Raw genomic sequence first — 112,545 nt, 5'->3', positions numbered from 1 at the left:
GGCCCACGATATTTTGATGAGCGTCCCTTGCCCGGTGCTGGCGGTGAAAGCCGAATAAGCCCGCCCGCAGCAAGCACCCATGGGAGGCCAGGCCTCCCATTTTTTATAGCTTGTTCCGCTTAAGCAGCAACAAATTTAGCGTTAAACATACGAAAAAACAGCTTACTACCTGCGCAACAAGCTGCGTATTTTGACACCTGTTACTACCAAACAGCCAAAATACACCACCGCACTGGCCAGCAAGCACCCCGCCATAATGCCGGCCCGCTGCCACTGCCCCAGGGCCAACCAATCCCAGCGCTGGGCCAGCCCCAACAGCAAAGCCGCCAACAAGCTGCACGCCAGCAGCACCTGGGCAAAATACTTGCCCCAGCCGCTGCTGGGCTGGTAAGCCCCCCGGCGCAGCAGCCCCAGCAACAGCCACAGCGCATTGACCAACGCGGCCAAACCAATCGACCAGGCCAGGCCGGCATGCTGCAAATACGGCACCAACACGACATTAAGCCCCTGCGTGAGCACCAGCACCACCACGGCAATCTTCACCGGCGTGCGCATGTCTTGGCTGGCAAAGTAACCCGGTGCCAACACCTTGATCGCCACCAGCCCCAACAGCCCCACCCCGTAGCCCACCAGGGCCAGGGCAATTTGCTGCACATCACTGCCGTGCAAAGCCCCCCGGTGAAACAAGGTGGCCACCAACGGCTGGGCAAAAGCCAACAGCCCCACCGCACATGGCAAGGCCAGCAGCAGCACCAGGCGCAGCCCCCAATCGAGCATGTGCGAATAGCGCTGCCCATCCTCGGCCGCCTTGGCCGCCGCCAATTGCGGGGTCAGCACCACCCCCAGGGCCACCCCCAGCAAGGCGGTGGGAAACTCCATCAACCGATCGGCATAAAACAACCACGTCACGCTGCCCGGGGCCAGGTAAGAGGCAATTTGCGTGTTGATCATCAAACTCAGCTGCGCCACCCCCACCCCCAGCAAGGCCGGCGCCATCAGTTGCAGAATGCGCCGCACCCCGCCATCGGCCCAGGCCGCGCGAATGGCCGACCAGCGCCAGCCCACCCGTGGCAGCAAGTGCAGGCGCCGCAGCACCGGAATTTGCACCGCCAGCTGCAGCACGCCACCGGCCACCACCCCGGCGCACATGGCATAAATTGGCTCTATGCCCTGGCGCTCAAACCACGGTGCCAGCAACCAGGCCGCGCCAATCATGCACAGATTGAGCAGCACCGGCGTAGCGGCCGGCACGGCAAAGTGCTTGTAGGTATTGAGCACGCCCGACGACAGCGCCACCAAGGACATAAAACCGATGTAGGGGAACATCCAGCGCGTCATCAGCACTGCGGCCTGGGCTTCACCCTGGTTTTGAAAACCACTGGCCAGCAACCACACCAGCACCGGTGCCCCGACCACGCCCAGGGCGCACACCACCAACAGCACCCACACCAGCACCGTGGCCACATTAGAGATCAGCTGGTGGGTGCGCTCTGGCCCCTCTTTGGCGTGGCTGGCGGCCAGCACGGGCACAAACGCTTGGCTAAACGCCCCTTCGGCAAACAAACGCCGAAATAAATTCGGAATACGAAACGCGACGTTGAACGCATCGGTGAGCGCATTGGCCCCAAACATGGAGGCCATGAATAAATCGCGCACCAAACCCGTGACACGCGAGGCCAGGGTCATGAGCGAGACGGTAGAGGCAGATTTAAAAAGCGACACGCCGCGCAGTGTAGCCACTGCACCCAGCACTTGGCCTCAATTGCTGGCGCGGTTGCGCAAAAAAACCGCCGCGCTGGTTATAATGCCCGGCTTTGCTGGCAACATCCACAAACCAATCAAAGGATAAATACCATGGCAACTAAAGCCAAAAAGAACCCCCGCCTGGCCTCGGGCCGTAAACGCGCCCGCCAAAACGTTAAATTGAACGCTGCGAACACCTCGCTGCGCTCCAAATACCGCACCGCTGTGAAAAAAGTGGAAAAAGCAGTGTTGGCTGGCGACAAAGCCCTGGCCACCACCTTGTTCCAACAAGCCCAGTCGGTGCTGGACACGATTGCCGACAAGGGCATCTTCCACAAAAACAAGGCCGCTCGCGACAAGAGCCGCCTGTCTGCCAAGGTCAAAGCCCTGGCATTGGCCGCTTAAGCCATTCTTTAAGCACCGCACGGGTGCTGGCCTTGCCGCCAGTACCTGCCGTTTGCAAAACGGGTGCGCTGCCAGCAAAAAAACAAAACAACCGCCACCAGGCGGTTTTTTTGTGTCTCCAACAAAGATCCAGCAGATTCAAAAGAACCGCCTGGCGGCGGTATCGAACAGGTCTAAGCCCAGGCCCATACACAGGATTGGCGCTGGGGCTTACTTTTGCTCGTCTGGCAGCAAACAGGCCTCGACCACTTGCAAATGGTTGTCGCGGGCGAAGTTCAACACAAAATCCCACGCCATAGGCTCATGCTCGCGCAGTGCCGCGCGCAGCACCACGCATTTGATGCCGCTCATGGTGGTGGGAATGCACCAGGGGGAATAGCCCAGATGGCACCCCGGCTGGGCCCCCCCCGGGCGAAAGCGGCTCATCACCCCGGCCAGGCGCTCGGCCCAATCACTGGGACGAAAGGTCTTGCCATCGAGTGTCACGCCCTGGATAAATAATTCTTTAGAGTTCTCAAAGTCCATCGACATGCTTAAAAAAAATAGCACGTCTCAAACCAGACGTGCAAAGGTTGAATTCACTAAAAACGTACTCTTGCGGTTAGCGTTCTATTTTAACTCTTATACAAGAGTTACCCCCATTCACCCCCAAATAGGCTATGGACTCATCCTTCAATTGCCCCGCTGGCAGCACCGGCAATGGCCGTCAGAGGGCCTAGAATCATGGCCTTTTGCGCGCGCGTGAAAATGTCCCCATCCCCACGCGCCCTGTGCACCTTCCTGCTGGAGATTTTCCCATGACCGTTGCGGCCACTTCCCCCCACGTTATGCCCACCTATGGCCGTATCCCCATCGCGCTGGAGCGCGGCCAGGGCTGCCGCGTGTGGGATACCGATGGCAAAGAATATCTGGACGCACTGGCCGGCATTGCCGTCAATACCCTGGGACACAACCACCCCAAGCTGGTGCCTGCGCTGCAAGAGCAGCTCACCAAGCTGATCCACACCTCCAACTACTACCACGTTCCTTTGCAAGAGCAACTGGCCGCCTTGCTGACCGAACGCGCAGGCATGACCAATGTGTTTTTCTGCAGTACCGGGCTGGAGGCCAATGAGGGGGCCATCAAAATTGCCCGCAAATACGGCATCGACAAAGGCATTGCCCAGCCGCAGATTGTGGTGTACGACCACGCCTTCCATGGCCGCTCGTTTGCCACCATGAGTGCCACCGCCAACCCCAAGGTGCGCAATGGTTTTGGTGCTTTGCTTGACGGCTTCATCCGCGTCAGCCCCAACGACTACACCGCCTTAGAGGAAGCCACCGAGGGCAACCCCAACATCGTCGCCGTCATGATGGAGCCCATCCAGGGCGAAGGCGGTCTGCACCCCATGCGCAAGGAATACCTGCAGCAAGTGCGTGCCCTGTGCGATGCCAAGGGCTGGCTGCTGATCTTGGATGAAGTGCAAGCGGGCATGGGCCGCACCGGCAAATGGTTTGCCCACCAGTGGGCCGGCATCACCCCCGATGTGATGACGCTGGCCAAGGGCCTGGGCTCGGGCGTGCCCATTGGGGCCATCGTGGCGCACCACGCCGCGGCCACCGTGCTGCAAGCGGGCAACCACGGCTCCACCTTTGGCGGCAACCCCCTGGCCATGCGGGCGGGGGTGGAAACCATCCGCATCATGGAAGAAGACGGCCTGATAGCCCATGCCACCGAAGTGGGCCAGTACCTGAAAAGCCAGCTCCAGACCCACCTGGGCAGCCTGCCCGGCGTGCTGGAAGTGCGCGGCCAGGGCCTGCTCATTGGTGTAGAGCTGAACCAACCCTGCGGCGCCCTGATTGGCCTGGCCGCCGAGGCCGGGCTGCTGCTAAGCGTCACCTCGGACACCGTGATCCGCCTGGCCCCGCCGCTGATTCTCACCACCGCCGAGGCCGATGAAATCGTCGCCCGCCTGCGGCCCCTGGTCGAGACCTTCCTGGCCGCTTAATCAAGGATTTGTATGCCTGCCCTGAAACACTACCTGCAGTTTTCCGACTTCACCGCCGCCGAGTACGACTACCTGCTCGCCCGCGCCGCGCTGATTAAAAAGAAATTCAAAACCTACGAAAAACACCACACCCTGGTGGATCGCACCTTGGCCATGATTTTTGAAAAGGCCAGCACGCGCACCCGTGTCAGCTTTGAAGCGGGCATGTACCAGCTGGGCGGCAGCGTCGTCCACCTGACGACCAATGACAGCCAGCTGGGCCGCGCCGAGCCCATCGAGGACAGCGCCCGCGTCATCAGCCGCATGACCGATTTGGTCATGATCCGCACCTTTGGCCAGGACAAGATCGAGCGCTTTGCCCAGTATTCGCGCGTGCCTGTGATCAACGGCCTGACCAACGAATTTCACCCCTGCCAAATCTTGGCCGACATCTTCACCTTCATCGAGCACCGCGGCAGCATCGCCGGCAAGGTCGTCGCCTGGGTGGGCGATGGCAACAACATGGCCAACACCTGGCTGCAAGCGGCCGATCTGCTGGGCTTTACCGTGCATGTGAGCACCCCCAACGGCTACGAAGTGGATGAAAAACTGGCCTTTGGCGGCCGCACAGCGCGCGCAGGCTGCTACAAAATTTTTAGCAACCCGAAAGAAGCCTGCCAAGGTGCCCACCTGGTCACCACCGATGTCTGGACCAGCATGGGCTACGAGGCCGAAAACGAAGAGCGCCGCAAAGCCTTTGCCAACTGGTGCGTCGATGCCGACATGATGGCCGCCGCCCAGCCCGATGCCCTGTTCATGCACTGCCTGCCCGCGCACCGGGGCGAAGAAGTCACCGCCGAAGTCATCGACGGCGCGCAATCGGTGGTCTGGGACGAGGCCGAAAACCGCATGCACGTGCAAAAGGCCCTCATGGAATACCTGCTGCTGGGGCAGCTGGCCGATTAAGCCTGCCCCCCACACTGCTATTTTAAAAAGAGCTTCTCCCGCTGATTTAACCTGGTTTTAAACGATAAACATCATGCAAAACCATTATCTATCAGCGCAAGAAGCTCTTTTTTTCGCAACCTCTCCCGGCGCAGCCCATGCCATTGCCTGCAGCCATCTCTTAAAAGCCCCACGCTACCTGCTGGGCCACACCTAGTTTCCCTCCTCTGGATGCCGCAGCCCTGCGCTGCCGGCCGCGCTGTGCCTGGCTGTCACCCTGTGACGCTGGCAGGCGCAAGCGGCCCTGAAAGTTTTTCGCCTATCGAACCCTGAACCCTTGCCTCCTCCTAGTGCCTGCCATGTCCTCCACCGACATCCACCCCTGCCTGACCTGCGGTGTCTGCTGCCAAAACTACCGCGTCGAATTTTCTGTGTACGAACTGCGCTCCATGGGCGGCACCGTCCCGGACGAACTGGCCCACGAAGCGGGCAGCAACCGCGCCCGCATGAACGGCACCCAATACCGCCCCGTGCGCTGCACCGCCCTGGGGCCACTGCCCGACGTGGGGCCCGACTGCGTCGGCTGCACCATCTACGACAGCCGCCCCCGCCCCTGCCGCGACTTTCCCTTTGCCAGCTACGGCTGCCACGACACCCGCGCCCAATTCGGCCTGCCGCCGCTGGAAGAGGCTGAGGTGCAGCACTGGCAAGAGGCGGCCTGATGGCGGGCACACACCCCTGCCTGAGCTGCGGTGCCTGCTGCGCGGCTTTTCGCGTGGATTTTTCGGTGTACGAATCGCAGGAACACGGCGGGCGCGTCCCCCTGGGCCTGATCGAACCGGTGACCGAATTCACCTGCCGCCTGCGCGGCACCGACTACGCCCGCCCGCGCTGCGCAGCCCTGACCGGCACGGTGGGCCAGCAGGTCGCCTGCGGCATCTACGAATGGCGGCCCTCGCCCTGCCGGGAGTTTGCCGCGGGCTCGGATGCCTGCAACCGCGTGCGCCGCCAACATGGCCTGGCGCTGCTTGCGTAAACACCCTGGATGCACAGTTTTTCTGCCCAGATACAACCCAAGGCGCAATCAGCAAGCGATACTTGCCAATTTTTCGGTTCTTTATGGCAAGTTTTAACGATATTCAGCAGCGCGAGCGCGGCTTGCAACAGCATTTGACCAGCGCCCAGATGGTGATGATCGCCATCGGCGGCGCGGTGGGCACGGGCCTGTTCATGGGCAGCGCCTTTGCCATCGGCTTTGCCGGGCCGGCGGTGCTGGTGAGCTACGCCATCGGGGCCTTTATTGCCCTGCTCTTGATCGGCTGCCTGGGCGAGATGACGGTGGCCCACCCCACCTCAGGCTCGTTTGGCGCGTATGCCGAGTACTACCTGGGCCCTATGGTCGGCTTTGTGCTGCGCTACGCCTATTGGGCGGCGCTGGTGCTGGCCGTGGGCATGGAGGTGACGGCCGTGGGCATCTATATGGCCTATTGGTTTCCCGCTGTGCCGCAGTGGATTTGGGTGGGCGTGTTCTCGGCCGTGCTGGTGGGGGTGAACCTGCGCAGCGTGAAGGTGTATGGCGCGGTGGAATATGCGTTTTCTGCCATCAAGGTGGCGGCCATCATCGCCTTCATCCTGATCGGCAGCTATGTGGTGTTTGGCGCCCCGGCCCCCGGCATGGGGTTGGCCAATTACCAGGTGGGCGGCGGTTTCTGGGCCAAGGGCATCAGCGGCATGTGGCTGGGCGTGATCGTGGCCATGTTCAGCTACCTGGGCGTGGAGGCCATTGCCGTGGCCGCCGGCGAAGCCCAGCACCCCGAACGCGCCGTGCAAAAGGCGATGAAAACCACGGTGCTGCGCCTGGTGCTGTTTTACCTGCTGACCCTGGCGCTGATGCTGGCCATCGTGCCCTGGACCGAGGCGGCCACGCAAACCAGCCCCTTTGTGCGCGTGATGGAGCTAACGCACATCCCCTACGCCGCCGGGGTGCTTAATTTTGTCGTGCTGGTGGCGGCGCTGTCGGCCATGAACAGCCAGCTCTACACCACCTCGCGCATGATGTTCAGCCTGGCACGGGCCGGGCAAGCCCCCACGCACTTTGGCCGCACCAATGCCAGCGGGGTGCCGGTGGCGGCGATTTTGATCTCCAGCCTGGGCGTGGCCGTGGCCATGTTTGTCAATGCCTTCTGGCCGGAGCAATCCTTTGTCTGGATGATGTCGATTGCCATGTTCGGCGCCATGCTGGCGTGGTTTATGGTCTTTGTCACCCACCTGGCCTTTCGCCGCCGCCGCAACCAAGAGGGGCAAGCGCCGCTGACGTTTCGCATGTGGGGCTTTCCGTGGCTGACGCTGCTGGGCGCGGTGCTGATGGGGGCGGTGCTGGTGACCACGGCATTTACCCCGCAATTTCGCCTGACGCTGGCTTTTGGCCTGCCCTGGGTGCTGCTGCTGGCAATCATCTACATGGTGCGGCATAAAAAATAGCTGTTTGCGCTTTTGTAGCCACGCCCCCACCCGCACGCGCTGAACAACGCCGAGGCCCCCCCGGCTCAGACACGTTGGCTACCGCACTGCGGCGCTGGTTAGGCTTGGGCGCTGTGACCATGTCGATACCGCCTTCCTCCTCCCCGCCCCCCCAACGCCACCACCCGCTGTGGCTAATGCTGCTGGCGCTGCTGACCGGCTTTGCCCTGAGCCAGGCTTTTCGCACCGTCACCAGCACGCTGGCACACGGGCTACAAACAGAATTTGGCCTGAGCAATGCCGGCCTGGGGGCGTTTGCCGGGCTGTTTGGCCTGTCCTTTGGCATTGCCCAGCTGCTGATGGGCATTGCGCTGGACAAATTCGGCCTGCGCCGCACCATCGTCTGCGCCCTGCCGCTGGCGGTGGCGGGGGCTTTGCTATCGGCCCTGGCCCCCAGCTACCCGGTGCTGATGCTGGGGCAGTTGCTGATTGGCGTGGGCTGCTCGCCGGCGTTTTTGGTCTGCACCCTGTTCGTGGCCCGGCACTTTCCGCCCGAGCGCTTCGCCTTTTTCTCCGGCCTGTGCCTGGGGGGCGGCGGGCTGGGCCTGCTGTTTACCGGCACGCCCCTGGCCTGGGTGGTGCAGACTTGGAACTGGCGCGTGGGCTTTGCCGTGCTGGCTGTGCTGTGCCTGCTGGCCTGGGGGCTGATTTACCGCCTGGTACACGAGCCGCCCTCCCCCCACGCACCGCCCCCCAGCCAAGAAGGCTGGGGCCAGGCGCTGCGGGGCTTTTTCCAGCTGTTTGCCCTGCCGCACACCTGGGGGATCGTGGTGCTGGGCATGTCGTGCTACGCCGCCTTCCTGAGCCTGCGTGGGCTGTGGCTGGGGCCGCTATTGATGGGGCGGTTTGATTTTTCCTTGGTGCAAGCGGGCAACGTCGCGCTGGGGGTGTCGCTGATTTCGCTGTTCGCCCCCGGGCTGTTTGGCCGCCTTGATCCTGGCGTGGCCGGGCGCAGAAAGTGGCTGGGCCGGGCCTCGCTGGCCCTGGCCGGGTTCTTTGTCGTACTGGCCTTCGCGCCCTGGGCCAGCGCCAGCGTGGCGCTGATTCTGTTCATGGGCTTGCTCTCGGGCTACGCGCCCTTGCAATATGCCGATGTGCGGGCCTCTTACCCCGCCGAGCTGACGGGTCGGGCCTTGTCGGTGTTCACCATGGCGATGTTTTTGGGCGTAGCAGCAATGCAATGGCTCACCGGCAGCGTCGCCGCCTGGGCCAGCGCCCAGGGCCTGGATGTTTACACCGTGGTGCTGTGCACGATTGCCACCTGGCTGGCGCTGGCCTCGGTGGCGTTTCGGGTGTTGCCCCAATCGCCCCTGCTGGCGCAAGCCAGCGAGCGCCCTACCAGCCCTACCAGCCCGTAGCGCACGCACCATCGCCCCGGTACAGCCAGGGCACATCCATCAAGCGGCTGCCCAGCAGGCGCAGGGCACTGTCGCGCCCCCAGCGCATGAGGCCGGTGGCATGAAAAATCTCGCCATTGCGAATCGAGCGCGCCTGCACCCGGGCATTGCGCTGCCAGCGGTTGAGCGCGTAGCGGCGCAGGCGCGTGCTGACATCCAAGTCCGCCATCGCCAGCGCACGTTGCAGCTCCGCCGCATCCTCAATGGCCATACCGGCCCCTTGCGCCAAATAGGGCCGCATGGGGTGGGCAGCATCGCCAATCAAGCCCACCAGACCCCGGGCCATGCCCTGGGGGCCCGTCAAAGGCGCACGGTCCGACAGCGGCCACAACCGCCATTGCCCACCGCTGGCCTCGACGCTGCCCACCACATCCCGCAGTGCCGCGCAACTGCCTTGCAGCGCACGGGCCAATTGCAGGGCATTGGCGGCATGGTCCCATTGGGTCAGGTCTTCGGGTGCGGGGCCTTCGACAATCACCACCAGATTCAAAAGCTCGCCCCGGCGCACCGGGTAGTGCACGGCATGCAGCTGCGGGCCCAGCCAGACGTTCACCTCGTGGGCGCGCCAAGCAGCGGGCACATCGGCCATGGGAATCAAGGCCCGGTAAGCCAAATGACCACTGACGCGCGGTCGGCTCGTATCGCCCAGCACACCAGCTCGCAGCTGGCTCCAAACGCCATCGGCCAGCAATAAGGCATCGCCTTCAACGCAAGGGTAGGCCGGGGTGCGGATGGTGGCGACACCCTCTAAGCCCAAAATTTCTTCGACTGGCTGGCCGTGGTTAATAAACACCCCCTCACGCCCTTGCACCGCATGCACGAGCAGCTGGTGCAAATCCGCCCGGTGGATGGTGACGTAGGCCGCCCCATACCGCTGCACCATGCTGGCACCCAAAGGGGTTTGGGCCAATTCCCGCCCACTGCAAGCGCTGTGCGCCCGCAACCGCTGGGGCATGGCACACACGGCCTGCAGCCCCTCTTGCAGCCCCCAGGCTTGCAAACGCCGCACCACATTGGGGCCCAGCTGCACCCCCGCGCCTACTTCGGAAAATACCGCTGCGCGTTCAAACACCCGCACATCCCACCCGGCATGCGAAGCACCTAAAGCGGCTGCCATGCCGGCAATGCCCCCGCCCGCAATGAGTAATTGTTTCTTTTCGGCATCCATAGACTGAATTGTCCGGGCAAACCCTAGCGATTTTTCATACGGCCATAAAAAAAACCCGCCAAAGCGGGCTTTTTAAAAGGCGCTAACCATTAATCACGAATCAGGAACTGGTCGCGGTCTTGGCCCTGAATCCACTTGGGGGGTTTGCCCCGGCCGGTCCAGGTTTCACCGGTGGCTTGGTTGCGGTATTTGGGGGCCACTTTCACGCCTTGGGTGCTGCTGGTGCGACCACCACGGGCAGGCGGGAAAATATCGTCAGCCGTCAGACCATAATCGGTAACCAGGGTACGCACTTTGGCAACAGCGTCGGCCAGTTCACGGCGGCGAGCTTCTTCGATTTGTAATTCGAGAGCGTTGCGCTGAGCGAGTAATTCCTTGTAAGAACTCATGATGGAAACATCCTTTCAAAATAGTTGGGCGATTATAAATAAATAATTCCCAACTCTGCAAATTAATTAATATGGCCACTTATCTGATCGGCGACGTGCAAGGCTGCTTCGCCTGTTTGCAAAAACTTTTACGACAGATTGAATTTTCCCCAAGCACTGATAGTGTTTATTTATTAGGGGATATCGTCAATCGGGGGCCGCAATCCTTAGAGACTTTGCGGTTTTGCCGCGATATGCAAGGCAGCGTCCAGGTATTACTGGGCAACCATGATCTGCATTTATTGGCCTGTGCGCACAAAGTGCGCCCGCCCGGTCGGCGCGACACTTTAACCCCGATTTTGCAAGCGCCTGATTGCAAAGATTTATTGCAATGGTTGGCAGCGCAGCCTTTGGCGCGGCATTTGCAAAGCCAGCAGGGGCAGGATTTATTACTGGTGCATGCCGGGGTATTGCCCAGCTGGAGCTTGCAAGCCACTATGGATTACGCGGCCGAGGTGCAGGCCCAATTGCGCAGCAGCAATTTGCCCAGTTTTTTGCAACAGATGTATGGCAACACCCCAGACCGTTGGGACGACACCCTGGTCGGCATGCAGCGCTGGCGCGTTATTGTCAATGCACTGACACGGCTGCGGTTTTGCAATGCCCTGGGGCAGATGGATTTCAGCAGTTCTGAGGCCGCCAGCGCGGCCCCGGCAGGGCTGATGCCTTGGTTTGATTGCCCCCACCGGCAAACGGCCAACACCTGCATTGCCTTTGGCCACTGGTCCACACTGGGACTGCACAATCAGAAAAATTTGATAGCACTAGACACAGGCTGCGTCTGGGGTGGGGCGCTGACAGCCTTAGAAATCTCTATGGCTGATTTTGACCAGCGCCAAATCCACCAGCTGCCTTGCCCGCCCGCGCAAACACCGGGCAAATAAGCCGCTGCCTGCCACCGGCGCAGCGTTTTACACGCTGCCTGCGGGTTTGAACAAAGCGGGCACTTTGCGCTTGGCCTTGATTTGGCGCAGGGTGCTGCCGGGCGCAGGTTTGCTCTCCCACGTGGGGGGGGCTTCGCTGGCGCTGGCTTCGTAGGGACGGTCAAAGAAAGGATCGGCCGGGGCTGCCCGCACGGGGCGCGCGCCCCGCACAGGGCGGCTACTGGCGAAATGGCTGGCGCCATTGCGCGCCTCCTGATGCCCAGAGGGGCGCTCGCTGCGCGGCGACTCGCCGCCGGCATCACTGCGCTGGCGTGCACGGGCGCTGGGCATGGCCAGCGTTTCTACCGTGATGCGGGTCTTGATCAGCTTTTCAATATCGGCGACCAATCTGCTGTCGCTGGGGGCCACCAGCGTTACGGCCAAACCACTGGCACCGGCGCGGCCTGTGCGGCCAATGCGGTGCACATAATCTTCGGCATTAAAAGGCACGTCGTAATTGAACACGGCGGGCACATCCTTAATGTCCAAGCCCCGCGCGGCAACGTCTGTGCAAACCAGCAAATCGACTTCGCCTTGCTTAAAGGCCTCTAAGGCTTTGAGGCGTTCATCTTGGCTTTTATCGCCGTGCAAGGCCGCTGCGCGGTAGCCATCGCGCTCTAAAGCCCGGCTCAGGCGCGCGCAGCCTAATTTGCTATTGGAGAAAATAAACGCTTGGCGAATGCCGCGCTCTTGGAGCACATGGCAAATGGTGCGGCGTTTATCGTCGTCATGGGCGGCATAAAAGCGCTGTTCTACCGTCGATGCCGTCGCGTTGGCACGCGCCACTTCAATCGTCACCGGATTTTGCAAATAACTGCTCGCCAGACGCTTGATTTCAGGCGAAAACGTGGCTGAAAACAGCAGCGTGGTGCGCTCTTTGGGCAAATACGACAGGATGCGCTGCAAATCGGGCAAAAAGCCAATATCAAGCATGCGATCTGCCTCGTCGAGCACCACATATTCCACTTGGTGCAGAACGGCGTTTTTCGCCTCAATATGGTCCAACAGCCGCCCCGGCGTGGCCACCAGCACTTCCACGCCTTTTTTTAATTCCGCCGTTTGCGGCTTCATGTCCATGCCACCAAATACCACCGTGCTGCGCAATTTGGTGTGCTTGGCGTATTGGGCAATTTGCTGGGCTACTTGGTCCGCCAATTCGCGCGTGGGCAATAACACCAAAGCCCGCACCGGGTGGCGGGCGGGCGAGGCCGAGCTGTTTTCATGGCGCATCAGGCGCTGCAGCAGGGGCAAGGAAAACGCCGCTGTTTTGCCCGTACCGGTTTGGGCGGCACCCATGACATCCTGGCCCGTGAGCACCACGGGGATGGCTTGGGCTTGGATGGGGGTCATTGTCTCGTAGCCCATTTCGGCGACCGCCTGGGTCAAACTGGGGGCAAGAGCGAGTTCGGAGAAAGAAAGAGTAGGACTTGTCATGAAGAAAGCGATTGTCGCATTGCCACCCGATCTGCGCGTGAGCGGGGAAAAATAAATCAAAGATAACTATTTTTAATATAGCTTTAACCGCTGAATTGACAACAAATTTATGGTGTTTTATTCGTTATTTTGTTGAATATAAAGCGGCAACAGCTCTACCTATAAAGCGTTGGACAACACGCAGTGAGCAAAAAAGCGCTGGCAAGCGTGCCCACGGATGGCGCGCCAAGGGGCCAGGGCAAGGCCTGCGGGTGGGCCACACTGCCTGCGTGGTGTTGCCCCTTAGAACGTGTTCATGATCTCGAATGAAGGTGTGGGGGATGCGGTTCGGGATGGGTTGCGAGGCGCAAACCACAGCAATAGCTTGGCTATTGCGAGGATTTGCAACGACGCAGACCGCCCGAAGCGGCGCCCGCACACCCATGAGGAGATCGTGAACACGTTCTCAGGCGCGGGGCAAGGTCACGCCGTGCTGGCCTTGGTATTTGCCGTTGCGGTCTTTGTAGCTGGTTTCGCAGACTTCATCGCTTTGGAAAAACAGCACCTGGGCACAGCCCTCGCCGGCATAAATTTTGGCGGGCAGCGGCGTGGTGTTGGAAAACTCCAGCGTCACATACCCTTCCCACTCGGGCTCAAAAGGGGTCACATTGACGATGATGCCGCAGCGGGCGTAGGTGCTTTTGCCCAAGCACACTGTCAGCACATCGCGCGGAATGCGGAAATACTCCACCGTGCGGGCCAGTGCAAAGCTGTTGGGCGGGATGATGCAGTAATCGCCCTCGAAATCGACAAAGCTTTTTTCATCGAAATTTTTCGGGTCCACCACGGTGCTGTGGATGTTGGTAAAAACTTTGAATTCGCGGGCGCAACGGATGTCGTAGCCATAGCTGCTGGTGCCGTAGCTGATGATTTTCTTGCCGTCGGCCTGGCGAATTTGCCCAGGCTCAAAGGGCTCGATCATGCCGTGCTGCTCGGCCATGCGGCGTATCCATTTATCGCTTTTGATGCTCATGCGCGCTTCTCTCCCGTCATCATTAGGGGGCAGTGGTATCGGTAAAAATCCGCACTCTACCTGCAACGCCAGCGGCTGCGCAGGAAAAACCCATCCGCCATCTATAAAAAGGAGCCCTCTATGCCCATGTTTGTTGATACCTCGCCGCCCGGTGAATGCATTTTTTGCAAACTCGTTGCCGGCACCCTTCCCAGCGCCCAGGTGTATGAGGACGAGCTGACCCTGGCTTTCATGGACCTGGGCCAAGTCAATCCCGGCCATGTGCTGGTGGCCAGCAAGCGCCACGCTGTCACGCTGCTAGAGCTGACCGCCGAAGAAGCCGGTGCCGTCATGCAAACCGCACAGCGCATGGCGCACGCCATCCAAAGCGCATTCGACCCCGAAGGCATCACCGTGCTGCAAGCCAACGGCGCTGCGGCCGAGCAAACCGTGCGCCACTTTCACCTGCATGTGGTGCCGCGCTACCAAAACGATGGCATCACCTTAGGCTGGCCACGCAAAGAACCTGGCCCCGCTGCGCTGCATGACTACGCCGAGCGCCTGCGCAAAGTGCTGTAAGCGCAGCACGACGGCCCCGCCGCTACCCCACACCCCCTGCACCCCAAAATGCAGGGGTTTTTTTATGCGCAAAAAGCAAAGCAATCAATAAAATTTCAAAAAATACGCCAAACATCATTTTTTAAAGCGCCAAGAAACCAATATGTGCAATTTATTTTTGTCACAATCGTTCCCATCATGACGACGAAAAAACTCCATCTCTGGGACATTCTGGCCCTTGGCTTTATGACTTTTGCCCTCTTTCTGGGGGCTGGCAACATCATTTTTCCGCCCATGGTCGGGCTGTCTGCCGGAGAGCAGCTGTGGCCGGCTGCCCTGGGCTTTTTGCTCACCGGTGTGGGCCTGCCGCTGCTCACGGTGGTGGCCTTGGCCCGCGTGGGCGGGGGCATGCCGGCACTGACTGCCCCCCTGGGCAAGGCCGCCGGCATTGCCTTGGGCGTGGCGGTGTACCTTTGCATTGGCCCCCTGTTTGCCACCCCGCGCACCGCCACGGTGTCTTTTGCCATGGGTGTCGCCCCCTTTGTGGGCGACACCCCAGTCAATTTGCTCATCTTTACCTGCGTTTATTTTGCGCTGGTGCTTTTGCTCTCGCTCTACCCTGGCAAGCTGATGGACAACATCGGCAAAATCATCACCCCAGTGCTGATTTTGGCCTTGGCCATTGTGGGTGGGGCCGCCTTTTTCCTGCCGACCGGCGTGCTCAGCGCCGCCACGGGCAACTATGTCCACCAACCCCTGGCCGAGGGCTTTTTGCAGGGCTACCAAACCATGGATGCGCTGGGCGCACTGGTGTTTGGCGTGGTGATTGTCAATGCCATCAAAAGCCAAGGCATCCACGATGCGCGGCTGCACACCCGCTACGCCATTGCGGCGGGGGTGATTGCGGCGCTGGGGCTGGGGCTGGTGTATATCTCACTGGTTTACCTGGGGGCCCACAACGCCCATTTGGCCGCCAATGCCAGCACCGGCGTAGAAGTTCTCACCCGCTACGTGGAGCATACTTTTGGCAACCCCGGCTTGTGGCTGCTGGCCACGGTGATTTTGTTGGCCTGCCTGACCACGGGCGTTGGCTTGGTCAGCGCCTGCGGGGTGTACTTTAGCCAGCTGCTGCCCCTGTCCTACCGGGCCGTGGTCATTTTGATTAGCGCCTTTTCACTGGGCGCGGCCAACTTGGGGCTGGCCCAGCTGATTGCCATTGCTGTGCCTGTGCTCTACACCATTTACCCGGTAGCGATTGCGCTGGTGGGGCTCAATTTACTCAGCCGCTGCTGGCGCAATCCGCGCACAGTGTTCGCTCCGGTGTTGCTGGTGGCGCTGATTTTTGGCTTGGTCGATGGTTTGAAGGCCGCTGAACTGCAGGCATGGATTCCCAGTCTGCTCCTGAGCTTGCCCGGTGCCTCGATGGGGCTGGGCTGGCTGCTGCCTGTGCTGGTGGCCTGCGCCTTGGCGGCAGCATTTGATCGCGTGCGCCCCTGCCCGCCATCACGCGCCGCGCATTGATGGCCTACTAGCCTCCAGTCTTCGCACTGGAGGCTGCTTTGGCCGAGCGCAGCAAGCGGCGCACATTCCACACCACCCACAACACAATCGCCAGCGGAATCCATTCGGCTTTCAACACCAGCAAGCCCAGCAGCACCATGCCAAACACGATGCTGGGCACCTTCATAGAGGCTGCGGGCAGGCCAGGCTTGCCTTGCCCCGCAGAGGCGGCCTTGCTTTGTGCCAGCATCTGCGTCACCTGGCGCACCACCTCTTCTTTCTTGCTTTCCTTCTTGCTGGCAGCCTTGGTGGCTGCGCTCGCCTTGGCTCCCACTTGGCCGGCATGGGGCTGGGCGGTGAGCATGGCAAAACCACCCGTGCGGCGATGCTCTTGCTCTGACCACTGCATCAGCTGCTCAACATAGCGCACATAGTCCCCATTGGGGGGGCCGCTGTAATCGGCCAAAGCGGGGGGCGGTTGGTGGCGTAAGCCAGATGCGGGTTGGTTCATAGCCTGTCTGCCCCTGTTGGAAGTAAATAAAAGGCCGTCACGGCAAACGCCGTGCGATTTCTGCGATCAGGGCATGGCCCAGCTGCGCCTTGCTGGCCCGGGGCAAGGCACTGCTGCCGTGGGCATCAATCAGCAGCAGCGTATTGTCATCCTGGCCAAAGGTCGCCGGGCCAATGTTACCCACCAGCAGCGGAACGTTTTTGCGCACCCGCTTGGCACTGGCGTGGGCCAACAGGTTGTCACTCTCAGCCGCAAAGCCCACACAGTACAGCTGCCCCTGCTGGGCGCGATCACTGTTGGCCACGGTGGCCAGAATGTCGGGGTTTTCGACAAAGGCCAAGCTGGGCACGGCACCACTGCCGTCTTTTTTGATTTTTTTAGCAGAAAAATCGGCCGGACGCCAATCTGCAACTGCGGCGGCAGCTATGAAAATAGAAACGTCCTCCAGCGCCGACTGCACCGCTGCCAGCATGTCCCGCGCCGATTGCACATTGATGCGCTGCACCCCCCGGGGCGTAGGCAAATGCACCGGGCCGGCCACCAGCGTGACCTGCGCCCCCGCCGCGCGGGCCGCCGCCGCAATGGCAAAACCCATCTTGCCGCTGGAATGGTTGGTCAAGCCGCGCACGGGGTCCAGCGCCTCAAAGGTCGGCCCCGCCGTAATCAACACCTTGTGCCCGGCCAGGCGCTTGGGCACCAAGCTGGCGGCAATGTCTTGGATCAGCTCTTCGGGCTCGAGCATGCGGCCATCGCCGCATTCACCACAGGCTTGCTCGCCCTGGCCCACGTCCAGCACCTGGGCGCCATCGGCCGCGGCCTGGGCAAAGTTGCGCTGCGTGGCCGGGTGCGCCCACATTTCGCGGTTCATGGCCGGGGCCAGCAGCAAGGGCTTGCCGTGCGGCCGCGCCAGGCACAGCAAACTGAGCAACTCATCGGCCCGGCCCTGGGCCAGCTTGGCGGCAAAGTCGGCACTGCACGGGGCAATGACGATGGCATCGGCCGCGCGGCTCAAGTTGATGTGCGCCATGTTGTTCTCAGGCCGCGCATCCCATTGCGAGGTAAACACCGGACGACCCGATAGCGCCTGCATCGTCACCGGGGTGATGAATTGCTGGGCCGCCTCGGTCATGACGACTTGCACGGTGGCCCCGGCTTTGGTGAGCAGGCGGCACAGCTGCGCCACCTTGTAGCAGGCGACCCCGCCGGTCAGGCCCAAGACGATGTGTTTGCTTTGAAGCTCTTGCATAGGCAAATGCTAGCAGAGGGCGGGGGTGCATTCACCCAAGGGGGCTGCAGTTGGCGGACGCTGCCCCCTATAATCGCAATTTCCCGCTACCTATACAACGGCATGACCAAATTCGTTTTTGTCACGGGCGGTGTGGTGTCCTCCTTAGGCAAGGGCATCGCCTCGGCCTCGCTGGCAGCACTGCTTGAATCGCGTGGCCTCAAAGTCACCCTTATTAAGCTCGATCCCTATATCAACGTCGATCCGGGCACTATGAGCCCCATCCAGCACGGCGAGGTGTTCGTCACCGACGACGGCGCTGAAACCGATCTGGACCTGGGCCACTACGAGCGCTTCATCGAAACGCGCATGAAGCAGGCCAACAACTTCACCACCGGGCGCATCTACCAAAGCGTGCTCGAAAAAGAGCGCCGGGGCGACTACCTAGGCAAAACCGTGCAGGTGATTCCGCACATCACCAACGAAATCCAAGAATACGTCAAACGCGGCGCAGGCATTGGCACCCCGGATGCGGTGGACGTGGCCATCTGCGAAGTGGGCGGCACCGTGGGCGACATTGAATCGCTGCCCTTTTTGGAGGCCGTGCGCCAATTGGCGCTGAAGCAGGGGCCGAACAACACCGCCTTTGTCCATCTGACCTACCTGCCCTACATCGAAACGGCGGGCGAGCTCAAAACCAAACCCACCCAGCACACGGTGCAAAAGCTGCGCGAAATCGGCATCCAGCCCGATGCCCTGCTGTGCCGCGCCAAGCACAGTGTGCCGGCCGATGAGAAGGCCAAAATCTCCCTGTTCACCAACGTGGCCGAGTGGGGCGTGATCAGCATGTGGGATGTGGACACCATCTACAAAGTGCCGCGCATGCTGCACGAGCAGGGCCTGGACGGCATGGTCTGCGACAAGCTGCGCCTGAACACGCCGCCGGCCAACCTCAAGCGCTGGGACGATTTGGTGTACGAAACCGAACACCCCCAGGGCGAGGTGCGCGTGGCCATGGTGGGCAAATACGTGGAGCTGTCCGATGCCTACAAGTCGGTGAATGAAGCGCTCAAGCACGCTGGCATGCAAAGCCATGTGCGCGTCAAGATCGACCACATTGATTCGGAACTCATCACCGATGCCAACGCGGCCGAGCACCTGGGCGGCTACGACGCCGTCCTGGTGCCCGGCGGTTTTGGCGAGCGCGGCGTGGAAGGCAAGATCGCCACCGCCCGCTTTGCCCGCGAGCGCAAGGTGCCCTACCTGGGCATTTGCCTGGGCATGCAAGTGGCCACCATCGAATTTGCCCGCAACGTGGCGGGGCTGGCCGATGCCAACTCCACCGAGTTCAAGCCCGACACCCCCCATCCCGTGATCGCCTTGATTACCGAGTGGAAAGATGCCGACGGCAAGGTGTACACCCGCGATGCCAACTCCGACCTGGGCGGCACCATGCGCCTGGGGGCCCAAAGCTCAGACGTGCAAAAAGGCACGCTGGCGCACGGCATTTATGGCGACGTGGTCACCGAGCGCCACCGCCACCGCTACGAGGCCAATGTGCAATACCTTGATCGCCTGCGCCAAGCCGGGCTGGTGATCTCGGCGCTGACGCAGCGCGAGCAACTGACCGAGATTGTCGAACTGCCCACCAGCGTCCACCCCTGGTTCATTGGCGTGCAGTTTCACCCCGAGTTCAAATCCACGCCATGGAACGGCCACCCGCTGTTCAATGCCTTTATCCGCGCGGCTTTGGCTGAAAAGAAAGATTAATAACAGGAGCTGCTTGCGCACTAAATTCGGCCAATTAAGGGCTAAAACCCCTTAAAAAGCTGAAGAATAAAGCGCAAACAGCTCTAATTATTCAAAGACCACTATGCAACTTTGCGGTTTTAACGTTGGCCTGGACCAGCCCTTTTTCCTGATTGCCGGCACCTGCTCGATCGAGGGCTTGCAAATGTCGCTGGATGTGGCCGGCCAGCTCAAAGAAAGCTGCACCGCGCTGGGCATCCCGCTGATCTACAAAGGCTCGTTTGACAAAGCCAACCGCTCCTCGGGCAACAGCCAGCGCGGCGTGGGGATGGATGCGGGGCTGAACATCCTGGACGAAGTGCGCCGCCAGTTGCAGCTGCCCATCCTGACCGATGTACACGAAGCCGCCCAAGTGGCCGAGGTGGCCAGCGTCGTCGATGTGCTGCAAACCCCCGCCTTCTTGTGCCGCCAAACCGATTTCATCCGCGCCGTGGCGCAATCGGGCAAGCCGGTGAACATTAAAAAAGGCCAGTTCCTCGCCCCCTGGGACATGAAAAACGTCATCGACAAGGCCCGTGCGGCCGCGGCCGAAGTGGGCCTGAGCGAAGACCGCTTTCTGGCCTGCGAGCGCGGGGTCAGCTTTGGCTACAACAACCTCGTGGCCGATATGACCAGCCTGGCGCAGATGCGCCAAAGCGGTGCCCCCGTGGTGTTTGACGTAACCCATTCGGTGCAAAAACCCGGCGGCCTGGGCGCTGTCAGCGGCGGTGCCCGCGACATGGTGCCCGTGCTGGCGCGTGCCGGTGCGGCCGTAGGCGTGGCCGGTTTTTTCATGGAAACCCACCCCGACCCGGCCCAGGCCTGGTCGGACGGCCCCAATGCCGTGCCCCTCAAGCACATGCACGCCCTGCTGACCACCTTGGTGCAAATTGATGCCATCACCAAGCAAAACGGCTTCTTGGAAAACGATTTTTCGGCCTGAGCCTCCATCGCGCCAGGCCCCAGTTTTTTGAAACTTCAAAGGAAACACCATGAGTGCAATTGTTGATATCGTCGGCCGCGAAGTGCTGGACAGCCGCGGCAACCCCACCGTCGAATGCGACGTGCTGCTGGAATCGGGCGTGATGGGCCGCGCCGCTGTGCCCTCGGGGGCCTCCACCGGCTCGCGCGAAGCCATTGAGCTGCGCGACGGCGACAAAGGCCGCTACCTGGGCAAGGGCGTGCTCAAGGCCGTGGAGCACATCAACCACGACATCGCCAATGCCGTGATTGGCCTGGATGCGGCCGAGCAAGCCTTCCTCGACAAAACCATGATCGAGCTGGACGGCACCGACAACAAATCGCGCCTGGGCGCCAACGCCATGCTGGCTGTGTCGATGGCCGTGGCCCGCGCTGCGGCTGAAGAAGCCGGCCTGCCCCTGTACCGCTACTTTGGCGGCATGGGCGGCGTGCAACTGCCCGTGCCCATGATGAACGTCATCAACGGCGGGGCCCACGCCAACAACAGCCTGGACCTGCAAGAGTTCATGATCATCCCCGTGGGCGCTCCCTCTTTCCGCGAAGCCGTGCGCTGGGGTGCCGAGGTGTTCCACGCGCTCAAAGCCATCATCCACGACCAGGGCATGAGCACGGCCGTGGGCGACGAAGGTGGTTTTGCCCCCAGCGTGGAAAACCACGAAGCGGCCATTCAGCTGATCATTCAGGCCATCGAAAAAGCGGGCTACAAGGCTGGCGAACAAATCGCCCTGGGCCTGGACTGCGCCGCCAGCGAGTTCTACAAAGACGGTATGTACGTGCTGGCCGGTGAAGGCAATATGACCCTGACCGCTGCGCAATGGACCGACATGCTGGCGGGCTGGTGCGATAAATACCCCATCATCAGCATTGAAGACGGTATGCACGAAGGCGACTGGGACGGCTGGAAGCTGCTCACCGAGCGCCTGGGCAGCAAGGTGCAGCTGGTGGGTGACGATCTGTTCGTGACCAACACCAAGATCCTGAAGGAAGGCATCGACAAGCGCATTGCCAACTCCATCCTGATCAAAATCAACCAGATCGGCACGCTGACCGAGACCTTTGCCGCCATCGAAATGGCCAAACGCGCCGGTTACACCGCCGTGATCTCGCACCGCTCGGGCGAAACCGAAGACAGCACCATTGCCGACATCGCCGTGGGACTGAACGCCGGCCAGATCAAGACCGGTTCGATGAGCCGCAGCGACCGCATCGCCAAGTACAACCAGCTGCTGCGCATCGAGGAAGACCTGGGTGACGTGGCCGAGTACCCAGGCCGCGCGGCGTTCTACAACCTGCGTTAATGCGCCCCTCAATCCATTAAGGACACCCCAAAAATGCCCTCCCCGTGAGGGCGTTTTCAAGCCGCCATGGTTGGACGCATCGTCACCCTCGTTTTGTTGGCCCTGCTGGCCCTGATCCACAATCAACTGTGGCTGGGGGACGGCGGCGTGGCCCGCGCCCAGGCATTGCAGGCCCAAATTGACGCACAACAAAAAGCCAACGCCTTGGTGCAGCAAGAGGTCGATCGCCTGCGCTCAGAAGTGCAAGACCTCAAAGACGGCAACGAGATGGTGGAAGAAAAAGCCCGGGGCGAGCTGGGCATGCTCAAACCCGGCGAAATTTATATTCAAATCACCCAATAAGGCTTACCGCATCTGCGCAACAAGCTATGAAAAAAGCTGCCTTGGCAGCTTTTTTCAATGGGGTTTATTGCACCGAACCGGGTGCCGTGTGGCTGGTATCGGTAAACAACTGGGTAATGTCAATCGGATCAAACCGGTACTGGGCCCCGCAGTAATCACACCCCACCTCCACCGAACCGCGCTCAGCGACCACGCTGGCGACCTCTTCCTGCCCCAGGCCTTTGAGCATGGTTTGCACCCGCTCACGGCTGCAGGTGCAGGCAAAGTGCGGCCCGCTAGCGCCTGTTTGCGGGACAAAGCGCAGCAGTTTTTCCTCCCAAAACAGGCGGCGCAAAATGGTATCAACATCCAGGCTGAGCAACTCCTCGCGCGTCAAGCTCGCGGCCAAGGTGGCGATGCGTTGGTAGTCTTCGTTTTCGCCCTGGGCATCCTCGGCATCGCTGGCGCTTTCGGTGGCCCGGGCCAAATTGTCTTGGCCTTTGAGCGGCATGCGCTGAATCAGCAGACCAGCGGCCACTTCGTCATTGGCGGCCAGCACCACCGTGGTGTCCAGCTGCTCGGACTGGAGCATGTAGTGCTGCAACGCCTGGGCCAAGGTCGCCACGCTGTCGCCTTGCGCGTTTTGCAGCGACACCACGCCCTGGTACGGCTGCATGCCAGGTTGGCGATCTTGCGGATCAAGGGTGATGGCGCAGCGCCCCTGGCCATGCACATTGACCAAACTGGTCAGGTCGGCACCACCGTCCACAGTGCCATGGACCGTGGCCGTGGCCCGCAGCGCCAGGTTGCTGTGCACCTCGGCGACGGCCACTTTGACCGGGCCATCGCCAAAAATTTGAAACACCAAGGCACCATTGAATTTGATGTTGGACTGCATCAGCACAGCCGCCGCCGTCATCTCACCCAACAATTCATGCACCGCAGGGGGGTAGGCCCCGGTTTCGGTATTGGCGGCACGGCGCTGCAAGATGGCTTGCCACGCATCGGTCAGGCGCACCACCATGCCGCGCACAGGCAGGCCATCAAACAAAAATTTATGCAGTTCAGACATTGTTTTCCTTTCGCCGGGGCAGACAAACGCGCAGTGCGCTGCTTTAGCCGATGTGGCGCAGCCCCTTTTTAAAACGCTGCGCATTATCCCGGTAGTGCTGGGCGCTGCGGCGCAAGCCCTCGATTTGTGCCTCAGTCAGCTGGCGCACCACCTTGGCGGGGCTGCCAAGAATCATGCTGCCGTCAGGAAATTCTTTGCCCTCCGTGACCAAGGCCCCCGCACCCACCAGGCAGTGCTTGCCAATTTTGGCCCCATTGAGCACCACCGCACCAATGCCAATCAGCGATTCATCGCCAATCGTGCAGCCATGCAGCATGGCCTTGTGGCCCACAGTGACATTGCGGCCAATGCGCAAAGGCTGGCCCGCATCGGCGTGCAGCACGGTGTTGTCTTGGATATTGCTGCCCGCACCAATGTGCAAATGGTCGCTATCGCCACGGGCCACCACGCCAAACCACAGGCTGGCCTGGGCCTCTAAGGTCACGCGCCCGATCACCTGGGCACTGTCGGCCACCCAAGCCGAGTCGGCAATTTCAGGCACCACGCCATCCAGTTCATACACCGCCATACGGTCTCCTTGTTAAAACTTCAGGTTATTTACCCACTACCTACAATCGCACGTATGCAACTTCGACATCATGCCTTGGAGGTTTTGTGCCTGTGCAATCCGCAGGAAAAAGCCCAGGCCGCCATGGCCATGCTGGCCCAAGCACACCACTATGCGATTGCGCCGCAGGCGGTGCTGCACTGCCATGCCCCCTTGCCCGGCCACCCTGCCCGGCCGGTGCTGCGGCCGCACACGCAGGTGGCCCGGCGTTCGCCCGCCACCTTGCAAGGGCGGGCCGTGCTGATGCATGCCATTGCACACATTGAGTTCAACGCCATCAATCTGGCGCTGGATGCGATTTGGCGCTTTGCCGACATGCCTGCGGCCTACTACCTGGATTGGCTGCAGGTCGCCGGGGAAGAGGGCAAGCATTTTTTACTGATCGACTCTTGGCTGCAGCAGCACGGATTTGCTTATGGGGACTTTCCCGCCCACCAAGGGCTGTGGAGCATGTGCGAAAAAACTGCCGAGGACATCACCGCCCGCATGGCCTTGGTTCCCCGAACTTTAGAAGCGCGTGGCCTTGATGCCACGCCACAAATTCAATTAAAACTTCAAAAAATTGGCTCTGATGATGCGCTAGAAGCTAGCAAAATATTGGATATCATCTTGCACGAAGAAGTGGGGCATGTTGCCATTGGCAACCATTGGTACAACTGGTTGTGCTTGCAACAACGCGTATCCCCCCAAGCCCACTACACTGCACTGCTTGAGCGCTACCAGGCACCGTGGCCCAAGCCCCCACTCAATCGCTCTGCCCGCCACGCCGCAGGCTTTACCGCGCAAGAGATTGCCTGGCTAGAGATGGGCCCACCCGCATAATCGGCCGGCCTGTTTTCCGCCCCTTCGTTCGTTTTTTTATTTATGACTACCCCCTCCGCTGCCGTTGGTGCCTCTACCGCCTTGATTGCCCGCCAGGCCATTGTCAATAGTGAAAAATCGGTCATCGGCTATGAACTGTTCAACCGCTCACGCGCCCCGGCCGAGCACACGGCCGCCTCCGATGTGCTGCTGGTGTTTACGGCCATGACCCACGCTGGCACCGAAGACATCATGGGCGACAAACTGCTGTTTGTGAACTGCACGCACGAGAGCCTGGCTGGCGGCCACCTGGAGCTGCTCGACCCCAGCAAAATCGTGCTGGAAATTCAAGACCTGGGCCACAGCGCCAGCGCTGAAGCCCATCTGCGCCTGCCCATGTTGGAGACGCTCAAGCAACGCGGCTTCAAGCTGTCGTTTGGCCATTTTGTGCTCGATTCGGTGTACGCAGGCTGGCTGGCGCTGGCCAACTACATCAAGCTCGATTTAACCGTGTTGCCACGCGACCAGTGGCTGGTGCTGATTCAGTACGCCCAAAAACACAGCACGGCGCAGCTCATTGCCGCAAAGATGGAGACCGTTGAGCAGTTTGAGCTGCTGCAACAAATGGGGATCAAGCTCTTTCAAGGCTTTTGGTTTGCCCGGCCTTCGGTATTTGAAGCCAAAATTTTGGCCCCTCGCCAAACCAGCCTGGTCGAGCTCATCACATTGCTGCGCCGCCAGGCCAGCACCGATGAACTCGAAGAGGTGTTAAAAAAAGATGCCGGCTTGGCCTTTAACCTGTTGCGCCTGATCAATTCCGCCAGCTTTGGCATGCAGCGCGAAGTCACCTCGTTTCGCCAAGCGGTGCTCATCATGGGGTTGAAAAAACTTTTTCGCTGGGCGGCCTTGCTTCTGGCCGCCACCAAATATGCCAATACCCCGCCCTCCCTGGGCCAAACAGCGGTGGTACGCGGGCGCTTGATGGAGTTGCTGGCCGAAGAGTTTTTAAGCGAAGAAGAAGCGGACATGGCGTTTGTCACGGGCATTTTCTCGCTGCTCGATTTGATGCTGTCCATCCCCACCGCTGACGCGCTGCAATTGATCCATGCGCCTGAGCCCATTCGCCAAGCCTTGCTCCACCAAGTGGGCCCCTTGGCCGATTTACTCACCCTGGCCAAGGCCTGCGAAAACAATAATGACTCTGTTTTTGACGAGGCTGCCGAAAAACTGGGCCTGACCAACCAACAAATCAACTGGGCCCACTTGCGAGCCCTGGCCTGGAGTGACCAGGTCAACGGTTAAAGCACCAAGGCGACATTGTGTTCACCGGCAATCGCGGTACAGTTATTTCATTAAGAGCAATCAGCCCTTGAGGCTTGGCATTATTCATTCAACGTATGAGCACCACCCCCGACTCCTCCCTTCCTGGCGCCACCTCCACCAAGACAGAGGCCAATGCGTTGGTTGGCCGCCAGGCAATTTTGAACGAGCAGCGCGAAGTCTTCGGCTATGAGTTGTTTGACCGCAGTGCGGCCTCGTTTACCGCCGCCAGCGATGCCGCCTTGCTGTTCAACGCCCTGTCGTACGCGGGCGCGGAGGCCTTGGTGGGGAAAAAACTGGTGTTTATCAACACCACCCACGACGGCCTCTCGGGCGGGCACCTGGAGCTGATCGCCCCAGAGAAAGTCGTCCTGGAAGTTCCCCCCATGCCTGCGGGCAGCTGTGCCTTTGACATTACCACCCGCTGCGGCGTATTTGGTGCCTTGAAAGAGCGCGGCTTTCGCATCGCTTTTGACCAGCATGCGCTGACCAAGGACTACGCCAGCTGGCTGCCCCTGGCCGACTTCATCAAACTGGACATGATGCACATCAAGGCCGAGCAACTGCCCGCCGTTGTGCAATTTACCCAGAAGTACACCAAAGCCCACATCGTTGCCGAAAAAGTGGAGACCAAAGAGCAGTTCGAGTGCATGAAAGCCTTGGGCGTGAAGCTGTTCCAAGGCTATTGGTTTGCCAAGCCCGATGTCATCCAGACCAAAACGGTGCGGCCCAATCAGGCAGTGATCATGCAACTGCTCAACCTGGTGCGCAGCCAAGGCAGCACGGCAGAGATTGAGGCGCTCCTGAAAAAAGACCCCACCCTGTCCTTCAACCTGCTGCGCTTTATCAATTCGGCCGGTTTTGGTCTGTCGATTGAGGTCACCTCGTTTCGCCATGCAGTCATGATTTTGGGCTTGAAAAAGCTCTTTCGCTGGGCCGCTTTGCTGCTGACCACGTCGCGCGGCAGCGACACCGCCCCCGCTGTGGGCCAAACCGCGGTGGTGCGTGGCCGCTTGATGGAGCTGCTGGCGGCCGAGATGCTCACCCCCGAAGAGGTGGACAACGCCTTCATCGTTGGCATGTTCTCCCTGCTCGATTCCATGCTGGGCATCCCCATGGAGATGGCCTTGGATGCTGTGGCCCTGCCGCAGTCCGTGCGCGATGCCTTGCTGACCCGCACCGGTGTCTTAGCCCCCTTCCTGGAGCTGACTTTGGCCTGCGAACAAGGCGATGACGACACCTTTGCCCGCCTGACCGATGCCCTGCACCTGTCCAACCACCAGGTCAATTGGGCCCATTTGCAAGCCTTGGCCTGGGCCGAAACGTTCGACGACATGAATTAAAGGGCGGCCCCCGCTTGCCCCCCGCCATCAGCCACGCGGGTGATGCTGGGCATGCAATTGCTGCAGGCGCGCGCGGGCAATGTGGGTGTAAATCTGCGTGGTAGAAATATCGGCATGCCCCAAGAGCAGCTGCACCACCCGCAAGTCAGCGCCGTGGTTGAGCAAATGCGTGGCAAACGCATGGCGCAGGGTGTGCGGCGACAGTGGCACGCTGATCCCCGCCTGCAGCGCATATTTTTTTACCAGCACCCAAAACATGGCCCGCGACATGGCGCTACCGCGCTGGGTGACAAAGCAATCGTGGCTGCGCTGACCCGCCAAAATTGCGCTGCGGGCTTGCTCTAAATACGACTGCAGCCAATCGCTGGCCACTTGACCAAAGGGCACCAGGCGCTCTTTACGGCCTTTGCCCAGCACCCGCACCACCCCTTGCTGCACATCCATGTGCTGCAACTGCAACCCCACCAGTTCGCTCACGCGCAAGCCGCTGGCATACAGCAGCTCCAGCATCGCCCGATCCCGCAGGCCCAAAGGGGTGGAGGTATCGGGCGCGGCCAGCAGCTGTTCGACTTGCGCCTCACTGAGCACATGGGGCACGCGGGGCGGGCGCTTGGCGGCCAACAGCAGCACACTGGGATCGTGCTGCAAGCGTTGCTCTTGCAGGGCCCAGTGGTAATAGCGGCGCAAAACACTCAAGCCCCGGTTGCTGGAGGTGGCCTTGGCCCCTTGGGCCGCACGCTGGGCTTGCCAGGCTTGCAAATCCTGCGTCTGTGCGCCATCCAGGCTCACACCGCGTTCGGCCAAAAACTGCGCACAGGCGCTGGCATCGCGCCGGTAGGCTTTCAAGGTGTTTTCAGCCAGCCCGTCTTGGAGCAGCAGGGTTTCCAAAAAAGCATCCAAACTGCTCCAGCTGGCAGCCAGCAGGGCCTCTTTATCGGTCGTTCCCGGATTGGTCATAGTCGGCAATAGTAGCCGCCGTCAATGGCCCTAAGATCGTGAACACGTTCTAAAAAGGCGGTGCTGGCGGTAGGCGCGGGTGCTGCGCCAAGGCCCACTGCACATGCTCGCGCACCAGCGCACTGGGATCGTCCAGGCGCGTTGCCAAAGTGGCCGCAATCGCTTGCGCCGTGGCCGCATCCGGGGCTTGGCGCAGGGCATTGCCCAGTGCCACGGCAATATTGCGTACCCATTTTTCATGGCCAATGCGGCGGATGGGGCTGCCTTCGGTGCGGCGCAGAAAGCTGGCCTCGTCCCAGGCAAACAGCTCGGCCAGGCCCACATCCTGCAGGCCAGGGCGCACCGCAAAATCGGCCAGCACACTGGGCTGGGCAAACTTGTTCCAGGGGCAGGCCAGTTGGCAATCGTCACAGCCATAGATGCGGTTGGCCATTTTGGGGCGCAAGTCTTCGGGGATACTGCCACCGTACTCAATCGTCAGGTACGAGATGCAGCGGCGCGCATCCACCTGCCCCGGTGCGACGATGGCCCCCGTCGGGCAGGCATCCAGGCACGCGGTGCAGCTGCCGCAGTGCACGCTGACCGGCTCAGTCGGCGGCAAAGGCAGATCGACGTAGATTTCGCCCAAAAAAAAGGTCGAACCGGCCTCGCGGTTGAGCACCAGGCTGTGCTTGCCGCGCCAGCCCTGGCCGCTGCGCCGGGCCAGCTCGGCCTCGAGCACCGGGGCCGAATCGGTGAACGCGCGGTAGCCAAACGGCCCCAGCTCTTGGGCCATGCGCTCGGCCAGTTTTTGCAAGCGGGCCCGCAGCACCTTGTGGTAATCGCGCCCTCGGGCATAGACCGAGATGATGGCCTCTTGCGGATGGCGCAGGCGCTGCCACTCGCGCTCTTGCCAATCGGCCGGGGTATCGGCCGGCAGGTAATTCATGCGGGCGGTGATGACGCTGACCGTGCCGGGCACCAGCTCGGCCGGGCGGGCACGCTTGAGGCCATGCGCCGCCATGTAGTGCATCTGGCCGTGAAAGCCTTGCTCCAACCAGCGCAGCAAGCCCGGCTCACTGGAGGACAAATCCACACCGGCGACGCCAATTTGCGAAAATCCCAGCTCTTTGGCCCAGGCGGTGATGCGGGCCAGCCAGGCTTGGCTTGCTTGAGCTTGGTTTTCTTGACTGTGATTTTTTGCGTGCATAAGCGCCCGATTGTAAAAATGCCCGATTCCCCCCAACGCCCTCAGGCGCACCCCGGTGTCACGCTGACCTGGTCGAGTGAAGCCGATACCGCCGCCTTTGCCCAGCAATTAGCCCACAAGATGATGGCCAACTCGGCCCTGGCCCAGGCCTTTATCACCCTGCACGGCAACCTGGGCGCGGGCAAAACCACGCTGGTGCGCCATTTGCTGCAGGCCCTGGGCGTGCCAGGGCGCATCAAAAGCCCGACCTACGCCGTGGTCGAGGCCTACGACCTGCCGCAGCTGGCCATCTGGCATTTTGACTTTTACCGTTTTGACGATCCGCTGGAGTGGGAAGATGCCGGTTTTCGGGACATTTTCGCCAGCCCCGGATTGAAGCTGGCAGAATGGCCGGAAAAAGCTGCCGGCCTTGCCCCACAAGCCGATGTAGCTATCCATATCGAAGCCATTGACGACACCCAACGCCGCGTGCATCTGCGCCCCCTCAGTGCCTGCGGTACGCAACTTTTGCAAGCCTGGTTTTCATGAGCGCTAACCGCCCCCTTGTTTCCCACCCCCGCCGCCGTTTATTGCAAGCGGGCACCTTGGCCTTCCTACTGGGTCGCCAGCAAATTGCCTTTGGCGCCAGCGTGGTGGCCGTGCGGGTCTGGCCTGCGCCGGACTATTCCCGCGTCACGCTCGAATCGGACAAACCGCTCAAGACCACGCAAACCTTCATCCCCAACCCACCGCGCCTGGCGGTGGACATTCAGGGCATGCAGCTGACCAACACGCTCAAAGAGCTGGCCGTCAAAGTGCAGCCCGATGACCCCAATATCGCCTCCATCCGCATCGGCCAAAACAGCCCCAACGTGGTGCGCATGGTGCTCGATTTGAAGCAGGCGGCCAACCCGCAGGTCTTCACCTTGAAGCCGGTGCCACCCTACCAGCACCGCCTGGTGCTGGACTTGTACCCGGCGCAAGAGCTCGACCCCCTGGCCCAGCTGATTCAAGAGCGCCTGCCCGGCAGCAGCGAACAGGCCGCCAACACGACGGCGACGGCGGCGGCCCCCGCGCACGACGATGATCCGCTTAGCCAGCTCATCGCCCAGCGCCAAACGGCCCAGGCAGAGTCCTCAGCCCCGGTCGCTCCAGCACCCCCCAGTGCCCCGGCCCAAGTGGCCGCCGCCCCGGCGCAAGCTGCGCAGCCTGCGCCCAGCACCAAAACCGCTGGGCCCACCGAGCGCATCATCATCGTCGCCCTGGACCCCGGCCACGGCGGCGAAGACCCCGGTGCCATCGGCCCCCGGGGCACGCGCGAAAAAGACATCGTGCTGAAAATCGCCCTTCTGCTGCGCCAGCGCATCAACGCCACCCGCATCAATGGCAACCCGATGCGGGCCTTTCTCACCCGCGATGCCGATTTTTTTGTGCCCCTGGCCACGCGCGTGAGCAAAGCGCGGCGCGTGCAGGCCGATTTATTCATCAGCATCCACGCCGATGCGTTTACCAAACCCTCGGCCAACGGGGCCAGCGTGTTTGCCCTGAGCCCCAAAGGCGCGTCCAGCGCGGCAGCCCGCTGGCTGGCCGACAAAGAAAACCAGGCCGACCTGATCGGCGGGGTGAACGTCACCAGCAAAAACAAAGCCGTGCAAAACGCCGTGCTGGACATGAGCACCACGGCCCAAATTCGCGACAGCCTGCACCTGGGCAGCGCCGTGCTCAGCCACATTGGCGGCTTTGCCAAGCTGCACAAACCCAAGGTGGAGCAGGCCGGTTTTGCAGTGCTCAAAGCCCCGGACATCCCCAGCGTGCTGATTGAAACCGCCTTTATCAGCAACCCCGACGAGGAGCTGCGCCTGCGCTCGCCGGCCTACCAGGCCAAGCTGGCCGATGCCATCATGCAAGGCATCCGCCAGTACTTTGCCAAATTCCCGCCCACGGCCCGCTCGCGCTCTATTTAAAAGAAAGCTGTTTGCGCTGATAAAAAAAGGACTTCAAGGTGTTATTGCCTTGAAGTCCTTTTATTTAAAGCGGTAACAGCTATGCTTTTAGAGCATTCTCTTTGCGCCCAGCGTGCCAGCTGCCGTAAATGGCGATCAAACCGGGCACCAAAATCAAACCCCAGATGATTTTTTCCAAGTTGGCCTGCACCCAGGGCAAATTGCCAAAAAAGTAGCCCGCCGTGCCAATGCCCAGCACCCAAATAAACGCGCCGACCACATTAAACAGCGTGAACTTGCTGCGCGACATGGCCGCCACCCCGCCCACAAACGGCGCAAAGGTGCGAATGAACGGCATGAACCGCGCCAGGATGATGGTCACGCCGCCGTAGCGCTCGTAAAAGCGGTGCGCCTGCTCAAACGCGCGGCGGTTGAACCAGCGCGAATCCTCCCACTGGAACACTTTGGGGCCAATCATGCGGCCAATCGTGTAATTGCACTGGTCGCCCAAAATCGCCGCCACCAGCAGCACCACCATGGCCAAGCTGAAATCCATCAGCCCCGCGCCACACATGGCCCCCACAATAAACAGCAGCGAATCGCCGGGCAAAAACGGCATGACCACCACCCCGGTTTCAACAAACACAATCAAAAACAACAGGGCATACACCCAGGGGCCGTAGGCCACCACAAAATCCTGCAAATGCTTGTCGATATGCAGAATGAAGTCGATCAAAAACGCGGCAATTTCCACAACACAGCCTCTGGGCATCAACAAAAGAACCGCGTACTGTAGCGCTGCGCACCGCGCTTTCTCACAAACACTCGCAATCGGGCAGAGAACTTTACCTCTGGTAAAGCCTGCTTACCGGTTGCGCTGGCACAGTACGGGTATGCGTAACATTATTCGGAGGATCATCTTATGACCCGCACCAAAACACTCATCCTCGGCACCACCTTGGCACTGGCACTGGGCCTGGCCGGTTGCGCCCACCGGCCCAGCAATGCCCAAATTGGCACCGGCGCGGGGGCCGTGGCCGGCGGCCTGCTGGGCGATGCCGTTTTTGGCACCACCTTGGGCACCATCGGCGGAGCGGCTGCCGGGGCCGTGATCGGCAACGAGATTGGCAAACGCAACGACGGCCACGGCCACGGCCACTCGCACCAAAAACGCAAAAAGCACAACAAGCACCGCCACTACCACTACGACGACTAACGCCAGCAGCCGTGCGGCGCACGCACAGCGGCCAGATCCGCTGCGCCTGGCAAGAGCGGCCCAGGTGCATAAAATCGCAGCAATGACCAGCACCTCCGCCTTGCCTGCCCCCCCTTCCCCCCCACGCCGCGCCATCCAAGACCTGCCCGACGAACTGATCAGCCAGATTGCCGCTGGCGAGGTGGTCGAGCGCCCCGCCTCGGTGGTGCGCGAATTGGTCGATAACGCGCTGGATGCCGGGGCCCGCCAGATCACCGTGCGGCTGCTGGCTGGTGGGGTGCGCCTGATCAGCGTGGAGGATGACGGCGGCGGCATCCCACCGGCCGAACTGCCCATTGCCCTGCGCCGCCACGCCACCAGCAAAGTGCGCGATCTGCAGGAGTTGGAGGGTGTGACCACCATGGGCTTTCGCGGCGAGGCGCTGGCGGCGATTGCCTCGGTCTCGCAAACCAGCATCCTCTCGCGCCCGCCCGAGGCCGACAGCGCCTGGCTGCTCGATGCCCGCAGCGGCGAACTGCGCCGCGCCGCCCGCGCCCCCGGCACGACGCTGGAGGTCAAAGAGCTGTTCTTCTCCACCCCCGCGCGGCGCAAGTTTTTAAAAACCGATGCCACTGAGCTGGCCCACTGCATCGAAAGCGTGCGCCGCCACGCCCTGGCCCGCCCGGATGTCGGTTTTGCCATCTGGCACGAGGGCAAACTGGTCGAGCAATGGCGGGCCGTGCCCCCCGAGACCGAGCACAGCCAAGCCCTGGCGCGGCGTCTGGCCGATGTGCTGGGGCAGGAATTTGTGGATAACAGCCTGCCCGTACACCGTATTTTTAACAACGGCGCCATCACCATCTCGGGCCGCGCCGGGCTGCCCGATGCGGCCCGCAACCGCGCCGACCAGCAGTACTGCTATGTGAATGGCCGCTTTGTGCGCGACAAAGTCATCCAGCACGCCGCCAAGGCCGCCTATGAAGACGTGCTGCATGGCCACAAGCAACCCATTTATGCGCTGTACGTCCGCATCGACCCGCTGCGTGTGGATGTGAACGTCCACCCCACCAAGATTGAAGTGCGCTTTCGCGACAGCCGCGAAGTCCACCAAGCCATCAAGCACGCCATCGAAGATGCCCTGGCCGTGCCCCGTGCCCAGCGGCTGGCGGCCCAGGCCAAGGTGCCGGATGCCGCCCCCCAGCCTGCGCCCGCCAGTGCCCAAAGCACACCCCCACAGCAGTTGGCCATGCCCTTGTCGGCCGCTGTGCCCTCGGCGTTCGCCCCGGCTTTCACCGCTGCGGCAACGCCTGCGGCGGCCACACCGCTGACCCCCACACACATGCAGGCCCTGTGGGCACCACTGCGCGAAGCCAGCCCGCAGCCCGCATGGCAAGTGCAAGAAAGCCACCCTGCCGCCACCACCGCCCCTGCTGCCAAAGCTCCCTTGGCCGAAGCCAGCGCACCGCCAGCAGCGGCCCCGGCCCAGCACTGGCCACTGGGCCGCGCCGTGGCGCAAATCCACGGCATTTACATCCTGGCGGAAAACGCCCAGGGCATGGTCATCGTCGATATGCACGCCGCGCACGAGCGCATCGTGTACGAGCGCCTGAAAACCCAGGTGGGCCACGACCAACCCATTGCCAGCCAGCCCTTGCTGATTGCCGCCACCTTTGCCGCCACCCCGCAAGAAGTGGCCGCTGCCGAAGCGCACAGCGCCACCTTGGCCACCTTGGGGCTGGAGGTGGTCCCGTTCTCGCCCAAAACCTTGGCGGTGCGGGCCGTGCCCGCCCTCTTGGCACAAGGCGATGCGGTGGAACTGGCCCGCAGCGTGCTGGCCGAGCTGCACCAGCACGAGGCCAGCACCCTGGTGGCCCGCGCCCGCCATGAAATCCTGGCCACCATGGCATGCCATGGGGCCGTGCGGGCGCACCGGCGCCTGACCCTCGATGAAATGAACGCCCTGCTGCGCCAAATGGAACAGACCGACCGCGCCGACCAATGCAACCATGGCCGCCCCACCTGGCGGCAGTTGAGCATGGCCGAGCTCGATGGCCTGTTTCTGCGCGGCCGCTAACCCTGACGATTCCCGACGATTGGTTTGAACGCTATGCCTGTGCAACCCGCCCACCCCAACGCCACCCCGTTTTTGGCCCGCCTGCGCCAGATGCAGGACCAGCTCTCGCCCACCGAGAAAAAACTCGCCCTGCTGATTTTGGACACCCCCATCCACCTGGGCAGCTACAGCGCCAGCGAATTGGCGCAGATTACCGACGTATCCAACGCCACCATCACCCGCTTTGTGCGCCACCTGGGCTACGGCACCTACGAAGAAGCCCGCCGCCAGGCCCGGCTAGAGGCCGACGCTGCCGGCACCCTGCCCCTGCCCCCGGCCGCCCAGGCCAGCGCCAACGCCCCCAACAGCCAGGCGCTGTGGCAAGCCCAGCAAGACAAGCTGCGCGCCACGCTGGCACAAATTCCGGCCAGCACCATGAACACCCTGGCCGCCGCCTTGCACCGCGCCCCGCGCGTAGTGGCCGTGGGCCTGGGGGCCAACCACCTGCTGGCCCAGCACCTGTGCCAATTGCTGCACACCGCCCTGGACAAACCAGCACAGGCCCAACCGGCGGCCGGCACCACGCTGGAAGAGGCTTTAACCCCCTTGGCGCGGGGCGACATGCTCATCCTGTGCGTCCTTGGGCGCATTCCCCCTGCGGTGCAAACCCTGGCCCAACAAGCCCAGCAGCGGGGCATTGCGCTGCTGTGCATCACCGACCTGACCAGCCCGGCCCCCACTTCCGACTGGCTGCTGCGCTGCGACACCAGCGCCCACGCCCCCATGGTGGGCCACCTGCTGGACACCAGCGCAGCGCACACCTTGGTCTATGGTTTGGTGGCGCACACGGTGCAATGGGGGGCGACGCCGTTTGAATTAGAGTAAAAAATGATGAATAAATAAAAGAGCTTAAAGCGCTTGACCTGAAAGGGTTTAAGCGCTTTTTTCTTATATTTTTTTACCCTCATCGCTCCCAACGATGCCTGGCAACGCAATGCAAACGGCATGAAGTCATACATTTTTGGCATAATCCGCCGCATTGCATTACCGGTATGAAAGGCCGCTTTCCCATGACGCTCCCCACCCTTGAACACTTCCTGCAAGACATTGCCCGCCGCAACCCCGACCAGCCCGAGTTTTTGCAGGCGGTCACTGAAGTGATGGAGAGCCTGTGGCCTTTCATTTCTGCCAATCCACGCTACGCCGAGCAAGCCTTGCTGGAGCGCCTGGTCGAACCCGAGCGCCTGATTCAATTTCGCGTCTGCTGGCACGACGACAAAGGCCAGGTGCGCGTCAATCGCGGCTACCGCATCCAGCACAGCATGGCCATTGGCCCGTACAAGGGGGGGCTGCGCTTTCACCCCTCGGTGACCCCTTCGGTGCTGAAATTTTTGGCCTTTGAACAAACCTTCAAAAACGCCCTGACCACCTTGCCCATGGGTGGCGGCAAAGGCGGTTCCGACTTCGACCCCAAAGGCAAGAGCAACGCCGAGGTCATGCGTTTCTGCCAGGCCTTCGCCTCGGAGCTGTTCCGCCACATTGGCCCCGATACCGATGTGCCCGCAGGCGACATCGGCGTGGGTGGCCGCGAAGTGGGCTTCATCGCTGGCATGTACAAAAAGCTGGCCAACAACGCTTCGAGCGTGTTCACCGGCAAAGGCCTGAGCTTTGGCGGCTCGCTGATCCGCCCCGAAGCCACCGGCTACGGCACCGTGTACTTCGCCCAGGAAATGCTGGCCACCCGTGGCCAATCGTTTGCCGGCAAGACCGTGTCGGTGTCCGGCTCGGGCAACGTGGCGCAGTACGCCGTAGAAAAAGCCATGCAACTGGGCGCCAAAGTGGTCACCGTGTCCGACTCCGGCGGCACCGTGTACGACGCTGCAGGCTTCACCCCGGAAAAACTGGCCATCCTGATGCAGATCAAGAACGAGCAGTACGGCCGCGTCAGCGAATACGCTGCCAAAGTGGGCGCTGAGTTCCAGGCAGGCAAGACCCCTTGGCACATCGCCGTGGACATCGCGCTGCCCTGCGCCACACAAAACGAACTGGACGAGAACGACGCCAAGACCCTCATCCAGAACGGTGTGGTCTGCGTGGCCGAAGGCGCCAACATGCCCAGCACCAACGAAGCGGCCAAGGTCTTTGAACACGCTGGCGTGCTGTACGCACCCGGCAAGGCCTCGAACGCCGGTGGCGTGGCCACCTCGGGTCTGGAAATGAGCCAGAACGCCATGCGCCTGAGCTGGACCGCCGAAGAAGTCGATGCCCGCCTGCACGGCATCATGAAGAGCATCCACGCTGCCTGCGTCAAGCACGGCCAGCGTGCCGATGGCAGCATTAGCTACATCGACGGTGCCAACATCGCCGGCTTTGTCAAAGTGGCCGATGCCATGCTGGCCCAAGGCGTGATTTAAACCACCCGGCTGAACACAAAAAAGCGCTACTGCAATGCGGTAGCGCTTTTTTTTGTGCTTTTTTTATGCTTTTTTCAGGCCCAGGGCATCAGGATTTTTTTAGAGCCTTCAGGCGCCTTTGCTTGTCCAGAAACAAGCGCACTTCTTTGTCGTTGCGGCGAATGTGCAGCGACAGCCAATCGCGCAGCAGTTGCGACAGGCGGGTGGCCACGGTGGGGCTGCCGCCTTCGTACAGCTCTTTTAAGCGCACCAGCTCGGCCACAAAGTGATCATGCCCCTTGTGGTGGGCTTCGGATTCAGGAAAGCCAACGCTGGCCATAAAGCGCTCTTCGTGCGCCAAATGCTCTTTGGTGTCGGCCAGTAATTCTTCCAACAACCCGGCCACGATTTCTTGGCCACTGCCTTGGCTGGTGGCATCGTGCAAACGATTAACCTGCGCGACCAAGCGGCGGTGGTCTTGGTCAATCGGGCCATCGTGGTCAATGACCATATCGCTCGCCCATTCAAAGTACGCCATCACGGCTCCTTGCTATAAAAATTTACACTTGCGGACAGTCCTAGCGCCGTATGGTACTACCGTAATTCCCCGCACCGCCCTGAATTACGCCCACGCACGCGCCAATTGCCCACGGGCAAAATCCAAAAATCCTTGTGCAGCAGGCGAGAGCGAACGCCCTTTGCGCGTAAAAATCCAAAAGCTGCGCTGCACCTGCGGATGAACCAACGGGCGCATGACCAGGCCGTTTTGCTCGACCAGCAAGCGCGCATAGGGCATGCACAAGGTAATGCCCAGGCCAGCGCGCACCAGCGCCAGCGCCGAGGTCATGAACGTCACTTGCATGAACGAGTCCTGCTGCAGGTCGCGGGCGGCATCGCCCGCGTCGCTGACCAACAGATCGGTAAATTGCCCCTGCAGGGTGATCAGGGGCTGGGCGCTCAAGTCCTGCCAGCGCACCTGCTCCTGCGCGGCCAGCGGGTGGCCCTTGGGCAGCACCACCATAAAGGGCAGGGTAAACAGCTCGGCGGCCTCGATGTCGGAATTGGTCTCGCGCTCGGGGCCAATGCCAATGTCCACCTCGCCCGAGAACACCCGCGCCATGACGCTTTCCACCGCGCAATCGACCATGCGCAGCTGCACGCCGGGGTGCAACGCTTTGAAGTCGGCCATCACCTGCGGCAGCAGGGTGCAGGCCAAGAGCTGCGGCACGGCAATGCGCACCTTGCCGCGCTGCAGGGCTTTAAGGTTCCCGGCCTCGCTGACCACGCCTTCGAGGTCGTGCAGGATTTTTTCGATCTGCGGGTACAGCTCCTGCCCGATCACGGACAAACGCAAGCGCCGCGTGCTGCGGTCAAACAGGCGCAGGCCCAGGCTGCTCTCCAGTTCACGAATCAAGCCGCTCAAAGCCGACTGGGTGACAAACAACCGCTCGGCCGCCAGCGTAAAGCTGCCCGTCTGGGCCACGGCGATAAAGGCATGCAGCTGGCGCAGGGTGACATTCATAAGGTAAACCAATAAATTGATAAGAAAAAACCGTTTGAATCATAAATAGATCTCCTTTTTAATGCATCCAAGCACTGCCATTCAATTCAAGGAGAACCGCGCATGACCGAGAAAAAATTCGCCTCCCAGGCCGACCTGGAAGAAAAAAAGATCAGCTGGGAAAAGCTCAGCGACAACGCCTACGCCTACACCGCCGAGGGCGACCCGAACACCGGAGTCATCATTGGTGACGATGGCTGCATGATCATCGATGCCACGGCCACCCCCGTGGCTGCGCAGGGCGTGATCGCCAAAATCCGTGAAATCACCGACAAGCCCATCAAATACGTGGTGCTGACCCACTACCACGCCGTGCGCGTGCTGGGCGCGTCGGGCTACAAAAGCGAAGGGTTGGAGCAAATCATTGCCAGCCGCGATACCTACGACCTGATCGTTGAGCGCGGCCAGCAGGACATGGATTCGGAAATTGGCCGCTTTCCGCGCCTGTTCCAGGCGGTGGAAAGCGTGCCCGGCCTGACCTGGCCGACCATGACTTTTGAGGGCGAGATGACCCTGTGGCTGGGCAAGCTGGAGGTGAAGATTAAGCAAGTGGGCCGTGGCCACACCAAGGGCGACACCATCGTCTATCTGCCCAGCCAAAACATCTGCTTCTCGGGCGACCTGGTCGAGGCCGACGCTGCCTGCTACACCGGCGATGCCTACCTGGCCGACTGGCCGCAAACGCTGGACAACCTGGCCGCCATGCAGTTTGACAAGCTGATCCCCGGCCGTGGCCCCGCGCTGATGACCCCCGAAGCCGTGCAAAAAGGCCTGGCCTACACACGCGATTTCGTCAGCACCCTGTACCAAAGCGCCCAAGAGGCCGTGGCCCAGGGCATGGATTTGAACGCCACCATGCAGCACACACGCAAGGCCATGGACCCCAAGTTTGGCCACGTGTTCATCTACGAGCACTGCCTGCCATTTGACGTGACGCGCGCCCACGACGAGGCCAGCGGCATCCGCGACCCACGCATCTGGACGGCCGAGCGCGACAAAGAAATGTGGCACGCGCTGCAGCAAGTCTGAACAAACAAATAGCTTCTACCGCTGATAAAAAAACAATTTCAGATAGAAATTTATCTGAAACATAGCAAATACAAGCGGTAGGAGCTATCTTTTTAAAAAGAATATTACCAAGACGGAGACAAGATGCTATCCACCTACACCTACCCCAAATTCGAGTACGTCTGCCCGCCCGAAGTGGCCGAGCAGCGCAGCGGCCACTACCCCGTGGTGATCGTTGGCGCGGGGCCTGTGGGTCTGTCCATGGCGATTGACTTGGCGGCCCAGGGCCAGCAGGTGCTGCTGCTGGACAACGACGACACCGTCTCCATCGGCTCGCGCGGCGTGTGCTATGCCAAGCGCACGCTGGAAGTGCTCGACCGCCTGAACTGCGGCGCGCCTGCCGTGGAAAAGGGCGTGTCCTGGAACGTGGGCCGCACCTTTTTTGGCGATGGCGAGGTGTTCAACTTCAACCTGTGCCCCCAAGAAGGCCACCAGCGCCCCGGCATGGTGAACCTGCAGCAGTACTACCTGGAGGACTACCTGGTGGCCCGCGCCCGCCAGTTGCCCAACCTGGAGATGCGCTTCAAAAACAACGTCATCAGCGTGGAGCAAGACGATGCCCAGGCCACCGTGCGCGTGGAAACGCCCGACGGTGCCTACACCCTGACGACCGATTGGCTGGTGGCCGCGGACGGCGCGCGCTCGCCCATTCGCACCATGCTGGGGCTGGACATTGAGGGCAAAATTTTCATGGACCGCTTCCTGATTGCCGACGTGGTGATGAAGGCCGACTACCCCGCCGAGCGCTGGTTCTGGTTCGACCCGCCCTTCCACCGCAACCAGTCGGTGCTGCTGCACAAGCAGGCCGACAACGTCTGGCGCATCGACTTTCAGCTGGGCTGGGATGCCGACCCCGAGGCCGAGAAAAAGCCCGAAAACGTCATCCCGCGCATCCAAGCCATGCTGGGCGACGAGCGCGAGTTTGAGCTGGAATGGGTCAGCGTCTACACCTTCCAGTGCCGCCGCATGGGCCGGTTCAACCACAACCGCGTGCTGTTTGTGGGCGATGCGGCGCACCAGGTCTCGCCCTTTGGCGCACGTGGGGCCAACAGCGGCATTCAAGACACCGACAACCTGGCCTGGAAATTGAAACTGGTGCTGGACGGCAAAGCCCCCGCTTCGCTGCTGGACAGCTACAGCGCCGAGCGCTGCTACGCCGCTGACGAGAACATCATGAACTCGACGCGCTCGACCGACTTCATCACGCCCAAGAGCAACGTCAGCAAAGCCTTTCGCAACGCGGTGCTGGAGCTGGCGCAGGACTACCCCTTTGCCCGCGCCCTGGTCAATTCGGGCCGCCTGTCGGTGCCCAGCTGGCTGGTCGATTCGCCGCTGAACACCCCCGACAGCGACGCATTTGCCGGCAACATGGTGCCCGGTGCCCCCATGGACGATGCCCCCGTCAGCGGCAGCCGCACCGGCTGGCTGCTGGGCGCGATGGACACGCGCTTTCAGCTGCTTTACTACGTTGAAGATGCCAGCCAGATCAGCGCCGCCCAGGCCCAGGCATTGGCCGCGCTGGCCCACGACCGCATTGGCGTGCAGGCCGTGGTGGTGGCCAAAACCGGCGCAGCCCCGCACGGCCTGCTGACGCTGCTGGACACGCAAGGCAGCATCGCCCAGCGCTACGACCTGCAGCCGGGCACCTGCTACCTGCTGCGCCCCGACCAGCACGTGGCCGCCCGCTGGCGCAGCTTTGATGCCGCACGGGTGCGCGCCGCCGTGGCCCGCGCCACGGGCAACGCCGCCGCCAGTGCCTGAACCGTGAACCGTCCATAAAAAATCCCAAGGAGACCACCCCATGCCCCTAATCACCGCTGCCAACCTGCACGAACCCGGCAAACGCTACTTCCAGGCCTATTCGCCCGGCGATGATTTCTACGAAGCCCTGATCGACACCCACCAGGGCCTGAGCGACGAGCAAAGCCTGGCCGTCAATGCCCGACTGGTGCTGCTGCTGGCCAACCACATTGGCGACATCAGCGTGCTGCGCCAGGCGCTGGCCATTGCCCGCCAGCCTTTCAACAATTAAAAATCCATTCCCCCCCCCCACCCAAGGAGACAACCATGGCCTTTCTCAACGGCGTTCACCATGTCGCTTACCGCTGCAAAAACGCGAAGGAAACCGTGGAGTGGTACCAAAAGTACCTCGATGCCAATTTCATCCTCGCCATTGCCGAAAACCAAGTGCCCTCCACCAAGGAGCCCGACCCCTACATGCACATCTTCATCGACATCGGCGGCGGCAACATCCTGGCGTTCTTCGAGCTGCCGACCAAGCAGCCCATGATCGCCCCGTCGGATGCCAACACCCCGGCGTGGACGCAGCACCTGGCGCTGAAGGTCGATTCCATCGACACCATGCTGAAAGTCAAGGCCAAGATGGAAGCCGACGGCATCGAAGTGATCGGCCCCACTGACCACACCATCTTCCAGTCGATCTACTTCCGCGACCCGTCCGGCCACCGCCTGGAGCTGGCGGCCGACACCGCCACGCCCAAGATGAACCAGATGCTGGACGAGGTGAAGTGGGACATGCTCAACGAGTGGGACCGCACCAAAAAGGCCCCCACGCATGCCCGCTGGATGCACGACGGCAGCTACGCCAACTAATTCCATTTTCTAAAGGAAACCCCACCCCATGAAACTTGCCACCCTGCAACAAGGCGGCCGCGACGGCACCCTGGTCGTCGTCAGCCGCGACCTGGGCCGCTGCCGCGCCGTGCCCGCCATTGCCCGCACCCTGCTGGCCGCGATGGACGACTGGGCCACGGTGGAGCCACAACTGCGCCAGGTGTACGAAGCGCTGAACAGCGGTGCCATCGAAGGCGAGCCGTTTGACCAGGCCGCCTGCCACAGCCCACTGCCGCGCACCTGGCAATGGGCCGATGGCTCGGCCTACCTCAACCACGTTGAGCTGGTGCGCCGCGCCCGCAACGCCGAGGTGCCCGAGACCTTCTACACCGACCCGCTGATGTACCAGGGCGGCAGCGACGGCTTCATCGCCCCGCGCGCGCCCATCGTAGCCAAGGAGGCCTGGGGCATTGACATGGAGGCCGAGGTCACCGTCGTCACCGGCGACGTGCCCCTGGGTGCCACACCCAAGGAAGCGGCCAAGGCCATCCGGCTGGTGATGCTGGTCAATGACGTATCGCTGCGCCACCTGATTCCGGCAGAACTGGCCAAGGGTTTTGGCTTTTTCCAGAGCAAACCGGCCAGCGCCTTCAGCCCCGTGGCCGTCACGCCCGACGAGCTGGGCGATGCCTGGCAGGACAGCAAGCTGCACCTGCCCCTGGTGGTTCACCTGAACGGCGAACTGTTTGGCAAACCCAACGCCGGGGTGGACATGACCTTCAACTTCGGCCAGTTGATTGCCCACGTGGCCAAGACGCGCACGCTGTGCGCTGGCTCCATCATTGGCTCGGGCACGGTGTCGAACAAGCAGGGCAACCTGTGGGGCTCGTCCATTGCCAACGGCGGCGTGGGTTACTGCTGCCTGGCCGAGGTGCGCACCTACGAAACCATTGAGCAAGGTAAGCCCGTCACCCCCTTCATGCGCCACGGCGACGTGGTGCGCATCGAGATGTTCGATGCCCAGGGCGCCAGCATCTTCGGCACCATCGAAAACCAGGTGGACACCCACAGCCTGGATAAATAACCGATCCGATAACGGACGACATTTCACACCCCAAGGAGACAAACACCATGCAAAAAACCCTCATCGCCCTGGCCTGCGCCAGCGCCAGCCTGGCCGCCAGCGCCGATCCCGTGATCCTGAAAGTGGCCCATTTTTGGCCCGCCACCGCGCTGTCGCAGCAAAAGGTGCTGGAGCCTTGGTGCGCCAAGATTGCCCAGGAGTCGAACAACACCCTGCAATGCCAGATCTACCCCTCCATGCAGCTGGGCGGCACGCCCCCGCAACTGATTCAGCAGGCGATTGACGGCGTGGCCGACATCGTCTGGACGCTGCCGGGCTACACCGCCGGGCGCTTTCCGTCGATGGAGGTGATGGAGCTGCCCTTTCTGACCAAAGACGCGGAAGGCGGCAGCCGCGCCGCCTGGGAGATTTACCAAAAATACGGCCAGAAAGACTTTGCCGGCCTCAAGGCCCTGGCCTTTCACGTACACGATCGCGGCCAGATTCACAACAACAAGCGCCCCATCACCAAGGTGGCCGACTTCAAAGGCCTGAAGATGCGCGCCCCCACGCGCCTGACCAACAAGATGATTGCCGCCCTGGGCGCAACCCCCGTGGCCATGCCCATGCCGCAGACCCCAGATGCCGTCTCCAAGGGCGTGGTCGATGGCTACGTGCTGCCCTGGGAAGTGGTGCCCACCATGAAGCTGCACGAGATGACCAAGTACCACTCGGAAATCAGCCCGCCGCAACCCGGCCTGTACACCACGCTGTTCACCATTGCCATGAACCAGGCGAAGTACGACAGCCTGACCCCGGAGCAGAAAAAGGTGATTGATGCCAACTCGGGCGTGGACTTCTCAGCCGCCATCGGCAAAGCCTGGGATGAATCGGCCCCCGCCGCCCGCAAGCAGGCGCAAGACCGGGGCAACCAGTTCAACACCATCGGCGCGGCCGAGGTAGAGGGCTTCCAGAAAGCCACGGCCCGTGTGGCCACCGACTGGGTCAAAGAAGTCACGGCCAAGGGCTACGACGGCAAGGCCATGCTGCACGATGCCCAAACCCTGTCGGCCCAATACGCCAAATAAAAAAACAGATAGCTTTTACCGCTTGAATTTATTGATTTTCAGCATTTTTTTGTTCTGAAGTCTTTTATTTATCAGCGGTAAAAGCTTCTTTTATTGAGTATCTGATGACTGAAGTTGTTCATTCCCCTGAAGGCGCTGCCGCACCAGCGACCCCGCAGGATGCGCTAGGCCGTTTCCTGCTGGGCTGGTCGCAACTGTCGGCCCTGTGCGGCGTGGCGCTGCTGCTGGGCATCTGCCTGCTGTCCACCTGGAGCGTGCTGGGCCGCGCCCTGTTCGACTCCCCCGTCATGGGGGATGTGGAAATCGTGCAAATCATTTGCTCGCTGGCCATTGCCTCTTTCCTGCCCTACGCGCAGATGAAGAACGCCCACGTCATCGTGGACTTTTTCACCCACGGCGCCAGCGCCCGCACCCGCGCCGTGCTGGACGTTTTGGCTGCGCTGGTGCTGGCCGTGGTCGCCACCTGGCTGGCCTGGCGCAGCACGGCCGGTGCCATTGAGGCCTACAACAACGGCGAGACATCCATGATCCTGGACTGGCCGCTGTGGTGGGCGCACATCACCATCGCGCCCGGCTTTGGCCTGCTGACGCTTACCGCCCTCTACACTGCCTGGACACTGGGCAAGAACCTGAATAACCACCAAGGGAATGCAGCATGAGCGGCGTAACGATTGGCTTTTTGATGGGGGGGCTGGTGCTGGTGCTGCTGGTCATCCGCGTCCACATTGCGGTGGCGATGCTGCTGGCCGGGGGCATTGGCTACGCCCTGGTGGCGGGCATTGACCCACTGTTCAACTACGCCAAAACCATGGCGTTTGCCCGCTATTCGGTCTATGACCTGTCGGTGGTGCCGCTGTTTTTACTGATGGGCAATCTGGCCTCGCGCGGCGGACTGTCGCGGCGGCTGTTCCAGGCCACAAATGCATTTTTGGGCCACTACCGGGGCGGTGTGGCCATGAGTGCGGTGGGGGCCTGCGCCGGCTTTGGGGCCATCTGCGGCTCTTCGCTGGCCACCGCGGCCACCATGGGGCAGGTGGCCCTGCCCGAGCTGCGCCGCTACAACTATTCGCCCGCACTGGCCACCGGCGCACTGGCGGCCGGCGGCACCCTGGGGGTGCTGATTCCGCCCTCGGTGGTGCTGGTGATCTACGCCGTGCTGGCCGAGCAGAACGTGGCTGCCATGTTCATCGCCGCCCTGCTGCCGGGCCTGCTGGCCCTGAGCGGCTACATGGTGGCCATCATGATTTATGTGCGCCTCTCGCCCGGCAGCGGCCCGGCTGCGCCACGCATGAACTGGAGCGAGCGCCTGCACACCCTGCGTGAGGTCTGGCCGATTGTGGCGATTTTTGTCACCGTGATCGGCGGCATCTACGGTGGCATCTTCACCCCCACCGAGGCCGCCGCCATCGGCACCATCGCCACCGGCGCACTGGCCCTGCTCATGCGCGAGCTGACCTGGCAAGGCATCGTGGATGCCGCGCTGGACACAGCATCGGCCACCGCCATGATCTTTTTGATCTTGCTGGGTGCAGATTTGCTCAACGCTTTCTTTGCCATCTCGCAAATGCCCGTGGCCGCAGCGCAGTGGGTGCTGGGCGCCGACCTGCCGCCCATGCTGGTGCTGCTGGGCATTGTGCTGATCTACCTGGTGCTGGGCTGCGTGATGGACAGCCTGTCCATGCTGCTGCTGACCATTCCCATCTTTTTGCCCATCGTGCTGGGGCTGGACTTTTGGGGGCTGGGCCAGACAGACAAGGCCATCTGGTTCGGCATCCTGGCGCTGATGGTGGTGGAGATCGGCCTGATCACCCCGCCCGTGGGCATGAACCTGTTCATCATCAACAGCTTGGCCAAAGACGTGCCGATGAAAGAAACCTACAAAGGCACGCTGCCCTTCATCGCCTCGGACATCGTGCGCACGGCCATCTTGATGCTGGTGCCGGGGCTGTCGCTGTGGCTGGTGCATGCGCTCAATTGACCTTGAAGGACACCTGCCCGATATGCTCACGCTCTATACCTACTTTCGCAGCTCGGCCGCCTACCGGGTGCGCATCGCCCTGGGGCTCAAAGGTCTGCCCTACGACAGCCACGCCGTCCATCTGGTCAAGGACGGCGGCCAACAGCACACCAGCGCCTACCGGGCCCTCAACCCGCAGGCCCTGGTGCCCAGTCTGCAAACGGCCACGGCATCAACAGACGGCAGCGCCACCCTCACCCAATCGCTGGCCATCATGGAATACTTGGAAGAAGCCTACCCCCAGGCCCCCGCCCTGCTGCCTGCCGACTTGCTGGGCCGCGCCCGGGTGCGGGCCCTGGCCCAGGTGGTGGCCTGCGAAATCCACCCGCTGAACAACCTGCGCGTGCTGCGCTACCTCACCCAGGACATGGGCCTGAGCAGCCAGCAAAAGGATGCGTGGTATGCCCACTGGATCGCCCTGGGCCTGGGCGCGCTGGAGGAGATGCTGGCCACCAGCAGCGCCACCGGCCAGTTTTGCCACGGCGACAGCCCCACGCTGGCCGATTGCTGCCTGGTGCCGCAAGTGTTCAACGCCCGGCGCTTTGGCTGCCCCACCCAGGGCTACCCCACCATTGAGCGCATCGTGGCCACCTGCGAGCAATTGCCCGCTTTTGCCCAGGCCGCGCCGGGGCAGCAGCCAGACGCGGAATAAAAGAGCGCATTTGCGCTCCTTGCCCCGCTCCCTGCCGCCAGAATGCTGCCATGCGCACCCCTTCCGTCCCTGCTGCTGCCGAATCAGGCATCACCATCCTCGTGCTGGCACTGCTGCTAAGCATCCAGCCCGTCACCACCGACCTGTACCTGCCCGCCCTGCCCACGCTGACCTACGCCCTGGGGGCCAGCGTAACGCAGGGGCAGCTCACTTTGAGCGCCCTGCTGCTGGCCTTTGGCTGCTCCCAGCTTTTCTGGGGGCCGCTGTCCGACCGCTGGGGCCGCAGGCCCATTTTGCTGACCGGACTGCTGCTGTACACCCTGGCCTCCATCGGCAATACCCTGGCGGCCAGCATGGATCTGCTCATCCTGTGGCGCACCCTGCAAGGGGTGGCCATGGGCGCGGTGGTGATGTGCGGGCGGGCCATCGTGCGCGACCTGTACACCCCCGTGGCCGGGGCGCGGGCCATGTCCAAGGCGCTGACCGGCCTGGGCGTAGTGGCCTGCCTGTGCGCCCCCATCGGCGGCTGGCTGGCCGATGCGCTGGGCTGGCGCTCTGCCCTGCTGGCGCTGACCGCCTACGCCCTGCTCACCCTGGCCATGGTGTGGCGGCACCTGCCCGAATCCCTGCCCCAGCCCAACCCGCAGGCGCTGCGCCCGGCCATCTTGCTGCGCACCTGGGGACGGGTGCTGCGCCACCCCACCTTCTGGGCCTATTCGCTGCTGACCACGGCCTCCTACGGCGGGTTGTTCGTCTTCCTGGCCTCGTCCTCCTTCATCTTCATTGAAGTGCTGGGGCTGGAGCGCACCCGCTACGGGGCAGTGCTGTTTTCTACCGGCGTGGCCTACTTCGCCGGCACCTTTTTGTGCCGGGCACTCATGGCCCGCTTCGGCCTCACGCGCACGGTGGCCATTGGGGGGCTGCTCAGCGTCAGCGGCGGCGGCCTGGTCATGGCGGTGGCCGCCGCGGGCTGGCATACGCCGCTGGCCCTGTTGCCGCCGTTTTACCTGTTCATGCTGGGCCATGGCATCCACCAGCCCTGTGGGCAATCGGGCTGCGTGGCACCGTTTCCGGACGCAGCCGGCGTGGCCTCGGCCTTCAACGGTTTCATGATGATGTTGGTGGCCTTTGCCACAGGGGCCTGGGTCAGTGCCCAGCTCAACGGCACGGTCTGGCCATTGGTGCAGGGCGTAGGGCTGTTTTCTGTGCTGCTGGGCGCAATTGCTTGGGGATTGGTGCAAAAATTCGGCCATCCCGATGCCAATACTTGAACCCTCCCCCCCCTCTTGCGCCCTCGCCCTGCCCTGCCTGGCCATTGCTGGCCCCACCGCCAGCGGCAAAACCGCCGCCGCCCTGGCCCTGGCCGCCGCCCTGGCGGCACGCGGGCAGGCCTGCGAGATCATCAGCGTTGATTCCGCCCTGGTCTATCGCGGCATGGACATTGGCACCGCCAAGCCCACGGCCGAAGAATTGGCCCAGGTGCCGCACCACCTGATCGACCTCCTCGACCCGCTGCAGTCCTACAGCGCCGCCGATTTTGTGCGCGATGCCACCGCGCTGATCGCCGCCATCCGCCAGCGCCACGCCATACCGCTGCTGGTGGGCGGCACCATGCTCTACTTCAAAGCCCTGATGGACGGCCTGGACGACCTGCCCACGGCCGATCCTGCCGTGCGCCAGCGCCTGGATGCCGAGGCCGCTGCCATTGGCTGGCCCGCGATGCACGCCCGGCTGGCCCAGGTCGATCCGGTCACCGCCGCCCGCCTGGCCCCCAACGACAGCCAACGCATCCAGCGGGCCCTGGAAGTGTGGGAGCGCACCGGCCAGCCTTTGTCGGCTTTTCATAAATCAAAAACCAGAGCTGTAACCGCAAGCCCCATCAGCGAAAATGGCTTTTTTTCTTTAGAACCTGAAAACCGCACCTGGCTGCACGAGCGCATTGCCCAGCGCTTTGATGCCATGCTGGCTGAGGGCTTTTTGCAGGAGATGCAGCAGCTGCGCCAGCGCGGCGATTTGCACCTGGATTTGCCCAGCATGCGCTGCGTGGGCTACCGCCAAGCCTGGGAGGCGCTGGACAGCGCAGCCGCCCACCACCAATCCGTGGACATGCCCAGCCTGCGCGAAAAAGGCATTGCCGCCACGCGCCAGCTGGCCAAGCGCCAAATCACCTGGCTGCGCAGCATGCCCCAGCGGCAAACGATTGCCTGCGATGCGCCCCAGGCGCAGGCCACCTTGGTCGCCCGCGCTCTGGCGGCGTGCCGGGCGATATAGTCACCGCTTGTTTACCGCCCAAGGAGCTGTTATGAAATCCCGTGCCGCCGTGGCCTTTAAGGCTGGAGAGCCACTACAAATCGTCGAAATCGACGTCGCTCCGCCGAAAAAGGGCGAAGTGCTCGTCAAAATCACGCACACCGGCGTGTGTCACACCGATGCCTTTACCTTAAGCGGCGATGACCCCGAAGGGGTCTTTCCCGCCGTGCTCGGCCACGAAGGCGCGGGCATCGTCGTCGAGGTGGGCGAAGGCGTGACCAGCGTGCAGCCGGGCGACCACGTGATCCCGCTGTACACCGCCGAATGCGGCGAATGCCTGTTCTGTAAAAGCGGCAAAACCAATCTGTGCGTGGCCGTGCGGGCCACCCAGGGCAAGGGCCTGATGCCCGATGGCACCACGCGCTTTTCCTACCAGGGCCAGCCCATTTACCACTACATGGGCTGCTCGACGTTCAGCGAATACACCGTGGTGGCCGAAGTCTCGCTGGCCAAAATCAACCCCAACGCCAACCCTGAACACGTCTGCCTGCTGGGCTGCGGGGTCACCACCGGACTGGGCGCGGTCAAACACACCGCCAAGGTGCAAGCGGGCGACAGCGTGGCCGTGTTTGGCTTGGGCGGCATCGGTTTGGCGGTGCTACAAGGGGCCAAGCTGGCGGGCGCAGGGCGCATCATCGCCATCGACACCAACCCCAGCAAATTTGAGCTGGCCCGCACCTTTGGCGCGACCGACTGCGTCAATCCCAAAGACCACCAACGCCCCATTCAAGAGGTGATTGTGGAAATGACCGGCTGGGGCGTGGACCACAGCTTTGAGTGCATTGGCAACGTCAATGTCATGCGCGCTGCGCTGGAGTGCGCCCACCGGGGCTGGGGGCAAAGCATCATCATCGGCGTGGCCGGTGCAGGGCAAGAAATTTCTACACGCCCCTTCCAACTGGTCACCGGCCGGCGCTGGCTGGGCAGTGCTTTTGGCGGGGTCAAGGGCCGCAGCGAACTGCCCGGCATGGTGGAAGATGCCATGGCCGAGCGCATCCAGCTGGCCCCCTTTGTCACCCACACGATGGGGCTGGAAGACATCAACCACGCTTTTGATCTGATGCACGAAGGCAAAAGCATCCGCAGCGTGCTGCACTACGCGCCCACGGCCAAGGAGACTGCGGCATGAGCCTGCAGCAACTGGAAAACCACGCCTGCTTTGGCGGGCAGCAGCAGGTGTGGCAGCACCCCAGCACCAGCCTGCTCTGCGACATGCGCTTTGGCGTGTACCTGCCGCCCCAGGCGCTGGCGGGGCAGCGCTGCCCGGTGCTGTATTGGCTCTCGGGCCTGACCTGCACTGAGCAAAACTTCATCACCAAAGCCGGGGCACAGCACAGCGCGGCGCAGCACGGCTTCATCTTGGTGGCACCGGACACCAGCCCGCGCGGCACCGAGGTGGCCGACGATGCCGCTTACGACCTGGGGCAAGGGGCCGGGTTTTACCTGAACGCCACCCAAGCGCCCTGGGCTGCGCACTACCGCATGGAAGACTATGTGGTGCAGGAGCTGCCCGCGCTGATCGAGGCGCACTTTCCCGCCAGCACGCACCGCGCCATCAGCGGCCACTCGATGGGGGGCCATGGGGCCTTGACCCTGGCGCTGAAATACCCTGGGCGCTACGCCAGCGTGTCGGCCTTTTCGCCCATCGTGGCCCCCAGCCAAGTGCCGTGGGGCGAAAAAGCGTTTACCGCCTACCTGGGCACCGACCGCAGCGCGTGGCAAGCGCACGATGCGGTGGCCTTGGTGGCCCAAGAGCGCCCAGAACGCCTGCCCTTGCTGATCGACCAGGGCCTGGCCGATGACTTTCTGGCCGCGCAACTGCGCCCCGAGCTGCTGGAGGCCGCCTGCCAAGCCGCAGGCCACCCACTGACGCTGCGCCGCCACGCGGGCTACGACCACAGCTATTACTTTATTGCCAGCTTGATCGGCGACCACCTGGCCCACCACGCCCAGGCGCTGGGCGCTTAGAACGTGTTCATGATCTCGAATGAAGGTGTGGGGGATGCGGTTGGGGATGGGTTGCGAGGCGCAAACCACAGCAATAGCTTGGCTATTGCGAGGATTTGCAACGACGCAGACCGCCCGAAGCCGCGCCCGCACACCCATGAGGAGATCGTGAACACGTTCTTATAACGTATTTACGCTCTCACCCCATCTGGCTTTGCAGGTAGTTTTGCAGCCCAATCTGTTCAATCAGATTGAGCTGCTTTTCCAGCCAATAGGTGTGGTCGGCCTCGGTGTCGTGCAGCTGCTGCAGCAAGATGTCGCGGCTGACAAAGTCACCGTGCTGCTCGCACAAGGCCATGCCTTGGCGCAGGTTGTCGCGCACCGCGTATTCGGCGGCCAAGTCTTTGCGCAGCATGTCGGGCACGTTCTCGCCCAGGGTCAGCTCTTTGGGGCGCATGTCCGGGCGGCCACCGAGCAGCAAAATGCGGCGCAAGATGGCATCGGCGTGCTGGGTTTCTTCCTGCATCTCGTGGTCGATGCGGGTAAACAGCTTGTTCAGCCCCAGGTCTTCATAGATGCGTGAATGGGCAAAGTACTGGTCACGGGCGGTCAGCTCGCCGCGCAGCAGTTCTTTGAGGTAGTCGATGACTTCAGGGTGGCCTTGCATGGTGTTTACTCCGCTCAGGTTGCAAAGCCTGCAGTATCGGGCACTGGGGCTGCGGCCACCGGCTGGATGGGCACAATTCCCAGGTGCCCGTGGGTGGGATGCAAGTGGTCGGCAAAGGCCTTCGTATTGCCACGCCGTGTACGCTGCGCAAGCCGGAAAATCACATAAACCAAAGCTGTTTCCGCTGAATTAATAAGATTTATTGAAATAAAAACCGCTAAAAATCATATACAAAAAGCGGTCATAGCTATTGATTTAATAAAACTTCCATGCCTACCCCAACCCACGCCACCTTGATTGGCCTGATCGCCATCGTGCTGTGGAGCGCCATCGTCGGCCTGATCCGCAGCGTCAGCGACCACCTGGGGCCCACGGGCGGCGCGGCCATGCTGTACAGCGTGGCCTCCTGCTTTTTGCTGCTGACGGTGGGCGGTGCCCGGCCGCGCGACCTGCGGGCCTTTCCCCGGCGCTACCTGCTGTGGGGCAGCGTGCTGTTTGTGGCCTATGAGCTGTGCCTGGCCCTGTCGATTGGCTACGCGCACACAGCGCAGCAGGCGATTGAGGTGGGCATGGTCAATTATCTGTGGCCCAGTTTCACCATCGTGGCGGCCATCGTGTTCAACCGGCAAAGGGCCAACTGGCTCATCGTGCCGGGCTTTGGGCTGTCGATCATCGGCATCGGCTGGGTGCTGGGCGGTGCGCAAGGTTTTGACCTGCGCGGCATGGCGGCGAACGTGCAAGACAACCCGCTGAGCTACGGCCTGGCCTTGGCCGGGGCGCTGATCTGGGCGGGCTACTGCACCGTCACCGCCCGCATCGCCCAGGGCAAAAATGGCGTTACGCTGTTTTTTATTCTGGTGGCGCTGGCGCTGTGGGTGAAGTACGGGCTGGAAGGCGGCGGGCCGATGGATTTCACCCCAGCGGCCATGGTTTACCTGGTGCTGGCCGCCGGGGCCATGGGCTTTGGCTACGCGGCGTGGAACGTGGGCATCCTGCACGGCAACGTCACCATCCTGGCGGGCGCGTCGTATTTCATTCCGGTGCTGTCCTCGGCCCTGTCGGTGTGGTTACTGGGCGCGTCGCTGTCTTGGGCCTTTTGGCAGGGCGCGGCCATGGTCTGCGGCGGGGCGATTCTGTGCTGGCTGGCCACGCGGCGCTAGCGCATGGCGGCGCTATACCTTGTAGCTTTTGCTGGTAAAGGGCACTTCGTCCAGCCCCCGGCGGCGATTGACGACCAGCGTCATTAAAAAGAACAGATTGCACATGGCGTTGCAGATGCGCGGCAGCACGTCGGGGATGGCGTGCCCCTCCTGCTCGACCCGCACCAAGGCGCGAATGGCTTTTTTGGCGCAAGAGCGGGCCAGGTGCAACTGCGGCACCGGCACCGTGCCCCGGGGCAGGATGAAGGTGTGCTGGCGCGCGCCCAGCGCGTCTTGGTAGTGGCGCAGGCGCTGCACCACCCATTGCACATCGGCCTCTTCCACCGCCAGCGTGCCACGAATCGAGCCATTGACGTGAAACGCCAGGGGCTGCAAGTGGTCCAGGTCGGCAGCCAGGTCGGCCATTTCGGGCGGCATGGCCGACAGGGCCATACCGATCAGGGTACACAGCTCGTCGGTGACCATTTCAAAGTCGCACAGCGTGGACGTTTCGTGGATAAAGGGGTAGCACAGCTCCCCGTAGTGGCGACTGGATTTCATCAAGATGCTTTCATGGTGCAGCGGGCGCTGGCGTGTGCCCGGGAAGCTGGCTCAGGCACCGCGCCAGGATGCGGGCCGCTTCGACCAAACGCGGCCCCGGGCGGGTGAGGGTGCGGCTCTCGGGTGCGGAAAGCTGGCACACCTGCCCCAGGCGCAGCGCCCGCAAACGCCCCCAGCCTGGGCGCTGGGCCAAAGCGTACAAGCTGGCCGCCGTGTGCGACTGGATGATGAGGTCGGGATCGGCCCGCACCACATATTCCGGCGTGAGCTGGGGAAACGGCGTGCTGCTGCCAGCAGCAATATTTTCGGCCCCCAGGTGGCTGAGCAGCTCGCCCATGAACGAGTCAGGGCCGGCGGCATACAGGGCGTTGTCCACTTCGATGTACACCCGTGGCGGCGGCAGACCCGGACGTTGCGCCTGGGCCGTGCTTGCTATTTCTTGTAGCTCTTGGCGCATGTTTTTAATGGCAATTTCGGCTTTATGAAGCTGCAAAGCCTTATCAATCTTGCGCAAAGCGCTCTCAACATCAGCGATGGTGAGCGCATCCACCTCCACCACGTGCAAGCCCAGGGCCTGCAAGCGCTGTTGCACGGGCGGGGTACGCCCGGTAAACACCACGTCGGGGCGCAGGTGTACCACCGCCTCGATCGACGGCTCCCAGGTGCGCCCCAGGCGGGGCAGTGCCTGCACCGGGGGCGGATCGAGCGAAAAATCATCCACCCCCACCAGGCGCTCACACGCGCCCAGGGCGCACACTGCCTCGGTGGCCGAGGGCAGCAGCGAAACGATGCGCTGCGGGGCCGGGGCTGGCACCGGGGCTGCCGCCGGGGTTTGCGCCCCGGCGTGCAGCACCACGCTGGCGGCCATGGCGGCCACAGCAGCCTGCCGCCAGCGCCACGCCATTAGCGCATGGCCCATTTCAGCGTCAGGTAGGCGGCGCGGCCCAGTTGGTTGAAGCCGTAGGCGGTTTCGTAGCGCTTGTCCCCCAGGTTGGCCACGCGCAGTTGCACCGCCAGATCAGGGCGCAACTGGTACTGCACCGAGGCATCGACCGTGGTGTAAGAGGGCAAGCTCACCGAGGTGGCGGGGAAGGTGGCAAAGTCCGCATCCTTGCGGCTGCCCACGTACAGCAGGCTCGAGCCCAGCGTCCACGCGCCCCATTGTTTGCCCACGTTCAGGCTGGCCTGGTGCTTGGCACGGCGCAGCGGCGTTTGGCCGTCGGCTTGTTGGGCATCCAAATAGTCGTAGGCGGCGGCCACGGTCCAGCCCTTCATGGCCAAGCCGTAGGCCGCGCTCCAGCCTTTCAAGCGGGTGGTGCCGGGCACGTTTTGCATGCCGGTGGTGCCGCTTTGAATCAGCTGGCTGATTTTGTTGTCAAAGTGCAGCAGCTTGGCGCTGTGCGGGCCATGGTTCCATTGCAGGCCAATTTCGTTGTTCTTGCCTTGCTCGGGCACCAGATCGGGGTTGCCGCCCCAGGCCATGCCCGGCGCGGGGTAGTACAAATCGTTGAACGATGGGGCGCGCATGCTCTTGCCATGCGAGGCGTAGGCACGCCAGCCCGGTGCCAGCTCCAGGCCATAGCCCAGACCATAGGTGGTAAAGCCGCCAAACTGCGAGTTATCGTCCCGGCGCACATTGGCCTGCCAAGAGTGGCGACCGGCGCTGCCATTCACGCCGACAAAAGCGGCATTGACCGTGCGCCGATTGACCGCGTAGTTGTTCGAGGTGTCCACCTTTTGCTCCAGGCGCTCCCACCCGGCCAGCACCGTGCCCACGGGGGTGGCCAGCTGGTTGTCCCACTTGAATTCGGTCTGGCGGGTGTTCAGGTGGCTATCGCCCCAGGCGGCTTGCCGATTCACGAGCTTGTCGGTCGATTCACCGAGCGACACGGTGGTTGTCCAGATCGGCAAAAGCTTGCCTTTGAGCGCGAGCCGGCCCACTTCGGTGCGCATGTCGGCGTAAGGATTTTGGGTGCTGGGGCCATCATCCACCCAGGCTTTGCCTTGCGATTGCAGCCACTGCCCTTCGATGCGCCAGTCGGCATTCAAAGCGTAGCCCAGCGCCACTTGGGCGGCGGTTTGCTGCAGGCCATCGCGGTCGGGGTGGTAGCTGAACACATCCTTGGCATTGGTCGCTGAAATGCCGTGCTCGGTCACACGGCTGAGGTTCACTTGGTAGTCAAAACCGTTTTGCTCGCCGCGCAGCCCCACGGTGCCGGATGTGTGGCCGTATTCGCCCAGCGTCACCTCGGCATTGGCCAGCAATGGCTTGCCTGCGCCCTGGCCGCGCTGGGTAAACACCTGGATGACCCCGCCCACGGCTTCGCTGCCGTACAGGGCCGAAGCCGGGCCTTTGACCACTTCAATGCGCTCGATCAGCTCCAGCGGCAGGTTGGCCAGCACCGGCGCTGCCGTGTTGGCCGAGCCGTAGCGCACGCCATCGACCAGCAGCAAGCTATGGTTGCTGCCCGCACCGCGCAGAAAAATACTTTGCGCCTGGCCGCGCCCGCCGTTGCTAGACAGTTGCACACCGGCCAGGCGCTGCAGCACTTCGGCCACCGAGCGGCCCGGGCCCACCGCATCCAGTTGTGCGCGGGTAATGACGGTCACATCGGCCAAAGTTGCATCCAAACGGCTTTCGGTGCGTGTGGCGGTGACCACGGTTTCTTGCAGCGCAGCCTCTTGCGCCATGGCGGTGTGGGTGAAGACGGCACAGGCGATGGCCGCCAACGAAAAATGCACCGGCAGGCGCGCACCGGCAGGCGACGCGCAGGAAAAATTCAAGTTTTGCATGGTAAAAATCAGAACAGACCCGCCCCGGCGTCCCCGCCACGGCAATCATTCACTGGCATGCAATTTGTTGGCTTGCACACCAGCCCCTTTTTTGGCCGGTATCCAGACTGGCGTTTTCCTTGGCCGTCGCCTTCCCACAGCCCAGGGCTGCAGTGGCTTTACGAGACGGAAGGAGGGCCTTGGAACGGCTTCCAAGGCCCTTGCGCACACTGTTGCGGGGGCAGTACATGCTGCGCTGGCGCGTCGGTAGCGACGCGCCAGCGGCCATGTTTCCCGTTTAACCGCAGGGACAGAAATGCCCTGCGAGCACCAAAGGGGCCGATTCTAGAGGCTGTTCAGGCCCCCAAGGCGTATTGCGGCTGGGAAGATGCCGGGGTGTGAAACACACTGACTGTGTGCACCAGGGCCTGCGCCTGGCTTTGCAGCGACTGGGCCGCAGCGGCGGCCTCTTCCACCAAGGCGGCATTTTCTTGCGTGACCTGGTCCATTTGCTGCATGGCCTGGTTGATTTGGGCAATGCCCACGGTCTGGTCCTGGCTGGCTTTGCTCATCTCACGCATGATGTCGGCCACGCGGCGCACGCTGACGACGATTTCATCCATGGTGCTGCCCGCTTTTTCCACCTGGGTGCTGCCGTTGCTGACGTTGCCCACCGATTCAGCAATCAAGCCTTTGATCTCACGGGCCGCATCGGCACTGCGCCCGGCCAGGGCGCGCACCTCGCTGGCCACCACGGCAAAGCCCCGGCCCTGCTCACCGGCACGGGCCGCTTCCACCGCAGCGTTCAGCGCCAGGATGTTGGTCTGGAAGGCAATGCTGTCGATGATGCCGATGATGTCGGCAATCTTGCGCGAGGAGGTGTTGATCGCCTCCATGGTGTCCACCACCTCGGCCACCACTTTGCCACCGCGCATGGCCACCTGGGCGGCGGTTTCCGCCAGCGCGGAGGCCTGTTTGCCGCTTTCGTAATTCTGCGCAACGGTGCCCGACAACTCGTGCATGGCCGCCGTGGTTTGCTCCAGGGCGCTGGCCTGCTCTTCGGTGCGCCCAGACAAATCCAGGTTGCCCGTGGCAATTTGTGTGGTGGCGGTGGCAATGGCATCGCTGCCCTGGCGCACGTTGGTGACAATTTGCACCAGGCTTTGGTCCATCGCCTGCAGGGTTTGGAGCAGGTCGCCCGTTTCGTCAGAGCGGTCAATCGCCATCGCATTGCCCAACTGCCCTTGCGCCACAGACTGGGCCACCCCAACGGCTTGCACCAGCGGGCGGGTAATGGAACGGGTGATCACCCACGCCAGGCCCATCCCCAAGGCTGCGGCAATCAAGCCCGTGGCAATCACAATCCAACGGGCCCAATCGGCAGCGGCCACGGTCTGGGCACCATCTTCCTGGGCCAAGCGGTTCTGTAAATCGGACAAATCCTGGCAATACTGCGATATCAGCGCCAATTGCACCAGGGTGACGGTTTGTAGCTCGTGGGTTGCCCCCTCCATGTCGCCTGCATCCAGCAGGGCATAAAACTTGGTCTGAGACTGGACGTAAATGCCCCGGGCCTGCTCAATTTTTGCCAGCAGCGTTTTGCCTTCATCCAGAAAGACAAGTTCTTGCAAACGTTTGATGGACACCACGAATGCCTCGCGCGAGGCCACAATTTCATCGCGCAATTGCTGGCGGCGCTGCGGATCGCTGAAGACTTGCTCCGCCGTGCGCCGGGCATTGAGCGCCGCAATCAGCCCCAGCCGGGAAGCGGCATCGGCTTGAGCCCACGTTACCTGCGTCATGTGGCGGGTGGTATGGCTCAAAGTATTGAGGTTCCACACAGCGACCACGGCAACCACCAGCAGCAAAGCCAGCACGGCACCAAACGCAACAAACAAACGGGCACCGATGCGCCAATGGTGCAGGGGAGAGAGAAGTTTGAGCATGCACATTCAACGTTGAAGGAAATAAAAAAAGTGCGATGAAGATCACTGCACGTTACCAACCGAAACATGCCATTAAAACCCAGAACCGGGTTTACTCAAGTATTCCATCTCGTCGGCCGTGCTGCGGCGCCCAAGCGGGCGGTTGCGGTGCGGAAAGCGGCCAAACTGTTCAATCACGCTCTGGTGGCGCTGGGCGTAATCCAGCGCACCCGCCAAGAGGCGGCTGACCTGGGCATCCCCCACCTCCTGCGCCTGCGCGGCCAGGTCTTCAAAGGCAATCACGCTGTGCGTTTGCAAGGCGGCATCTTCGGCGTGCTCCAGCGGCAGGTAGCAAAAAATCCGCGCCGCCAGGGGGATGGCCCGGTCTTGGTCCCAGCCCGCATCAATGCCCTGCTGCGCCAGGGCCAGGGCCTGGGCATCGCCCGCAAAGGCTTTGGCCGTGCCCCGGTAGGCGTTGCGCGTGAACTGGTCCAGCACGATGAGCAGGGCCAGCCACCCCAGCGGGTGCTGTGCCTGGGCGTGCAGCTTGCCGGCCAGGGCTTCGAGCAAAACAGCACCAAAGCGCTTGCGGATTTCTTCGTCGGTGGCCTCGGACTTGGTGAACCACAGGCTTTGTCGGGCCAGGGCGCTGGCGTTGCTGGGGCGCTCGCTGCCCAGCCAGTATTCCAGCACCTGGGCCAGGCGGGGGTCGAGGACGGGGGCAGCAGCAGCAAAATCAAAGGCAGTCATGGCTATGGGCTTTCTTTTAACGGGTTCCAGACACAAGCAATGCAAAAGCGGGTAGCGCATTTAGAACAAGAGCTTTAACCGCTTATAAATAAACAATTTCACGCACAAACAATAGTTAATCCCTTTATTGATCAGCGGTTGCAGCCATCATTTCATTATTTTCTTGGGCCAGCGCGATGAAGGCCGCCAGGTAATCAATGCCCTGCTCATCGCTGCGCACCCCCAGATGAATCTGCTTGGCCACGCCCTGCGGGCCCAGGCGCACCGGCCGCACGGCCAGGCGCTGGGCATATTCCAGCACCAACCAGCGTGGCAAGGCCGCCACGCCCCGGCCACTGGCCACCATTTGCAACATGATGTCGGTGGTTTCAATGCTTTTATGTACCGCCGGGGCGCTACCGGCCGGCAGCAGAAACTGGGTGAAGATGTCCAGCCGCTCGGCCGGGACGGGGTAGGTGATCAGCGTCTCGTGCTGCAAATCGGTGGGCCGGGCATAGTCGGCCTGGGCCAGCGGGTGGTGGTGGCTGACGACCAGCACCTGCTCGTAATCAAACACCGGGGTAAACACCAAGCCCGGCTGGTACACCGGGTCGGGGGTGACGAGCAGATCAATCTCGTAATCGAGCAGCGCCGTCAGCCCACCGAACTGGAATTTCTGCTTCACATCCACCTCCACATCGGGCCACGCGGCCAGATAGGGTGCCACCACTTTGAGCAACCACTGGTAGCACGGGTGGCACTCCATGCCAATGCGCAGACTGCCGCGCTGGCCCTGGGCAATTTGCGCCAGCTTGGTCTCCATCTGTTCGAGTTGCGGCAGCACCCGCTGCGCCAGGATCAGCACTTGCTGCCCCGCCGGGGTCAGGCGCAGGCTGCGCCCCTGGCGCAGCCACAGGGCGGTGCCCAGGCGCTCTTCCAGCTTGCGCACACTGTGGCTCAGGGCCGATTGGGTGACGCACAGGCGCTCGGCCGCTGCGGTCAAAGAGCCGTGCTGCTCAACAGCCTGCACGATGGCCAGATGAATGCGCTCTAAAATCATGAGTAAAAATAATAGATAGGTGAATTCTTACCATTTTACTTCATGCATCCGCCCGAATAGGATTGCACTCATCCAACCAACTTGTTGAAAGAAAGCAATCTTTATGACCATTATTCATAACCTCGGTTTTCCCCGCATCGGTGCGCAGCGCGAACTGAAATTTGGCCTAGAAGCGTTCTGGCGCGGCGAAGCCAGCGCTGAGCAGCTGAATATTTTGAGCACCTGGCTGCGCGAGCAGCACTGGCAACTGCAGTCCACGCTGGACTATGTGCCCGTGGGGGATTTCTCCCTGTACGACCAGGTGCTGGACATGAGCTTCACCCTGGGCCACTTGCCCGAGCGCGTGCAGGGTCTGCCCGGCAGCGAACTGGACCAGTACTTTCGCGTGGCCCGGGGCCGCAGCGCGGGCGACAGCACTGGCGTGGCCGCTGGCGAGATGACCAAGTGGTTTGATACCAATTACCACTACATCGTCCCCGAATTCACGGCCGCTACCCAGTTCAAGCTGAACCCCCAACGCCTGGTGCAGCAACTGACCCAGGCCCGCGCCCAGGGCGTGAATCCCAAGCCGGTCATCATCGGCCCCGTCACCTACCTGGCCCTGGGCAAGGCCAAGGACGAGAGCAACAAGCTGGCCCTGCTGGAGCGCCTGCTGCCCGTGTACGCCCAACTGCTGGACACCCTGGCCGCCGAGGGCGTGGAGTGGGTTCAGGTGGACGAGCCGATTTTGGTCACCGAGCTGGATGCCGACTGGCAGCATGCCCTGAACACCGCCTACCACCAGCTCAAAAGCTGCAAGGTCAAAATTCTGCTGGCCAGCTACTTTGGCCCGCTGCTGGACAACAAATACCTGGCCGCCAACCTGCCCGTGGCCGGGCTGCACGTGGATGCAACGCACGATGCGGGCGACGTGCAGCAGCTCATCGGCCTGCTGCCCGCGCACAAGGTGCTGTCGCTGGGCGTGATCAGCGGCCGCAATATCTGGAAAACCGACCTGAGCGCCACGCTGGACTGGCTTGAACCCCTGGCCGAGCGCCTGGGCGAGCGCCTGTGGCTGGCCCCCAGCTGCTCGCTCTTGCATGTGCCGGTCGATCTGGACAGCGAAGAAAAACTCGATCCCGAGGTAAAAAACTGGCTGGCCTTTGCCAAACAAAAACTGCACGAGCTGCACGTGCTGGGCCAGGCGCTGAACCAGGGCCGTGCCAGCGTGCAGGCAGCACTGGCCGCCAACGCCGCTGCCTTGGAACAGCGGCGCACCTCACCGCGCGTACACCGCCCTGAAGTGCAGGCTGCCGTGGCCGCCATCACCGCCGCCCTGGGCCAGCGCCAAAGCCCCTACGCCGTCCGCGCCCAGCAGCAGGCGGCCCACCTGCGCCTGCCCGCCTACCCAACGACGACGATTGGCTCCTTCCCGCAAACGCCAGACATCCGCCGCGCCCGCAGCGACTTCAAGGCCGGGCGCATCGGTACTGCCGAATACCAAGCCGCCATGCAGGCAGAAATCGCCCGCAGCGTGCGCGAGCAAGAAGCCCTGGGCCTGGACGTGCTGGTGCATGGCGAGGCCGAGCGCAACGACATGGTCGAATACTTTGGCGAGCAGCTCGAGGGGTATGCCTTCAGCCAGTTCGGCTGGGTGCAGTCCTACGGCTCGCGCTGCGTCAAGCCGCCGATTCTGTTTGGCGACATCGCCCGCCCCCAGGCCATGACGGTGGAGTGGATTGCCTACGCCCAATCGCTGACGGCCAAGCCCATGAAGGGCATGCTCACCGGCCCGGTGACCATCCTGAACTGGTCGTTTGTGCGCGACGATCAGCCGCGTGCCACCACCTGCAAGCAGCTGGCGCTGGCCATCCGCCAGGAAGTGCTGGATTTGGAAAAAGCCGGCGTACGCGTCATCCAGATCGACGAGGCCGCGCTGCGCGAGGGCTTGCCCCTGCGCAAGAGCCAGTGGCACAGCTACCTGGACTGGGCGATCGAGAGCTTTCGCATCAGCGCCAACGGCGTGCAGGACAGCACGCAGATCCATACCCACATGTGCTATTCGGAGTTCAACGACATCATTGCCGCCATCGCGGACATGGATGCCGACGTGATCACCATCGAGACTTCGCGCTCCGACATGGAGCTATTGGACGCGTTTGAGCACTTCCACTACCCCAACGAGATTGGCCCCGGCGTGTACGACATCCACTCGCCCAACATCCCCACGCAGGCGCACATCGTGCAGCTGATGCAAAAAGCCGCCCAGCGCATCCCCGCCGAGCGCCTGTGGGTGAACCCGGACTGCGGCCTGAAAACCCGCCAGTGGGGCGAAGTCATCCCCGCGCTGCAGGCCATGGTGGCCGCCGCCCAAGAGCTGCGTGCTGCGGCATGAATGAACTTAAATAGCAGAGCTTGTTCCGCATGAAAATAAACGATTTAAAGACTATTTACCTTTGAAATCGTTTATTCATCAGCGCAAGCAGCTATAAAAATAGCCCCATTCGAACGAGTGGGGCTTTTTTTTAGGGGCTGCGCGGCAACCGCAGCGCCTAGTGCAACGCCTAATGCAAACCCTAATGCAGCACTTATTGCAGCGTCTCGCCGCTGACCTTGGGCAAAGCCAAGGGCACGATGGGCACGCCCTCCTCCACCAATTCCTGGGCTTGCGCGGGCGTGACCTGGCCGCGAATGGGTTTTTCCTCCTGCTCGCCCCGGTGCATGGCCAGGGCCTGCTCGGTAAAGCGCGTGCCAACATCCTCACTGGCCTGTGCCAATTGGCGGGACAGTTGCAGCCAGGCGGCCTGCAGCGCGCGGAGTTTTTCTGGGGCGTTGCCAGGCAGCGTAGTCAATCCCCGGGTCTGCTGGGACACGGCGGCGGAGGCTTCAGAAGAAGGCGGCTGGGGCGCAGCCGCCCCCAAGTTCAGCCGGGGGGCGCTCAAGCCCTTGGTAATCGCCCCATCACCACACACGGGGCATTCCAGCAGGCCGCGCTGTTGTTGATCCTGGTAATCGGCTTCGGAGCCAAACCAGCCCTCAAAAATATGACCTTGGCCGCAGTGCAAGTCAAAAACCTTCATGGCAGCCCCTCGTGCAAAATAAAAATGATGAAGAAAAACAAACGGCATCTGCGAAAGATGCCGTGAGGATAAAGGAGCAAGGGCTTAACTGCGGTGCTTGCCCAAATAGCGATAGACAAAACCCGGAAAGGCCAGCGTCAAAAACAAGGCCCAGGTCACCGCATAAAACTCCCACCCTTGCGGGTAAATCTGCCCGGCACGGTGCTCCAGCGCCAAGGCCATGCCACCAACAGCAAAATACAGCAGCAACAGCTCCCCCAACCGCGCCCACAAGGGCTTGCTGCCCTGCTGGGGGCGCGGGCCCGCCAGCAGCCAGCGCTCATTCACGAAGGGAAGGTTGGCCGCCAAGAAAGCGGCCACAATGACCAGCCAAATCGCAGCAGTTTGACTCACACAACGCCTTCCATGATGGATTACGAAGTCAGCGCCCGCACGATGGCATCGGCACACAGGCCCATCAAACCACCGGGGAAGATGCCCAAGATCAGCACCAGCAAGCCGTTGAAGGACAGCACCGAGCGCACATCCATCGGCGCAACGATGGGGCCGGCGGTCAAAGGTTTGTCAAAGTACATGACCTTGACCACACGCAGGTAGTAGAAAGCACCGATCAGCGACATCACCACCGCAAACACGGCCAGGGCGATGTTGAAGCTCGAACCCGTTGCCACCAATGCTTCCAGCACCGACAGCTTGGCATAAAAGCCCACCAGCGGCGGAATGCCGGCCAGCGAGAACATGCAAATCGTCATGATGGCAGCGTACAGGGGGCTGCGCTGGTTCAGGCCGGCCAGATCGGCGATTTCCTCGCTCTCAAAGCCTTCGCGCGCCAGCAGCAAGATGATGCCGAAGGCGGGCAAGGCGGTCAGCACATAGGTCACCACGTAGAACATGGCAGCGCTGTAGGCGGTCTGGGCGGTGCCGGTGTCCACCTCGCCATTGACCACGCCAGACATCAGACCCAAGAGCAAAAAGCCCATGTGCGAAATGGTGGAGTAAGCCAGCATGCGCTTGAGGTTGGTCTGCACCACACCGACCAGGTTGCCGATCAGCAACGAGGCAATCGCCATAAAGGCCAGCATCTGCTGCCAATCTGCCGCCAGCGGCAACAGGCCATCGACCAGCAGGCGCATCACCACGGCAAAGGCGGCCAGCTTGGGGGCGCTGCCGATGATCAGGGTGATCGAAGTGGGCGCACCGTGGTACACGTCGGGAATCCACATGTGAAAGGGCACAGCCCCCAGCTTGAAGGCCAGGCCCGCCACCAGGAACACCAGGCCAAACACCAGGATTTGCGGCTTGGTTTCACCCGCGTCAATCACCTTGAAGATTTCACCAATGTCCAGCGTGCCGGTCGCGCCGTAAATCATGGACATGCCATACAGCAAGAAGCCGCTGGCCATCGCACCCAGCACGAAGTACTTCATGGCCGCTTCGACCGATGCCTCGTGGTCGCGGCGCAGCGCCACCATAGCGTAGCTGGACAGGGTGAGCAGCTCTAGGCCGAGGTACAGCACCAAGAGGTGGTTGCTGCTGATCATGATGAAAATACCCAGCAGCGAGAAGATGGCCAGGGAGAACAGCTCCCCGCCATGGCGCAACATGCCGCGATCGGCCGAGTAGGGGCGGGCATAGACCAGGGCCACCATCATGGACAGGGTGGCAAAGCACTTGAGCCAGTTGCCCATGGCGTCAGAGACGACCATATTGCTCCAGCCATACACGGTGTTGCCGTTGGCGGCATACATGGCTTGCATGATGGCGACTACCGCCAAGGTCAGCATGGTCAGCACATAGGTGCCGGTACGGCGAAAGCTGCTTACGCCCAGATCGGCCAGGACGATCACACAACCCATGACCATCAGGATGATCTCGGGGTAAACAGCAAGCCAGCTGATGTTGTCAATCATTTGAAATCTCTCTGTTCAGTCTGGTCTTTAGGGAAGCTTGGACTGGGCCACGTGCTGCAACAGCTGCTGCACGGAGGGGTCAATCACATCGGTAAAGGGCTTGGGATAAATCCCCATGAACAGCACTGCAATCGCCAAAACACTGAGTACCAGGAACTCACGGCTATTGAGGTCTTGCATGTTCTTCACGTGCGCGTGGGTCACTTCGCCCAGGTAAACGCGCTTGTACATCCACAAGGAGTAGGCCGCGCCCCAAATCACCGCCGAAGCGGCCAGTACGCCAATCCAGAAGTTGAACTTCACCGAGGCCAGAATGACCATCCACTCGCCGACAAACCCAGCGGTGGCAGGCAGGCCACAGTTGGCCATGGAGAACAGCAGCGCAAACGCCGAGAACTTGGGCATGACATTGACCACGCCGCCGTAGTCGGCAATCTCACGCGAGTGCACCCGGTCGTACAGCACGCCAATGCACAGGAACATCGCGCCCGAGACAAAACCGTGGGCAATCATCTGCGCAATACCGCCAGAGACACCAATGTCGTTGAACACGAAGAAACCCAGGGTGACAAAACCCATGTGCGCGACCGACGAATAGGCGACCAGCTTTTTCATGTCCTTTTGCACCAAGGCCACCACGCCGACGTAGAGCACCGCAATCAGCGACAAGGTGATGATCAGCCAGGCCCACTCCCGCGCGGCATCCGGGGCAATCGGCATAGAGAAACGCAAAAAGCCATACGCCCCCAGTTTCAGCATGATGGCCGCCAGTACGGCCGAGCCGCCCGTGGGCGCTTCCACGTGGACATCGGGCAGCCAAGTGTGCACCGGGAACATGGGCACTTTGACAGCGAATGCCGCGAAGAAGGCGAAGAACACCAGGGTTTGCGGCAGCTTGCCCAGGGGCAGCTGGTGCCAGGTCAGGATGTCAAAACTGCCACCTGCAGCGTTGTACAGGTAGATGATGGCGACCAAGGTCAGCAGCGAACCCAGCAGGGTGTACAAGAAGAACTTGAAGGCCGCGTAAATGCGGTTGGGGCCGCCCCAGATACCAATGATCAGGTACATGGGGATCAGCGTGGCTTCAAAAAAGACGTAAAACAGCAGCCCATCCAGCGCCGCAAACACGCCAATCATCAGGCCGGACAGAATCAGGAAGGCCCCCATGTACTGGTTCACGCGCTCTTGGATGTTTGTCCAAGAGGCAATCACCACAATCACGGTAATGAACGCCGTCAGCGGCACAAACCAGAACGACAGCCCATCCACGCCGAGGTGGTAGTGAACACTAAAGCGTTCAATCCACAGCATTTTTTCCACAAACTGCATTTGTGCAGTGCTGGTATCAAATCCGGCGATCAAAGGGATGGTTACCACCAATCCCAGCAAAGCACCGAGCAGGGCCAACCAGCGCACAGCACCGGTTTGGCTATCGCGTCCCAATGTCAATAGCAGTACGCCAAAGGCAATCGGGAGCCAAATGGCAAGACTCAACAAACCCATTTTTCTTCTTCCCTTACTTGTTGAGCCACACGAAGTAGGTCATGAGCAGGAACACACCCAAAATCATGACCAACGCGTAGTGGTAGATATATCCAGACTGGAACCAGCGCACCACAGAAGCGATCTTGCCGACCACCTTCCAGGAGCCGTTCACCACGGCACCATCGATCAGCGCCTGGTCACCAACCCGCCAGAACACCGTGCCGAAAGCACGGGCACCACGGGCAAAGATGTTTTCGTACACCCAGTCCACGCCGTACTTGCCTTCCAGCACCTGGTACAGGCCGATCTTCTTGGAGAACGCCATGATGGCAGCAGGAATCTCAGGCTTGACCATGTAGAACACATAGGACACCACAACCCCGGCCAAAGCCAGCCAGAAGGGCGGCGCAGAAAAGCCGTGCAGGGCCATCGGTACCCAGCCGTGAATGGCCTGGGCCAGCTCGGCCATGGCCGGGTGCTTGCTGCCGTCCACAAAGATGACGCCGTTAAAGAAATCACCAAACAGCATGGGCATCAGCGCAATGGCACCAATCACCACCGAGGGAATCGCCAGCAGCACCAGGGGCAGCGTCACCACCCAGGGCGATTCATGCGGCTTGGCATCGTGGCCATGGTGGTGGTCGTCATGTGCGTGGCCATGGTGTGCATCCGGGTTCTGGTCGTAACGCTCTTGGCCGTGGAACACGATCCAGTACAGACGGAACGAATAGAAAGCGGTGATAAACACCCCCGCCAGCACAGCAAAGTAGGCAAAACCGGCACCCGGCAGGGTGGAGGCGTGTACGGCCTCGATGATGGCGTCCTTCGAGTAAAAACCTGAGAAGAACGGCGTGCCGATCAACGCCAGATTACCCAGCAGGAAGGTGATCCAGGTAATGGGCATGTATTTGCGCACACCGCCCATCCAGCGGATATCTTGGTTGTGGTGCATGCCCATAATGACCGAACCAGCCCCCAAGAACAGCAGCGCTTTAAAGAAAGCGTGTGTCATCAGGTGGAACACCGCCACCGAGTAGGCCGATGCACCCAGCGCCACCGTCATGTAGCCCAGCTGCGACAGCGTGGAGTAGGCAATCACGCGTTTGATGTCGTTTTGGATAATGCCCAAAATACCCATAAACAAGGCCGTAATCGCACCAATCACCAAGATGAAGTTCAAGGCGGTGTCCGACAGCTCATACAGCGGCGACATGCGCGACACCATAAAGATACCGGCCGTCACCATGGTGGCAGCGTGGATCAGCGCGGAAATCGGGGTGGGGCCTTCCATCGAGTCCGGCAACCAAGCATGCAGCGGAAACTGGGCCGATTTACCCATGGCACCAATGAACAAGCAGATGCCCGTCACCGTCAAGAGCAGCCAGCCTGTGCCGGGTAGCATGGTGGCTTGCAGCTCGGGCAGCTTGGCGAAAATCTCGCTGTAGTTGAACGTACCGGTGTAGGCATAGATCAAGCCGATGCCAATGATGAAGCCAAAGTCACCCACACGATTGACCAAAAAGGCCTTCATGTTGGCAAAAGTGGCCGTGGGCTTCTTGAAGTAAAAGCCAATCAGCAGGTAGGACACCAAGCCCACCGCTTCCCAACCGAAGAACAGCTGCAGCAGGTTGTTGCTCATCACCAGCATCAGCATGGAGAAGGTAAACAACGAGATGTAGGAGAAGAAACGGTTGTAGCCCTCGTCCTCGGACATATAGCCGATGGTGTAGATGTGCACCATCAGGGACACAAAGGTCACGACGCACATCATCATGGCGGTGATGGAATCGATCAGAAAACCGATTTCCATCTTCACCCCGCCAATTTCCATCCACTCATAAATGGTGGCATCAAAGCGTGCGCCGTCATAAACCACGGACTGGAACACCAGTGCCGACAGAACGAATGACAACAAAACGCCCAAGATGGTGAGCGAATGGCTCACCCCTCGGCCAAACTTGTTGCCCCCAAAGGCAGTACCAAAAATACCTGCCAGAACAGACCCCGCCAACGGTGCCAAGGGTACCGCCAGCAGCATCGATGCAGAAAGTGTTGAACTCATGCTTCAGAACCTTGCATAAATACCGGTAACTCAACCCTTAAGGATGTTGAGATCTTCCGCATTCATAGTGGATTTGTTACGGAAGAGCAGAACCAGAATGGCCAGGCCAATCGCGGCTTCTGCAGCTGCCACAGTCAAGATGAAGAACACAAACAGTTGTCCGTGCATATCCCCCAAATAGTGGGAGAAAGCGACAAAGTTCATATTCACCGACAGCAACATCATCTCAATGGCCATCAACAGCACGATCAGGTTCTTGCGGTTCAAGAAAATCCCGATCACTGAGATCGCAAAGAGCATGGCACCCAGTGTTAAGAAATGCCCGAGCGTGAGCGTCATTTGGTCTCCTCCCCCTGCGTTTTTGCGGTGGCCGCGGCTTGGGTTGCCGGCATGCTCACCAGGGTCAGGCGATCCTGGGCGCGTGCATTGATCTGGCCAGTAATGTTGGGTGTTTTGGCATCTTTGCGCTTGCGCAGCGTCAAGGCAATGGCGGCAATCATGGCGACCAGCAAAATAGCGGCAGCCACCTCAATCGGGAACAGGTACTCGGTGTACATCAAGCGACCCAGCGCCTGGGTATTGGAGTACGGCAGCACCTGGCCTTGGGCATCGAGCAGCTCAGCGACAGGCTTGGCTTCATCCAAGGTGCCAAAGCCCCCCATCAAAACCACTGCCATCTCCAGGGCAATCAAGGCACCAATGGCTGCAGCCACCGGAAAATGCTTCCAAAAGCCTTCGCTGATGCGGTCGATGCGGATGTCCAACATCATCACCACAAACAGGAACAGCACCATCACTGCCCCCATGTACACCACGACCAACATGATGCCCAGGAATTCAGCTTTCAAAAGCAACCAGATAGCGGCCGCTTGGGAAAAGCCCAAAATCAAATGCAGCACGGCGTGTACCGGGTTGCGCGAGGTGATCACGCGCAAGGCCGAATACAGCAGCACGGCGGAGAAGAAATAAAAGAAACCAGTTTTGGCGTCCATGATTCGCGTCTTTCTGTGGATCAGGAGCCGCTTCAGCGGTACTTGGCATCGGCCGCTTTGGCGGCAGCGATGTCGGCTTCATAGCGGTCACCCACGGCCAGCAACATGTCCTTGGTGTAGTACAGGTCGCCACGTTTTTCGCCGTGGTACTCAAAAATGTGCGTCTCGACGATGGAGTCGGTCGGGCAGCTTTCTTCGCAAAAACCGCAGAAGATGCACTTGGTCAAGTCAATGTCATAGCGCGTGGTGCGGCGGGTGCCGTCTTCGCGCTGGTGCGACTCAATGGTGATGGCCATCGCGGGGCAAACGGCTTCGCACAGTTTGCAGGCAATGCAGCGCTCTTCACCGTTGTCATAACGGCGCAGAGCATGCAGGCCACGAAAACGCGGCGACAGAGGGGTTTTTTCTTCCGGGTATTGGATGGTGACCCGGGGCGCAAATGCGTAACGCCCGGTCAAGGCCATGCCCTTAAAGAGCTCCACCAGCATGAAGCTCTTAAAGAAATCTTTGAGTGAGAAAGGCGCAGCAGTAACAGCAGCCATGGATGTGTCCCCGCTTATTTCCAGATGTTCCAAGGCGAGTGCAGCCATGCACCCACAACGACCAGCCACACCAAGGTGACTGGGATGAAGATTTTCCAGCCCAAGCGCATGATTTGGTCATAGCGGTAGCGCGGGAAGGTGGCACGAATCCAAATGAACATGCTGACGACGGCCGCCGTCTTCAGGCCCAACCAGATCCAGCCAGGAATAAAGGACAAGGCATCCACAGGAGGCAGCCAGCCGCCCAGGAACATGATCGCGGCCAGAATCGACACCAGCCACATGGCCGCGTATTCCGCCAAGAAGAACACCGCAAAGCCCATGCCCGAGTACTCCACCATGTGCCCGGCCACAATCTCGGCCTCACCCTCGACCACGTCAAACGGGTGGCGGTTGGTTTCGGCCACGGCAGAAATCATGTAGATGAAGAAAATCGGCAGCAGCGGCAGCCAGTTCCAGGAGAGCAGGCCCAGCCCCATATCAGCAAAGCTGCCCTTGCCTTGGCTGAGTACGATGGCCGTCAAATTCATGCTGCCCGTCACCATGATGACGATCAGGAAGCAAAAACCCATGGCAATTTCGTAGCTGACCATTTGTGCCGAAGCCCGCAAGGCACCCAAAAACGCGTATTTGGAGTTTGAAGCCCAGCCGGCAATGATCACGCCGTACACCTCAATCGAGGTGATGGCCATGACCAGCAAAATCCCGGCATTGACGTTGGCCAAAGCAAAATCGGGCGCAAATGGCACCACCGCCCAGGCCGCCAGTGCCGGCATGATGGCCATCACCGGGCCAACATAAAACAGGCCTTTGGCCGCAGCCGTAGGCATGATCAGCTCTTTGGTCAAGAGCTTTAAGCCATCGGCCATCGGCTGCAGCAGCCCCCACGGGCCGACACGATTGGGGCCGGGACGGTTTTGCATCCAGCCCAGCAGCTTGCGCTCCCACAGGGTGAGGTAGGCTACCGCCAGCAACAAGGGAACCACAATAGCCACGATTCCCAGCAGAGCCCAAGCAACAGGCCATGCCATCTCTGTCCACCAAGGCGCAGCCACCAGGCCGGCTCCGGCAGTTTTCAGTGCCTCAATCATGCAGCACCTCCTTCACGCGCCAAGCGTGCATCGGCGGTCAGTTGCAACGAAGTTGCACGGCGCACGATGCCATCGAGTTGATAAATGCTAGCAGTCACCGGTTCAGCAGCCTCATTTTCAGGGACTTTTGCTGCCACTTTAGTGATATTGCTGCGCAAAGCGCTAGGAACTTCTTTAGTCTCTGCACCAATCGCAGCGGTCAGCACGTCTTGCGACGATTCGTAATCAAAGCCTGGCAGCTCCAGCAGATTGGCCAACACGCGCAATACTTTCCAAGCCGGACGGGTCTCCCCCAAGGGTTTGACCACGGCGTGGAAGCTTTGCACCCGGCCCTCGGCATTGACGAAGGTGCCCGAGGTTTCCGTAAACGGTGCCACCGGCAGCAGCACATCGCTGATGTCCAGATTGGCTTTGAAGGGGCTGAGCGTAATCACCATATCGGCTTGCTCCAAGCCTTTGGCACCGGCCGCCGCATCGAATGCGGGCTCGGTGTTGAGCAAAATCGCAGCCTTGATGGCACCGGTGAGCATTTCACCGGCGTTTTTGCCATCTTTTTGCGGCTGGGCCTGCACCCACTGGGCACCGACGGTATTGGCCGCTTCGGTCAAATAACCCACGGTGGCCCCGGTTTGCTCGCCAATCCACTGGGCCAAAGCCAGCAATTGCGCCGCATGGCCATGGTGCGCAGCAGCGTTGCCCAGCAAGATGGCTTTGCGTTCACCAGCCAACAAGGCCTGGGCAATGGCTTGCGCCTGGGCTGGGGCCGTACCACCGGCCACCGGTGCGGGCACGCCTTTGGCCTGGGCGACCGCCACAGCGATATCTGCCAAGGCTTGCGCCCAGTCTTTTGCCGCCACTGCCGAGGCCGTCACCGGCAGGGCCCAATCCTGCACCTGCGCGTTGATGGCAAACACCTTGCAGCCGCGTTTGGCCGCTTGGCGCACGCGTTGCGCAAACAAGGGGTGGTCTTTGCGCAGATTGGAGCCAAGCACCAGCACCGACTGCAGCTCTTGCAATGCGGCAATCGGCATGCCCAGCCAGCGCACACCTTCAAAGGCATTGAATTGGGCGTTGCGCAGGCGGTAGTCAATGTTGTCGCTGCCCAAGCCGCGCACCAGCTGCGCGGCCAGGTACAACTCTTCCAGCGTGCTGTGGGGGCTGACCAGAGCGCCAATACCGGCCGGGCCGTATTGGTCTTTGACCTGGTTCAGGCCTTTGACCACGTAGTTCAACGCGGTCTGCCAATCCACTTCTTGCCACTGGCCCCCCTGCTTAATCATGGGGCTGGCCAAGCGCTCTTCACTGTTCAAGGCTTCGTAGGAGAAACGATCGCGGTCAGCAATCCAGCATTCATTGACCGCCTCGTTTTCCATGGGCACCACACGCATGACTTTGTGGTTTTTCACCTGAACAATCAGGTTGGCACCGGTCGAATCGTGCGGAGACACCGATTTACGGCGCGACAACTCCCAGGTGCGGGCGTTGTACCGGAAGGGCTTGCTGGTCAAAGCACCGACCGGGCACAGGTCGATGGCGTTGCCAGAAAGTTCCGAATCCAGCGTGCCGCCATGGATGGTGGTGATTTCGGCGTACTCACCCCGATTGACCATACCCAGCTCCATCACCCCGGCGATTTCTTCACCAAAGCGCACGCAGCGGGTGCAGTGAATGCAGCGGGTCATTTCTTGGGTGGACACCAGGGGGCCGATATCCTTGGGCGCAACCACGCGCTTTTCCTCGCCAAAGCGGGTGCTGCCAGCACCGTACCCGACCGCCAAGTCTTGCAACTGGCACTCGCCACCCTGGTCGCAGATGGGGCAGTCCAGCGGGTGGTTGATGAGCAGAAATTCCATGACCGATTGCTGCGCTTCCAAGGCTTTTTTGCTCTTGGTGCGCACAATCATGCCTTGGGTCACAGGCGTAGCACAGGCGGGCAAGGCTTTGGGCGCTTTTTCCACCTCGACCAGGCACATGCGGCAGTTGGCCGCAATCGACAGCTTTTTGTGATAGCAAAAGTGCGGAATGTAAACCCCGGCTTTTTCAGCCGCATGCATCACCATGCTGCCAGGGGCGATTTCGACTTTTTTACCGTCTAGTTCAATTTCAACCATATAACTCTCGCTCAGGCCGCTTTGGCAGCCGTTTGGGCGGCAGCAATCTTGGCTTCAAATTCGTGGCGGTAATGTTTGATCATTGCCCGCACCGGCATTGCGGCGGCATCGCCCAAAGCGCAAATCGTGCGCCCCATGATGTTGAAGGCCACATCGTCCAGCAAGGCAATGTCCTCTGGACGGCCTTGCCCCTGGTTGATGCGCTTGACCACGCGCCACAGCCACCCGGTACCTTCACGGCAAGGGGTGCACTGGCCGCACGATTCGTGCTGGTAGAAGTAAGACAAACGCTCCAGGCACTCGACCATGTCGCGGGAATCGTCCATCACGATCACCGCCCCCGAACCCAGCATGGAGCCGGCTTTGGCGATCGAGTCGTAATCCATGGTGCATTCCATCATCACATCACCAGGCACCACGGGCGAAGACGATCCCCCAGGAATCACCGCTTTGAGCTTGCGCCCCGTGCGCACACCACCGGCCAATTCCAACAGTTTGGAAAACGGCGTGCCCATCGGCACTTCATAGTTGCCCGGCAGATTGACGTCACCACTGACGGAGTAAATCTTGGTACCACCGTTATTGGGTTTGCCGCATTCCAAATACGCTTGACCGCCATTGCGGATGATCCAAGGCACTGCCGCAAACGTCTCGGTGTTATTGATCGTGGTGGGTTTGCCATACAAGCCAAAACTGGCCGGGAACGGCGGCTTAAAGCGTGGCTGGCCTTTTTTGCCTTCCAGCGATTCGAGCAAGGCAGTTTCTTCACCACAGATGTATGCGCCAAAGCCGTGGTGGGCAAACAGGTCAAAGCTAAAGTCTGACCCCATGATGTTTTTGCCCAGGTAGCCTGCTGCCCGGGCTTCGTCCAGCGCGGCTTCAAAGCGCTCGTAGGCTTGGAAAATCTCACCGTGAATGTAGTTGTATCCAGCGCAAGCCCCCATGGCAAAACCGGCAATGATCATGCCTTCAATCACCGTGTGGGGGTTGTGCATCAGGATTTCGCGGTCTTTGCAGGTACCGGGCTCGCCTTCGTCGGAGTTGCACACCACGTATTTTTCTCCGGGAAACTGGCGCGGCATAAAGCTCCACTTCAGCCCCGTTGGAAAACCGGCACCGCCACGACCACGCAGAGAAGATTCTTTCAAGGTGGCAATGACTTCATCTTGGGTCAGTCCGGCACTGCCATCTTTACCCAGCAGTTTTTTCAGCGCCTGGTAACCACCGCGCGCCTCGTAGTCTTTGATGGACCAGTTGCTGCCATCAATACCGGCATAGATTTGCGGCTCAATGTGGCGGTCATGAAAGCACGTCTCTTGGCCCGAAGCGGCAAACTTGGCCAGCACCGCTTGCGCTGCAGTATTCATCGTCATGCCTGACCCTCCGCAGCACGCAGGCCATCGACCAACTCATCGAGTTTTTGATCGTCCATGAAACTGCACATATTGCGGTCATTGACCAACATCACCGGCGCATCGGCACAGGCACCCAGGCACTCGCACTGTTGCAGGGTGAACATACCGTCGGCAGTGGTTTCGCCCACTTTGATGCCCAGCTTTTTCTCCAGGTGCTGCAAGGCTTCGTAGCCGTTGCGCAGCAAACAGGGCAGGTTGGTGCAAACCGCCACCTTGAACTTGCCCACGGGCTGCTGGTTGTACATGTTGTAGAAGGTGGTGACTTCATGCACCGCAATTTCAGGCATATCCAGGTAAGCGGCAATTTCTGCTTCGCTTTCTTGGCTGACCCAGCCTTGCTCTTGCTGCACGATGGACAAACACGCCATCACGGCAGAACGCTGCTGCCCTTGCGGATACTTCGCCACTTCACGCGCAAAACGCGCCTTGGTTGCTTCGGTAATCATCGATCAATCTCTCCGAACACAATGTCCATGGTGCCGATCATGGCAACCGCGTCGGCAATCATGTGCCCACGGGTCAGCTCGTCATAAGCCGACAGGTGGGCAAAGCCCGGCGCACGAATTTTCAGGCGATAGGGCTTGTTGGCACCATCGCTGACCATGTAAATACCAAACTCTCCTTTGGGATGCTCGACAGCCGCATAGGCCTCGCCCTCAGGCACACGGAAGCCTTCACTGAACAGCTTGAAGTGGTGAATGAGGTCTTCCATGCCCTCTTTCATCTTCTCGCGTGCTGGCGGTGCCACTTTCAGGTTTTCGGTAATCACGGCACCTGGATTGGCTTTGAGCCAGGCAACGCACTGCTGCATGATGCGCACCGATTGCCGCATCTCAGCCACGCGCACCAAATAACGGTCGTAGCAATCGCCTTCTTTGCCCACAGGAATATCAAAATCCATCTGGCCGTAAACCTCGTACGGCTGCTTCTTGCGCAAATCCCAGGCAATCCCAGAGCCGCGCAGCATCACGCCGCTAAACCCTAAGTTCAAAGCCCGCTCAGGCGTGACCACACCAATACCCACCGTACGCTGCTTCCAAATGCGGTTGTCCGTCAGCAAGGCCTCGTACTCGTCAATGCGCTTGGGGAAGCGCTGGCAGAAGTCTTCGATGAAGTCCAACAGCGAGCCTTGGCGGTTGCGGTTGAGGTCTTCCATCGCCTTGGCATTGCGCAGCTTGCTGGGCTTGAACTGCGCCATGGTTTCAGGCAAATCGCGATACACCCCACCTGGGCGGAAGTAAGCGGCGTGCATCCGGGCACCGGAGACAGCCTCGTACATATCAAACAGCTCTTCGCGCTCGCGGAAGGTGTACATCAGCACCGTGGAGGCGCCCAAGTCCATGCCGTTGGAGCCCAGCCACATCAGGTGATTGAGCAAACGGGTGATTTCAGAAAACAGCACGCGGATGTACTGGGCACGCACCGGCACCTGAACGTTCAGCAGCTTCTCGATCGCCATGCAATACGCATGCTCGTTGCACATCATGGACACATAGTCCAGACGGTCCATGTACGGCAGCGATTGCACGTAGGTTTTGTATTCAGCCAGTTTTTCGGTGCCCCGGTGCAGCAAGCCCACATGGGGGTCGGCACGCTGCACCACCTCACCATCGAGCTCCAGCACCAAGCGCAGCACACCGTGCGCTGCCGGGTGCTGCGGACCAAAGTTCAGGGAATAGTTTTTAATTTCAGCCATGATTTAGTGCAGCCCTGCGTAATTGTCTTCACGGATGATGCGCGGCGTAATTTCACGCGGCTCAATCGTGACGGGTTGGTAAATCACGCGCCGCTGTTCAGCGTCGTAAGCCATTTCAACGTGACCCGACAACGGAAAATCTTTGCGGAAGGGGTGACCAATAAAGCCGTAGTCGGTCAAGATGCGGCGCAAATCACTGTGACCTTCAAACACAATGCCATACAGGTCAAAGGCTTCCCGCTCAAACCAGTTGGCACCGGCCCACACTTCGGAGACGGAATCGATGGTTGGAAAATCATCATTAGCACAGAAAGTACGCACCCGCACGCGTTGGTTCAAGCTGATCGACAGCAGGTGTGACACGACGGCGTAGCGCAAACCATTCGTGCCAATGTCTTTGTAAGCGGAATAATCGACACCGCACAAATCCATTAACTGCTCAAACTGGCAACCGGGGGCCGTATGCAGTTTCTTCATGGCCGCCAAATAATTGGCAGCACTGACTTCCACCGTTACCTCGCCGTGCTGCACCGTGACGGCGCGGGCCAAATCACCCAGAACTTTCGTAATTGTTGCGCTCAAGGCTTCAGGCGCAATGGCAATTGTTGTCATAGCAGCTCCTTAAACCCGTGCAATGGTGTTGGTGCGGCGAATTTTTTGCTGCAGCTGAATGATGCCGTAGATCAAAGCCTCGGCCGTGGGCGGACAGCCCGGCACATACACATCCACCGGCACAATGCGATCGCAGCCGCGCACAACAGAATAGCTGTAGTGGTAGTAGCCGCCGCCGTTAGCACACGATCCCATGGAGAGCACCCAGCGCGGCTCGGCCATTTGGTCATAGACCTTGCGCAGGGCCGGGGCCATCTTGTTGCACAGCGTACCGGCGACAATCATCAAGTCGGACTGACGCGGCGAGCCACGAAACACCTCAGCGCCAAACCGGGCCAAGTCGTACCGCGCGGCCGCTGCGTGCATCATTTCGACAGCACAACAGGCCAGACCAAAAGTAACGGGCCAAATCGACCCGGTTTTTGCCCAGTTCACCACCGCGTCATAGCTGGTGGTGACAAAGCCTTCCTTCATCACGCCTTCAATCATCGCTCTTCCTTATTTCGGAAACCCGCTGCTGCGGCTTATTCCCAATCCAGGGCACCTTTTTTCCACTCGTAGGCAAAGCCCACGACCAGAACCGCTAGGAAAATCAAAACAGCCACAAAACCTGCCAGACCCACATCGCCCAAGGCTACCGCCCAGGGCAGCAAAAAGGCCAGTTCCAAGTCAAACAGGATAAACAGGATGGCGACGAGGTAGTAGCGCACGTCAAACTTCATGCGCGCGTCCTCAAACGCCTCAAAGCCGCACTCGTAGGGAGAGTTCTTGGCCTCATCGGGGCGATTGGGGCCCAGGATATAGCCCAGCACCAGCGGGCCAATACCCACAAGAGAGCCGACCAAGATAAACAGAAGGACGGGAAGGTATTGATCGAGATTCATGACAGGTCGCGTTTCCCGCTAGTAAACCTGCCCTCGACCATGGCCTGATACATGGGCAGGCTGTTTGTTAGATGGTGCCGTCGGCGAGAATCGAACTCGCACAGCTTTCGCCACTACCCCCTCAAGATAGCGTGTCTACCAATTCCACCACGACGGCTTTTTTGTCTCTTCATTTTTCCGAAGCCGGGTTACCTATAGATGACAACCCTTACTCCGGAAAACCTCGGCATTCTAGCCTGAAAAATCACCCTGAAAGGCAATTTGCCCGAGTTTGTTTCCACCCGGTTACTTGTTGGCAGGAATCAAATCCGCCCCCTTGGCGGGCTCAGCAGGGACCGCAGGCACGGATGCAGCCGCCGGAGCGCTCTCCAGCACACTGCCTACGCTGGCGGGGCGCGAATTGCCCAGATAGGCCAAGGCCAAGGTCGTCACAAAGAACAAAGTGGCCATGGCGGCCGTCGCACGCGACAAAAAGTTGGCGCTGCCGCTGGCACCAAACAGACTGCCCGAAGAGCCGCCACCAAAAGCGGCCCCCATGTCGGCACCCTTGCCGTGCTGCACCAAAATCAAACCAATCATGCCCAGGGCGGCCAGAATCTGCACCCCCAAAATAATGCCTGCAAAGGCCTGCATACCCAACTCCTTAGAAAAATTTCATCCGCGTGCGCTCAAGCGGCGGCGGCAATGATGTGAAGAAAATCGGCAGCTTTCAGCGCGGCACCACCAATCAGGCCGCCGTCAATGTCGGGCTGGGCCAGCAGTTGTGCCGCGTTGGCGGCATTCATGCTGCCGCCGTACAGCAGCGGCACTTGGGCAGCAGCGCCGTTGGCCTGCACCAGTTGCGCCCGCAAAGCGGCATGCACCGCCTGGGCCTGTTCGGGCGTGGCGGTTTTACCGGTGCCAATGGCCCAGACTGGCTCGTAGGCAACGACCAGGCGGGTCACATCCTGGCCCACCACGTCCAGCACAGCGGCCAGCTGGCGCTGCACCACGGCTTCGGTTTCGCCCGCTTCGCGCTGCGCCAGGGTTTCGCCCAGGCACACGATGGGAGTGATGCCGGCGGCCAACGCAGCCTGCGCTTTGGCGGCGACGATGGCATCGGTTTCGCCGTGGTACTGGCGGCGCTCGGAATGCCCCACCAGGGCATAACGCACGCCAAAGTCATTGAGCATCTGTGCCGAGATTTCACCGGTAAAGGCCCCGCTGGCGTGCTGGGAAACGTCCTGCGCCCCCAGGGCAATGGCCGAACCGGCGGTGAGCTGCTGCACCTGCGCCAAATACGGCGCGGGCACTGCGACGGCTACTTGGCAGGCCGGGGCCTGCGCCGCCAGACCGGCCAGGAGATCAGCCAGCAAGGCCTGATTAGCAGCCAGGCTGCCGTTCATCTTCCAGTTACCAGCTATCAATTTTTGTAGCATTTTCCGATTACTCCAAAACAAAAAATGAATAAAAATAGCTGCTAACGCTTTATTTTTAAGCGCAAGCAGCTCTTTTAATTCAATCAATTAGCCTTGTTCAGATTGGTCCGCTTGCTCGGCACGCGGTTCGCGGGGCTCACGCGGCTCGCGGTACTCACGATTTTCACGCGGCTGGCGCGGGGCACGTTCGCGGTACTCGCGCGGTTCACGCGGCTCGCGCTCGGGCATACCGGCAGGGCGCTCCAGCAGGGCCTTCATGGACAGCTTGATGCGGCCCTTGTCGTCGGCTTCCAGCGCCTTGACCTTGACGATCTGGCCTTCTTGCAGGTAGTCGGTGACTTTTTCCACGCGCTCATGGGCAATTTGGCTGATGTGCAGCAGGCCGTCCTTGCCGGGCAGCACGTTCACCAGGGCACCAAATTCCAAGATCTTGACGATCGGGCCTTCATAGACCTTGCCAATTTCCACTTCGGCGGTGATTTCCTCGATGCGGCGCTTGGCTTCGTCGGCCTTGGCCGCCTCGGTGGCGGCGATGGTGATGGTGCCGTCTTCCTCGATGTTGATCTGGCAACCGGTCTCGTCGGTCAGGGCGCGGATGGTGGCACCGCCCTTGCCGATCACGTCGCGGATCTTCTCGGGGTTGATCTTCATGGTGAAGAGCTTGGGTGCGAAGCTAGAGATTTCGGTCTTGGCCTCGCCCATGGCTTCTTGCATCTTGCCCAGAATGTGCATGCGCGCTTCTTTGGCCTGGGCCAGGGCGACTTGCATGATCTCTTTGGTAATGCCTTGGATTTTGATGTCCATCTGCAGCGCGGTGATACCAGCGGTCGTACCAGCCACCTTGAAGTCCATGTCGCCCAGGTGATCTTCATCGCCCAGGATGTCGGTCAGCACGGCAAACTTGTTGTCTTCCTTGATCAGGCCCATGGCGATACCGGCGACGTGCGCCTTCATGGGCACGCCCGCGTCCATCATCGACAGGCAGCCGCCGCACACCGAAGCCATCGAAGACGAACCGTTCGATTCGGTGATTTCCGACACCACGCGGATGGTGTAAGGGAATTCTTCCTTGCTGGGCAGGCAGGCCACCAGGGCGCGCTTGGCCAGGCGGCCGTGGCCGACTTCGCGGCGCTTGGTCGAGCCCATGCGACCGACTTCGCCAGTAGCAAAGGGAGGCATGTTGTAGTGGAACAGGAAGCGGTCTTCAAACTCGCCGGACAGCGCGTCAATGCGCTGCGCGTCGCGCTCGGTGCCCAGGGTGGAGATCACCAGCGCCTGCGTTTCGCCGCGCGTGAACAGCGCCGAGCCGTGGGTGCGCGGCAGCACGCTGCTGCGGATTTCGATGGGGCGCACGGTGCGCGTGTCGCGGCCGTCGATGCGCGGCTCGCCCGCCAGAATTTGCGAACGCACGATGCGCGCCTCGATGTCGAACAGCATGTTGTCCACCTTCACGCCGTCGAACTCCACGCCCTGCTCGGTCAGCGCGGCCTTGGTGGCAGCGTAGGCTTCGCGGCAGGCTTGCGTGCGCAGCTGCTTGTTGCGGTTTTGGTAGGCGGCGCGCAGCGGGCCTTCGGCCAGCTCGGTCACCTTGGCGATCAGGGCCTCGTCCTTGGCTTCAGGCTGCCAATCCCACACGGGCTTGCCCGCGTCGCGCACCAGTTCGTGGATGGCGTTGATGGCAATCTGGCTTTGCTCGTGGCCATAGACCACCGCGCCCAACATGACTTCTTCGGGCAGTTGTTCGGCTTCGGATTCGACCATCAGCACAGCCGCTTCGGTGCCGGCAACGACCAGATCCATCTGGCTGTTCTTGCGCGCGGTTTGGCCGGGGTTGAGCACGTACTCGCCATTGACGTAACCCACGCGGGCCGCGCCAATGGGGCCGTTAAAGGGGATGCCCGACACCGACAGCGCGGCGCTGGTGGCGATCATGGCGGCGATGTCGGCATCGACTTCTGGGTTCAGCGAAATGGTGTGGATGACCACATGCACTTCGTTGTAGAAGCCTTCGGGAAACAGCGGGCGGATCGGGCGGTCGATCAGGCGGCTGGTCAGCGTTTCCAGCTCCGAAGGCTTGGCTTCGCGCTTGAAGAAGCTGCCAGGAATCTTGCCAGCGGCGTAGGTTTTTTCGATGTAGTCCACCGTCAGGGGGAAAAAGTCTTGCCCAGGCTTGGCGGTTTTAGAGGCCACCACGGTGGCCAGCACCACGGTGTCGTCGATGTTCACCAGCACCGCACCGCTGGCTTGGCGGGCGATTTCGCCGGTTTCCATGGTCACGGTGTGCTGACCCCATTGGAAGGTTTTGGTCACTTTATTAAACATGGTCATAGCCATCATTCCTTTTAAAAGTAGCTGCACCCGCTGGTGCAACGTAGGTTTAAAGGCTTTACAGATCGCGATGCCATTCCAAATCAGCGCTTGCAGCTATTATTTTGCAAGTATTGATGTGGAATGACACAGCTTCGCTCTGCAATCCTTCAACAAATTCAAAACAAAAACGCCTGCGCTGACCCAAGATCAGCGCAGGCATTTTGTTTATGCGATCCAACGCTTGAGCACTGTGCTTACTTGCGCAGACCCAGCTTGGCGATCAGCGCGACATAACGGTCAGCGTCTTTGGCCTTGAGGTAGTCCAACAGCTTGCGACGACGGCTCACCATGCGCAGCAGGCCACGGCGACCGTGGTGGTCTTTGGCGTGCTGTTTGAAGTGGGGGGTCAATTCGTTGATGCGGGCGGTCAGCAGTGCCACTTGCACTTCTGGGCTGCCGGTATCGTTTTGCGAACGGGCATTGGCTTTAACAACTTCGGCCTTGATAGAGGCAGCGATCATGATTTTTTTTCCTTCAATAACAGGGTAATGAGCACCCTTTAACTTGCGCCAAGACTGGAAAGGCCCCGGCGTGCGTTCTGCACCATGCAAAACCGGGCGATTCTAACACTTTCGCCTGATTTCCCTACAGCGCGGCGACTTCGGCGGAAAAACGGCGGCTCCTCAGGGTTCTTACTGTTGCTTACAACTAAAGGGGCGGCTTACAACCCTGCCTCTGCCCAGCCTACCGGCTTGGCATGGATGCGCACCGCACCGATCCCCCCCACAAGGAGGTTTTCCCCATGAAAATTGCCACCCGGCTCACCCTGGGCTTTGCCCTGATCATCCTGTTCATTTGCCTGCAAGGGGCGGTTGCCCTGGTCAAAAGCAGCGCCGTTGCCAGCGGCTTCCACCAAATCAGCACCCAAGACATGCCCAACGTGGTCATGCTCAGTGAAATCGATGAGAACCGCCACATCATCGCCGAGGCGCTGCGCGACATGCTCATCGTCAAAGAGGTGGAGCACTACGAGGCCCTCAAGCAACAGGTTTACGCCTCGCGCCAACGCATTGGCCAAGTCGTGGAACAGCTGCAAGCCCAGATGGCGGACGCTGAAAGCCACGCCCTGCTGGGCGATGTTTTGGCCCAGCGCAAAAATTACGTGCAGGCCCAAGAGCACCTTATCCAGCAATTGGACAAGGGCAACGAAGGCAGCGCCCGCAACTACCTGCTGGATGAGTTTGGCACCATCCTGAACGATTACGGCCGCGCCCTGGCGGCCTTGAAAAGCTTGCAAAGCGCGCGTTTGAATGCCTCGGTCACCCAGGCGCAGGCCAACATTGACTCCATCCAGCGCGGCGTTTGGCTGAGCGTGGGCCTGGCCCTGGTGGCCACCTTGCTGCTGTCGCGCTCCACGGTGTTGGCCATTACACGGCCCCTGCAGACGGTGGTGGCGCGCTGCCGCGCGGTGGCGGCCGGGCAGTTGCACGCACAAGCGCCCGTCAGCGGCAACAGCGAAACGGCCTTGCTGCTGCAGGCGCAACATGAAATGGTCCATGGCCTGCGTGACGTGGTCACCCAGGTGCGCAACGGCTCAGAAAGTGTGGCCGGGGCCAGCGCCGAAATTGCCCAGGCCAACCTGGACTTGAGTGGCCGCACCGAGCAACAAGCCAGCGCCCTGCAGCAAACCGCCGCCTCGATGGAGGAGCTCAGCGGCACCGTGCGCCACAACGCCGACACCGCCCAGCAAGCCAACGCTTTGGCGCAATCAGCCTCGCAAGTGGCGCAGCGCGGCGGTCAAGCGGTGCAGGAAGTGGTCGGCACGATGCAGGAAATCGCCACCCGCTCGGAGCGCGTGGCCAACATCATCAGCGTGATTGACGGCATCGCTTTTCAGACCAACATCTTGGCGCTGAACGCTGCAGTGGAGGCCGCCCGCGCTGGCGAGCAAGGCCGCGGTTTTGCCGTGGTGGCCAGCGAAGTGCGCAGCCTGGCCGGGCGCAGCGCCGAAGCGGCCAAAGAGATCAAACACCTGATCGATGCCAGCGTAGAGTGTGTACACACCGGCACCCACCAGGCGGCGCAAGCAGGCAGCACGATGCAAGAAGTGGTCAGCGCCATCGCCCAGGTCACCACCTTGATGCAGGAAATCAGCAGCGCATCGGCCCGGCAAAGCCAGGGCGTGGCCGAAGTCGGCGCCGCCATCCAACAGATGGATCAAATGACCCAGCAAAACGCCGCCCTGGTCGAAGAAATGGCCGCCGCTGCCAGCAGCTTGCAAAGCCAGGCGCAAGCGCTGGTGCAGGCGGTCAGCGTGTTTGATTTGGGTGCCTCGGGGCAGGCAGGTGGGCGCAGCAGCAGTGCGGCCAGCGCCTTGCCTGCGCTGACCGGGGCCGGGCCGTTGCGCTTGGCGTGAGGGAGGATTGGCGCTTTGTTGCCAGCCTATTGGCTGGGATGCGACAGTAACAAAGCGCCAGCAGCTATTTTTATTGAAGCACTTTAGGTGCGCTGCCACACCGCCGCAAAAAAGCCATCAACCTGGTGGGTGTGCGGCCACAGGCGCACGTACTGCGTACCGCTGCTGCCACCGGTGCACAGGCTGGCGGCGTGATCCACCTTCAGTTGCGCTAGCACCTCGCCCGCATCCAGCGCCACAAAGTCGGGGTGGGCCGCGCCAAAGGCTTGGGCGATGGCCTCGTTCTCTTCAGGCAGCACCGAGCAGGTGGCGTACACCAGCCGCCCGCCGCTTTTCACCAAGCGGGCAGCGCTATCCAGAATGGCGCTTTGCTTGGCGGTCAGCTCTTGCACGGCCTGCGGGCTTTGGCGCCATTTCAAATCGGGGTTGCGCCGCAGGGTGCCCAAGCCTGAGCAGGGCGCATCAACCAGCACGCGGTCGATCTTGCCGGCCAGGCGCTTGACGCGCTCATCGCGCTCGTGCGAGAGCGCAGCGGGGTGGACGTTGGACAGGCCCGAACGCGCCAAGCGCGGTTTCAGGGCATCGAGGCGGTGGGCCGACACATCAAAGGCGTACAAACGTCCGGTGTTGCGCATTTGCGCCCCAATCGCCAAGGTTTTGCCGCCCGCGCCAGCACAAAAATCGACCACCATTTCGCCGCGCTTGGCATCGAGCAACAGGGCCAGCAGCTGCGAGCCTTCGTCTTGCACCTCGATGCGGCCTTGCACAAAGGCCTCCAGCTTGGTCAGCGCCGGTTTGTCCTGCACGCGCAGGCCCCAGGGGGAGTACGGCGTGGGTTCGGCGGCAATCCCGGCAGCGGCCAGCTCTTTGATCACGGCCTCGCGCTTGGCATTCAGGGTATTGACGCGCAAATCCAGCGGTGCCGGGGCCAGCAGGCTGGCGGCCAAAGCATCAAACTGCTCCCCCAGCTGGGCCTGCAGCGCCTCGGCCAGCCACTGGGGCAGGTTGTGGCGGTGCTGGGGCAGCAGCTCCGCCTCTGGCACGGCATCACACTCTTTCAGCCAGGTTTTTTCTGCGGGGTTGAGTGCCGCTTCCAGCAAATTGCGCGGGCCGGCAAAGCCCAAAATGGCCAGTCGGCGCTCGCGCGCTCCGCTGCCCGAGCGGGCCAGGGCCTCAAAGCGCAGCTTGTGGCGCAGCACGGTGTAGGCGGTTTCGGCCAGCGTGGCGCGTTCGCGCGGGCCCAGGCTGCGGTTTTGCCGAAAAAAACGCGAGACCACGCTGTCGGCCGGGTGCTGAAGTAGCAGCACTTGCTGCACCAGGGCGGCGCAGGCATCAAGAAGGGCTTTGGGATGCATAACAGTTCTAAAATTTCTAATGATTAAAGGCTTTAACGCTTATCAATAAAGCGCTATCAGCTCTTATTTTTAATAAAATTCACCACCGCACGGGGGTAGATGATGTGCTCTTGCGTCAGCACCCGGGCGGCCAGGGTGTCGGCGTTATCGTCCGGCAGCACCGGCACCACGGCTTGCTCCAGAATGGGGCCGACATCCAGCTCTTCGGTCACCATGTGCACCGTGCAGCCAGCAAACTTGCAACCGGCTTCAATGGCGCGTTGGTGGGTGTGCAAGCCGGTAAATGCGGGCAGCAGCGAGGGGTGGATATTCATCAGCCGCCCGGCAAAGTGGCCGACAAAACCCGGTGTCAAGATGCGCATAAACCCGGCCAGCACCACCAAGGTGGGCTGGTAGCGGTCAATCACCTGGGCCAGGGCAGCGTCAAAATCTTCGCGGCTGGCAAAGGCTTTGTGGTCGAGCACCTCGGTGGCAATGCCGTTTTCCTGGGCAAACTGCAGGCCTTTGGCATCGGCCTTGTTGCTGATCACGGCGGCAATGCGGGCACCGTACTGCCCAGCCCAATCGCCCTGCTGGGCTGCCCGCACAATAGCGGCCATGTTCGAGCCGCCGCCAGAGATGAGAATCACGATGTTTTTCATAGAGGGCGCGATTATCCCTGCCCTACCCCGTTTGCGTACCTGCCATGACTTTTGACCACCAAAACACCCCATTGAGTGCTGAACAAGCCCGCGTGCTGGCCACGCTGATGGAAAAACAGCGCACCGTGCCCGACAGCTACCCGCTCACGCTCAACAGCCTGCTGTCCGGCTGCAACCAAAAAACCAGCCGCGAGCCGCTGATGCAACTGTCCGAGGCCGAGGCCCTGGCCGCCCTGGATGCGCTGCGCGAACGCCATCTGGTGGTCGAAGTCAGCGGCCAACGCGCCATGCGCTGGGAGCACAACTTCGAGCGCGTGCTGGGCGTGCCCAGCCAAGCCGCCGCTCTGCTGGGCTTGCTGATCTTGCGCGGCCCGCAAACCGCTGCCGAGCTGCGCACCAATGCCGAGCGCTGGCACCGCTTTGCCGACACCTCCTCGGTCGAAGCGTTTTTGGAAGAACTGCAAGAGCGCAGCGCCGACAAAGGCGGCCCGCTGGTGCGCCTGCTGCCCAAAGCCCCCGGTGCGCGCGAGGCACGTTGGGCGCAATTGCTGTGTGGGGAACCGGTGCTGCCATCCGCGCCTGCGGCCCACCACGGCGCGGCGGCCGGATGGCCGGACATGAACGAACGCGTGGCGGCGCTGGAGGCCCAGGTCGCACAGCTGCAACAGCGCCTGGATGCCCTGACCAACGCCCTGGGCCGCTGAGCGCCCAAAGCACGCCTCTATACTGTTGGGTTTTGTTTTTTCACCCTCGCCCTGGCATGAAGATTTTTCTCGGTTACCGGCAAACCGGCCTGGCCCCGGCCTGCGCCCTGACCATCGGCAATTTTGACGGTGTCCACCGTGGCCACCAGGCCATGCTGGGGCTGCTGCGGGCCGAGGCCGCCCAGCGCGGCCTGCCCAGTTGCGCGGTGACGTTCGAGCCGCACCCACGCGACTACTTTGCCAAGGTGCTGGGCAAGCCCGAACTGGCCCCGGCCCGCGTGGGCACGCTGCGCGACAAGCTGGCGCAGCTGCGCGTGTGCGGACTCGATCAGGTGGTTATCCTGCCGTTCAACCACGCGCTGGCCAGCTTGAGCCCCCAGGCCTTTATTGACGAGGTGCTGCTCGGCGGCCTGGGCGCGCGCTACGTGCTGGTGGGCGATGATTTTCGGTTTGGTGCCCAGCGGGCGGGCGACTACGAGTTGCTGGACCGCATCGGCCAGGCGCAGGGCTTTGAAGTGGCCCGCATGAACAGCTACGAAGTGCACGGCGTGCGCGTCTCCAGCACCGAAGTGCGGGCCGCCCTGGCCGCGGGCGACATGGCCGGGGCCGAGCGCCTGCTGGGCCGCCCCTACACCATCAGCGGCCATGTGGTGCACGGGCGCAAGCTGGGCCGCAGCCTGGCCGAAAGCGCCCCCGGCCTGGGCGATGGCTTTCGCACCTTGAATTTGCGCTTTGACCACTGGAAGCCTGCTGCCAGCGGCATCTTCGCCGTGCTGGTGCATGGTTTGACGGACCAGCCCCTGCCGGGCGTGGCCAATCTGGGCATCCGCCCCTCGCTCGACCCCAACGATGTGAACGGCGGGCGCGTGCTGTTGGAAACCCACTGCCTGGACTGGCCGCCGCACCTGGGCGGCGATGGGGGCTACGGTAAAATCATCCGCGTGGAACTGCTGCACAAACTGCACGACGAGCTGAAATACGACAGCCTGGATGCGCTGACCCAGGGCATCGCGCAAGACTGCTTGGATGCCCGCGCCTTTTTTGCTGCCCAACGCAGCGGCAACGATGTCGCCCCCGCACAAACCCAGCGCCAGACCACGCGCGACCGAATTTGATGCCGGGCATCACCTTCACCCATTTGCACCGGCCCTCCGGTTTTCCTCCCCCTGAATTTCCAGCCTAGGCCCCGCCCTGGGCTTTGCCTTGAAGCGAGAAAGATTTTTCATGTCCGAACCCACCACCCCGAAAAAAGCCAAGAGTGCCCCCGAAAGCGCCTACCGCGCCACGCTGAACATGCCCGACACGCCCTTTCCCATGCGCGGCGACCTGCCCAAGCGCGAGCCGCAATGGGCCAAGGACTGGGACGAGCAAGGCATCTACAAGCAACTGCGCGCTGCCCGCCAGGGAGCGCCCAAATTCATCCTGCACGATGGCCCGCCGTATGCCAACGGCCAAATCCACATCGGCCACGCGATGAACAAAATCCTGAAAGACATGATCGTCAAAAGCCGCCAACTGGAGGGCTTTGATGCGCTGTACACCCCCGGCTGGGACTGCCACGGCCTGCCCATTGAAAACGCCATCGAAAAACTGCATGGCCGCAACCTGCCGCGCGACGAGATGCAGGCCAAGGGCCGCGCCTTTGCCACCGAGCAGATTGCCCAGCAGATGGCCGACTTCCAGCGCCTGGGCGTGCTGGGCGAGTGGGACCACCCCTACAAAACCATGAACTTCGCCAGCGAGGCGCACCAGCTGCGCGCGCTGAAGAAGGTCATGGAGCGCGGCTTTATCTACCGCGGCCTGAAGCCCGTGTACTGGTGCTTTGACTGCGCCAGCTCACTGGCCGAGTTTGAAATCGAATATGCCGACAAGCAAAGCCAGACCCTGGACGTGATGTTCCCCGCAGCCGCGCCGGAGCAACTGGCTGCAGCCTTCGGTCTGGCAACGCTGGACAAACCCGCCTTTGCCGTGATCTGGACCACCACCGCATGGACGATTCCGGCCAACCAGGCGCTGAACGTAAACCCCGCGCTGGAATACAGCCTGGTCGATACCGAGCGCGGCCTGCTCATCCTGGCCAGCGCCCTGGTGGAAAAATGCCTGCAGCGTTGGGGCATCAGCGGCCAAGTGGTGGCCACTGCCGTGGGGCAAAAGCTCGATCGCCTGAATTTCAAGCATCCGCTGGCCCATGTGGACCCGGGCTACGACCGCCTCTCGCCCATCTACGTGGCCGAGTACGCCACCGCCGAAGACGGCACGGGTATCGTGCACAGCGCCCCAGCCTACGGGGTGGACGACTTCAACAGCTGCGTGGGCAACGGGCTGGCCTACAACGATATCCTCAACCCCGTGCAGGGCAATGGCCAGTACGCGGCCGACTTTCCGCTGTTTGGCGGCCAGCCCATCTGGAAGGCCGTGCCGCTGATCATTGATGCCCTCAAGGTGGCCGGCCGCCTGGTGGGCACCGCCGGCATCACGCACAGCTACCCGCACTGCTGGCGGCACAAATCGCCGGTGATCTACCGCGCCGCCGCGCAGTGGTTTGTGCGCATGGACGAGGGCGAAGGCGTGTTCACCGATCCAGCACAAAAACCGGCGCAAACGCTGCGCCAGATTGCGCTGGAAGCTATCGAAAACACCAGCTTTTACCCCGAAAACGGCAAGGCCCGCCTGCGCGACATGATTGCCAACCGGCCCGACTGGTGCATCTCGCGCCAGCGCAGCTGGGGCGTGCCGCTGCCGTTCTTTTTGCACGTCGATTCGGGCGAGCTGCACCCGCGCACGATGGAAATCATCGACCAGGCGGCCAGCATTGTTGAGCAAGGCGGCATCGAAGCCTGGAGCCGCGTCACCACCGAAGACATCCTGGGGGCCGAAGACGCGCCGCACTACACCAAAAGCCTGGACATTCTGGAAGTGTGGTTCGACTCGGGCAGCACCTTCTGGCACGTGCTGCGCGGCACACACGCCGGCATGCACCACGACGAAGGCCCCGAGGCCGACCTGTACCTGGAAGGCCACGACCAGCACCGGGGCTGGTTCCACAGCTCGCTCTTGCTGGCCAGCGCCATCTTTGGCCGCGCACCCTACCGCGGGCTGCTCACACACGGCTTCACCGTGGATGGCCAGGGCAAGAAGATGAGCAAATCGCTGGGCAACACCGTCTCGCCGCAAGAGGTCAGCAGCAAGATGGGCGCAGAAATCATCCGCCTGTGGTGCGCCTCGACCGACTACTCGGGCGATCTGGCCATTGACGACAAAATTCTGGCCCGCGTGGTCGATGCCTACCGCCGCATCCGCAACACGCTGCGCTTTTTGCTGGCCAACACCAGCGATTTTGATGCCGCCAAGGATGCCGTGCCCTACGCGCAGATGCTGGAGATTGACCGCTGGGCGCTGGCCCGCGCGGCCGAATTTCAGGCCGAGGTGCTGGGCCACTTCAAGGTGTACGAATTTCACCCCGTGGTGGCCAAGCTGCAGCTGTTTTGCTCCGAGGATTTGGGCGGCTTTTACCTGGATGTGCTCAAAGACCGCCTCTACACCAGCGCTGCGGGCAGCGTGGCGCGGCGCAGCGCCCAGACGGCTCTCCACCAAATCCTGCACGCCATGCTGCGCTGGATGGCACCCTTCCTGTCGTTCACCGCGGAAGAGGCCTGGAAGATTGTCGGCGGCGGCAGCCCTTCCATCTTTTTGGAAACCTACCCCACCCTGCCTGCGGGCGATGCGGCGCTGCTGGCCAAGTGGGAGCGCATCCGCGCCATCCGCGACACCAGCAACAAGGAAATCGAAAACCAGCGCGAGGCCGGCCACATTGGCGCCTCGCTGCAGGCCGAGGTGACCCTGAGCGCCACGCCCGAAGACCTGGCCCTGCTGCAATCGCTGGGCGAGGATTTGAAGTTCGTCCTCATCACCAGCGCCGCGCAGGTGCAGGCTGGCGACGCGCTGGCGGTGCAGGTGCAAGTCAGCCACCACGCCAAGTGCGAGCGCTGCTGGCACTACCGCGCCGACGTGGGCGTGAACCCCGAGCACCCCACCCTGTGCGGACGCTGCGACAGCAACCTGCACGGCAGCGGCGAAGTGCGCAGCATTGCCTAAACCGATCCAATCAGATCAAATAAAACAGCTGCTACCGCTGATTTAACAAGCGTTTCAGGGCAAAAAAACCTTGAAATGCTTGTTTTAAAAGCGGAACAAGCTATTGATTTATGCACACCTCTTCCCCTTCCCGCCCCCGCCCCCGCATCTGGCCCTGGCTGGCCTGGGCGCTGCTGATTCTGGTGCTCGACCAGCTGACCAAGCAGTGGATATTGCGCCACTACGCGCTGTGGGACAGCACGCCCGTCACCAGCTTTTTCAACATCGTGCGGGCGCACAACACCGGGGCGGCCTTCTCCTTTCTGGCCGAGCACGGCGGCTGGCAGCGCTGGCTGTTTGTCGGCATCGGCGTGGGGGCCACGGTGCTGATCACCTGGCAGCTGCGCAAATACCCAACGCAAAAGCTGTTTTGCTTTGCGCTGGCCAGCATCCTGGGCGGGGCAATTGGCAATGTGATCGATCGGCTGATGCACGGCTACGTGGTCGATTTTTTGGACTTTTACTGGGGCAGCCGCCACTTTCCGGCCTTCAACGTGGCCGACATGGGCATCACCCTGGGCGCAGCCCTGCTCATCCTGGACGAGCTGCTGCGCAGCCGCCGCAGCAAGCCCGCCGCGCCGTGAGTGGACCGCCCAGCTGCCAGCGGGCTTGTTCGCCCCGGCGTATATTGGCGAGCTTGATTTCTTAGGGTTTATGCAGCATTTACTCAATCTTTTGGCCGCTATTGCCCTGCTGGTGTGGGGCATCCAGATGGTGCGCACGGGCATCTTGCGCGTGTTTGGTGCCAACCTGCGCCAACTCATCTCCCGGGGCGTGAGCACGCGGCTGACGGCCCTGCTCTCGGGCGTGGGGGTGACGGCCATCGTGCAGTCCAGCACGGCCACAGCGCTGATTGTTTCGGCCTTTGTGGGGCAGGGGATGATTTCGCTGACCTCGGCCCTGGTCATCATGCTGGGGGCGGATGTGGGCTCCAGCCTGATGGCGGTGGTGTTCTCGCTGGACCTGTCCTGGCTGTCGCCGCTGTGCATCTTTACCGGCGTGGTGCTCTTTGTGGCCCGCCAAGACACCACCGCCGGGCGCGTTGGCCGCATTTTGATCGGCCTGGGGCTAATGCTGCTGGCCCTGCGCCTGATTACTGAGGCCACCTTGGTGCTCACCCAGTCCGAGACGGTGCGCACGCTGCTGCTGGCCGTCACCAGCGACATCACGCTGGAGATCATCACCGGCGCGGTGCTGGCCGTCATTTCCTACTCCAGCCTGGCCACCGTGCTGCTGGTGTCGGCCCTGGCCGGCTCGGGCGGCATTCCGGGCGATGTGGCCCTGGGGCTGGTGCTGGGGGCCAACCTGGGCAGCGGCATGCTGGCCCTGCTGACCACACTCAAATCCAGTGTGCAAGTGCGCCAAGTGCCGCTGGGCAACCTGCTGTTCAAGGTGGTCGGCGTGGTGGCCATGGTCGGGCTGATCCAACCCTGGCTGACCTACATTGCCCCGCTGGTGCCCAATATCGGTGCCCAGGTGGTGCTGTTTCACCTGCTGTTCAACCTGGTGGTGGCGCTGCTGTGTGTGCAATTTACCGGGCACTTTGCCCGGGTGGTCGAAAAAATCCTGCCGCCCGAGGTGGCCGCCCTCTCCTCCACCCGGCCGCACCACTTGGACACCTCGGCACTGGCCACCCCCTCCCTGGCCATTTCTTGTGCGGCCCGCGAGGCCCTGCACCAGGCCGACATCGTCGAAACCATGCTCGTGGGCCTGAAAAAAGTCTGGGAAGACAACGATGCCACCCTGGCCCAAGAGCTGCGCACGCTGGACGACCGGGTGGACGATCTGTATTCCGCCATCAAGTACTACCTGACCAAAATCTCCCGCGCCGAACTCGATCAGCGCGAGGGCCAGCGCTGGACCGAGGTGATCAACTTCACCATCAACATGGAGCAGGTGGGCGATTTGGTCGAGCGCATCTTGCAAGAGATAGAAGACAAAAAAATCAAAAAAGGCCGGGATTTCTCCAGCGCCGGGCTCGAGGAAATCAACGAAATGCACGCCCATCTGGTGGCCAACCTGCACCTGGCGATGAGCGTCTTTTTGAACGGCAATGTGCGCGATGCCCAGCGCCTGCTCAAAGAAAAAGCGCGTTTTCGCGATTTGGAACTGGCCTACGCCGCCAGCCATTTAAACCGCCTGTCCGACGGCAAGGTCAAAAGCATTGAAACCAGCGCCCTGCACATTGACATGATCAGCGACCTCAAGCGCATCAACTCCTTGCTGTGCTCACTGGCCTACCCGGTGCTGGAGGCCGCCGGCCTGATCGAGCCACGCCTGAAAGATTTGTAGCCGCAGCCACCAGGCCGCTGCGGCAGCACACCCAGTGGCTGGGCAAGCCCGCCATCTTTCCTGCCACGCTGGCCTGCGCTGGCCCAGCCCGGCGTTAGCATTCGCGCAATGACTGCACCTTTGAACCTGGGCACGGTTGCCCTCTTAACCGCCGCCCCCCTGCTGTGGGCGGGCAACGCCATCGTCGGGCGCTTGATTTACGAGCTGATCTCGCCCTTCACCCTGAACTTTATCCGCTGGGCCGCCGCCTGCGTGCTGCTGCTGCCCATTGCCTGGCGCGTGCTGAAAAAAGACGGCCCGCTGTGGCCCCACTGGAAGTCGTATGCCATGCTGGGCTTTTTGGGCATCGGCTGCTACAACAGCCTGCTGTATCTGTCGCTGAAAACCTCCAGCCCGCTCAACGTCACCCTGGTCGGTGCCAGCATGCCCATTTGGATGCTGGGGCTGGGCCGCCTGTTTTGGGGCACCGCCATCAATGGCCGCCAGATTCTGGGGGCGCTGCTCTCGATTTGCGGGGTGGTGCTGGTGCTCACCCGGGGGGACATCGAGGTGCTGCGCCACCTGCAACTGGTGCCTGGCGACCTGTTCATGCTGCTGGCCACGCTGATTTGGTCGCTCTACACCTGGCTGCTGACCAAAGCCCCCGGCCCGCAAGAATTTAAAAGCGACTGGGCGCAGTTTTTATTCGCCCAGGTGCTGTTTGGCGTGCTGTGGTCAGGCCTGTTCACGGCCACTGAAGCCAGCCTGGGGGCTTTTCACCTGGTGCTGGGCTGGCCGCTGATAACGGCGTTGGTGTTCATCACCATTGGCCCAGCCATTTTGGCCTACCGCTTCTGGGGCGCGGGGGTGCGCCGCTCCAGCCCCGCGGTGGGCGGCTTTTTTGCCAACCTGATCCCGCTGTTTACCGCCATTTTGTCGGTGCTGGTGCTGGGCCAAGCACCCCAGCTGTACCACGCCGGTGCGTTTGTCTTGATCGTCGGCGGCATTTTGGTGGCCTCGCGCCGCTAAACATCAGCGCTGAAGCTGCGCAGCAAGCGAAGAAGCACTCGTTACTACAGCGCTCGCTGCGGACACAACCGTTTTCACCGTATCGAGCCTCGCCCATTCTGACTCGCCGTGGCTGTTTGAGCGCAGCGCCCAACGGGCGCGTAGCGAGTTTTACGGCGCAACGCTGCGCAGCACGCCTTCTTTGCCTCCTTTCTTGCGCGGGCAAGAAAGGAGGTCGCCCGCCGGGGCGAGTCCCGGCCAGCAGCCCCAAAATCAAAAAAGAAAGCTGCTAGCGCACATATCTATTGAATTTAAAAGCGTTTCAACCTTAAAACCCAACAAACACAAGCGCAAGCAGCTTCTTTTTTAAGCCCTCCCGTGGGGGGCCTTAAAACGTGCCCGGGTACAAACCACCATCGGCCAAGATGTTTTGCCCATTCACGTACCCGGCCTGCTGGCTGCACAAAAACGCACAAATTGCACCAAACTCGGCCGCTGTGCCAAAGCGCTGGGCGGGCACCAGGGCCTGCTGGCTGGCCCGAAAAGCCTCGGGGGTTTGCCCCGTTTTGGCTGCGCCCCCGACAAAGGTGGCTTGCAGGCGATCGGTATCAAACTTGCCGGGCAGCAGGTTGTTCATGGTGATGCCCTTGGCGGCCAGCTCCGAGCGGGCCAGCCCGGCGATAAAACCGGTCAAGCCGCTGCGGGCCCCATTGGACAGGCCCAGGATGTCAATCGGCGCTTTCACCGCGCTGGAGGTGATGTTCACAATGCGGCCAAAACCGCGCGCTGCCATGCCATCGACCACCGCCTTGATCAGCTCAATGGGGGTGAGCATGTTGGCATCGACCGCGGCCATCCACTGGTCGCGCTGCCAATCGCGAAAATCGCCGGGCGGCGGACCCCCGGCGTTGTTCACCAGCATATCCACATTCACCCCCGGCCCCCCGGCGGCACTGAGCACTGCAGCGCGGCCTTCGGGTGTGGTGATGTCGCAGGCCACGGCAATAACTTGAGGGGGTTTTTGGCCACTGGCCCTTGCCCAGTATGCGGCAGTTGCTCTTAATTTTTCCGCTGCTTGCTGCAACGGGCCTGCGGTGCGGGCATTGATGACCACGTTCACACCTTCGGCCACCAGCGCCTGCGCACAGCCAAAGCCCAGCCCTTTGCTGGCGGCGCACACCAGCGCCCATTTACCGGCAATGCCTAAATCCATGCTTGCTCTCCTTGCTGAAAAAACCCTGATTGTTGGCTTCTTTATTGATGGTGTTTGCCAAACAGCCGGTGGTGCAAGCGCCGCAAGCTCCACCACACCGAGAAGGCCACCACCGGAATGGCCAGCGCCGCCGTGCTCTCGGCCGACAGCGGCCAGCCCAGGCGGTGTGCCCCTTTGGCCAAATAGCTGATCAGGCCGGTGATGTAGTAAGTAATGGCGGCCACGGACAGGCCCTCCACCGTCGATTGCAGCTTGAGCTGCATGGCCTGGCGCTCGTTCATGCTGCCCAGCAGCTGCTGGCTGCTTTGCTGCTGCTCGATCTCGACGCGGGTGCGCAGCAAATTGCTCACGCGCGAGACGCGCTCAGACAGGGCGTTTTGCCGCCGCGCGGCCCATTCGCAGGTGCTGCGGGCCGGGGTCAGCCGCCGCGCCATGAATTCTTGAAAGCTCAAAAAGCCTGAGAGGCGCTCTTCCTGCAAATCCACAATGCGTTTCTCGACCAGCTCAAAATACGCTCGGCTGGCCGAAAAGCGGGCGTGGCTGGCGGCGTATTCGCTCTCCACCTGCCCGGCCAGGCGCGTGAGGCGATCGAGCAGCGCGGGCTCGGACTGGCGATCGGCCTGGCGAATTGCCTGGGCCAGCTCGGCCAGCTCTTGCTCGGCCTTGCCCAGCACCGCCACCGCATGGCGGGCCGCCGGCATGGCCAGCAGGGCCATCATGCGGTAGGTTTCCATCTCCAGCAGGCGCTGCACCAGCCGCCCCAGGCGCGGGGCCGAAATCTCCGGCCCCGGCTGCACCAGCATGCGCGAGCAGCCATCGGCATGGATGGCAAAGTCGGTACACACCTGGGTTTGCCCCCGGTGTACCAAGGAGCCGGCCAAGGTGTCGGTATTGAGCATGTGCTCCACCACCTGGGCCAGGCCCCCTGGGCCACATTGGGCGGTTTGCACAATCCACAGATGAATACAAGCCAGGCTGTGCCCAGGCAAAGCGGCCAGCCAGGCTTGCGGCACCTCTTCTGCCGCCGTGGGCGGGCTGCGCGTGTCCAGCAGCACATCGCTGGGCAGGGGGACTTGAAACGTCCAGCTGACAAACTCGGTGTGCAGCTCCCAACGCAGGCGAAAGCCGCCCACATCGACACGCACATGGGTGGTGTGCTCATCCGGAACGCTGCGGTGGTGGTCGCGCAACAAGGCGGCCAAATGCTGGCGGCTGGCCTCGCGCTGGGCGCTGTCGCAGACCATGACCAAGTGGGTCAGCGCGGTGGGCGCGGCAATTGACTCGGGCGGGCGGGCGTGAATCTCGTTGTGCAGCGAGGCACGTTGCGGGTGCTGGGCGGGCAAAGACACAACTGGCATGGGCGCAAAACCTTGAAACCTGGGGAGAGAACTCGCAATTGTGCGCGATGAAGCTTACACATCCACCCTTAGAACGTGTTCGCGTTCTTAGCCGGGCGCACTTTCGGCGACGGGGCGCAACACTTTCACCCATTTGGTCGCTGGCAGTTGGTAAGCCGCCTGCACCGCCTGCGCCCGCGCTTGCAGCTGCAGCACATCGTGCGGCTGGGCCACGCGCAGGGCCAGCACGATGGTGTTGCCCTCGCGCGTGGGTTTAAACGCCCAAACGTTTTCAGCCCCAAAGGCCGTGCAAATCTTCTCCAGACTGCGGGCGTAGCTGCTGCGCCGACCAAAGAGATTGACCGTCATGCAGCCTTCCGGGGTGAGCATGGCGCGGCAATCGGCATAAAACTCGGCACTGTCCAGCACCGGCGCGGCCGCTTCGTGGTCGTACAAGTCCACTTGCAAGGCATGCACCGCGCCCTGCCAATCGGGGTGGCGAATCGCCTCCCCCGCATCGGCCTGCAGCACCTGCAGGCGTTCGTTGTCCGGCGGCAGTTTGAACCACCCCCGGCAGGCGGCAATCACCTGCGGGTTGATCTCGATGGCCGTGGTGCGCATGCCCAGCGTTTTGTAGTGAAACTTGGTCAGCGCCGCGGCCCCCAGGCCCAACTGCACGGCCTGCAAAGCCGTCAAATCCTCATCGGCCGGGGTAAACAGCAGCCAGGCGACCATGCGCTGCACATATTCCAAATCCAGCATGTAGGGGTCTTTAAGCCGCATCGAGCCTTGCACCCAGGGCGTGCCCAGGTGCAGGTAGCGGGCGATGTCGCCTTCGGAAACGCTGACCGCCGGCAAATCGACCGCTGCTTTATTTTTTTTACGAGTGACCACAACACCGCCTCAATAACAACGGGGCCCGCAGGCCCCGAGGAGAAAAGAAAAATTCGAGCGCTCCCTAGGGAGCAGTACGCTGGGCCGAAGTATGCGCCAAGCCGGCATTGCGCAAAAACTCCGCCGGCACTTGCAAGCTGGGGCGGGTGCCGTATTGCTCGTGCAATGTGAGCAAAGCATCCAGGTTGGGATCGCGCAGCATGACCGTTTTGCCATCCTGGGCCGCCACGGCCACTACATTCGGGGCGGCCGTTTGTGCCAATTGCGGGGCGATGGCCGTGGGGGCTTGCACCATCAGCACTTGCCAGCCCACCGCCGCCACGGCAGCGATTGAGGCAAAACCGGCCGCCAATTTCCACCGAAACACCGAGGCATTGGCCGCCGGGTCGCGCTGCTGGGCCGACGCTAAGGCCGGCGCTTGCACTTGCTCCAAAACACCGGAAGCCACTGCCACCCGCGGGGCCGATACCGATTCAGCGGCCGTTTCTGCTGCTGTTTCCGCTACCGGTTCCGATAGCGCTTGCAAAGGCGGCTCTTGCGCCAATTGCGCCCGCAGCCCCGAAAGCAAATCGTGCTGGCTGTGGTGCGCCAAATCGGGCGAGCGCAGCACATCGCCCACCAGGTGGTAAAGCTGCCAATTGGCTTGGCCCTGGGCATCTTCGGCCAAGGCCAAGGCCTGCTCCAGCTCGGGCCCAGTCAATTCGCCATCGACCAAGGCCGAGAGCAACTCCTGTGTATTTACAACATCGTCTTTCATGGTTCTACCTGCTGTTTGCGGACAGCCCGCATCCCCTGTTACCAGCGCTTGCCCGTTTGGCGCTCCAGCATCGGCTTGACCCGTGCAGAAATCGCCTCGCGAGCGCGAAAAATGCGAGAGCGCACCGTGCCAATCGGGCAAGCCATGGCCTGCGCGATTTCGTCGTAGCTCAGCCCTTCGATTTCGCGCAGCGTCACCGCTTGGCGCAATTCTTCGGGCAAGGCCGCCATGGCCTCTTGCACCGCAGCGGCAATTTCTTGCGCGGCCAAAATGGTCTCGGGCGTCTCGTCCGTGCTTGGTTCGTGCCGGTTGCGAAAAGTTTCATCATCGTCTTGCGCCGGAGCCAACGCGCTTTCGGTCAGCACCGGATCGCGGCGCATATCCATCAAGAATTTTTTCGCCGTATTTACCGCAATGCGGTACAGCCAGGTGTAAAACTGCGCCTCGCCGCGAAACTGCGGCAGGGCCCGGTAGGCACGCAAAAAAGTTTCTTGGGCAATGTCTTGCACCAGATCATGGTCCCGCACCATGCGGGCAATCAGCCGCTCAATGCGGCGCTGGTATTTGATTACCAGCAACTCATACGCCCGCTGATCCCCGGCCACGGTGCGCTGCACCAGTTGCATATCACTGTCGTTCGATGAGAGGGGCAAAGAAGGTGCGTTCATGCAGTCAAAAAAAGGGGCTTCTCACTGCACCGGCGGCTGCAGCATCCAAGAAGGGCTGGAATATACCGCACGGCGCAGCGCCAGCCAGTCATGAGGGTGGCGCGATGACGGTGCTTGGACCCAGAAAAAATAGCTGCCCACGTCTGTTTTTACGTGCAATCCAAGGGCTATTTGCATATCTATGACCACTTTCAAAGCGGTAATAGCTATACATTTTTCTTCTGCAGCAGCACCAGCGGTATCACCATCGGCAACACCATCGGCATTCGCCTGCCACGACCATGCCTGCCGGTCCCAGCGCAAACGGCCACGCGGCAAATGGTGCCAGGTCTTTCCGGCCCCCCACACACCCAGCGCCCACACCGCCAACAACCCCAACGCCACCCGCCCACTGCTGGCCCAGCCGACATAGGCCACGGCGGCCAAGCCCAAACAGGCCAGCACCAGCAGCGCGGCACCAAGCAGCCACCCTGGGCCGACCTGCACGGTGACGGCAGGCGGGCTGTGGTGGCGCAGCGTCATAACAACAAAACCCGCTTGGGCCTTTCGGCCAAGCGGGTGAAGTTGAAAACAGCTGGCATCGACAAGACTGGCTGGGTCGAGCGCTGCAGCGGTGGGCGTTAAACGCGCTTGAAAACCAAAGAGCCGTTGGTGCCGCCAAAGCCAAAGTTGTTTTTCAGCGCCACTTCAATCTTGGCATCGCGGGCGGTATTGGCGCAGTAGTCCAGATCGCACTCGGGATCTTGGTTGAACAGATTGATCGTGGGCGGAATTTTCTGTGTATGCAGCGCCATCACCGTGAACACACTCTCAATCCCACCAGCACCGCCCAGCAGGTGGCCGGTCATGGATTTGGTGGAGCTGACCACGGTTTGGTAAGCGGCATCACCCAAGGCGGCTTTGATGGCGTTGGTTTCGTTCTTGTCACCGAGCGGGGTGGACGTGCCGTGGGCGTTCAGATAATGGATTTGGTCGGGATTCACTCCGGCATTGCGCATGGCGTTGAGCATGGCGCGGCGCGGGCCGTCCATATTCGGGGCTGTCATGTGCCCGGCATCGGCGCTCATGCCGTAACCGCTTAATTCAGCGTAAATTTTGGCACCACGGGCTTTGGCGTGTTCGTACTCTTCCAGCACCAGCACGCCAGCGCCTTCGCCCAGCACAAAGCCATCGCGGTCTTTGTCCCAGGGGCGCGAGGCGGTGGCCGGATCATCGTTGCGCGTGGACAAGGCCCGCATGGCGGCAAAACCGCCCACGCCCAGGGGCGAAACCGTGGCTTCGGCCCCCCCGGCAACCACGATGTCGGCATCGCCGTATTCGATCATGCGCCCGGCTTCACCAATGCAGTGCAGGCCCGTGGTGCAGGCCGTGACGACCGACAGGTTGGGGCCTTTAAAGCCAAAGCGCATGGAAACATGGCCAGCCACCATATTGATGATGGAGGCGGGCACAAAAAATGGGGTAATGCGGCGCGGGCCGCGATGGGAGAGCTCGATCTGGGTGTTTTCGATCAGCGGTAAACCGCCAATGCCCGAACCCACCACGCACCCAATGCGCGTGGCCAGCTCTTCCGACAAGGCTTCGCCCGTGGGCAAGCCAGCGTCTTTGACGGCTTGTTCGGCTGCGGCGATCCCGTAATGGATGAAGGAGTCCATGGTGCGGGCATCTTTGCTGCTCATGTACTCTTCGACGTTAAAGCCTTTGACTTCGCCTGCAATCTTGCAGGAAAAAGCCTCTGTATCGAACTTGGTAATCAGGCCAATCCCGGATTGACCGGCCAAGATATTGGCCCAGGCGCTTTGTACCGTGTTACCCACGGGACTGATGCAACCCAGGCCGGTCACGACAACGCGACGACGGCTCATGCGTTTTAACCTTTACTGATCGCTGGCAGACACAAGCCCAAAGGCTTAAGCCTTGTGGTGGGTGTTGGCGTAGTCGATGGCGTTTTGCACCGTGGTGATTTTTTCAGCATCTTCATCGGGGATTTCGATGCCGAATTCATCTTCCAGGGCCATCACCAGTTCCACTGTGTCCAGCGAGTCGGCACCCAGGTCGGCCACAAAGGCTTTTTCGTTGGTGACTTGAGACTCTTCAACGCCGAGTTGCTCAGCAATGATTTTTTTGACACGTGTTTCAATATCGCTCATGGTTTCCCTCAGGGGTTGTGTAGAAATGAACCCGCGATTCTAGCCGCATCAGCAGGGCTTGCTGAAAACGGCTTGCCGTCGCGAGGAAACGGCATAACTTCATGCGCAAATGGCAATTACATGTACATGCCGCCATTCACCGCCAACTCTTGGCCCGTAATGTAGCCTGCTTCGTTGGATGCCAAAAACGCCACGGCATGGGCAATATCACTAGGGTCACCCAGCTTGCCCAGCGGAATTTGTGCCGCCAAGGCGGCTTTCTGCTCTTGCGGCAGCACCGCTGTCATATCGGTGGCGATAAAGCCCGGTGCCACACAGTTCACGGTGATGTTGCGGCTGCCCAGCTCACGCGCCAGGGCGCGGCTCATGCCAGCCACCCCGGCTTTGGCGGCGGCGTAGTTGGCCTGACCGGGGTTGCCCATGCTGCCAACCACGCTGGTGACGCTGATGATGCGGCCAAACCGCTGCTTCATCATCGGGCGAATAGCCGCACGGCTGAGTCGGAATACGGCTTTCAAATTGGTGTCCAGCACGGCATCCCACTCGTCATCTTTCATGCGCATGGCCAGCTGGTCTTTGGTGATGCCGGCGTTGTTTACCAACACGTGCAGGCCGCCATCGGTTTTCACGATGGAATCGAACAAAGCCTCGACGCTGGCCGCATCATTCACATCCAGCTTCACGCCACGGCCACCTTGGTCGATCAGGGCCGCGCTGATGCGCTGGGCACCCTCATCGGAGGTGGCGGTGCCAATCACGGTGTAGCCACGCTGGGCCAGCTCCTGGGCAATGGCGGCACCAATGCCACGGGTGGCACCGGTCACCAAGGCAATACGGGGGGTAGCTTGTGTCATGCGAGTAACTCCTTTACTTCTGCCAAGGTGGCGGGGTCGTACAGGGCGGCGCCGATCAGGTCGGCATCAATGCGCTTGACCATGCCGGCCAAGACTTTGCCCGGGCCACACTCCACCACGTGGGTGATGCCTCGGGCCTTGAGGGCTTGCACGCTTTCAACCCAGCGCACCGGGCCAAAAGCCTGGCGGTACAGAGCATCGGCAATGGCCGCCCCTTCGTGCACCACGGCCACGTCAATGTTGTTGATCACGTCGATTTGAGGGGCGGCAAAGGTAATGCCCGCCAACGCGGCTTTTAATTGCTCGGCCGCTGGCTGCATCAGGCTGGAGTGAAACGGAGCCGAGACCGGCAGCGGCAAAGCGCGCTTGGCTCCTGCAGTTTTCATAGCTGCTCCCGCAGCATCCACGGCGGCTTTTGAGCCTGCAATCACGGTTTGCCCGGGATCGTTGAAGTTCACTGCTTCCACAACCTCAGCACCGCCCAAATCGGCCGTGACTTGGGCGCACACGGCTTTGACCTTCTCGGCATCCAAACCCAATACCGCGGCCATGGCACCGACACCCACCGGCACCGCCGCCTGCATCGCTGCCGCCCGCAGGCGCACCAGGGGAATGGCTTGCCCCAGGCTTAACACCCCAGCGGCGACCAAGGCGGAATATTCCCCCAGCGAATGCCCGGCCACGGCATCGGGCAGCGCCCCGCCTTCGGCCTGCCAAACGCGCCAGGCCGCCACGCCCGCGAGCAGCATCACCGGCTGGGTGTTGGTGGTCAGGGCCAGCGCCTCTTTGGGGCCCTGGGCAATCAGTGCGCCCAGGTCTTCGCCCAGGGCATCAGAGGCCTCTTGCACGGCTTGGCGCACGGCAGGGTGGTCGCCCCAGGCATCCAACATGCCGACGGCTTGCGAGCCTTGGCCCGGAAAGACAAAAGCAAATTTTTTCATCGTCTAAAATTTTTAATAAAACAAGGCTCTAACGCTTACCAGTAAAGCGTTAGCAGCTACATTTTTACCAAAACCGCACCCCAGGTGAAGCCACCGCCCACCCCTTCGAGCAGGACATTTTGCCCCGGCTGCACCTGCCCAGAGCGCACCCCGTAATCCAGGGCCAGGGGGATCGAGGCCGCCGAGGTGTTGCCATGGTCATGCACGGTGACAATCACTTTGTCCATGGGCAGCTTGAGCTTGCGGGCCGTGCTTTGCATGATGCGGATATTGGCCTGGTGCGGAATCAGCCAGTCGATGGCCCGCTCATCCAAACCGGCTTTGGCCAAGGTGGCATGGGCGACTTTTTCCAGCACGCCAACAGCCAGTTTGAACACCGCTTGCCCATCCATGGTGAGCAGGGGCGAGCCCAGCACCTTGCCGCCGCTGACGTGGCCGGGCACGCACAGGATGTCGGTGTAGCGGCCGTCAGCATGCAGATCGCTGGCCAAGATGCCTGGGGTATCGGAAGCCTCCAACACCACCGCGCCCGCACCGTCGCCAAACAAAACGCAGGTGGTGCGGTCCTGGAAATCCAAAATCCGGCTAAAGACCTCGGCCCCCACGACCAAGGCACGGCGGGCATTGCCGGCGCGGATCATGGCATCGGCCACCGTCAGCGCATACACAAAGCCGCTGCACACCGCTTGCACATCAAACACTGGGCAGCCATTGGTGATGCCCAGTTTGTTTTGCAAGATGGCGGCGGTAGAGGGAAACACCATGTCCGGCGTGGACGTGGCCACGATGATCAGGTCAATGTCCTGCGCCGCAATGCCCGCAGCGGCAATGGCTTGCAAACTGGCTTGCAGGCCCAAATCGCTGCTGGTCACCCCTTCGTCGGCGAAGTGGCGGGCGTGGATGCCGGTGCGCTCAACAATCCATTCATCCGAGGTTTGCACCCCGCGCTGGGCCAAGTCGGCAACAAGGTCATGGTTGGTAATGCGGCGCGGTGGCAAATAGCTACCGGTGCCGGTGATGCGCGCAAAACGAGAAACAGAGGTCATAACAAGGCTTCAGCGGCACTGGCCGTAGTGGTGGCTGCTGCCAAAAGCGGAGCAGCGGCAACAATGCGCCCCCGGACTTTGTCCAGCAGCTGGTTGCGGGCCGCATCATACGCACGATTGAGCGCGTGCTCATACGCGCGGGCATCGGCCGAGCCGTGGCTTTTGAACACCAGACCGCGCAAACCCAGCAGGGCCGCGCCGTTGTAGCGGCGATGGTCCATGCGCGCCATCAGCGCTTTTAGCACCGGATAAGCAACGATAGCGGCCATTTTGGTGAAAATATTGCGTTTAAATTCATGCTTCAAGCCGCCGACAATCATGCCCGCCACGCCCTCGCTGGCCTTTAAGGCAACGTTGCCGACAAAACCGTCGCAGACCACGATATCGACGGTGCCTTTGTAAATATCGTTACCTTCGACGTTGCCGTAAAAATTCAGCGCCCCGGCCTGCCCTGCAGAGCGCAACAACTCCGCCGTGCGCTTGATGGTTTCATTGCCCTTGATGGCCTCTTCGCCAATATTGAGCAAACCCACACTGGGCTCGGGCCCACCCGGTTGCAGGGCGGACACCAAGGCCGCGCCCATGACGGCAAACTGCAGCAAATGCTCGGGCTGGCAATCCACATTGGCCCCCAAATCCAAGACAGTGGTGGCACCGCCTTTTTCTTGGGGCATTTGGCTGGCAATCGCTGGGCGATCAATGCCCTCGATGGTTTTCAGAAGATAGCGTGCAATCGCCATCAAAGCGCCGGTATTGCCAGCAGATACGGCAACATCAGCCTTGCCATCTTTGACCTGCTGAATCGCTACGCGCATGGAAGAGTCTTTTTTCTTGCGCAGCGCTATCTCTATCGGGTCATCCATGGCCACCACTTCGCTGGCCTCGATCACCGTCACCCGGGGGCGGCTGACCCATGGGGCGAGCACCTCAGACTTGCCCACCAGGAGCAATTGCGCATCGGCATGGGTCGCTAAAAATTTTTCACACGCCTCTAAGGTAACCCGAGGGCCATGGTCGCCCCCCATGCAATCGACGGCTAAAGTGATCATCGGTAACTCTTTGCTTTATTTCTAGGCACCACCAAACAGCAAAGCCCGCGCTACAGGGTAGCTGCGGGCTTTGTTGGGGCAGCCAATGCTGGTATTTAAGCTTCGGCTTTGTTTTTCAGCACTTGGCGGCCACGGTACACACCATTGGGGCTGATGTGGTGACGCAGGTGCACTTCGCCCGTGGTCGCCTCAACAGCAGTGCCCGGAGTGGTCAGTGCATTGTGCGAACGGTGCATACCGCGTTTGGAAGGGGACTTTTTGTTTTGTTGAACAGCCATGGTGGCTCCTGGGTCTTAAGGGGTTGGTAAAAAACGCGAGCAGCCCATTAAAGACACGAGGGTTTCGCGCGAAGCCTGCGATTATAGCCCAAACTTAATCTGCGCTATCGCCTGCCTTGCGCAATTGCGCCAGGGCTGCAAAGGGATGGGGTTTTTCGGGCGCGTCTTCCACGTGGGCAGCCGCTTCATCAAACGCCAGCGGCTGCGGGCAGATGCCATGCTGCGGCACCAGGGGCAAGGCCATGAGCAGCTCATCCTCAATCAAGGTTTGCAGATCAAAATCGCGGCTCATCACCAGCAGGTCTTCTTCGCTGTCGTCATCTTGGGCTTGCGCGGTGGCTTCGTCTTTGACAAAACGAAAATCGCGCTGCACTTCCAAAGGCACCTCGACCGGTTGCAGGCAACGCTGGCAGGTCAATGTCGCCTGGGTGTGGACTTCCAGCACCAACCACGCATGGCCTGCGCCACCGGTTTGCGCCTGCCACTGGCCCTGGGCATGCCAAGTGACGCTTTCGGCGGCAGGGTCGCCCAAAACTTCTTCGGCAAAACGGGGGTAGGCGGCCAGGGGGGTTTGCCCCTGCAGGGTGTGCTCGCCTTGGGCAAATGCGGCGATGTCCAGGTGCTGAACGTTGAATGCTTTGGATTCTTTCGACATAGGGCGGCAGTGTAAGAGAATCTGCCCCATGCCTGACCTCTCTCCCCCCTCTTCCCCCTCCACATCTGCAGCCCGCCCTATTATTTTGGGCTCCACCTCACGCTACCGGCGTGAATTGCTCGAACGCCTGCGCCTGCCCTTTACCGCCATCGCGCCGCTGGTGGATGAAACGGCCTTGCCGGGCGAAGCGCCGTTGCCGCTGGCCGAACGCCTGGCGCTGGCCAAAGCCCAAGCCGTCGCAGCGGCGCATCCAGAGGCCATCGTCATTGGCTCGGACCAGGTGTGCGATCTGCATGGCCAGGCCTTGGGCAAACCCGGCACCCACGCCAAAGCCGTGGCGCAATTGCAGGCCATGCGCGGGCACAGCATGGTGTTTCACACGGCCGTGGCCGTGGTCTGCCAACACAGCGGTTTTTGCCAAAGCCACACCAGTCAGGTGACGGTGCAGTTTCGCGACCTCAGCGATGCGGAAATTGAGCGCTATCTGCGCTTGGAGCAACCGTATGACTGCGCCGGCAGCGCCAAAAGCGAAGGCCTGGGCATCAGCCTGCTGGATGCCATCCACAGCGATGACCCTACGGCCCTGATTGGCCTGCCGCTGATTGCCACCGCCCGCTTGCTGCGCCAGGCTGGAGTGGTGTTGCCATGAGCACGCCCAAACCACCCCTGGGCCGCTTGTTTTTAGTGCCGGCCCCGCTGGACTTTGGCTGCGCCAGCCAGGCCCCGCTGGAGGCGGTGCTGCCCAGCGGCACTTTGCAGCGGGCCGCCCAGCTGACCCATTGGGTGTGCGAAAACGCCAAAAGCTGCCGCGCTTATTTAAAGCGCATTGATGCCCTGATTCCCTTGTCCGCACCGCTGCAAAGCCACACCATTCAGGAGCTGCCGCGCCATGTGCATAAAAAAGGCGACCACGCCGGCAGCGCAGCCCAAGGCTGGGGGGCGCAAACCCTGCTGGCGCCGCTGCTGGCCGGGAACGATGTCGGTTTGCTCAGTGAGGCCGGGATGCCGGCGGTGGCCGACCCGGGCAGCTCGGTGGTGCGGGCCGCGCACGACATGGGAGCGCAGGTGGTGCCCTTGGTGGGGCCGGTGTCGTTGCTGCTGACGTTGGCCACCAGCGGTTTGAATGGCCAAAGCTTTGCCTTTCAAGGCTATTTGCCGCAAGACGCAGGCGAGCGCAGCCAGCGCATCCGCCAGCTTGAGAGCCTGAGCCTCAAAACCGGGCAAGCGCAAATTTTTATTGAAACGCCCTACCGCAATCCCGCCCTGTGGCAGGCGCTGCTGGCGCACTTGCAAACCACTACCCGCTTGGCCGTGGCCAGCGGCCTGACCCTGGCAGAGGCCGATATCCAATCGCGCAGCGTGGCCGATTGGCGCACCAAAGACTGGGCACCGGCCAAGCACACGCCCACTGTTTTTGCTTTTGGCCAGTAAGCTGGCCAGGCAGACAATATAAAAAGAGCTGTTTACGCTTGAATTTAGTTGATTTCAATATCAAAAAGCATTGAAACTTACTATTTACAAGCGCAAACAGCTCTCTTTTTTAGCGCAGACTCACGCCCCAGCTTTTTCCCGCCTGCACCACCCCCTCGCCCAAGGCCGCACCAAAGCGCTTGGCCAGGCGTTCGGCCACGTTGTCGCGGCGGGTGTAGTCGATGATGTCTTCGGCCTGCACAATGTCGCGGGCCACAGAGTCCAGTGACCCCAGTTGATCGGCCAGGCCCATGGCCACGGCCTGTTCGCCCGTCCAGAACAGGCCGCTAAAGGTGTCGGCCGTTGCATGCAGGCGCTTGCCCCGCCCTTGCTGCACCACGGTGATGAACTGCTGGTGGATGGTGTCCAGCATTTCCTGCGCATGCTCGCGCTGCTCTGGCGACATGGGGCTAAACGGGTCGAGCATGCCTTTGTTCGATCCTGCGGTGAGCAAGCGGCGCTCCACGCCCAGCTTTTCCATGGTGCCGGTAAAGCCAAAGCCATCCAGCAACACGCCAATGCTGCCAACCAGGCTGGCCTTGTCCACGTAAATCTCATCGGCCGCAGCCGCAATGTAGTAGGCCGCCGAGGCACAGGTTTCTTCCACCACGGCGTACACCGGTTTTTGGTGCAAGGCTTTTAACCGCAGGATTTCATCGTTGATCATGCCGGCCTGCACGGGGCTGCCGCCCGGCGAGTTAATCAACAAGACCAACGCCTTGGAGCCGGAATCTTCCAACGCCGAGCGCATGGCTGCATTGACAAATTCGGCACTGGCATCGGCACCGCTGGCGATTTCGCCCTTGATCTCCACCACCGCCGTGTGCGGGCCCGAGACGGTGGTGGTGGCCCCTTCTTTGCCAAAGAACCAAATCGCTGCGCCAAACAAGCCCATCCAGAGCAGGCGCCAAAAAATCCTCCAGCGCCGCGCAGCCCGCTGCTCATTCACGGTGGCCAGCACCAGGCGCTCGAGCACCTCGCGCTCCCAGGCGGTATTGCCAGCGGCCTGTGCGCCAGGTTGCTGCCATAAGTCTTGACCGGGCTGCTGCGAAGCGCCCGAGGGGGGCAAATGATTCATAAATGCCTATCTGTGCAAAGTGCAAGTGCAAACAAAGGGCGCAGTGTATGCCAGCACCCCTTCAAGAAAATGACGAGAAATAGGGCTTTATCCCTGCATCAGCAGCCAATCGCGCAGCTGGGGCACGGTATCGGCCGTAAACAACGGGGCACACTGGGCAAAGGCGGCCGCATTGTGCGCCCCATACGACACGCCCACGCTGGCGCAGCCGGCATTGCGGGCCATGAGCAAATCGTGCGTGGTGTCGCCAATCATCAGCACCCGCTCAGGCGGCACATCCAACTCGGCCATCAGCTCTTGCAGCATCAGGGGGTGGGGCTTGCCCGCCGTTTCATCGGCCGTGCGCGTGGCATCAAACACGGGGCCAAGCTGGGCCTGCTCCAGGGCGCTGTTCAACCCCACGCGGCTTTTGCCCGTGGCCACGGCCAAATAATGCCCACGGCCACGCAGCTCATGGAGCAGTGGCTCAATCCCGGCAAACAACGTCACCTGTGCTTGCAACTTTAAATAGTGGTAACGGTAGCGGTTGGACAGCTCGGCATGCTTCTCGCGCGGCACATCCGGGGCGGCGTGGGCCAGTGCGGGGCCCAGGGCCATGCCAATCACATAGGCGGCCTGTTCATCGCTGGGGCGCTGGCCGCCCACATCCAGCACGGCCTGCTGGATGCTGCGGGTAATGGCCACGGTGGAGTCAAACAAAGTGCCATCCCAGTCAAAGGCGAGCAAATCAAAACGGCGTTGAACCACGGCTATTTCTCTTTCTATTCAGTATCAATATCGGTATGCGTGCTGGGCACAAATTGGGCCAATTCCGGTGGCAATGCCGCCAGCAGGGTGAGCGACTCGCCCGTCACCGGATGGTTCAAGCGCAAGCGCCAGGCATGCAAAAACATGCGCCCCAGCCCTTGCTTGGGCAGGCGCTTGTTCAGGGCAAAGTCACCATATTTATCATCCCCGACAATGCCATGGCCTTGGCTGGACAGGTGTACGCGGATTTGGTGGGTGCGCCCGGTTTTAATAGTCACTTCCAGCAAACTCATGGCCGGCAGCCCTTGCAAGGCGCGCGGTGGCAGGCTTTGGCGCAGCTGCACCAGCGTCAGCGCGGTCATGGCATCCGGGGCATCGGCAGTGGTGGTGCGCACGCGCCGCTCCCCATCGGGCAGCAGGTATTTGTGCAAGGGCGTATCAATCACCTTTTTATTGGCTGGCCAGCTGCCTTGCACCAAAGCCAAATAGGTTTTACCGGTGGAGCGCTCGCGAAACTGGTCTTGCAAGGCTTTGAGGGCCGAGCGTTTTTTCGCCACCAGCAAAATACCCGAGGTTTCGCGGTCCAGCCGGTGTACCAGCTCCAGAAACTTCGCCTGCGGGCGGGCCCGGCGCAGTTGCTCAATCACACCAAAACTCACCCCGCTGCCACCGTGTACGGCCACCCCTGCCGGTTTATCCAGGGCGATAAACGCCTCGTCCTCAAACAAAATCGGAAATTCGCGCGCCGGAGCGGCAACGGCATCGGGGGCTTTTTCTGCCACGCGCACCGGGGGCAGGCGCACGGTGTCGCCCGCCTGCACGCGGGTATCGGCCGCGCAGCGGCCTTTGTTGATGCGCACCTCACCACTGCGGATGATGCGGTACACATGGGTTTTGGGCACCCCCTTTAAATGGCGAATCAAAAAGTTGTCCAGCCGCTGACCGGCATCCTCTTGCGAAACTTGTAACCAGCGCACCGCTGGTGCGGCAGCAGCTGGCGGTGGGGGCTGCATCCCCTTTATAATGTGCTTCACCTGCGCGTCAATACATGTAAGTGGTTGATTTTTTTGGATTTTGATCCAGGAACCCGTTACGCAAGCGTAGGTCGGTCGATGCCTGAAATATGTTTTCCACGTAAAAAACAGCTCTCAAAGCTGCTAAGGAACACATTTTCACCCGTGAACGCATTGCAATACTGAACGAATTTTTTGACCGGCTGCGGCCCCATGTTTTTTCGGGCCACAGCCGTTTTACTGACACCAGCATAGGTATGTGGGTTTTTCTTTCTTGGCTCATCAACGCACTGGCAGGGCACGCCCCTGAGCGCGTCTGCACGCCAAACCCCACCGACCTGAATGCCTCCACTGCGGCCCTCACGTTGCCGACATTGGGGGGCATTCACTCGTTTGTGCTGGCCCCACGCATCCTGCCACCGCCCCCTTTGCTGGCTTAACGGGCCAGGCAACGTCGGCATGCCCACCAAGGGCCAGGGGTGCGCCCTTTCGTTTCAGTAGTGCACGCTTTTCGGGTTCGACTGTTGGTCGTCTTGATTTAAAAGCGTGTTGGCCCGTGGCCAGCGCGTTTCCTCAGAAAAAAGGATGTGCATCATGAAACGGATGCTGATTAACGCCACCCAAACCGAAGAGCGCCGTCTGGCGATTGTGGATGGCCAAAAATTACTCGATTACGAAGTTGAAATCGAAGGCCGCGAGCAGCGCAAAGGCAATATCTACAAAGCGGTCGTCACCCGCATTGAGCCCTCATTGGAAGCTTGCTTTGTCGATTACGGCGAAGAGCGCCACGGCTTTTTGCCCTTCAAAGAAATCTCGCGCCAATACTTTGCCGAGGGCGTCTCGCCCAGCCAGGCCCGGATTAACGAGGTGATCAAAGAAGGCCAAGAGCTGATCATCCAGGTCGAAAAAGAAGAGCGCGGCAACAAGGGCGCAGCACTGACCACCTTTATCAGCCTGGCCGGGCGCTACGTGGTGCTGATGCCCAACAACCCGCGCGGCGGTGGTGTGTCGCGCCGCATCGAGGGCGAGGAACGCGCCGAGCTCAAAGAGGCCATGGACCAGCTGGACTACCCCAAGGGCATGAGCATCATCGCCCGCACCGCGGGCATTGGCCGCAGCGCGCCTGAGTTGCAATGGGACTTGGACTACCTGCTCAAACTGTGGAGCGCCATCGACGGTGCGGCCAAGGCGGGCAAAGGCGCTTTCCTGATCTACCAAGAGTCCAGCCTGGTGATCCGCGCCATTCGCGACTATTTCAACAACGACATCGGCGACATCCTGATCGACACGGACGACATCTACGAGCAGGCCCAGCAGTTCATGGCCCACGTCATGCCCGAGCACGCCAACCGCGTCAAACGCTACCGTGACGATGCGCCGCTGTTCTCGCGCTTTCAGATCGAGCACCAAATCGAATCGGCCTACGCGCGCACCGTGCAACTGCCTTCGGGCGGGGCAATTGTGATCGACCACACCGAAGCCCTGGTCAGCGTGGACGTGAACTCGGCCCGCGCCATCAAAGGCAGCGACATCGAAGAAACCGCCACCCGCACCAACCTGGAAGCCGCCGACGAAGTGGCCCGCCAAATGCGCCTGCGCGACCTGGGCGGCCTGATCGTCATCGACTTCATCGACATGGAAGAGTCGCGCAACCGCAAAGAGGTCGAAAACCGCCTGCGCGACGCACTGCGCCAAGACCGCGCCCGCGTGCAGTTTGGCACCATCAGCAAATTTGGCCTGATGGAGATGAGCCGCCAGCGCCTCAAGCCCGCCCTGTCCGAAGGGGCGCACATCAACTGCCCACGCTGCAGCGGCTCGGGCCACATCCGCGACACCGAAAGCTCGGCGCTGCAAATCCTGCGCATCATTCAGGAAGAGTCCATGAAGGACAACACCGCTGCCGTGCACTGCCAGGTGCCGGTGGAGGTGGCCAGCTTCCTGCTCAATGAAAAACGCGCGGAAATCTCCAAAATCGAACTCAAACAACGCGTTGCCGTGCTGATGGTGCCCAACAAAGGGCTGGAAACCCCGCACTACCGCCTGGAACGCCTCAAGCACGACGACCCGCGCCTGGACAGCATGCAGTCCAGCTACCAGCTGGCCGAAGAGATTGCCGATGACACCACCGTCACGCGCCGCTCACAGGAGCCCACCAACCGCCAGACCCCGGTCATCAAAGGCGTACTGCCCG

111 protein-coding genes, 1 tRNA gene and 1 riboswitch (1 of these 113 only partly in view) are annotated in these 112,545 nt (G+C 61.4%); of the genes, 50 read left to right on the top strand and 62 right to left on the bottom strand.

The window, feature by feature from the left end; translation table 11 throughout:
* Window positions 1-58 carry the 3' end of a universal stress protein gene (locus tag J1777_RS00560; RefSeq protein ID WP_207573898.1) on the top strand. It extends 335 nt beyond the left edge of the window, so the window shows 58 of its 393 coding nt (coding positions 336-393); the start codon falls outside the window, past its left edge; it ends in the stop codon at window positions 56-58.
* A gap of 107 nt (window positions 59-165) precedes the next feature.
* On the opposite strand, the gene murJ is transcribed toward J1777_RS00560, so the two are convergent.
* Entirely contained in the window at window positions 166-1,722 is a 1,557-nt protein-coding gene (murJ, locus tag J1777_RS00555) for a murein biosynthesis integral membrane protein MurJ (protein ID WP_207573957.1), read from the bottom strand.
* A 132-nt stretch (window positions 1,723-1,854) separates the two neighbouring features.
* On the opposite strand from murJ, the gene rpsT reads away from it, so the two are divergent.
* Window positions 1,855-2,148: a 30S ribosomal protein S20 gene (gene rpsT, locus J1777_RS00550; protein WP_207573897.1), complete on the top strand. Its 294-nt coding sequence runs from the start codon at window positions 1,855-1,857 to the stop codon at window positions 2,146-2,148.
* Between the two features lie 210 nt (window positions 2,149-2,358).
* On the opposite strand, the gene J1777_RS00545 is transcribed toward rpsT, so the two are convergent.
* Entirely contained in the window at window positions 2,359-2,673 is a 315-nt protein-coding gene (locus J1777_RS00545) for a DUF3579 domain-containing protein (RefSeq protein WP_207573956.1), read from the bottom strand.
* 272 nt (window positions 2,674-2,945) lie between these two features.
* On the opposite strand from J1777_RS00545, the gene J1777_RS00540 reads away from it, so the two are divergent.
* The 6 genes from J1777_RS00540 (at window position 2,946) to J1777_RS00515 (ending at window position 8,938) form a co-directional block, all read left to right on the top strand.
* Window positions 2,946-4,136 (top strand): aspartate aminotransferase family protein, encoded by a 1,191-nt coding sequence (locus J1777_RS00540; RefSeq protein ID WP_207573896.1) that lies wholly within the window; start codon window positions 2,946-2,948, stop codon window positions 4,134-4,136.
* Window positions 4,137-4,157: 21 nt separating this feature from the next.
* Window positions 4,158-5,081: an ornithine carbamoyltransferase gene (argF, locus tag J1777_RS00535; RefSeq protein WP_207573955.1), complete on the top strand. Its 924-nt coding sequence runs from the start codon at window positions 4,158-4,160 to the stop codon at window positions 5,079-5,081.
* A gap of 338 nt (window positions 5,082-5,419) precedes the next feature.
* Entirely contained in the window at window positions 5,420-5,782 is a 363-nt protein-coding gene (locus J1777_RS00530; RefSeq protein WP_207573895.1) for a YkgJ family cysteine cluster protein, read from the top strand.
* On the top strand, window positions 5,782-6,096 hold the full coding sequence (locus J1777_RS00525; RefSeq protein ID WP_207573894.1) for a YkgJ family cysteine cluster protein: 315 nt from the start codon (window positions 5,782-5,784) through the stop codon (window positions 6,094-6,096). Before J1777_RS00530 ends, J1777_RS00525 begins: the two co-directional genes overlap by 1 nt.
* Before the next feature lie 83 nt (window positions 6,097-6,179).
* A complete protein-coding gene (locus J1777_RS00520) occupies window positions 6,180-7,541 on the top strand; it encodes an amino acid permease (protein WP_207573893.1) in 1,362 nt (453 codons plus the stop codon).
* A gap of 119 nt (window positions 7,542-7,660) precedes the next feature.
* Window positions 7,661-8,938, top strand: a complete 1,278-nt coding sequence (locus J1777_RS00515; protein WP_242700311.1) for an MFS transporter — start codon at window positions 7,661-7,663, stop codon at window positions 8,936-8,938.
* On the opposite strand, the gene J1777_RS00510 is transcribed toward J1777_RS00515, so the two are convergent.
* Entirely contained in the window at window positions 8,925-10,145 is a 1,221-nt protein-coding gene (locus J1777_RS00510; RefSeq protein ID WP_207573892.1) for an FAD-dependent monooxygenase, read from the bottom strand. The genes J1777_RS00515 and J1777_RS00510 overlap by 14 nt on opposite strands.
* Before the next feature lie 89 nt (window positions 10,146-10,234).
* Window positions 10,235-10,534, bottom strand: coding sequence for an H-NS histone family protein (locus J1777_RS00505; protein WP_207573891.1), 300 nt, complete (start codon window positions 10,532-10,534; stop codon window positions 10,235-10,237).
* Window positions 10,535-10,605: 71 nt separating this feature from the next.
* Between J1777_RS00505 and J1777_RS00500 the strand changes: the two genes are divergently transcribed.
* Window positions 10,606-11,457 (top strand): symmetrical bis(5'-nucleosyl)-tetraphosphatase, encoded by an 852-nt coding sequence (locus J1777_RS00500; RefSeq protein ID WP_207573890.1) that lies wholly within the window; start codon window positions 10,606-10,608, stop codon window positions 11,455-11,457.
* 27 nt (window positions 11,458-11,484) lie between these two features.
* Here J1777_RS00500 and J1777_RS00495 read toward each other — a convergent pair whose 3' ends face one another.
* Complete coding sequence (locus tag J1777_RS00495; RefSeq protein ID WP_207573889.1) at window positions 11,485-12,930, bottom strand: DEAD/DEAH box helicase; 1,446 nt, start codon at window positions 12,928-12,930, stop codon at window positions 11,485-11,487.
* A gap of 445 nt (window positions 12,931-13,375) precedes the next feature.
* A complete protein-coding gene (dcd, locus tag J1777_RS00490; RefSeq protein ID WP_207573888.1) occupies window positions 13,376-13,942 on the bottom strand; it encodes a dCTP deaminase in 567 nt (188 codons plus the stop codon).
* Window positions 13,943-14,062: 120 nt separating this feature from the next.
* Here dcd and J1777_RS00485 point away from each other — a divergent pair, with 120 nt between their 5' ends.
* Together J1777_RS00485 and brnQ are read left to right on the top strand one after the other, a co-directional pair.
* Window positions 14,063-14,500 (top strand): HIT family protein, encoded by a 438-nt coding sequence (locus J1777_RS00485; protein WP_207573887.1) that lies wholly within the window; start codon window positions 14,063-14,065, stop codon window positions 14,498-14,500.
* 177 nt (window positions 14,501-14,677) lie between these two features.
* Window positions 14,678-16,000 (top strand): branched-chain amino acid transport system II carrier protein, encoded by a 1,323-nt coding sequence (gene brnQ, locus J1777_RS00480; RefSeq protein WP_207573886.1) that lies wholly within the window; start codon window positions 14,678-14,680, stop codon window positions 15,998-16,000.
* Between the two features lie 7 nt (window positions 16,001-16,007).
* Here brnQ and J1777_RS00475 read toward each other — a convergent pair whose 3' ends face one another.
* Window positions 16,008-16,490, bottom strand: coding sequence for a hypothetical protein (locus J1777_RS00475; protein ID WP_207573885.1), 483 nt, complete (start codon window positions 16,488-16,490; stop codon window positions 16,008-16,010).
* A gap of 37 nt (window positions 16,491-16,527) precedes the next feature.
* Window positions 16,528-17,736 (bottom strand): bifunctional phosphopantothenoylcysteine decarboxylase/phosphopantothenate--cysteine ligase CoaBC, encoded by a 1,209-nt coding sequence (coaBC, locus tag J1777_RS00470; protein WP_207573884.1) that lies wholly within the window; start codon window positions 17,734-17,736, stop codon window positions 16,528-16,530.
* A gap of 102 nt (window positions 17,737-17,838) precedes the next feature.
* Between coaBC and J1777_RS00465 the strand changes: the two genes are divergently transcribed.
* From J1777_RS00465 to J1777_RS00450, 4 genes are all read left to right on the top strand, one after another.
* Entirely contained in the window at window positions 17,839-19,485 is a 1,647-nt protein-coding gene (locus J1777_RS00465; RefSeq protein ID WP_207573883.1) for a CTP synthase, read from the top strand.
* A gap of 103 nt (window positions 19,486-19,588) precedes the next feature.
* Window positions 19,589-20,446, top strand: a complete 858-nt coding sequence (gene kdsA, locus J1777_RS00460) for a 3-deoxy-8-phosphooctulonate synthase (RefSeq protein WP_207573882.1) — start codon at window positions 19,589-19,591, stop codon at window positions 20,444-20,446.
* A gap of 49 nt (window positions 20,447-20,495) precedes the next feature.
* On the top strand, window positions 20,496-21,782 hold the full coding sequence (gene eno / locus J1777_RS00455) for a phosphopyruvate hydratase (RefSeq protein WP_207573881.1): 1,287 nt from the start codon (window positions 20,496-20,498) through the stop codon (window positions 21,780-21,782).
* A 66-nt stretch (window positions 21,783-21,848) separates the two neighbouring features.
* Window positions 21,849-22,124, top strand: coding sequence for an FtsB family cell division protein (locus J1777_RS00450; RefSeq protein ID WP_207573880.1), 276 nt, complete (start codon window positions 21,849-21,851; stop codon window positions 22,122-22,124).
* Window positions 22,125-22,188: 64 nt separating this feature from the next.
* Here J1777_RS00450 and hslO read toward each other — a convergent pair whose 3' ends face one another.
* Both hslO and J1777_RS00440 read right to left on the bottom strand, forming a co-directional pair.
* Complete coding sequence (gene hslO / locus J1777_RS00445; protein WP_207573879.1) at window positions 22,189-23,175, bottom strand: Hsp33 family molecular chaperone HslO; 987 nt, start codon at window positions 23,173-23,175, stop codon at window positions 22,189-22,191.
* Window positions 23,176-23,218: 43 nt separating this feature from the next.
* Window positions 23,219-23,743: a gamma carbonic anhydrase family protein gene (locus J1777_RS00440; RefSeq protein ID WP_207573878.1), complete on the bottom strand. Its 525-nt coding sequence runs from the start codon at window positions 23,741-23,743 to the stop codon at window positions 23,219-23,221.
* Between the two features lie 54 nt (window positions 23,744-23,797).
* Here J1777_RS00440 and J1777_RS00435 point away from each other — a divergent pair, with 54 nt between their 5' ends.
* The 3 genes from J1777_RS00435 to J1777_RS00425 all read left to right on the top strand — a co-directional run bounded on the left by J1777_RS00435 (window position 23,798) and on the right by J1777_RS00425 (window position 27,246).
* On the top strand, window positions 23,798-24,604 hold the full coding sequence (locus tag J1777_RS00435; RefSeq protein ID WP_207573877.1) for a ferritin-like domain-containing protein: 807 nt from the start codon (window positions 23,798-23,800) through the stop codon (window positions 24,602-24,604).
* Window positions 24,605-24,646: 42 nt separating this feature from the next.
* Window positions 24,647-25,885, top strand: a complete 1,239-nt coding sequence (locus J1777_RS00430; RefSeq protein WP_207573876.1) for an EAL and HDOD domain-containing protein — start codon at window positions 24,647-24,649, stop codon at window positions 25,883-25,885.
* A 95-nt stretch (window positions 25,886-25,980) separates the two neighbouring features.
* Window positions 25,981-27,246: an EAL and HDOD domain-containing protein gene (locus tag J1777_RS00425; protein ID WP_207573875.1), complete on the top strand. Its 1,266-nt coding sequence runs from the start codon at window positions 25,981-25,983 to the stop codon at window positions 27,244-27,246.
* Window positions 27,247-27,273: 27 nt separating this feature from the next.
* On the opposite strand, the gene xerD is transcribed toward J1777_RS00425, so the two are convergent.
* Together xerD and queG are read right to left on the bottom strand one after the other, a co-directional pair.
* The gene (gene xerD, locus J1777_RS00420; protein ID WP_207573874.1) at window positions 27,274-28,203 is read right to left on the bottom strand and encodes a site-specific tyrosine recombinase XerD; all 930 of its coding nucleotides are present in this window, start codon (window positions 28,201-28,203) and stop codon (window positions 27,274-27,276) included.
* A 49-nt stretch (window positions 28,204-28,252) separates the two neighbouring features.
* The gene (gene queG, locus J1777_RS00415) at window positions 28,253-29,329 is read right to left on the bottom strand and encodes a tRNA epoxyqueuosine(34) reductase QueG (RefSeq protein ID WP_341352921.1); all 1,077 of its coding nucleotides are present in this window, start codon (window positions 29,327-29,329) and stop codon (window positions 28,253-28,255) included.
* A gap of 81 nt (window positions 29,330-29,410) precedes the next feature.
* On the opposite strand from queG, the gene tsaE reads away from it, so the two are divergent.
* Together tsaE and J1777_RS00405 are read left to right on the top strand one after the other, a co-directional pair.
* Window positions 29,411-29,920 (top strand): tRNA (adenosine(37)-N6)-threonylcarbamoyltransferase complex ATPase subunit type 1 TsaE, encoded by a 510-nt coding sequence (gene tsaE / locus J1777_RS00410; RefSeq protein WP_207573872.1) that lies wholly within the window; start codon window positions 29,411-29,413, stop codon window positions 29,918-29,920.
* A complete protein-coding gene (locus J1777_RS00405) occupies window positions 29,917-31,335 on the top strand; it encodes an N-acetylmuramoyl-L-alanine amidase (RefSeq protein WP_207573871.1) in 1,419 nt (472 codons plus the stop codon). Before tsaE ends, J1777_RS00405 begins: the two co-directional genes overlap by 4 nt.
* A gap of 79 nt (window positions 31,336-31,414) precedes the next feature.
* On the opposite strand, the gene J1777_RS00400 is transcribed toward J1777_RS00405, so the two are convergent.
* The gene (locus J1777_RS00400; protein ID WP_207573953.1) at window positions 31,415-32,068 is read right to left on the bottom strand and encodes a DedA family protein; all 654 of its coding nucleotides are present in this window, start codon (window positions 32,066-32,068) and stop codon (window positions 31,415-31,417) included.
* Window positions 32,069-32,236: 168 nt separating this feature from the next.
* Here J1777_RS00400 and J1777_RS00395 point away from each other — a divergent pair, with 168 nt between their 5' ends.
* The 4 genes from J1777_RS00395 to gdhA all read left to right on the top strand — a co-directional run bounded on the left by J1777_RS00395 (window position 32,237) and on the right by gdhA (window position 36,976).
* Window positions 32,237-32,530 carry a glycine zipper domain-containing protein gene (locus tag J1777_RS00395; RefSeq protein ID WP_207573870.1) on the top strand — a complete coding sequence of 98 codons (294 nt, stop codon included), beginning with the start codon at window positions 32,237-32,239 and terminating at the stop codon, window positions 32,528-32,530.
* Between the two features lie 82 nt (window positions 32,531-32,612).
* Complete coding sequence (gene mutL / locus J1777_RS00390) at window positions 32,613-34,583, top strand: DNA mismatch repair endonuclease MutL (protein ID WP_207573869.1); 1,971 nt, start codon at window positions 32,613-32,615, stop codon at window positions 34,581-34,583.
* A gap of 33 nt (window positions 34,584-34,616) precedes the next feature.
* Window positions 34,617-35,447, top strand: coding sequence for a MurR/RpiR family transcriptional regulator (locus J1777_RS00385; protein ID WP_207573868.1), 831 nt, complete (start codon window positions 34,617-34,619; stop codon window positions 35,445-35,447).
* A gap of 185 nt (window positions 35,448-35,632) precedes the next feature.
* Window positions 35,633-36,976 (top strand): NADP-specific glutamate dehydrogenase, encoded by a 1,344-nt coding sequence (gdhA, locus tag J1777_RS00380; RefSeq protein WP_207573867.1) that lies wholly within the window; start codon window positions 35,633-35,635, stop codon window positions 36,974-36,976.
* Window positions 36,977-37,064: 88 nt separating this feature from the next.
* Here the strand turns inward: gdhA and J1777_RS00375 are convergent, their stop codons facing one another.
* On the bottom strand, window positions 37,065-37,493 hold the full coding sequence (locus J1777_RS00375) for a bacteriohemerythrin (RefSeq protein WP_207573866.1): 429 nt from the start codon (window positions 37,491-37,493) through the stop codon (window positions 37,065-37,067).
* 84 nt (window positions 37,494-37,577) lie between these two features.
* Window positions 37,578-38,477: a LysR family transcriptional regulator gene (locus J1777_RS00370; protein WP_207573865.1), complete on the bottom strand. Its 900-nt coding sequence runs from the start codon at window positions 38,475-38,477 to the stop codon at window positions 37,578-37,580.
* A gap of 102 nt (window positions 38,478-38,579) precedes the next feature.
* Between J1777_RS00370 and J1777_RS00365 the strand changes: the two genes are divergently transcribed.
* The 13 genes from J1777_RS00365 to fghA all read left to right on the top strand — a co-directional run bounded on the left by J1777_RS00365 (window position 38,580) and on the right by fghA (window position 51,256).
* Window positions 38,580-39,545 (top strand): MBL fold metallo-hydrolase, encoded by a 966-nt coding sequence (locus J1777_RS00365; protein ID WP_207573864.1) that lies wholly within the window; start codon window positions 38,580-38,582, stop codon window positions 39,543-39,545.
* Between the two features lie 123 nt (window positions 39,546-39,668).
* Complete coding sequence (locus J1777_RS00360) at window positions 39,669-41,345, top strand: FAD-dependent oxidoreductase (protein ID WP_207573863.1); 1,677 nt, start codon at window positions 39,669-39,671, stop codon at window positions 41,343-41,345.
* Between the two features lie 40 nt (window positions 41,346-41,385).
* Complete coding sequence (locus J1777_RS00355) at window positions 41,386-41,616, top strand: DUF2783 domain-containing protein (protein WP_207573862.1); 231 nt, start codon at window positions 41,386-41,388, stop codon at window positions 41,614-41,616.
* A gap of 35 nt (window positions 41,617-41,651) precedes the next feature.
* A complete protein-coding gene (locus J1777_RS00350; RefSeq protein WP_207573861.1) occupies window positions 41,652-42,197 on the top strand; it encodes a VOC family protein in 546 nt (181 codons plus the stop codon).
* Between the two features lie 28 nt (window positions 42,198-42,225).
* Complete coding sequence (locus J1777_RS00345) at window positions 42,226-43,242, top strand: fumarylacetoacetate hydrolase family protein (protein WP_207573860.1); 1,017 nt, start codon at window positions 42,226-42,228, stop codon at window positions 43,240-43,242.
* Between the two features lie 47 nt (window positions 43,243-43,289).
* Complete coding sequence (locus J1777_RS00340) at window positions 43,290-44,309, top strand: TRAP transporter substrate-binding protein (RefSeq protein ID WP_207573859.1); 1,020 nt, start codon at window positions 43,290-43,292, stop codon at window positions 44,307-44,309.
* A gap of 104 nt (window positions 44,310-44,413) precedes the next feature.
* On the top strand, window positions 44,414-44,968 hold the full coding sequence (locus J1777_RS00335; protein ID WP_207573858.1) for a TRAP transporter small permease: 555 nt from the start codon (window positions 44,414-44,416) through the stop codon (window positions 44,966-44,968).
* Window positions 44,965-46,287 (top strand): TRAP transporter large permease, encoded by a 1,323-nt coding sequence (locus tag J1777_RS00330; protein ID WP_207573857.1) that lies wholly within the window; start codon window positions 44,965-44,967, stop codon window positions 46,285-46,287. Before J1777_RS00335 ends, J1777_RS00330 begins: the two co-directional genes overlap by 4 nt.
* Before the next feature lie 22 nt (window positions 46,288-46,309).
* A complete protein-coding gene (gene maiA / locus J1777_RS00325) occupies window positions 46,310-46,978 on the top strand; it encodes a maleylacetoacetate isomerase (RefSeq protein ID WP_207573952.1) in 669 nt (222 codons plus the stop codon).
* Between the two features lie 50 nt (window positions 46,979-47,028).
* The gene (locus tag J1777_RS00320) at window positions 47,029-48,249 is read left to right on the top strand and encodes a multidrug effflux MFS transporter (RefSeq protein ID WP_207573856.1); all 1,221 of its coding nucleotides are present in this window, start codon (window positions 47,029-47,031) and stop codon (window positions 48,247-48,249) included.
* The gene (gene miaA, locus J1777_RS00315; RefSeq protein WP_207573855.1) at window positions 48,236-49,249 is read left to right on the top strand and encodes a tRNA (adenosine(37)-N6)-dimethylallyltransferase MiaA; all 1,014 of its coding nucleotides are present in this window, start codon (window positions 48,236-48,238) and stop codon (window positions 49,247-49,249) included. Before J1777_RS00320 ends, miaA begins: the two co-directional genes overlap by 14 nt.
* A gap of 31 nt (window positions 49,250-49,280) precedes the next feature.
* On the top strand, window positions 49,281-50,417 hold the full coding sequence (locus tag J1777_RS00310; protein WP_207573854.1) for an S-(hydroxymethyl)glutathione dehydrogenase/class III alcohol dehydrogenase: 1,137 nt from the start codon (window positions 49,281-49,283) through the stop codon (window positions 50,415-50,417).
* Between the two features lie 2 nt (window positions 50,418-50,419).
* Complete coding sequence (fghA, locus tag J1777_RS00305; RefSeq protein WP_207573951.1) at window positions 50,420-51,256, top strand: S-formylglutathione hydrolase; 837 nt, start codon at window positions 50,420-50,422, stop codon at window positions 51,254-51,256.
* Between the two features lie 178 nt (window positions 51,257-51,434).
* On the opposite strand, the gene bfr is transcribed toward fghA, so the two are convergent.
* Entirely contained in the window at window positions 51,435-51,902 is a 468-nt protein-coding gene (bfr, locus tag J1777_RS00300; RefSeq protein ID WP_207573853.1) for a bacterioferritin, read from the bottom strand.
* A gap of 269 nt (window positions 51,903-52,171) precedes the next feature.
* Between bfr and yddG the strand changes: the two genes are divergently transcribed.
* On the top strand, window positions 52,172-53,062 hold the full coding sequence (gene yddG, locus J1777_RS00295; RefSeq protein WP_207573852.1) for an aromatic amino acid DMT transporter YddG: 891 nt from the start codon (window positions 52,172-52,174) through the stop codon (window positions 53,060-53,062).
* Window positions 53,063-53,074: 12 nt separating this feature from the next.
* Here yddG and J1777_RS00290 read toward each other — a convergent pair whose 3' ends face one another.
* The 6 genes from J1777_RS00290 to J1777_RS00265 all read right to left on the bottom strand — a co-directional run bounded on the left by J1777_RS00290 (window position 53,075) and on the right by J1777_RS00265 (window position 60,085).
* Entirely contained in the window at window positions 53,075-53,602 is a 528-nt protein-coding gene (locus tag J1777_RS00290; protein WP_242700320.1) for a hypothetical protein, read from the bottom strand.
* A 10-nt stretch (window positions 53,603-53,612) separates the two neighbouring features.
* The gene (locus J1777_RS00285) at window positions 53,613-54,521 is read right to left on the bottom strand and encodes an ABC transporter substrate-binding protein (RefSeq protein ID WP_207573850.1); all 909 of its coding nucleotides are present in this window, start codon (window positions 54,519-54,521) and stop codon (window positions 53,613-53,615) included.
* Window positions 54,506-56,395 carry a TonB-dependent receptor domain-containing protein gene (locus J1777_RS00280; RefSeq protein ID WP_207573849.1) on the bottom strand — a complete coding sequence of 630 codons (1,890 nt, stop codon included), beginning with the start codon at window positions 56,393-56,395 and terminating at the stop codon, window positions 54,506-54,508. Before J1777_RS00280 ends, J1777_RS00285 begins: the two co-directional genes overlap by 16 nt.
* A gap of 76 nt (window positions 56,396-56,471) precedes the next feature.
* Window positions 56,472-56,724: riboswitch (cobalamin riboswitch) on the bottom strand.
* A 6-nt stretch (window positions 56,725-56,730) separates the two neighbouring features.
* Window positions 56,731-58,320 carry a methyl-accepting chemotaxis protein gene (locus tag J1777_RS14425; protein ID WP_278253411.1) on the bottom strand — a complete coding sequence of 530 codons (1,590 nt, stop codon included), beginning with the start codon at window positions 58,318-58,320 and terminating at the stop codon, window positions 56,731-56,733.
* Between the two features lie 72 nt (window positions 58,321-58,392).
* On the bottom strand, window positions 58,393-59,049 hold the full coding sequence (locus tag J1777_RS00270; protein ID WP_207573847.1) for a DUF924 family protein: 657 nt from the start codon (window positions 59,047-59,049) through the stop codon (window positions 58,393-58,395).
* 124 nt (window positions 59,050-59,173) lie between these two features.
* A complete protein-coding gene (locus J1777_RS00265) occupies window positions 59,174-60,085 on the bottom strand; it encodes a LysR substrate-binding domain-containing protein (protein ID WP_207573950.1) in 912 nt (303 codons plus the stop codon).
* Window positions 60,086-60,191: 106 nt separating this feature from the next.
* Between J1777_RS00265 and metE the strand changes: the two genes are divergently transcribed.
* Window positions 60,192-62,462, top strand: coding sequence for a 5-methyltetrahydropteroyltriglutamate--homocysteine S-methyltransferase (gene metE, locus J1777_RS00260; protein ID WP_207573846.1), 2,271 nt, complete (start codon window positions 60,192-60,194; stop codon window positions 62,460-62,462).
* A gap of 193 nt (window positions 62,463-62,655) precedes the next feature.
* On the opposite strand, the gene J1777_RS00255 is transcribed toward metE, so the two are convergent.
* From J1777_RS00255 to rpsO, 21 genes are all read right to left on the bottom strand, one after another.
* Window positions 62,656-63,147, bottom strand: a complete 492-nt coding sequence (locus tag J1777_RS00255; protein ID WP_207573845.1) for a DUF1178 family protein — start codon at window positions 63,145-63,147, stop codon at window positions 62,656-62,658.
* An 84-nt stretch (window positions 63,148-63,231) separates the two neighbouring features.
* A complete protein-coding gene (locus J1777_RS00250; protein WP_207573844.1) occupies window positions 63,232-63,540 on the bottom strand; it encodes a DUF2818 family protein in 309 nt (102 codons plus the stop codon).
* A gap of 20 nt (window positions 63,541-63,560) precedes the next feature.
* On the bottom strand, window positions 63,561-65,057 hold the full coding sequence (gene nuoN, locus J1777_RS00245; RefSeq protein ID WP_207573843.1) for an NADH-quinone oxidoreductase subunit NuoN: 1,497 nt from the start codon (window positions 65,055-65,057) through the stop codon (window positions 63,561-63,563).
* A gap of 27 nt (window positions 65,058-65,084) precedes the next feature.
* Window positions 65,085-66,560 carry an NADH-quinone oxidoreductase subunit M gene (locus tag J1777_RS00240; protein ID WP_207573842.1) on the bottom strand — a complete coding sequence of 492 codons (1,476 nt, stop codon included), beginning with the start codon at window positions 66,558-66,560 and terminating at the stop codon, window positions 65,085-65,087.
* 13 nt (window positions 66,561-66,573) lie between these two features.
* A complete protein-coding gene (gene nuoL, locus J1777_RS00235; protein WP_242700309.1) occupies window positions 66,574-68,604 on the bottom strand; it encodes an NADH-quinone oxidoreductase subunit L in 2,031 nt (676 codons plus the stop codon).
* A gap of 30 nt (window positions 68,605-68,634) precedes the next feature.
* The gene (nuoK, locus tag J1777_RS00230; RefSeq protein WP_207573841.1) at window positions 68,635-68,943 is read right to left on the bottom strand and encodes an NADH-quinone oxidoreductase subunit NuoK; all 309 of its coding nucleotides are present in this window, start codon (window positions 68,941-68,943) and stop codon (window positions 68,635-68,637) included.
* Window positions 68,940-69,596, bottom strand: coding sequence for an NADH-quinone oxidoreductase subunit J (locus tag J1777_RS00225; protein ID WP_207573840.1), 657 nt, complete (start codon window positions 69,594-69,596; stop codon window positions 68,940-68,942). Before J1777_RS00225 ends, nuoK begins: the two co-directional genes overlap by 4 nt.
* A 32-nt stretch (window positions 69,597-69,628) precedes the next feature.
* Window positions 69,629-70,138, bottom strand: coding sequence for an NADH-quinone oxidoreductase subunit NuoI (gene nuoI, locus J1777_RS00220; RefSeq protein WP_207573839.1), 510 nt, complete (start codon window positions 70,136-70,138; stop codon window positions 69,629-69,631).
* Between the two features lie 14 nt (window positions 70,139-70,152).
* The gene (nuoH, locus tag J1777_RS00215; protein ID WP_207573838.1) at window positions 70,153-71,229 is read right to left on the bottom strand and encodes an NADH-quinone oxidoreductase subunit NuoH; all 1,077 of its coding nucleotides are present in this window, start codon (window positions 71,227-71,229) and stop codon (window positions 70,153-70,155) included.
* Entirely contained in the window at window positions 71,226-73,340 is a 2,115-nt protein-coding gene (gene nuoG / locus J1777_RS00210) for an NADH-quinone oxidoreductase subunit NuoG (protein WP_207573837.1), read from the bottom strand. Before nuoG ends, nuoH begins: the two co-directional genes overlap by 4 nt.
* An 11-nt stretch (window positions 73,341-73,351) precedes the next feature.
* Window positions 73,352-74,707 carry an NADH-quinone oxidoreductase subunit NuoF gene (gene nuoF, locus J1777_RS00205; RefSeq protein ID WP_207573948.1) on the bottom strand — a complete coding sequence of 452 codons (1,356 nt, stop codon included), beginning with the start codon at window positions 74,705-74,707 and terminating at the stop codon, window positions 73,352-73,354.
* Between the two features lie 2 nt (window positions 74,708-74,709).
* Entirely contained in the window at window positions 74,710-75,201 is a 492-nt protein-coding gene (nuoE, locus tag J1777_RS00200; RefSeq protein ID WP_207573836.1) for an NADH-quinone oxidoreductase subunit NuoE, read from the bottom strand.
* Window positions 75,198-76,451: an NADH-quinone oxidoreductase subunit D gene (locus tag J1777_RS00195; RefSeq protein ID WP_207573835.1), complete on the bottom strand. Its 1,254-nt coding sequence runs from the start codon at window positions 76,449-76,451 to the stop codon at window positions 75,198-75,200. The genes nuoE and J1777_RS00195 overlap by 4 nt, the downstream gene beginning before the upstream one ends.
* Window positions 76,452-76,454: 3 nt before the next feature.
* Window positions 76,455-77,063: an NADH-quinone oxidoreductase subunit C gene (locus tag J1777_RS00190; protein WP_207573834.1), complete on the bottom strand. Its 609-nt coding sequence runs from the start codon at window positions 77,061-77,063 to the stop codon at window positions 76,455-76,457.
* Window positions 77,064-77,072: 9 nt separating this feature from the next.
* A complete protein-coding gene (locus tag J1777_RS00185) occupies window positions 77,073-77,552 on the bottom strand; it encodes a NuoB/complex I 20 kDa subunit family protein (protein WP_207573833.1) in 480 nt (159 codons plus the stop codon).
* Between the two features lie 35 nt (window positions 77,553-77,587).
* Window positions 77,588-77,947 (bottom strand): NADH-quinone oxidoreductase subunit A, encoded by a 360-nt coding sequence (locus tag J1777_RS00180; protein ID WP_207573832.1) that lies wholly within the window; start codon window positions 77,945-77,947, stop codon window positions 77,588-77,590.
* Window positions 77,948-78,019: 72 nt separating this feature from the next.
* A tRNA-Leu gene (locus J1777_RS00175) sits at window positions 78,020-78,104 on the bottom strand.
* Window positions 78,105-78,232: 128 nt separating this feature from the next.
* On the bottom strand, window positions 78,233-78,580 hold the full coding sequence (gene secG / locus J1777_RS00170) for a preprotein translocase subunit SecG (protein ID WP_207573831.1): 348 nt from the start codon (window positions 78,578-78,580) through the stop codon (window positions 78,233-78,235).
* Window positions 78,581-78,615: 35 nt separating this feature from the next.
* The gene (tpiA, locus tag J1777_RS00165; RefSeq protein ID WP_207573830.1) at window positions 78,616-79,365 is read right to left on the bottom strand and encodes a triose-phosphate isomerase; all 750 of its coding nucleotides are present in this window, start codon (window positions 79,363-79,365) and stop codon (window positions 78,616-78,618) included.
* An 87-nt stretch (window positions 79,366-79,452) separates the two neighbouring features.
* Entirely contained in the window at window positions 79,453-81,693 is a 2,241-nt protein-coding gene (gene pnp, locus J1777_RS00160) for a polyribonucleotide nucleotidyltransferase (protein ID WP_207573829.1), read from the bottom strand.
* 236 nt (window positions 81,694-81,929) lie between these two features.
* Window positions 81,930-82,196, bottom strand: a complete 267-nt coding sequence (gene rpsO / locus J1777_RS00155) for a 30S ribosomal protein S15 (protein ID WP_207573828.1) — start codon at window positions 82,194-82,196, stop codon at window positions 81,930-81,932.
* 281 nt (window positions 82,197-82,477) lie between these two features.
* On the opposite strand from rpsO, the gene J1777_RS14420 reads away from it, so the two are divergent.
* Complete coding sequence (locus tag J1777_RS14420) at window positions 82,478-84,091, top strand: methyl-accepting chemotaxis protein (RefSeq protein ID WP_207573827.1); 1,614 nt, start codon at window positions 82,478-82,480, stop codon at window positions 84,089-84,091.
* An 83-nt stretch (window positions 84,092-84,174) separates the two neighbouring features.
* Here J1777_RS14420 and J1777_RS00145 read toward each other — a convergent pair whose 3' ends face one another.
* The gene (locus tag J1777_RS00145) at window positions 84,175-85,446 is read right to left on the bottom strand and encodes an RsmB/NOP family class I SAM-dependent RNA methyltransferase (RefSeq protein WP_207573826.1); all 1,272 of its coding nucleotides are present in this window, start codon (window positions 85,444-85,446) and stop codon (window positions 84,175-84,177) included.
* Window positions 85,447-85,502: 56 nt separating this feature from the next.
* Window positions 85,503-86,087 (bottom strand): phosphoribosylglycinamide formyltransferase, encoded by a 585-nt coding sequence (gene purN / locus J1777_RS00140; RefSeq protein WP_207573825.1) that lies wholly within the window; start codon window positions 86,085-86,087, stop codon window positions 85,503-85,505.
* A 44-nt stretch (window positions 86,088-86,131) separates the two neighbouring features.
* Here purN and J1777_RS00135 point away from each other — a divergent pair, with 44 nt between their 5' ends.
* The 6 genes from J1777_RS00135 (at window position 86,132) to J1777_RS00110 (ending at window position 94,225) form a co-directional block, all read left to right on the top strand.
* The gene (locus J1777_RS00135) at window positions 86,132-86,791 is read left to right on the top strand and encodes a YceH family protein (RefSeq protein WP_207573824.1); all 660 of its coding nucleotides are present in this window, start codon (window positions 86,132-86,134) and stop codon (window positions 86,789-86,791) included.
* A gap of 56 nt (window positions 86,792-86,847) precedes the next feature.
* Window positions 86,848-87,906, top strand: a complete 1,059-nt coding sequence (locus J1777_RS00130) for a bifunctional riboflavin kinase/FAD synthetase (protein WP_207573823.1) — start codon at window positions 86,848-86,850, stop codon at window positions 87,904-87,906.
* Window positions 87,907-88,015: 109 nt separating this feature from the next.
* Complete coding sequence (gene ileS / locus J1777_RS00125; RefSeq protein ID WP_207573822.1) at window positions 88,016-90,886, top strand: isoleucine--tRNA ligase; 2,871 nt, start codon at window positions 88,016-88,018, stop codon at window positions 90,884-90,886.
* A gap of 110 nt (window positions 90,887-90,996) precedes the next feature.
* Window positions 90,997-91,509, top strand: a complete 513-nt coding sequence (lspA, locus tag J1777_RS00120) for a signal peptidase II (protein WP_207573821.1) — start codon at window positions 90,997-90,999, stop codon at window positions 91,507-91,509.
* Window positions 91,510-91,579: 70 nt separating this feature from the next.
* Window positions 91,580-93,217, top strand: coding sequence for a Na/Pi cotransporter family protein (locus tag J1777_RS00115; protein WP_207573820.1), 1,638 nt, complete (start codon window positions 91,580-91,582; stop codon window positions 93,215-93,217).
* A gap of 108 nt (window positions 93,218-93,325) precedes the next feature.
* Window positions 93,326-94,225, top strand: a complete 900-nt coding sequence (locus tag J1777_RS00110) for a DMT family transporter (protein ID WP_207573819.1) — start codon at window positions 93,326-93,328, stop codon at window positions 94,223-94,225.
* A gap of 367 nt (window positions 94,226-94,592) precedes the next feature.
* On the opposite strand, the gene J1777_RS00105 is transcribed toward J1777_RS00110, so the two are convergent.
* The 14 genes from J1777_RS00105 to J1777_RS00040 form a co-directional block, all read right to left on the bottom strand.
* Complete coding sequence (locus J1777_RS00105; protein WP_207573818.1) at window positions 94,593-95,417, bottom strand: SDR family oxidoreductase; 825 nt, start codon at window positions 95,415-95,417, stop codon at window positions 94,593-94,595.
* A gap of 41 nt (window positions 95,418-95,458) precedes the next feature.
* On the bottom strand, window positions 95,459-96,775 hold the full coding sequence (locus J1777_RS00100) for a DUF3422 family protein (RefSeq protein WP_207573817.1): 1,317 nt from the start codon (window positions 96,773-96,775) through the stop codon (window positions 95,459-95,461).
* A gap of 87 nt (window positions 96,776-96,862) precedes the next feature.
* Complete coding sequence (locus J1777_RS00095) at window positions 96,863-97,648, bottom strand: class I SAM-dependent methyltransferase (RefSeq protein WP_207573816.1); 786 nt, start codon at window positions 97,646-97,648, stop codon at window positions 96,863-96,865.
* A gap of 64 nt (window positions 97,649-97,712) precedes the next feature.
* Window positions 97,713-98,405 carry a sigma-E factor negative regulatory protein gene (locus J1777_RS00090; protein WP_207573815.1) on the bottom strand — a complete coding sequence of 231 codons (693 nt, stop codon included), beginning with the start codon at window positions 98,403-98,405 and terminating at the stop codon, window positions 97,713-97,715.
* Window positions 98,406-98,443: 38 nt separating this feature from the next.
* Entirely contained in the window at window positions 98,444-99,073 is a 630-nt protein-coding gene (gene rpoE / locus J1777_RS00085; RefSeq protein WP_207573814.1) for an RNA polymerase sigma factor RpoE, read from the bottom strand.
* A gap of 21 nt (window positions 99,074-99,094) precedes the next feature.
* Window positions 99,095-99,595, bottom strand: a complete 501-nt coding sequence (locus J1777_RS00080) for a hypothetical protein (RefSeq protein ID WP_207573813.1) — start codon at window positions 99,593-99,595, stop codon at window positions 99,095-99,097.
* A gap of 98 nt (window positions 99,596-99,693) precedes the next feature.
* On the bottom strand, window positions 99,694-100,938 hold the full coding sequence (fabF, locus tag J1777_RS00075; RefSeq protein ID WP_207573812.1) for a beta-ketoacyl-ACP synthase II: 1,245 nt from the start codon (window positions 100,936-100,938) through the stop codon (window positions 99,694-99,696).
* Window positions 100,939-100,983: 45 nt separating this feature from the next.
* On the bottom strand, window positions 100,984-101,223 hold the full coding sequence (acpP, locus tag J1777_RS00070; protein ID WP_207573811.1) for an acyl carrier protein: 240 nt from the start codon (window positions 101,221-101,223) through the stop codon (window positions 100,984-100,986).
* Between the two features lie 116 nt (window positions 101,224-101,339).
* The gene (gene fabG / locus J1777_RS00065) at window positions 101,340-102,077 is read right to left on the bottom strand and encodes a 3-oxoacyl-ACP reductase FabG (protein ID WP_207573810.1); all 738 of its coding nucleotides are present in this window, start codon (window positions 102,075-102,077) and stop codon (window positions 101,340-101,342) included.
* Window positions 102,074-103,018 carry an ACP S-malonyltransferase gene (fabD, locus tag J1777_RS00060; protein WP_207573809.1) on the bottom strand — a complete coding sequence of 315 codons (945 nt, stop codon included), beginning with the start codon at window positions 103,016-103,018 and terminating at the stop codon, window positions 102,074-102,076. The genes fabG and fabD overlap by 4 nt, the downstream gene beginning before the upstream one ends.
* Window positions 103,019-103,074: 56 nt before the next feature.
* Window positions 103,075-104,064 (bottom strand): beta-ketoacyl-ACP synthase III, encoded by a 990-nt coding sequence (locus tag J1777_RS00055; protein WP_207573808.1) that lies wholly within the window; start codon window positions 104,062-104,064, stop codon window positions 103,075-103,077.
* On the bottom strand, window positions 104,061-105,113 hold the full coding sequence (plsX, locus tag J1777_RS00050; protein ID WP_207573807.1) for a phosphate acyltransferase PlsX: 1,053 nt from the start codon (window positions 105,111-105,113) through the stop codon (window positions 104,061-104,063). Before plsX ends, J1777_RS00055 begins: the two co-directional genes overlap by 4 nt.
* Before the next feature lie 95 nt (window positions 105,114-105,208).
* Window positions 105,209-105,391, bottom strand: a complete 183-nt coding sequence (gene rpmF / locus J1777_RS00045) for a 50S ribosomal protein L32 (RefSeq protein WP_207573806.1) — start codon at window positions 105,389-105,391, stop codon at window positions 105,209-105,211.
* 94 nt (window positions 105,392-105,485) lie between these two features.
* On the bottom strand, window positions 105,486-106,046 hold the full coding sequence (locus tag J1777_RS00040; RefSeq protein ID WP_207573805.1) for a YceD family protein: 561 nt from the start codon (window positions 106,044-106,046) through the stop codon (window positions 105,486-105,488).
* A 28-nt stretch (window positions 106,047-106,074) separates the two neighbouring features.
* On the opposite strand from J1777_RS00040, the gene J1777_RS00035 reads away from it, so the two are divergent.
* Together J1777_RS00035 and J1777_RS00030 are read left to right on the top strand one after the other, a co-directional pair.
* A complete protein-coding gene (locus J1777_RS00035) occupies window positions 106,075-106,695 on the top strand; it encodes a Maf family nucleotide pyrophosphatase (protein ID WP_207573804.1) in 621 nt (206 codons plus the stop codon).
* Window positions 106,692-107,477, top strand: coding sequence for an SAM-dependent methyltransferase (locus tag J1777_RS00030; protein ID WP_207573803.1), 786 nt, complete (start codon window positions 106,692-106,694; stop codon window positions 107,475-107,477). The genes J1777_RS00035 and J1777_RS00030 overlap by 4 nt, the downstream gene beginning before the upstream one ends.
* Window positions 107,478-107,586: 109 nt before the next feature.
* Here J1777_RS00030 and J1777_RS00025 read toward each other — a convergent pair whose 3' ends face one another.
* The 3 genes from J1777_RS00025 to J1777_RS00015 all read right to left on the bottom strand — a co-directional run bounded on the left by J1777_RS00025 (window position 107,587) and on the right by J1777_RS00015 (window position 110,375).
* Window positions 107,587-108,594, bottom strand: coding sequence for a S49 family peptidase (locus J1777_RS00025; RefSeq protein ID WP_207573802.1), 1,008 nt, complete (start codon window positions 108,592-108,594; stop codon window positions 107,587-107,589).
* 87 nt (window positions 108,595-108,681) lie between these two features.
* On the bottom strand, window positions 108,682-109,341 hold the full coding sequence (locus J1777_RS00020) for an HAD-IA family hydrolase (RefSeq protein ID WP_207573801.1): 660 nt from the start codon (window positions 109,339-109,341) through the stop codon (window positions 108,682-108,684).
* Window positions 109,342-109,355: 14 nt separating this feature from the next.
* On the bottom strand, window positions 109,356-110,375 hold the full coding sequence (locus J1777_RS00015) for an RluA family pseudouridine synthase (protein WP_423220525.1): 1,020 nt from the start codon (window positions 110,373-110,375) through the stop codon (window positions 109,356-109,358).
* 236 nt (window positions 110,376-110,611) lie between these two features.
* Between J1777_RS00015 and J1777_RS00010 the strand changes: the two genes are divergently transcribed.
* Together J1777_RS00010 and J1777_RS00005 are read left to right on the top strand one after the other, a co-directional pair.
* Complete coding sequence (locus J1777_RS00010; RefSeq protein ID WP_207573800.1) at window positions 110,612-110,794, top strand: hypothetical protein; 183 nt, start codon at window positions 110,612-110,614, stop codon at window positions 110,792-110,794.
* Window positions 110,795-110,948: 154 nt separating this feature from the next.
* Window positions 110,949-112,545, top strand: a 1,597-nt coding sequence (locus J1777_RS00005) for an Rne/Rng family ribonuclease (RefSeq protein WP_207573799.1), incomplete at its 3' end; no start/stop codon positions are given.

The organism is Comamonas denitrificans (genome assembly GCF_017368815.1).
Lineage (GTDB): Bacteria > Pseudomonadota > Gammaproteobacteria > Burkholderiales > Burkholderiaceae_C > Comamonas > Comamonas denitrificans.
The sequence above is the reverse complement of the archived record's forward strand: the minus strand, read 5'-3'. Positions and strand labels throughout refer to the sequence as shown.

Bases quoted from the DNA above. Each gene is read 5' to 3' on its own strand.
- rpmF (WP_207573806.1), bottom strand. From the start codon at position 105,391: ATGGCTGTTCAACAAAACAAAAAGTCCCCTTCCAAACGCGGTATGCAC.
- J1777_RS00090 (WP_207573815.1), bottom strand. From the start codon at position 98,405: ATGAAAGACGATGTTGTAAATACACAGGAGTTGCTCTCGGCCTTGGTC.
- J1777_RS00035 (WP_207573804.1), top strand. From the start codon at position 106,075: ATGCCTGACCTCTCTCCCCCCTCTTCCCCCTCCACATCTGCAGCCCGC.
- J1777_RS00350 (WP_207573861.1), top strand. From the start codon at position 41,652: ATGGCCTTTCTCAACGGCGTTCACCATGTCGCTTACCGCTGCAAAAAC.
- J1777_RS00055 (WP_207573808.1), bottom strand. From the start codon at position 104,064: ATGACCTCTGTTTCTCGTTTTGCGCGCATCACCGGCACCGGTAGCTAT.
- nuoI (WP_207573839.1), bottom strand. From the start codon at position 70,138: ATGGCTGCTGTTACTGCTGCGCCTTTCTCACTCAAAGATTTCTTTAAG.
- plsX (WP_207573807.1), bottom strand. From the start codon at position 105,113: ATGATCACTTTAGCCGTCGATTGCATGGGGGGCGACCATGGCCCTCGG.
- J1777_RS00505 (WP_207573891.1), bottom strand. From the start codon at position 10,534: ATGAGTTCTTACAAGGAATTACTCGCTCAGCGCAACGCTCTCGAATTA.
- J1777_RS00485 (WP_207573887.1), top strand. From the start codon at position 14,063: ATGCCCATGTTTGTTGATACCTCGCCGCCCGGTGAATGCATTTTTTGC.
- J1777_RS00190 (WP_207573834.1), bottom strand. From the start codon at position 77,063: ATGACAACAATTGCCATTGCGCCTGAAGCCTTGAGCGCAACAATTACG.
- J1777_RS00185 (WP_207573833.1), bottom strand. From the start codon at position 77,552: ATGATTGAAGGCGTGATGAAGGAAGGCTTTGTCACCACCAGCTATGAC.
- J1777_RS00105 (WP_207573818.1), bottom strand. From the start codon at position 95,417: ATGGATTTAGGCATTGCCGGTAAATGGGCGCTGGTGTGCGCCGCCAGC.
- J1777_RS00465 (WP_207573883.1), top strand. From the start codon at position 17,839: ATGACCAAATTCGTTTTTGTCACGGGCGGTGTGGTGTCCTCCTTAGGC.
- J1777_RS00385 (WP_207573868.1), top strand. From the start codon at position 34,617: ATGCCTGTGCAACCCGCCCACCCCAACGCCACCCCGTTTTTGGCCCGC.
- secG (WP_207573831.1), bottom strand. From the start codon at position 78,580: ATGCAGGCCTTTGCAGGCATTATTTTGGGGGTGCAGATTCTGGCCGCC.
- J1777_RS00100 (WP_207573817.1), bottom strand. From the start codon at position 96,775: ATGCCAGTTGTGTCTTTGCCCGCCCAGCACCCGCAACGTGCCTCGCTG.
- J1777_RS00360 (WP_207573863.1), top strand. From the start codon at position 39,669: ATGCTATCCACCTACACCTACCCCAAATTCGAGTACGTCTGCCCGCCC.
- J1777_RS00540 (WP_207573896.1), top strand. From the start codon at position 2,946: ATGACCGTTGCGGCCACTTCCCCCCACGTTATGCCCACCTATGGCCGT.
- nuoH (WP_207573838.1), bottom strand. From the start codon at position 71,229: ATGATTGAGGCACTGAAAACTGCCGGAGCCGGCCTGGTGGCTGCGCCT.
- J1777_RS00280 (WP_207573849.1), bottom strand. From the start codon at position 56,395: ATGCAAAACTTGAATTTTTCCTGCGCGTCGCCTGCCGGTGCGCGCCTG.
- brnQ (WP_207573886.1), top strand. From the start codon at position 14,678: ATGACGACGAAAAAACTCCATCTCTGGGACATTCTGGCCCTTGGCTTT.
- J1777_RS00435 (WP_207573877.1), top strand. From the start codon at position 23,798: ATGCAACTTCGACATCATGCCTTGGAGGTTTTGTGCCTGTGCAATCCG.
- J1777_RS00290 (WP_242700320.1), bottom strand. From the start codon at position 53,602: ATGAAATCCAGTCGCCACTACGGGGAGCTGTGCTACCCCTTTATCCAC.
- nuoF (WP_207573948.1), bottom strand. From the start codon at position 74,707: ATGAATACTGCAGCGCAAGCGGTGCTGGCCAAGTTTGCCGCTTCGGGC.
- fabF (WP_207573812.1), bottom strand. From the start codon at position 100,938: ATGAGCCGTCGTCGCGTTGTCGTGACCGGCCTGGGTTGCATCAGTCCC.
- xerD (WP_207573874.1), bottom strand. From the start codon at position 28,203: ATGACCAATCCGGGAACGACCGATAAAGAGGCCCTGCTGGCTGCCAGC.
- J1777_RS00285 (WP_207573850.1), bottom strand. From the start codon at position 54,521: ATGGGCCATGCGCTAATGGCGTGGCGCTGGCGGCAGGCTGCTGTGGCC.
- J1777_RS00520 (WP_207573893.1), top strand. From the start codon at position 6,180: ATGGCAAGTTTTAACGATATTCAGCAGCGCGAGCGCGGCTTGCAACAG.
- J1777_RS00030 (WP_207573803.1), top strand. From the start codon at position 106,692: ATGAGCACGCCCAAACCACCCCTGGGCCGCTTGTTTTTAGTGCCGGCC.
- rpoE (WP_207573814.1), bottom strand. From the start codon at position 99,073: ATGAACGCACCTTCTTTGCCCCTCTCATCGAACGACAGTGATATGCAA.
- J1777_RS00500 (WP_207573890.1), top strand. From the start codon at position 10,606: ATGGCCACTTATCTGATCGGCGACGTGCAAGGCTGCTTCGCCTGTTTG.
- J1777_RS00195 (WP_207573835.1), bottom strand. From the start codon at position 76,451: ATGGCTGAAATTAAAAACTATTCCCTGAACTTTGGTCCGCAGCACCCG.
- J1777_RS00405 (WP_207573871.1), top strand. From the start codon at position 29,917: ATGAGCGCTAACCGCCCCCTTGTTTCCCACCCCCGCCGCCGTTTATTG.
- dcd (WP_207573888.1), bottom strand. From the start codon at position 13,942: ATGAGCATCAAAAGCGATAAATGGATACGCCGCATGGCCGAGCAGCAC.
- yddG (WP_207573852.1), top strand. From the start codon at position 52,172: ATGCCTACCCCAACCCACGCCACCTTGATTGGCCTGATCGCCATCGTG.
- J1777_RS00530 (WP_207573895.1), top strand. From the start codon at position 5,420: ATGTCCTCCACCGACATCCACCCCTGCCTGACCTGCGGTGTCTGCTGC.
- miaA (WP_207573855.1), top strand. From the start codon at position 48,236: ATGCCAATACTTGAACCCTCCCCCCCCTCTTGCGCCCTCGCCCTGCCC.
- pnp (WP_207573829.1), bottom strand. From the start codon at position 81,693: ATGACCATGTTTAATAAAGTGACCAAAACCTTCCAATGGGGTCAGCAC.
- J1777_RS00450 (WP_207573880.1), top strand. From the start codon at position 21,849: ATGGTTGGACGCATCGTCACCCTCGTTTTGTTGGCCCTGCTGGCCCTG.
- tsaE (WP_207573872.1), top strand. From the start codon at position 29,411: ATGCCCGATTCCCCCCAACGCCCTCAGGCGCACCCCGGTGTCACGCTG.
- J1777_RS00395 (WP_207573870.1), top strand. From the start codon at position 32,237: ATGACCCGCACCAAAACACTCATCCTCGGCACCACCTTGGCACTGGCA.
- nuoG (WP_207573837.1), bottom strand. From the start codon at position 73,340: ATGGTTGAAATTGAACTAGACGGTAAAAAAGTCGAAATCGCCCCTGGC.
- coaBC (WP_207573884.1), bottom strand. From the start codon at position 17,736: ATGCAAGAGCTTCAAAGCAAACACATCGTCTTGGGCCTGACCGGCGGG.
- J1777_RS00430 (WP_207573876.1), top strand. From the start codon at position 24,647: ATGACTACCCCCTCCGCTGCCGTTGGTGCCTCTACCGCCTTGATTGCC.
- J1777_RS00370 (WP_207573865.1), bottom strand. From the start codon at position 38,477: ATGAATGTCACCCTGCGCCAGCTGCATGCCTTTATCGCCGTGGCCCAG.
- hslO (WP_207573879.1), bottom strand. From the start codon at position 23,175: ATGTCTGAACTGCATAAATTTTTGTTTGATGGCCTGCCTGTGCGCGGC.
- J1777_RS00130 (WP_207573823.1), top strand. From the start codon at position 86,848: ATGAAGATTTTTCTCGGTTACCGGCAAACCGGCCTGGCCCCGGCCTGC.
- J1777_RS00375 (WP_207573866.1), bottom strand. From the start codon at position 37,493: ATGGCGTACTTTGAATGGGCGAGCGATATGGTCATTGACCACGATGGC.
- J1777_RS00340 (WP_207573859.1), top strand. From the start codon at position 43,290: ATGCAAAAAACCCTCATCGCCCTGGCCTGCGCCAGCGCCAGCCTGGCC.
- J1777_RS00495 (WP_207573889.1), bottom strand. From the start codon at position 12,930: ATGACAAGTCCTACTCTTTCTTTCTCCGAACTCGCTCTTGCCCCCAGT.
- J1777_RS00365 (WP_207573864.1), top strand. From the start codon at position 38,580: ATGACCGAGAAAAAATTCGCCTCCCAGGCCGACCTGGAAGAAAAAAAG.
- J1777_RS00240 (WP_207573842.1), bottom strand. From the start codon at position 66,560: ATGGGTTTGTTGAGTCTTGCCATTTGGCTCCCGATTGCCTTTGGCGTA.
- J1777_RS14425 (WP_278253411.1), bottom strand. From the start codon at position 58,320: ATGCTCAAACTTCTCTCTCCCCTGCACCATTGGCGCATCGGTGCCCGT.
- J1777_RS00440 (WP_207573878.1), bottom strand. From the start codon at position 23,743: ATGGCGGTGTATGAACTGGATGGCGTGGTGCCTGAAATTGCCGACTCG.
- J1777_RS00475 (WP_207573885.1), bottom strand. From the start codon at position 16,490: ATGAACCAACCCGCATCTGGCTTACGCCACCAACCGCCCCCCGCTTTG.
- J1777_RS00255 (WP_207573845.1), bottom strand. From the start codon at position 63,147: ATGAAGGTTTTTGACTTGCACTGCGGCCAAGGTCATATTTTTGAGGGC.
- J1777_RS00040 (WP_207573805.1), bottom strand. From the start codon at position 106,046: ATGTCGAAAGAATCCAAAGCATTCAACGTTCAGCACCTGGACATCGCC.
- J1777_RS00025 (WP_207573802.1), bottom strand. From the start codon at position 108,594: ATGAATCATTTGCCCCCCTCGGGCGCTTCGCAGCAGCCCGGTCAAGAC.
- J1777_RS00425 (WP_207573875.1), top strand. From the start codon at position 25,981: ATGAGCACCACCCCCGACTCCTCCCTTCCTGGCGCCACCTCCACCAAG.
- gdhA (WP_207573867.1), top strand. From the start codon at position 35,633: ATGACGCTCCCCACCCTTGAACACTTCCTGCAAGACATTGCCCGCCGC.
- J1777_RS00515 (WP_242700311.1), top strand. From the start codon at position 7,661: ATGTCGATACCGCCTTCCTCCTCCCCGCCCCCCCAACGCCACCACCCG.
- nuoK (WP_207573841.1), bottom strand. From the start codon at position 68,943: ATGACGCTCACGCTCGGGCATTTCTTAACACTGGGTGCCATGCTCTTT.
- J1777_RS00110 (WP_207573819.1), top strand. From the start codon at position 93,326: ATGACTGCACCTTTGAACCTGGGCACGGTTGCCCTCTTAACCGCCGCC.
- kdsA (WP_207573882.1), top strand. From the start codon at position 19,589: ATGCAACTTTGCGGTTTTAACGTTGGCCTGGACCAGCCCTTTTTCCTG.
- bfr (WP_207573853.1), bottom strand. From the start codon at position 51,902: ATGCAAGGCCACCCTGAAGTCATCGACTACCTCAAAGAACTGCTGCGC.
- J1777_RS00135 (WP_207573824.1), top strand. From the start codon at position 86,132: ATGACTTTTGACCACCAAAACACCCCATTGAGTGCTGAACAAGCCCGC.
- tpiA (WP_207573830.1), bottom strand. From the start codon at position 79,365: ATGCTACAAAAATTGATAGCTGGTAACTGGAAGATGAACGGCAGCCTG.
- J1777_RS00335 (WP_207573858.1), top strand. From the start codon at position 44,414: ATGACTGAAGTTGTTCATTCCCCTGAAGGCGCTGCCGCACCAGCGACC.
- nuoN (WP_207573843.1), bottom strand. From the start codon at position 65,057: ATGATTGACAACATCAGCTGGCTTGCTGTTTACCCCGAGATCATCCTG.
- J1777_RS00180 (WP_207573832.1), bottom strand. From the start codon at position 77,947: ATGAATCTCGATCAATACCTTCCCGTCCTTCTGTTTATCTTGGTCGGC.
- J1777_RS14420 (WP_207573827.1), top strand. From the start codon at position 82,478: ATGAAAATTGCCACCCGGCTCACCCTGGGCTTTGCCCTGATCATCCTG.
- J1777_RS00270 (WP_207573847.1), bottom strand. From the start codon at position 59,049: ATGACTGCCTTTGATTTTGCTGCTGCTGCCCCCGTCCTCGACCCCCGC.
- J1777_RS00145 (WP_207573826.1), bottom strand. From the start codon at position 85,446: ATGCATCCCAAAGCCCTTCTTGATGCCTGCGCCGCCCTGGTGCAGCAA.
- J1777_RS00310 (WP_207573854.1), top strand. From the start codon at position 49,281: ATGAAATCCCGTGCCGCCGTGGCCTTTAAGGCTGGAGAGCCACTACAA.
- J1777_RS00330 (WP_207573857.1), top strand. From the start codon at position 44,965: ATGAGCGGCGTAACGATTGGCTTTTTGATGGGGGGGCTGGTGCTGGTG.
- nuoL (WP_242700309.1), bottom strand. From the start codon at position 68,604: ATGAGTTCAACACTTTCTGCATCGATGCTGCTGGCGGTACCCTTGGCA.
- mutL (WP_207573869.1), top strand. From the start codon at position 32,613: ATGACCAGCACCTCCGCCTTGCCTGCCCCCCCTTCCCCCCCACGCCGC.
- metE (WP_207573846.1), top strand. From the start codon at position 60,192: ATGACCATTATTCATAACCTCGGTTTTCCCCGCATCGGTGCGCAGCGC.
- ileS (WP_207573822.1), top strand. From the start codon at position 88,016: ATGTCCGAACCCACCACCCCGAAAAAAGCCAAGAGTGCCCCCGAAAGC.
- J1777_RS00545 (WP_207573956.1), bottom strand. From the start codon at position 2,673: ATGGACTTTGAGAACTCTAAAGAATTATTTATCCAGGGCGTGACACTC.
- nuoE (WP_207573836.1), bottom strand. From the start codon at position 75,201: ATGATTACCGAAGCAACCAAGGCGCGTTTTGCGCGTGAAGTGGCGAAG.
- lspA (WP_207573821.1), top strand. From the start codon at position 90,997: ATGCACACCTCTTCCCCTTCCCGCCCCCGCCCCCGCATCTGGCCCTGG.
- J1777_RS00010 (WP_207573800.1), top strand. From the start codon at position 110,612: ATGTGGGTTTTTCTTTCTTGGCTCATCAACGCACTGGCAGGGCACGCC.
- J1777_RS00080 (WP_207573813.1), bottom strand. From the start codon at position 99,595: ATGACGCTGCGCCACCACAGCCCGCCTGCCGTCACCGTGCAGGTCGGC.
- maiA (WP_207573952.1), top strand. From the start codon at position 46,310: ATGCTCACGCTCTATACCTACTTTCGCAGCTCGGCCGCCTACCGGGTG.
- acpP (WP_207573811.1), bottom strand. From the start codon at position 101,223: ATGAGCGATATTGAAACACGTGTCAAAAAAATCATTGCTGAGCAACTC.
- J1777_RS00525 (WP_207573894.1), top strand. From the start codon at position 5,782: ATGGCGGGCACACACCCCTGCCTGAGCTGCGGTGCCTGCTGCGCGGCT.
- fabD (WP_207573809.1), bottom strand. From the start codon at position 103,018: ATGAAAAAATTTGCTTTTGTCTTTCCGGGCCAAGGCTCGCAAGCCGTC.
- J1777_RS00225 (WP_207573840.1), bottom strand. From the start codon at position 69,596: ATGGACGCCAAAACTGGTTTCTTTTATTTCTTCTCCGCCGTGCTGCTG.
- J1777_RS00355 (WP_207573862.1), top strand. From the start codon at position 41,386: ATGCCCCTAATCACCGCTGCCAACCTGCACGAACCCGGCAAACGCTAC.
- rpsT (WP_207573897.1), top strand. From the start codon at position 1,855: ATGGCAACTAAAGCCAAAAAGAACCCCCGCCTGGCCTCGGGCCGTAAA.
- J1777_RS00320 (WP_207573856.1), top strand. From the start codon at position 47,029: ATGCGCACCCCTTCCGTCCCTGCTGCTGCCGAATCAGGCATCACCATC.
- purN (WP_207573825.1), bottom strand. From the start codon at position 86,087: ATGAAAAACATCGTGATTCTCATCTCTGGCGGCGGCTCGAACATGGCC.
- J1777_RS00345 (WP_207573860.1), top strand. From the start codon at position 42,226: ATGAAACTTGCCACCCTGCAACAAGGCGGCCGCGACGGCACCCTGGTC.
- J1777_RS00510 (WP_207573892.1), bottom strand. From the start codon at position 10,145: ATGGATGCCGAAAAGAAACAATTACTCATTGCGGGCGGGGGCATTGCC.
- fabG (WP_207573810.1), bottom strand. From the start codon at position 102,077: ATGACACAAGCTACCCCCCGTATTGCCTTGGTGACCGGTGCCACCCGT.
- J1777_RS00115 (WP_207573820.1), top strand. From the start codon at position 91,580: ATGCAGCATTTACTCAATCTTTTGGCCGCTATTGCCCTGCTGGTGTGG.
- rpsO (WP_207573828.1), bottom strand. From the start codon at position 82,196: ATGATCGCTGCCTCTATCAAGGCCGAAGTTGTTAAAGCCAATGCCCGT.
- eno (WP_207573881.1), top strand. From the start codon at position 20,496: ATGAGTGCAATTGTTGATATCGTCGGCCGCGAAGTGCTGGACAGCCGC.